At 71.0% G+C, this 115343-nt stretch carries 100 protein-coding genes (2 of these 100 running past the window's edge); 50 read left to right on the forward strand and 50 right to left on the reverse strand.

Features of this window, described 5'->3' with window-relative positions; all coding sequences use genetic code 11:
- A protein-coding gene (locus EER30_RS28340) for an SRPBCC family protein (RefSeq protein WP_127503666.1) crosses the window boundary here: on the reverse strand, window positions 1-26 show its beginning. The gene continues 457 nt to the left of window position 1, outside the view; 26 of the gene's 483 nt are visible here — the first part of the coding sequence; the start codon lies at window positions 24-26; the stop codon falls past the left edge of the window.
- On the reverse strand, window positions 23-340 hold the full coding sequence (locus EER30_RS28345) for an ArsR/SmtB family transcription factor (RefSeq protein WP_205650454.1): 318 nt from the start codon (window positions 338-340) through the stop codon (window positions 23-25). The genes EER30_RS28340 and EER30_RS28345 overlap by 4 nt, the downstream gene beginning before the upstream one ends.
- 207 nt (window positions 341-547) lie before the next feature.
- Between EER30_RS28345 and EER30_RS28350 the strand changes: the two genes are divergently transcribed.
- Window positions 548-808 (forward strand): hypothetical protein, encoded by a 261-nt coding sequence (locus EER30_RS28350; RefSeq protein WP_127503667.1) that lies wholly within the window; start codon window positions 548-550, stop codon window positions 806-808.
- 105 nt (window positions 809-913) lie between these two features.
- Here EER30_RS28350 and EER30_RS28355 read toward each other — a convergent pair whose 3' ends face one another.
- Together EER30_RS28355 and EER30_RS28360 are read right to left on the reverse strand one after the other, a co-directional pair.
- A complete protein-coding gene (locus tag EER30_RS28355) occupies window positions 914-1915 on the reverse strand; it encodes a sugar phosphate isomerase/epimerase family protein (RefSeq protein ID WP_127503668.1) in 1002 nt (333 codons plus the stop codon).
- Complete coding sequence (locus EER30_RS28360; RefSeq protein ID WP_127503669.1) at window positions 1912-3078, reverse strand: Gfo/Idh/MocA family protein; 1167 nt, start codon at window positions 3076-3078, stop codon at window positions 1912-1914. The genes EER30_RS28355 and EER30_RS28360 overlap by 4 nt, the downstream gene beginning before the upstream one ends.
- 87 nt (window positions 3079-3165) lie before the next feature.
- On the opposite strand from EER30_RS28360, the gene EER30_RS28365 reads away from it, so the two are divergent.
- Window positions 3166-4185, forward strand: a complete 1020-nt coding sequence (locus EER30_RS28365) for a LacI family DNA-binding transcriptional regulator (protein ID WP_127503670.1) — start codon at window positions 3166-3168, stop codon at window positions 4183-4185.
- A gap of 217 nt (window positions 4186-4402) precedes the next feature.
- Complete coding sequence (ileS, locus tag EER30_RS28370) at window positions 4403-7516, forward strand: isoleucine--tRNA ligase (RefSeq protein WP_127503671.1); 3114 nt, start codon at window positions 4403-4405, stop codon at window positions 7514-7516.
- Window positions 7517-7580: 64 nt separating this feature from the next.
- Here ileS and EER30_RS28375 read toward each other — a convergent pair whose 3' ends face one another.
- Together EER30_RS28375 and EER30_RS28380 are read right to left on the reverse strand one after the other, a co-directional pair.
- Window positions 7581-8765, reverse strand: coding sequence for a glycoside hydrolase family 3 N-terminal domain-containing protein (locus EER30_RS28375; protein ID WP_127503672.1), 1185 nt, complete (start codon window positions 8763-8765; stop codon window positions 7581-7583).
- An 86-nt stretch (window positions 8766-8851) separates the two neighbouring features.
- The gene (locus EER30_RS28380) at window positions 8852-9445 is read right to left on the reverse strand and encodes a TetR/AcrR family transcriptional regulator (RefSeq protein WP_127503673.1); all 594 of its coding nucleotides are present in this window, start codon (window positions 9443-9445) and stop codon (window positions 8852-8854) included.
- A gap of 75 nt (window positions 9446-9520) precedes the next feature.
- On the opposite strand from EER30_RS28380, the gene paaN reads away from it, so the two are divergent.
- Genes paaN through paaE form a run of 9 tightly spaced genes read left to right on the forward strand, consistent with a single transcriptional unit; the run spans window position 9521 to window position 17611 of the window.
- A complete protein-coding gene (gene paaN / locus EER30_RS28385; RefSeq protein ID WP_127503674.1) occupies window positions 9521-11191 on the forward strand; it encodes a phenylacetic acid degradation protein PaaN in 1671 nt (556 codons plus the stop codon).
- 17 nt (window positions 11192-11208) lie between these two features.
- Window positions 11209-12411: a thiolase family protein gene (locus EER30_RS28390; protein WP_127503675.1), complete on the forward strand. Its 1203-nt coding sequence runs from the start codon at window positions 11209-11211 to the stop codon at window positions 12409-12411.
- On the forward strand, window positions 12408-13136 hold the full coding sequence (locus tag EER30_RS28395; RefSeq protein ID WP_205650455.1) for an enoyl-CoA hydratase/isomerase family protein: 729 nt from the start codon (window positions 12408-12410) through the stop codon (window positions 13134-13136). Before EER30_RS28390 ends, EER30_RS28395 begins: the two co-directional genes overlap by 4 nt.
- Window positions 13133-13996, forward strand: a complete 864-nt coding sequence (locus EER30_RS28400) for a 3-hydroxyacyl-CoA dehydrogenase family protein (RefSeq protein ID WP_127503677.1) — start codon at window positions 13133-13135, stop codon at window positions 13994-13996. The genes EER30_RS28395 and EER30_RS28400 overlap by 4 nt, the downstream gene beginning before the upstream one ends.
- Window positions 13981-14910 (forward strand): 1,2-phenylacetyl-CoA epoxidase subunit PaaA, encoded by a 930-nt coding sequence (gene paaA, locus EER30_RS28405; RefSeq protein ID WP_127503678.1) that lies wholly within the window; start codon window positions 13981-13983, stop codon window positions 14908-14910. Before EER30_RS28400 ends, paaA begins: the two co-directional genes overlap by 16 nt.
- On the forward strand, window positions 14907-15194 hold the full coding sequence (paaB, locus tag EER30_RS28410; protein ID WP_127503679.1) for a 1,2-phenylacetyl-CoA epoxidase subunit PaaB: 288 nt from the start codon (window positions 14907-14909) through the stop codon (window positions 15192-15194). Before paaA ends, paaB begins: the two co-directional genes overlap by 4 nt.
- An 8-nt stretch (window positions 15195-15202) precedes the next feature.
- The gene (gene paaC / locus EER30_RS28415) at window positions 15203-16072 is read left to right on the forward strand and encodes a 1,2-phenylacetyl-CoA epoxidase subunit PaaC (RefSeq protein ID WP_127503680.1); all 870 of its coding nucleotides are present in this window, start codon (window positions 15203-15205) and stop codon (window positions 16070-16072) included.
- Entirely contained in the window at window positions 16066-16557 is a 492-nt protein-coding gene (gene paaD, locus EER30_RS28420; RefSeq protein WP_127503681.1) for a 1,2-phenylacetyl-CoA epoxidase subunit PaaD, read from the forward strand. The genes paaC and paaD overlap by 7 nt, the downstream gene beginning before the upstream one ends.
- 1 nt (window position 16558) lies before the next feature.
- Window positions 16559-17611, forward strand: a complete 1053-nt coding sequence (gene paaE / locus EER30_RS28425; protein ID WP_127503682.1) for a 1,2-phenylacetyl-CoA epoxidase subunit PaaE — start codon at window positions 16559-16561, stop codon at window positions 17609-17611.
- A 61-nt stretch (window positions 17612-17672) separates the two neighbouring features.
- Here the strand turns inward: paaE and EER30_RS28430 are convergent, their stop codons facing one another.
- The 3 genes from EER30_RS28430 to EER30_RS28440 all read right to left on the reverse strand — a co-directional run bounded on the left by EER30_RS28430 (window position 17673) and on the right by EER30_RS28440 (window position 19382).
- On the reverse strand, window positions 17673-18275 hold the full coding sequence (locus tag EER30_RS28430) for a class I SAM-dependent DNA methyltransferase (RefSeq protein ID WP_164842507.1): 603 nt from the start codon (window positions 18273-18275) through the stop codon (window positions 17673-17675).
- A 62-nt stretch (window positions 18276-18337) separates the two neighbouring features.
- Window positions 18338-19045, reverse strand: coding sequence for a TIGR03089 family protein (locus tag EER30_RS28435; RefSeq protein WP_127503684.1), 708 nt, complete (start codon window positions 19043-19045; stop codon window positions 18338-18340).
- A 10-nt stretch (window positions 19046-19055) separates the two neighbouring features.
- Window positions 19056-19382, reverse strand: coding sequence for a peptidoglycan-binding protein (locus EER30_RS28440; protein WP_127503685.1), 327 nt, complete (start codon window positions 19380-19382; stop codon window positions 19056-19058).
- Window positions 19383-20085: 703 nt separating this feature from the next.
- On the opposite strand from EER30_RS28440, the gene EER30_RS28445 reads away from it, so the two are divergent.
- The 3 genes from EER30_RS28445 to EER30_RS28455 all read left to right on the forward strand — a co-directional run bounded on the left by EER30_RS28445 (window position 20086) and on the right by EER30_RS28455 (window position 23139).
- The gene (locus tag EER30_RS28445) at window positions 20086-21036 is read left to right on the forward strand and encodes a S1C family serine protease (RefSeq protein WP_240670352.1); all 951 of its coding nucleotides are present in this window, start codon (window positions 20086-20088) and stop codon (window positions 21034-21036) included.
- 139 nt (window positions 21037-21175) lie between these two features.
- Complete coding sequence (locus tag EER30_RS47355; RefSeq protein WP_164842508.1) at window positions 21176-22300, forward strand: hypothetical protein; 1125 nt, start codon at window positions 21176-21178, stop codon at window positions 22298-22300.
- A 152-nt stretch (window positions 22301-22452) separates the two neighbouring features.
- Window positions 22453-23139, forward strand: a complete 687-nt coding sequence (locus EER30_RS28455) for a hypothetical protein (RefSeq protein ID WP_127503686.1) — start codon at window positions 22453-22455, stop codon at window positions 23137-23139.
- Here EER30_RS28455 and EER30_RS28460 read toward each other — a convergent pair.
- The 3 genes from EER30_RS28460 to EER30_RS28470 all read right to left on the reverse strand — a co-directional run bounded on the left by EER30_RS28460 (window position 23124) and on the right by EER30_RS28470 (window position 28585).
- Window positions 23124-26606, reverse strand: a complete 3483-nt coding sequence (locus EER30_RS28460) for an ATP-binding cassette domain-containing protein (protein WP_127503687.1) — start codon at window positions 26604-26606, stop codon at window positions 23124-23126. The genes EER30_RS28455 and EER30_RS28460 overlap by 16 nt on opposite strands.
- Window positions 26607-26725: 119 nt before the next feature.
- Window positions 26726-27910, reverse strand: a complete 1185-nt coding sequence (locus tag EER30_RS28465) for a metallophosphoesterase (protein ID WP_127503688.1) — start codon at window positions 27908-27910, stop codon at window positions 26726-26728.
- 18 nt (window positions 27911-27928) lie between these two features.
- Complete coding sequence (locus EER30_RS28470; RefSeq protein ID WP_127503689.1) at window positions 27929-28585, reverse strand: nucleoside/nucleotide kinase family protein; 657 nt, start codon at window positions 28583-28585, stop codon at window positions 27929-27931.
- 95 nt (window positions 28586-28680) lie between these two features.
- Here EER30_RS28470 and EER30_RS28475 point away from each other — a divergent pair, with 95 nt between their 5' ends.
- A complete protein-coding gene (locus tag EER30_RS28475; RefSeq protein ID WP_127503690.1) occupies window positions 28681-29148 on the forward strand; it encodes a ScyD/ScyE family protein in 468 nt (155 codons plus the stop codon).
- Here EER30_RS28475 and EER30_RS28480 read toward each other — a convergent pair.
- Together EER30_RS28480 and EER30_RS28485 are read right to left on the reverse strand one after the other, a co-directional pair.
- Window positions 29131-29787: a hypothetical protein gene (locus EER30_RS28480; protein ID WP_127503691.1), complete on the reverse strand. Its 657-nt coding sequence runs from the start codon at window positions 29785-29787 to the stop codon at window positions 29131-29133. The two genes, EER30_RS28475 and EER30_RS28480, sit on opposite strands and share 18 nt — an antisense overlap.
- Window positions 29788-29855: 68 nt before the next feature.
- Entirely contained in the window at window positions 29856-30074 is a 219-nt protein-coding gene (locus EER30_RS28485; RefSeq protein WP_127503692.1) for a hypothetical protein, read from the reverse strand.
- A 160-nt stretch (window positions 30075-30234) separates the two neighbouring features.
- On the opposite strand from EER30_RS28485, the gene EER30_RS28490 reads away from it, so the two are divergent.
- Genes EER30_RS28490 through EER30_RS28505 form a run of 4 tightly spaced genes read left to right on the forward strand, consistent with a single transcriptional unit; the run spans window position 30235 to window position 36188 of the window.
- A complete protein-coding gene (locus EER30_RS28490) occupies window positions 30235-31047 on the forward strand; it encodes a polysaccharide deacetylase family protein (RefSeq protein WP_127503693.1) in 813 nt (270 codons plus the stop codon).
- Window positions 31044-32048, forward strand: coding sequence for a glycoside hydrolase family 26 protein (locus EER30_RS28495; protein WP_127503694.1), 1005 nt, complete (start codon window positions 31044-31046; stop codon window positions 32046-32048). Before EER30_RS28490 ends, EER30_RS28495 begins: the two co-directional genes overlap by 4 nt.
- Window positions 32045-33385: a right-handed parallel beta-helix repeat-containing protein gene (locus EER30_RS28500; protein ID WP_127503695.1), complete on the forward strand. Its 1341-nt coding sequence runs from the start codon at window positions 32045-32047 to the stop codon at window positions 33383-33385. The genes EER30_RS28495 and EER30_RS28500 overlap by 4 nt, the downstream gene beginning before the upstream one ends.
- A gap of 52 nt (window positions 33386-33437) precedes the next feature.
- Window positions 33438-36188 (forward strand): AAA family ATPase, encoded by a 2751-nt coding sequence (locus EER30_RS28505; protein WP_127503696.1) that lies wholly within the window; start codon window positions 33438-33440, stop codon window positions 36186-36188.
- Here the strand turns inward: EER30_RS28505 and EER30_RS28510 are convergent.
- The 10 genes from EER30_RS28510 to EER30_RS28555 form a co-directional block, all read right to left on the reverse strand.
- Window positions 36185-38956, reverse strand: a complete 2772-nt coding sequence (locus tag EER30_RS28510; RefSeq protein WP_349290891.1) for an ATP-binding protein — start codon at window positions 38954-38956, stop codon at window positions 36185-36187. The two genes, EER30_RS28505 and EER30_RS28510, sit on opposite strands and share 4 nt — an antisense overlap.
- Window positions 38957-39007: 51 nt before the next feature.
- Window positions 39008-39574 (reverse strand): redoxin domain-containing protein, encoded by a 567-nt coding sequence (locus tag EER30_RS28515; RefSeq protein WP_127503698.1) that lies wholly within the window; start codon window positions 39572-39574, stop codon window positions 39008-39010.
- A 21-nt stretch (window positions 39575-39595) separates the two neighbouring features.
- Window positions 39596-40579, reverse strand: coding sequence for a redoxin domain-containing protein (locus EER30_RS28520; protein WP_127503699.1), 984 nt, complete (start codon window positions 40577-40579; stop codon window positions 39596-39598).
- Window positions 40580-40676: 97 nt separating this feature from the next.
- Window positions 40677-41900 carry an epoxide hydrolase family protein gene (locus EER30_RS28525; RefSeq protein ID WP_127503700.1) on the reverse strand — a complete coding sequence of 408 codons (1224 nt, stop codon included), beginning with the start codon at window positions 41898-41900 and terminating at the stop codon, window positions 40677-40679.
- Window positions 41901-41989: 89 nt separating this feature from the next.
- Window positions 41990-43534 carry a dolichyl-phosphate-mannose--protein mannosyltransferase gene (locus EER30_RS28530; protein ID WP_240670354.1) on the reverse strand — a complete coding sequence of 515 codons (1545 nt, stop codon included), beginning with the start codon at window positions 43532-43534 and terminating at the stop codon, window positions 41990-41992.
- Window positions 43535-43566: 32 nt separating this feature from the next.
- Window positions 43567-43929, reverse strand: coding sequence for a hypothetical protein (locus EER30_RS28535; RefSeq protein WP_127503701.1), 363 nt, complete (start codon window positions 43927-43929; stop codon window positions 43567-43569).
- A 43-nt stretch (window positions 43930-43972) separates the two neighbouring features.
- Window positions 43973-46276, reverse strand: coding sequence for a hypothetical protein (locus tag EER30_RS28540; RefSeq protein ID WP_127503702.1), 2304 nt, complete (start codon window positions 46274-46276; stop codon window positions 43973-43975).
- A 66-nt stretch (window positions 46277-46342) separates the two neighbouring features.
- Window positions 46343-47620 (reverse strand): glycosyltransferase family 2 protein, encoded by a 1278-nt coding sequence (locus EER30_RS28545; RefSeq protein WP_127503703.1) that lies wholly within the window; start codon window positions 47618-47620, stop codon window positions 46343-46345.
- Window positions 47617-48546, reverse strand: a complete 930-nt coding sequence (locus EER30_RS28550; protein WP_164842509.1) for a glycosyltransferase family 2 protein — start codon at window positions 48544-48546, stop codon at window positions 47617-47619. Before EER30_RS28550 ends, EER30_RS28545 begins: the two co-directional genes overlap by 4 nt.
- 20 nt (window positions 48547-48566) lie before the next feature.
- On the reverse strand, window positions 48567-49424 hold the full coding sequence (locus EER30_RS28555) for a glycosyltransferase family 2 protein (RefSeq protein WP_240670355.1): 858 nt from the start codon (window positions 49422-49424) through the stop codon (window positions 48567-48569).
- 815 nt (window positions 49425-50239) lie between these two features.
- Between EER30_RS28555 and EER30_RS28560 the strand changes: the two genes are divergently transcribed.
- The 3 genes from EER30_RS28560 (at window position 50240) to EER30_RS28570 (ending at window position 52893) form a co-directional block, all read left to right on the forward strand.
- Window positions 50240-51193 (forward strand): sulfotransferase family protein, encoded by a 954-nt coding sequence (locus EER30_RS28560; RefSeq protein ID WP_127503706.1) that lies wholly within the window; start codon window positions 50240-50242, stop codon window positions 51191-51193.
- A 52-nt stretch (window positions 51194-51245) separates the two neighbouring features.
- A complete protein-coding gene (locus EER30_RS28565) occupies window positions 51246-52157 on the forward strand; it encodes a glycoside hydrolase family protein (RefSeq protein WP_127503707.1) in 912 nt (303 codons plus the stop codon).
- A 271-nt stretch (window positions 52158-52428) separates the two neighbouring features.
- Complete coding sequence (locus EER30_RS28570) at window positions 52429-52893, forward strand: response regulator transcription factor (protein WP_127503708.1); 465 nt, start codon at window positions 52429-52431, stop codon at window positions 52891-52893.
- Here the strand turns inward: EER30_RS28570 and EER30_RS28575 are convergent.
- From EER30_RS28575 to speB, 10 genes are all read right to left on the reverse strand, one after another.
- The gene (locus EER30_RS28575; protein ID WP_205650458.1) at window positions 52838-53974 is read right to left on the reverse strand and encodes a M20 family metallopeptidase; all 1137 of its coding nucleotides are present in this window, start codon (window positions 53972-53974) and stop codon (window positions 52838-52840) included. The two genes, EER30_RS28570 and EER30_RS28575, sit on opposite strands and share 56 nt — an antisense overlap.
- Before the next feature lie 68 nt (window positions 53975-54042).
- Window positions 54043-54225, reverse strand: a complete 183-nt coding sequence (locus tag EER30_RS28580; protein WP_127503710.1) for a hypothetical protein — start codon at window positions 54223-54225, stop codon at window positions 54043-54045.
- 419 nt (window positions 54226-54644) lie between these two features.
- Window positions 54645-55202: a winged helix-turn-helix domain-containing protein gene (locus EER30_RS28585; RefSeq protein WP_127503711.1), complete on the reverse strand. Its 558-nt coding sequence runs from the start codon at window positions 55200-55202 to the stop codon at window positions 54645-54647.
- Window positions 55203-55254: 52 nt separating this feature from the next.
- On the reverse strand, window positions 55255-55995 hold the full coding sequence (locus EER30_RS28590; protein WP_240670356.1) for an ABC transporter ATP-binding protein: 741 nt from the start codon (window positions 55993-55995) through the stop codon (window positions 55255-55257).
- The gene (locus EER30_RS28595; RefSeq protein WP_127503712.1) at window positions 55976-56788 is read right to left on the reverse strand and encodes an ATP-binding cassette domain-containing protein; all 813 of its coding nucleotides are present in this window, start codon (window positions 56786-56788) and stop codon (window positions 55976-55978) included. The genes EER30_RS28590 and EER30_RS28595 overlap by 20 nt, the downstream gene beginning before the upstream one ends.
- On the reverse strand, window positions 56785-57576 hold the full coding sequence (locus EER30_RS28600; protein ID WP_127503713.1) for an ABC transporter permease: 792 nt from the start codon (window positions 57574-57576) through the stop codon (window positions 56785-56787). Before EER30_RS28600 ends, EER30_RS28595 begins: the two co-directional genes overlap by 4 nt.
- A gap of 56 nt (window positions 57577-57632) precedes the next feature.
- Window positions 57633-58589, reverse strand: coding sequence for an ABC transporter permease (locus tag EER30_RS28605; protein WP_127503714.1), 957 nt, complete (start codon window positions 58587-58589; stop codon window positions 57633-57635).
- Between the two features lie 4 nt (window positions 58590-58593).
- The gene (locus EER30_RS28610; RefSeq protein ID WP_205650459.1) at window positions 58594-60096 is read right to left on the reverse strand and encodes an ABC transporter substrate-binding protein; all 1503 of its coding nucleotides are present in this window, start codon (window positions 60094-60096) and stop codon (window positions 58594-58596) included.
- 16 nt (window positions 60097-60112) lie between these two features.
- Complete coding sequence (locus EER30_RS28615) at window positions 60113-60793, reverse strand: DUF1684 domain-containing protein (RefSeq protein ID WP_127503716.1); 681 nt, start codon at window positions 60791-60793, stop codon at window positions 60113-60115.
- 101 nt (window positions 60794-60894) lie between these two features.
- Complete coding sequence (gene speB, locus EER30_RS28620) at window positions 60895-61989, reverse strand: agmatinase (RefSeq protein ID WP_240670357.1); 1095 nt, start codon at window positions 61987-61989, stop codon at window positions 60895-60897.
- A 78-nt stretch (window positions 61990-62067) separates the two neighbouring features.
- Here speB and EER30_RS28625 point away from each other — a divergent pair, with 78 nt between their 5' ends.
- Entirely contained in the window at window positions 62068-63006 is a 939-nt protein-coding gene (locus EER30_RS28625; protein WP_127503717.1) for a serine/threonine-protein kinase, read from the forward strand.
- 127 nt (window positions 63007-63133) lie between these two features.
- On the opposite strand, the gene EER30_RS28630 is transcribed toward EER30_RS28625, so the two are convergent.
- Window positions 63134-65674 (reverse strand): ABC transporter permease, encoded by a 2541-nt coding sequence (locus EER30_RS28630; RefSeq protein WP_127503718.1) that lies wholly within the window; start codon window positions 65672-65674, stop codon window positions 63134-63136.
- Window positions 65671-66414 carry an ABC transporter ATP-binding protein gene (locus tag EER30_RS28635; RefSeq protein WP_127503719.1) on the reverse strand — a complete coding sequence of 248 codons (744 nt, stop codon included), beginning with the start codon at window positions 66412-66414 and terminating at the stop codon, window positions 65671-65673. Before EER30_RS28635 ends, EER30_RS28630 begins: the two co-directional genes overlap by 4 nt.
- A gap of 110 nt (window positions 66415-66524) precedes the next feature.
- Here EER30_RS28635 and EER30_RS28640 point away from each other — a divergent pair, with 110 nt between their 5' ends.
- Together EER30_RS28640 and EER30_RS28645 are read left to right on the forward strand one after the other, a co-directional pair.
- On the forward strand, window positions 66525-67742 hold the full coding sequence (locus EER30_RS28640; protein WP_127503720.1) for a sensor histidine kinase: 1218 nt from the start codon (window positions 66525-66527) through the stop codon (window positions 67740-67742).
- Window positions 67743-67785: 43 nt separating this feature from the next.
- Window positions 67786-68442 carry a response regulator transcription factor gene (locus EER30_RS28645; RefSeq protein ID WP_205650460.1) on the forward strand — a complete coding sequence of 219 codons (657 nt, stop codon included), beginning with the start codon at window positions 67786-67788 and terminating at the stop codon, window positions 68440-68442.
- Between the two features lie 13 nt (window positions 68443-68455).
- On the opposite strand, the gene EER30_RS28650 is transcribed toward EER30_RS28645, so the two are convergent.
- Both EER30_RS28650 and EER30_RS28655 read right to left on the reverse strand, forming a co-directional pair.
- Window positions 68456-69325, reverse strand: coding sequence for a universal stress protein (locus EER30_RS28650; RefSeq protein ID WP_127503721.1), 870 nt, complete (start codon window positions 69323-69325; stop codon window positions 68456-68458).
- Window positions 69322-70800 carry an amino acid permease gene (locus EER30_RS28655; protein ID WP_127503722.1) on the reverse strand — a complete coding sequence of 493 codons (1479 nt, stop codon included), beginning with the start codon at window positions 70798-70800 and terminating at the stop codon, window positions 69322-69324. Before EER30_RS28655 ends, EER30_RS28650 begins: the two co-directional genes overlap by 4 nt.
- Window positions 70801-71048: 248 nt before the next feature.
- Between EER30_RS28655 and EER30_RS28660 the strand changes: the two genes are divergently transcribed.
- The 7 genes from EER30_RS28660 to EER30_RS47360 all read left to right on the forward strand — a co-directional run bounded on the left by EER30_RS28660 (window position 71049) and on the right by EER30_RS47360 (window position 78561).
- Window positions 71049-71384 carry an STAS domain-containing protein gene (locus EER30_RS28660; protein WP_240670358.1) on the forward strand — a complete coding sequence of 112 codons (336 nt, stop codon included), beginning with the start codon at window positions 71049-71051 and terminating at the stop codon, window positions 71382-71384.
- 55 nt (window positions 71385-71439) lie between these two features.
- A complete protein-coding gene (locus tag EER30_RS28665; protein WP_127503724.1) occupies window positions 71440-72234 on the forward strand; it encodes an alpha/beta hydrolase in 795 nt (264 codons plus the stop codon).
- 129 nt (window positions 72235-72363) lie between these two features.
- On the forward strand, window positions 72364-73530 hold the full coding sequence (locus EER30_RS28670) for an ATP-grasp domain-containing protein (protein WP_240670359.1): 1167 nt from the start codon (window positions 72364-72366) through the stop codon (window positions 73528-73530).
- A 47-nt stretch (window positions 73531-73577) separates the two neighbouring features.
- Entirely contained in the window at window positions 73578-74021 is a 444-nt protein-coding gene (locus EER30_RS28675) for a DUF5990 family protein (protein ID WP_127503726.1), read from the forward strand.
- Window positions 74018-76936, forward strand: a complete 2919-nt coding sequence (locus EER30_RS28680) for a DEAD/DEAH box helicase (RefSeq protein WP_240670360.1) — start codon at window positions 74018-74020, stop codon at window positions 76934-76936. Before EER30_RS28675 ends, EER30_RS28680 begins: the two co-directional genes overlap by 4 nt.
- A complete protein-coding gene (locus EER30_RS28685) occupies window positions 76929-77687 on the forward strand; it encodes an SWIM zinc finger family protein (RefSeq protein ID WP_127503727.1) in 759 nt (252 codons plus the stop codon). Before EER30_RS28680 ends, EER30_RS28685 begins: the two co-directional genes overlap by 8 nt.
- Window positions 77688-77799: 112 nt before the next feature.
- Window positions 77800-78561, forward strand: a complete 762-nt coding sequence (locus EER30_RS47360) for a hypothetical protein (RefSeq protein ID WP_164842510.1) — start codon at window positions 77800-77802, stop codon at window positions 78559-78561.
- 57 nt (window positions 78562-78618) lie between these two features.
- Here the strand turns inward: EER30_RS47360 and EER30_RS28695 are convergent, their stop codons facing one another.
- Together EER30_RS28695 and EER30_RS28700 are read right to left on the reverse strand one after the other, a co-directional pair.
- Window positions 78619-80031 (reverse strand): SDR family NAD(P)-dependent oxidoreductase, encoded by a 1413-nt coding sequence (locus EER30_RS28695; protein ID WP_127503728.1) that lies wholly within the window; start codon window positions 80029-80031, stop codon window positions 78619-78621.
- A gap of 71 nt (window positions 80032-80102) precedes the next feature.
- Window positions 80103-81014: a LysR family transcriptional regulator gene (locus EER30_RS28700; RefSeq protein WP_127503729.1), complete on the reverse strand. Its 912-nt coding sequence runs from the start codon at window positions 81012-81014 to the stop codon at window positions 80103-80105.
- Between the two features lie 70 nt (window positions 81015-81084).
- On the opposite strand from EER30_RS28700, the gene EER30_RS28705 reads away from it, so the two are divergent.
- Window positions 81085-81981 carry a DMT family transporter gene (locus EER30_RS28705; RefSeq protein WP_127503730.1) on the forward strand — a complete coding sequence of 299 codons (897 nt, stop codon included), beginning with the start codon at window positions 81085-81087 and terminating at the stop codon, window positions 81979-81981.
- A gap of 922 nt (window positions 81982-82903) precedes the next feature.
- Window positions 82904-83641, forward strand: a complete 738-nt coding sequence (locus tag EER30_RS28715) for an SDR family NAD(P)-dependent oxidoreductase (protein WP_127503732.1) — start codon at window positions 82904-82906, stop codon at window positions 83639-83641.
- Between the two features lie 5 nt (window positions 83642-83646).
- On the opposite strand, the gene EER30_RS48060 is transcribed toward EER30_RS28715, so the two are convergent.
- Complete coding sequence (locus tag EER30_RS48060; RefSeq protein WP_205650461.1) at window positions 83647-88113, reverse strand: MMPL family transporter; 4467 nt, start codon at window positions 88111-88113, stop codon at window positions 83647-83649.
- A gap of 98 nt (window positions 88114-88211) precedes the next feature.
- On the reverse strand, window positions 88212-89084 hold the full coding sequence (locus tag EER30_RS28725; RefSeq protein WP_240670361.1) for a hypothetical protein: 873 nt from the start codon (window positions 89082-89084) through the stop codon (window positions 88212-88214).
- Window positions 89085-89272: 188 nt separating this feature from the next.
- On the opposite strand from EER30_RS28725, the gene EER30_RS28730 reads away from it, so the two are divergent.
- Window positions 89273-89890 carry an FKBP-type peptidyl-prolyl cis-trans isomerase gene (locus EER30_RS28730; protein ID WP_127503733.1) on the forward strand — a complete coding sequence of 206 codons (618 nt, stop codon included), beginning with the start codon at window positions 89273-89275 and terminating at the stop codon, window positions 89888-89890.
- Between the two features lie 70 nt (window positions 89891-89960).
- On the opposite strand, the gene yaaA is transcribed toward EER30_RS28730, so the two are convergent.
- From yaaA to EER30_RS28745, 3 genes are all read right to left on the reverse strand, one after another.
- On the reverse strand, window positions 89961-90758 hold the full coding sequence (gene yaaA / locus EER30_RS28735; RefSeq protein WP_127503734.1) for a peroxide stress protein YaaA: 798 nt from the start codon (window positions 90756-90758) through the stop codon (window positions 89961-89963).
- 9 nt (window positions 90759-90767) lie between these two features.
- Window positions 90768-91112 carry an STAS domain-containing protein gene (locus EER30_RS28740; RefSeq protein ID WP_127503735.1) on the reverse strand — a complete coding sequence of 115 codons (345 nt, stop codon included), beginning with the start codon at window positions 91110-91112 and terminating at the stop codon, window positions 90768-90770.
- Between the two features lie 63 nt (window positions 91113-91175).
- Entirely contained in the window at window positions 91176-92828 is a 1653-nt protein-coding gene (locus EER30_RS28745; protein ID WP_127503736.1) for a copper resistance CopC/CopD family protein, read from the reverse strand.
- A gap of 113 nt (window positions 92829-92941) precedes the next feature.
- On the opposite strand from EER30_RS28745, the gene pgm reads away from it, so the two are divergent.
- Together pgm and EER30_RS28755 are read left to right on the forward strand one after the other, a co-directional pair.
- Window positions 92942-94585: a phosphoglucomutase (alpha-D-glucose-1,6-bisphosphate-dependent) gene (gene pgm / locus EER30_RS28750; protein ID WP_127503737.1), complete on the forward strand. Its 1644-nt coding sequence runs from the start codon at window positions 92942-92944 to the stop codon at window positions 94583-94585.
- Between the two features lie 75 nt (window positions 94586-94660).
- The gene (locus EER30_RS28755) at window positions 94661-96937 is read left to right on the forward strand and encodes a putative bifunctional diguanylate cyclase/phosphodiesterase (protein WP_127503738.1); all 2277 of its coding nucleotides are present in this window, start codon (window positions 94661-94663) and stop codon (window positions 96935-96937) included.
- Here EER30_RS28755 and gndA read toward each other — a convergent pair.
- Window positions 96927-98369, reverse strand: a complete 1443-nt coding sequence (gndA, locus tag EER30_RS28760; protein ID WP_127503739.1) for an NADP-dependent phosphogluconate dehydrogenase — start codon at window positions 98367-98369, stop codon at window positions 96927-96929. The two genes, EER30_RS28755 and gndA, sit on opposite strands and share 11 nt — an antisense overlap.
- 256 nt (window positions 98370-98625) lie before the next feature.
- Between gndA and EER30_RS28765 the strand changes: the two genes are divergently transcribed.
- From EER30_RS28765 to EER30_RS28775, 3 genes are all read left to right on the forward strand, one after another.
- The gene (locus tag EER30_RS28765; protein WP_127503740.1) at window positions 98626-98940 is read left to right on the forward strand and encodes a type II toxin-antitoxin system PemK/MazF family toxin; all 315 of its coding nucleotides are present in this window, start codon (window positions 98626-98628) and stop codon (window positions 98938-98940) included.
- Window positions 98941-99105: 165 nt separating this feature from the next.
- The gene (locus tag EER30_RS28770; RefSeq protein ID WP_240670362.1) at window positions 99106-100965 is read left to right on the forward strand and encodes a SpoIIE family protein phosphatase; all 1860 of its coding nucleotides are present in this window, start codon (window positions 99106-99108) and stop codon (window positions 100963-100965) included.
- Between the two features lie 29 nt (window positions 100966-100994).
- Window positions 100995-102872 (forward strand): substrate-binding and GGDEF domain-containing protein, encoded by a 1878-nt coding sequence (locus tag EER30_RS28775; protein WP_164842511.1) that lies wholly within the window; start codon window positions 100995-100997, stop codon window positions 102870-102872.
- Here the strand turns inward: EER30_RS28775 and EER30_RS28780 are convergent.
- Window positions 102826-103716 carry an RICIN domain-containing protein gene (locus EER30_RS28780; protein ID WP_127503742.1) on the reverse strand — a complete coding sequence of 297 codons (891 nt, stop codon included), beginning with the start codon at window positions 103714-103716 and terminating at the stop codon, window positions 102826-102828. The genes EER30_RS28775 and EER30_RS28780 overlap by 47 nt on opposite strands.
- A 146-nt stretch (window positions 103717-103862) precedes the next feature.
- On the opposite strand from EER30_RS28780, the gene EER30_RS28785 reads away from it, so the two are divergent.
- The 4 genes from EER30_RS28785 to EER30_RS28800 are packed head-to-tail and all read left to right on the forward strand — an operon-like array spanning window position 103863 to window position 107125.
- Entirely contained in the window at window positions 103863-105050 is a 1188-nt protein-coding gene (locus EER30_RS28785; RefSeq protein WP_127503743.1) for an acyltransferase family protein, read from the forward strand.
- Window positions 105031-106281: an erythromycin esterase family protein gene (locus EER30_RS28790; RefSeq protein WP_127503744.1), complete on the forward strand. Its 1251-nt coding sequence runs from the start codon at window positions 105031-105033 to the stop codon at window positions 106279-106281. The genes EER30_RS28785 and EER30_RS28790 overlap by 20 nt, the downstream gene beginning before the upstream one ends.
- A 56-nt stretch (window positions 106282-106337) precedes the next feature.
- Window positions 106338-106670 (forward strand): ArsR/SmtB family transcription factor, encoded by a 333-nt coding sequence (locus EER30_RS28795; protein ID WP_127503745.1) that lies wholly within the window; start codon window positions 106338-106340, stop codon window positions 106668-106670.
- Window positions 106667-107125, forward strand: coding sequence for an SRPBCC family protein (locus EER30_RS28800; protein WP_127503746.1), 459 nt, complete (start codon window positions 106667-106669; stop codon window positions 107123-107125). Before EER30_RS28795 ends, EER30_RS28800 begins: the two co-directional genes overlap by 4 nt.
- Before the next feature lie 66 nt (window positions 107126-107191).
- On the opposite strand, the gene EER30_RS28805 is transcribed toward EER30_RS28800, so the two are convergent.
- Complete coding sequence (locus EER30_RS28805; RefSeq protein WP_127503747.1) at window positions 107192-107602, reverse strand: nitroreductase family deazaflavin-dependent oxidoreductase; 411 nt, start codon at window positions 107600-107602, stop codon at window positions 107192-107194.
- A gap of 929 nt (window positions 107603-108531) precedes the next feature.
- Between EER30_RS28805 and EER30_RS28820 the strand changes: the two genes are divergently transcribed.
- Complete coding sequence (locus tag EER30_RS28820; RefSeq protein WP_127503749.1) at window positions 108532-108795, forward strand: GlsB/YeaQ/YmgE family stress response membrane protein; 264 nt, start codon at window positions 108532-108534, stop codon at window positions 108793-108795.
- A 498-nt stretch (window positions 108796-109293) separates the two neighbouring features.
- The gene (locus EER30_RS28825; protein ID WP_127503750.1) at window positions 109294-110544 is read left to right on the forward strand and encodes a helix-hairpin-helix domain-containing protein; all 1251 of its coding nucleotides are present in this window, start codon (window positions 109294-109296) and stop codon (window positions 110542-110544) included.
- Between the two features lie 192 nt (window positions 110545-110736).
- On the opposite strand, the gene pstS is transcribed toward EER30_RS28825, so the two are convergent.
- Both pstS and EER30_RS28840 read right to left on the reverse strand, forming a co-directional pair.
- On the reverse strand, window positions 110737-111756 hold the full coding sequence (gene pstS, locus EER30_RS28835; RefSeq protein WP_127503751.1) for a phosphate ABC transporter substrate-binding protein PstS: 1020 nt from the start codon (window positions 111754-111756) through the stop codon (window positions 110737-110739).
- 10 nt (window positions 111757-111766) lie between these two features.
- Window positions 111767-113038 (reverse strand): GlnX family signal transduction membrane protein, encoded by a 1272-nt coding sequence (locus EER30_RS28840; protein ID WP_240670363.1) that lies wholly within the window; start codon window positions 113036-113038, stop codon window positions 111767-111769.
- A gap of 129 nt (window positions 113039-113167) precedes the next feature.
- Between EER30_RS28840 and EER30_RS28845 the strand changes: the two genes are divergently transcribed.
- The 3 genes from EER30_RS28845 to EER30_RS28855 form a co-directional block, all read left to right on the forward strand.
- Entirely contained in the window at window positions 113168-114211 is a 1044-nt protein-coding gene (locus EER30_RS28845) for an alpha/beta hydrolase (protein WP_127503753.1), read from the forward strand.
- Window positions 114212-114297: 86 nt separating this feature from the next.
- A complete protein-coding gene (locus EER30_RS28850) occupies window positions 114298-115302 on the forward strand; it encodes a hypothetical protein (RefSeq protein ID WP_127503754.1) in 1005 nt (334 codons plus the stop codon).
- Window positions 115303-115307: 5 nt separating this feature from the next.
- On the forward strand, window positions 115308-115343 hold the 5' portion of the coding sequence (locus EER30_RS28855; protein WP_127503755.1) for an NACHT N-terminal helical domain 7-containing protein. Its footprint extends 414 nt past the window's final position; the window shows 36 of its 450 coding nt (coding positions 1-36); it begins with the start codon at window positions 115308-115310; its stop codon lies off the right edge, out of view.

Raw genomic sequence — 115343 nt, forward strand, 5'->3', positions numbered from 1 at the left:
ACCCCCTCGGTCGTTGCCTCACTCATGATTGCTCTCCGTCCTCGACGATCTCTTGAAAGCCTTGGAGGGTCCGCTTCCAGAACATGTCAAGCTGGTCACGCAGCGCGGAAACCCCCGCGGGATTGAGCCGATAGACCCGCCGGGTGCCCGCCGCCTCGTCGTCGACCAGCCCCGCGTCCTTCAACACCCGCAGGTGCTGAGACACCGCGGGCCGGCTGATCGGCAACTCGTCGGCAAGTTCCCCTACGGCCCGAGGCCGCAGAGCCAAGCACTCCACGATCGCGCGCCTGCTCGGATCCCCCAGAATCTCCCAACCATCCGGCTTTTGGTAAGTGGCCACGAACCGTAAGCTACGACTTACCGATCCGATCGTCAACCCCCAGGTCCGGCGGCGTGCCGCCGCTGGCTGTGACCTCGTCACGATTCTCGGCAGGCATTCGGGCCCGATCTTGGCGAGTGCCGTCGATGGTGCTGGCGCAGTCGTCGCGGAGTGGGCGTGAGGTGGAGCGGGGCTGCGTCGACGTTGCCTGACGCTTACGATCGGGCAATGATTGAACGCGTTCAAGTTATGGCGGCGGAGCCCTCGGGGCGACCGACTCAAGCGGGTGATTCCGGATTCGTCGCGCTGATCGCCGTGCTGCTCTTCTTCATCGGCGGATTCATGCTGTTCCCTGCGCTCATCCCGCTGCTCGTCGCCGGGGCGAAATCTCGGCGAACTGAGACCTGGGTAGCGTTCGGCCTGGTCGTGCTCGCGGTCTCAGCCCTCGTCGCTGCCTATTTCTTAGCGTTCGTCGCGGCTCACCCTTGATCCGCGTTGTCAGAACGGCAACGGCACGGCGTGCCCGCCCTTGCGTGACCGCAGGGCGACCGTGAAAGTGCGGGCTTCTCGGCCCCGTCTCGCGGGCGGGCCGGGTCAGACGCCGGCCTTGCGGGCGGCGGCGATCAGGTTTTCGGCGGCGAGGCGGAGGCCTTCGATCTGGTCGAGTTCGGTGTCCTCGTGTTCGATGTTGACGGCCATGTCGGGGTCGATCTCGTGCAGGGCCTGCAGGAACGGGGCCCAGAAGTCTTCGCCGTGGCCGCGGCCGACGGCGACGAACTGCCACGCGGGCTGCGACGGCCACTGGTTGAGGGTGTTGTTGCCGCCCAGGTTGAGCGGGTTCTGGTCGGACGGCGTGCGGGTGAAGCGGTCGTCGAGCACGCCGAAACGGGTGGCGTTCTCGGCGTTGATGCGGGTGTCCTTGGCGGCGGCGTGGAAGACGCGGTCGCCGAGGTATTTCGTGGCGGCGACCGGGTCCATGCCCTGCCAGAAGAGGTGGCTCGGGTCCATCTCGGCGCCGACGTGGGTGGCGCCGGTCTGCTCGATCAGGCGCAGCAGCGTGGGCGGGTTGAAGACGAGATTGTGCGGGTGCATCTCGATGCAGACCTTCACGTCGGCGTCGGCGGCGCGCGCCTGGATGTCGCGCCAGAACGGGACGGCGACCTCGTTCCACTGGTAGTCGAGGATGTCGAGCCATTGGCTGTCCCACGGGTTGACCACCCAGTTGGCCGCCGTCGAGCCCGGGTGGGCGCCGGGCAGGCCGGACATGGTGACCACGCGCCGCACCCCGAGCAGCGCGGCCAGTTCGATGCTGCGGCGCAGGTCGTCGGCGTGTCTCGGGCCGACCAGCGGGTCGGGACTGAGCGGGTTGCCGTTGCAGTTCAGGCCGGTGAGCGTGATGCCGGCCTGGGCGTAGCGGCCCAGATAGTCTTCCCGGGCGCCGGCGCCGGCGAGCAGGTCGTCGATGGGGATGTGGGGCGCGGCGATGAAGCCACCGGTGTTGATCTCGGCGCTGGTGAGGCCGAGCTCGCCGAGGATTTTCAAGGTCTCGTCGAGGGAGCGGTCGTGCAGGCAGGCGGTGTAGGCACCGAGTTTCACAGCGTTGCTCCTTGCTGGTTGGAGGCGGCGGCGACGACCGCTTCGAGGACGCGCAGGTTGTGCAGGCCGTGGGCCAGGTCGGGGCACGGCGGCAGGCCCTTGAGCCCGGCGATCTGGTCGAGGAAGGCGCGGGCCTGGTAGACGAAGAAGTCGTTCTGCCCGTGCCCGACCGTGGGGAAGTCCATCGGCAGACCGCGGGCCACGTACGGATGCCAGGGGCCGATGTAGACCGTGCGGGCGCCGTTGACCGCGACGTCGGGGCCACCGTCGATGATGCTGAACTCGCCGGGCCGGGTGAGGTCGAACGAGGCCGTGCCGTTCTCGCAGAACAGGTCGACCCGCAGCGTGTTGGCGTGGCCGAACGCGACGCGGGACAACGAGAACGTGCCCACGGCGCCGCTGGCGTAGGTGGTCGTGAAGGTGCAGACGTCCTCGTTCTCCACGGGGACGCGCTCGTCGCTGACCTGGACCCCGCCGGCGTGACCGACGGCGACGCCGAGCGGCCTGGGCCGTTCCTTGACGAGCGTGGCCAGGGTCGTGCCCCGCACGGCGGAGGTGGGACCGCAGAAGAACTCGCCGAGGTCGGTCATGTGGCTGCCGATGTCGGCCAGCACCCCGGAGCCGGGGCCGCCCTGGTAGCGCCAGCTCATCGGGCGCTGGGGGTCGAAACCGTAGTCGCACCAGTAGTTGCCGACGACGTGGCGCACCGGGCCGAGCGAGCCCTCGACCTGTTCCTTGAGCGCGTTGAGCGCGGGGGAGCGGCGGAAGGTGAAGCCGACCGCGGCGATCTGACCGGGAGCGGCGGCGGCCGCGGCGGCCATCGCCTCGCCGTCGGCGACGCTCGGGGCCAGCGGCTTTTCGCAGAGCACGTGCTTGCCGGCGGCCAGGGCGGCCTCGGTGACCTCGCGGTGCAGGCTGTTGGCGACCGCGACGCTGACCGCGTCGACGTCGGGCGCCTCGACGACGGCCCGCCAGTCGGTCTCGGCGCGCTCGTAGCCGTAGCGCGCGGCGGCGTCGGCCGCGAAGGGCTCGTGCAGGTCGGCGATGGCGACCAGGCGGGGAGCGGGCTGGTCGAGACCGAAGACCGTGGCGGCCTGGCGGTAGGCGTTCGCGTGGGCGCGGCCGACCATGCCGGCGCCGATCACGGCGACTCCGAGTGTCATGCGAGACCTCTCTTTAAAGCGCTTTAAGACCTCTGTACTATCGACCTCGATCTCGCAGGGTGTCAATGCCTTCACGGAGAGTGATAAGTGGATCAACGACCGCGCTTGTCAGACGTGGCCGCCCGCGTCGGTGTCTCGCCGGCGTCGGTCTCGCTCGTGCTGCGCGGCGCGCCCGGCCCGAGCGCCGACACCCGTGAGCGGGTGCTCGCCGCCGCCGCCGAGCTGGGCTATCGCGCCGACCGCACGGCCAGCCTGCTCGCCCGGCGCCGCCGCCACCTGCTCGGTGTCCTGCTCGATGTGCGCAACCCCTTCCACGCCGAGCTGGTCGAAGAGATCCAGGTCCAGGCCGACCAGGCGGGGTACGAGGTCGTCCTGTCCACCCTCACGCGCACGCGGGGCGAGGCGAACGCGATCGAGACCCTGCTCGACTTCCGCTGCGAGGCGCTGATCCTGCTCGGCCCCGACACCTCCGACGACGACCTCGGCGCCCTCGCCGCCCAGGTGCCGTGCGTCGTGGTCGGCCGCATGGTCCGCGGCGTCGACGTCGACGTGGTGCGCCCGGCCGACGACGTGGGTGTGGACGCGGCCCTCGACCACCTGATCGGTCTCGGACACACCCGCATCGCCTTCGTCGACGGGGGTCGTGGCGCGGTGGCCGCCGCCCGTCGCCGCGGCTACCGGCGGGCGATGCGCCGCGCGGGCCTGCACGCTGAGGTTCTGCCCGGCGATCACACCGAGGAGGGCGGCATCCGCGCCGGCCGCCTGCTGGCCCGGGCGGAAAACAGGCCGACCGCCGTCGTCGCCTCCAACGACCGCCTGGCCGTCGGCCTCATGGACGCCTTCGTCCGCGCCGGTGTCGACGTGCCCGGCCAGGTCTCGGTCGTCGGCTACGACGACAGCACCCTGGCCCGCCTGGCCCACATCGACCTGACCTCGGTCAACCAAGACGCCCCGGCTCAGGCCCGCGAGGCCGTCGACGCCGCCGTCTCCCGCCTCGACGGCGAGCGCACCACCGCCACCGAGCTGGTGCTCGTCCCCCACCTGGTCGTGCGCGGCAGCAGCGGTCCGGTAGATTTGACCGGGCAAGGCGCTGATGGGGACGAGTAAGGCCGCACGCAGCCACGAGAGACCCGGGGATGGTGGAAGCCCGGGGGCGTGCGCGGTCCGAAGATCACCCCGGAGCTGTCGGAGGAAAGGCCACGGCCGAGTAGAACCGACTGCGACCTCAGATGAGTGGGCCGTGGCGTGCCGCGGTCAAAGAGGGTGGTACCGCGGGGCATCGCCTCGTCCCTCTGTCGACAGCCGTCCGACGGAGGAGCACGCCTTGTATCGCCAGGTGCCCGCGCAGGTTGATCTGCCCGCGCTCGACCACGACGTCCTGCGGTTCTGGCAGGAGAAGAAGATCTTCGCGCGCAGCCTCGAGCAGTCCGTGGGCCGCCCGGAATGGGTGTTCTACGAGGGCCCGCCGACCGCGAACGGCATGCCCGGCGCCCACCACATCGAGGCGCGCGTCTTCAAGGACGTCTTCCCGCGCTACCGCACGATGAAGGGCTACCACGTCGCCCGCAAGGCCGGCTGGGACTGCCACGGTCTGCCGGTCGAGCTCGCCGTCGAGAAAGAGCTCGGCTTCAGCGGCAAGAAAGACATCGAGGCGTACGGGATCGCCGCGTTCAACGATCGCTGCCGGGCCTCGGTCACCCGCCATACCGACGCGTTCGCCGATCTCACCGAGCGCATGGGCTACTGGGTCGACATGGCCGACGCCTACCGCACGATGGACCCCGACTACATCGAGTCCGTCTGGTGGTCGCTGAAGCAGATCTTCGACAAGGGCCTGCTCGTCGAAGACTTCCGGGTCGCCCCGTGGTGCCCGCGCGACCAGACCACGCTCTCCGACCACGAGCTCGCCCAGGGTTACGAGACCGACGTCGACCCGGCCGTCTACGTGCGTTTCCCGCTCACCTCGGGCCCGCTGGCCGGCCGCGTGTCGCTGCTGGTCTGGACGACCACGCCGTGGACCCTGGTCTCCAACACCGCCGTCGCGGTCAACCCCGACGTGACGTACGTGGTGGCCACCGACGGAACCGAGGAACTGCTGGTCGCCGAGCCGCTGATGGAGCAGGTGCTGGGCGAGGGCTGGCGCGCGACCGGCGAGCGGTTCGAGGGCAAGCAGCTCGAGCGCTGGACCTACCGCCCGCCGTTCGACCTGGTCGAGGTGCCCGAAGCGCACATCGTCATCCTCGCCGGCTACGTCACCACCGACAGCGGCACCGGCCTCGTGCACCAGTCGCCCGCGTTCGGCGCCGACGACCTCGCCGCCACCCGCTCCTACGGCCTCCCGATGGTCAACCCCGTGCTGCGCGACGGCACCTTCGAGCCCCAGATCCCGATCGTCGGCGGCCTCTTCTTCCGTACGGCCAACGAGCCGCTGGTCGAGGAGCTTCGGCGCACCGGCCTGCTGTTCCGCCTCGACCCCTACGAGCACCAATATCCGCACTGCTGGCGCTGCCACACCGCGCTGATCTACTACGCCCAGCCGTCCTGGTACGTGCGCACCACGGCCGTACGCGATCAGATGCTGCGCGAGAACGAGAAGACGACCTGGCAGCCGGCGACGGTCAAGCACGGCCGCTATGGCGACTGGCTGACCAACAATGTCGACTGGGCGCTGTCGCGCAACCGCTACTGGGGCACCCCGCTGCCCATCTGGCGCTGCGCCGAGGGCCACCTGACCTGCATCGGCTCGCTGGCCGAGCTGGGCGACCTCGCCGGGCGCGACCTGTCCGAGCTCGACCCGCACCGGCCCTACATCGACGACGTCACGTTCGACTGCCCGCAGTGCGCGCAGACCGCGACCCGGGTCCCCGAGGTCATCGACGCCTGGTACGACTCGGGCTCCATGCCGTTCGCCCAGTTCGGATACCCGTACAAGAACAAGGAGCTTTTCGAGCAGCGCTTCCCGGCGCAGTTCATCTCCGAGGCGATCGACCAGACCCGCGGCTGGTTCTACACGCTGATGGCGGTCAGCACGCTGGTGTTCGACCGCTCCTCCTACGAGACCGTCGTCTGCCTCGGCCACATCCTCGCCGAGGACGGCCGCAAGATGTCCAAGCATCTCGGCAACATCCTCGAGCCGATCCCGCTGATGGACACACACGGCGCCGACGCGGTCCGCTGGTTCATGGCCTGCACCGGTTCGCCCTGGTCGGCGCGTCGGGTCGGGCACACCACGCTGCAAGAGGTCGTCCGCAAGACGCTGCTGACCTACTGGAACACGGTCGCCTTCCAGGCCCTGTACGGCCGCACGGCGAACTGGACTCCGTCGGCCGAGGACCCGGCCCCGGCCGACCGTCCGCTGCTCGACCGCTGGGTGCTGTCCGAGCTCAACGAGCTGATCCGCAAGGTCGACGCATCGCTGGCGACGTTCGACACCCAAGAGACGGGACGGCTTCTCGCCGCGTTCGTCGACGACCTCTCCAACTGGTACGTCCGTCGCAGCCGCCGCCGTTTCTGGCGCGGCGACCGGGCCGCGCTGGCCACCCTGCACGAGGCCCTGCGCACGGTCACGCTGCTCATGGCCCCGCTGACCCCGTTCGTCACCGAGCGCGTCTGGACCGACCTGGTCGTCGCCGTCGACCCGTCCGAGCCCGAGTCGGTGCACCTGGCCGTGTTCCCCGAGCCCGACGAGTCGCTGATCGACCCCGCGCTGTCCACCCAGATGGGGCTGGTCCGCCGCCTGGTCGAGCTCGGCCGCGCCGCCCGCGCCGAGTCGGGCATGAAGGTCCGCCAGCCGCTGTCGCGCGCCCTGGCCTCGGCGTCCGGCTTCGGCGAGCTGCCCGCCGGCCTGCTCGCCGAGATCGCCGCCGAGCTCAACGTCGGCGAGGTCGCCCCGGTCGCCGGTTCCTTCGTCGACACGACCGCCAAGGCCAATTTCCGTACGCTCGGCAAGCGCTTCGGCAAGAAGGTGCAGGTCGTCGCCCAGGCCATCGCCGCCACCGACGCCGCCGAACTGAAGGACGCCCTTCGTTCGTCCGGTGCGGCGTCGCTCGAGGTCGACGGCGAGCTGATCACTCTCGGTCCCGACGAGGTCGTCATCACCGAGACGCCGCGCGCCGGCTGGGCCGTGGCCTCCGACTCGGGCGCGACGGTGGCGCTCGACCTGTCGCTCACCCCCGAGCTGCGCCGCTCCGGCGTGGCCCGCGACGCCGTGCGCCAGATCCAGGAGGCCCGCAAGACCAGCGGCCTGGAGGTCTCCGACCGCATCGACCTGCGCTGGTCGGCCACCGACGAGACCGCCCAGGCCCTGACCGAACATGCCGCCCTGGTCGCCGACGAGGTCCTGGCCACCTCCTACGAGCCCGGCGCCCCGACCTGGCCCGACGCCAACGAGTTCACCGACGACTCGATCGGCCTGACCTTCTGGCTGCGCAAGGCCTGATCGGGGTCGCCCGCCCCGCGCGGTGTCGCTCGGCTGATCCGTCAGCAGGCCGGTTACTGACGGATCAGCCGCAGCGGAGCAGGCCGGCTCGCTGTTTGGTTTCGAGGACGTGGCGGGCGGCGTCGTCCACGCGGGCGCGGAATGTCTGGTCGGATTCGGCCTTGGCGATCAGGGCGCCGGCCATCGGGGCGGCGTCGGACGGGACGATCGTGAGGACCAGGTCGCCGCCGGCGGTGATGAAGCGTACGGCTCGCTGGGCCGGGGTGAAGCCGGTGACCGCGCGGGCCGCGCCCAGGTCGTCGGAGATCACGAGGCCCTTGAAGCCGAGCTTCTCGCGGAGCAGGCCGGTGATGATCGGCTTGGAGAAGGTGGCGATGTTGGTGGCGTCGAGCTTCGGGTACGACGCGGACGAGATCATGACGCTGGCCGAGCCCGCGTCGATGCCGGCCTTGAACGGGGTCAGGTAGGGATCGGCCGCGGTGGCCGTGGTGTCGGTCGCGCCGGTCGACGTGTCGGTGTTGACCCGCACCCGGCCCAGGCCGGGGAAGTGCTTCAGCACGGTCAGCACCCCGGCGCCCTGCGAGGCCGGGACCACCGTACGGATGGCCGTCGCGACCTTGGCCGGGTCGGAGCCGAACTCCCGCCGGAAGGCCCCGATCGGCGGGTTCTTCGTGCCGATGCTGGTCGGCACCGTGTCGGCCACCGGGGCCAGGTTGATGTTCACGCCGATCGCGGCGAGGCGGCGGGCGCTGTCGGTGGTGGTGGCGCGCAACGTCGCCGGCGATCCGCTGCCCAGTTTGAGCGCCGACGGCAGCCGCGGGAAGTCGGGGCCCTTGAGGGTCTGCACGCTGCCGCCCTCCTGGTCGAGGGCGACCAGCATCGGCAGCTCGGAGCGTTTCTGCAGCGCGGCGATGTTCGACTTCAGCGCGGCGGCGCCGCGGGTGCTGCGGCCGCGCAGGAAGAAGCTGCCGACCCGATAGCGGGTGAGGGTGTCGGCGACGCCGCTGGGCGCGTCGACCGAGACGCCGACCATGAGGAGCTGCCCGACCCGCTCGGTCAGGTTGAGCCCGTCCAGCGTGGCGGTGACGCAGTCCGGCGGAGTGGACGGCGCGGCCGACGACGGCGAGGGGGCGGAGGAAGGCGCGACCGAGGAGGGCGCGGCGACCGGCGGCGCGGCCGGGGGCGTCCGGTCGGTGGAGCAGGCGGCCAACGTCATGACGACCGCGGTGGCGGCCAGGCTTCGCTTCATCGGCGCCCACGCTAGCCAATCGACGCGCGACCACGCGTGCGTTGGTCGTGCGGGTTGTGTGGACGTTCCGTGAAGGCGAAATGCGATCAGGTGCGCAGCCCCTCGAAGGCGAGGGTGGTCACCGCGTCAGCGATCGCCTCGGCGCCACCGGGGCGGGGGCGATACCACTCCGTCAGCGAGTTGACCATGCCCAGGAGCAGGCGCGCCGCCGTCGGGGGATCAACGTCGGGGCGTACGCCGCCCTCGGCCTGGGCCTGCTTGACGAGCTCGGTGACCATGCCGTCGAACTCGCGCCGCCGTTCCAGGGCGTGCTGCTCGACCGCCGTGTTGCCGCGCACCCGCAGCAGCACGCACACGTATTCGAACCGTTCGGAGAGCACCAGCACGCTGCGACGGATCAGCTGTTCGAGCCTTTCCAGGGCGGGCACGTCGAGTGCACGCACCTCGTCGGCCGCCTCGAACAGGCCGTCGAGGGCGCGGTCCATCACCATCTGCAGCATTTGTTCCTTGCTGCTGATGTGGTGGTAGACGCTCGATTTGGCGATGCCCAGCTCGACCGCGATGTCGATCATGCCGGTGTAGTCGTAGCCGCGCTCGGTGAACAGCTTCGCGGCGGCGGCCAGCACGGCATCCTGGTCATGGCCGGGCCGTCCTCGTCGACGGGGCTCCGAAGGTGCCATTGTCGCTCCCGGGGTTGATTACCGACCGACCGGACGGTAGATAATGATGGCACGCGAGCGCAAGGGAGCGCAGGAATGACCACCCCCGCCGGGTTCTACGAGACGCATGCCGAGTTGCTGGCCCAGGCCGTCCGGGCGACCACCGTCCGCGACTACTGGTCGGCCTTCCCCGAGTCGCCCAGCAAGTCGGTCTACGGCGAGACGGCCGCCCCCGAGGGTGCGGCCGCGTTCCAGGCCCTGCTCGGCAAGCCTTTCCCCATCGACGTGCCGGGCGCCACCGGCGTCGTGTCGACCGAGCGTTCGCCGTGGGGCCTCGAGCTCGGCCTGAGCTACCCCAAGGCCGACCCGTTGGCCCTGGTCGCCGCCGCCCGGGCCGCCACCCCGGCCTGGCGCGCCGTCGGGCCCGAGGGCCGCGCCGGCGTCGCCGCCGAGATCATCAAGCGGATCAACGCGCGCAGCTTCGAGCTGGCCCACGCCGTTCAGCACACGACCGGCCAGGCCTTCGTCATGGCCTTCCAGGCCGGCGGCCCGCACGCGCAAGACCGCGCCCTCGAGGCCGTCGCCTACGCCCTGTCGGCCACCACGCGCATCCCGGCCACGACCGAGTGGAGCAAGCCGCAGCGCGGCGGCGACCCGCTGCGCCTCAGCAAGACCAGCACGGTTGTCGGCCGCGGCGTCAGCCTCGTCATCGGCTGCACCACGTTCCCCACCTGGAACAGCTACCCCGGCCTGTTCGCCAGCCTGGTCACCGGCAACCCGGTCATCGTCAAGCCGCACCCGGGCGCCGTGCTGCCGCTGGCGATCACCGTGCAGATCTGCCGCGAGGTGCTCGCCGAGGCCGGTCAGAGCCCCGACCTGGTCACCCTGGCCGTCGAAGAGCCGGGCGACGGCATCGCGGCCACCCTGGCCACCCACCCCGACGTCCGCATCGTCGACTTCACCGGTTCCAGCGAGTTCGGCAACTGGCTCGAGGCCAACGCCCGCCAGGCCGTCGTCTACACCGAGAAGGCCGGTCTCAACACGGTCGTCGTCGACTCCACCGACGACTACAAGGGCCTGCTGCGCAACCTGTCCTTCTCGCTCTCGCTCTACAGCGGGCAGATGTGCACCACCCCGCAGAACATCCTGGTCCCCCAGTCCGGCATCGAGACCGACGCCGGCCACCGCAGCGTCGACGAGTTCGGGGCCGACCTGGCCGCCGCTCTCGACAAGCTGCTCGGCGACCCGGCGCGCGCGGCCGGCACGCTCGGCGCGATCGTCAACGACGGCGTCCTGTCCCGCGTGACCGAGGCCGACAGCGCGTCCAGCGTCATCCGCTCGACGGCCGCGGTCACCGACGAGCAGAATCCCGGCGCCACCATCCGTACGCCCGTGGTCGTTCGCCTCGACGCGGCCGACGAGAAGGCCTACACGAGGGAGTGGTTCGGGCCGGTCTCGTTCGTCATCGCCACCGAGTCGACCGAACACAGCCTTCGCGTCCTGACCGAGACCGTCCGAGCCCATGGCGCGCTCACCGCCCTGGTCCACTCGACCGACGCCGAGGTGCTCGCCGCCGCGCGGGAAGCGGCCCTCGACGCCGGTGTGCACCTCGCCGAAAACCTGACCGGCGGCGTGTTCGTCAACCAGACCGCCGCGTTCAGCGACCTGCACGGCGCCGGCGCCAACCCGGCCGCCACCGCCTCGCTGTCCGACGACCACTTCGTCACCGGCCGGTTCTTCACCCTCCAGTCCCGTCACCACGTCTGAGCAGCGGAGGCATCTTCATGGCTGAGGCCTACCTCGTCGGCGGCGTCCGCACCCCCCAGGGCAAGTACGGCGGCTCGCTCGCCGGCGTGCGCCCCGACGACCTCGCCGGTCTCGTCGTCCGCGAGGCGGTCGCCCGGGCCGGCATCCCCGCCGAGGCGATCGACGAGGTCGTGCTCGGCGCGGCCAACCAGGCGGGCGAGGACAATCGCAACGTCGCCCGCATGGCTGTACTCCTGGCCGGGCTGCCCGACACGGTCCCGGGTTACACGGTCAACCGTCTCTGCGCGAGCGGCCTGACCGCGATCGTCTCGGCGGCCAACCAGATCCGGGCCGGCGAGGCCGACCTGATCGTGGCCGGTGGTGTCGAGTCGATGACCCGCGCCCCCTGGGTCATGCAGAAACCGGGCACCCCGTGGGCGCGTCCCGGCGAGGTCGTCGACACGTCGCTGGGCTGGCGCTTCACCAACCCGCTGTTCAAGGCGCACGACAAGCAGGCCGGCACCGGTCCGGAAGATCGGCGCGTCACGCTCAGCATGGGCGAGACGGCCGAGGAGGTCGCCGCCCTCGACGGCATCACCCGCGCCGAGAGCGACGCGTTCGCCCTGCGCAGCCACGAGCGGGCGATCGCCGCGATCGACGGCGGCCGTTTCAACGGCGAGATCGTCGCGGTGGGCGACATGACCACCGACGAGATCCCGCGCCGCGGGTCCACTCTCGAGAAGCTCGGCTCCCTGCGCCCGGTCTTCCGGCCCGGTGGGGTCGTCACGGCCGCGTCGTCGTCGCCGCTCAGCGACGGTGCCGCCGCGCTCGTCGTGGCCAGCAAAGAGGCGGTCGAGCGGTACGGTCTGACCCCGCGCGCCCGCATCGTCACGGGCGCCAGCGCCGGGGTCGCACCGCAGCTCATGGGCCTGGGCCCGGTCCCCGCCACCGAGAAGGCCCTTGCTCGCGCCGGGTGGGGCGTGGGCGACCTCGACGCCGTCGAGCTGAACGAGGCGTTCGCGGTGCAGTCCCTGGCCGTGATCCGGCGGCTCAAGCTCGACGACGAGAAGGTCAACGCCGACGGCGGCGCGATCGCCCTCGGCCACCCGCTGGGCTGCTCGGGTGCGCGTCTGACGGTCACACTGCTGGGGCGCATGGAGCGCGAGAACGCCCGCCGCGCCCTCGCGACCCTGTGCGTCGGCGTCGGCCAGGGCGTCGCGATGCTGGTGGAGCGGCCGTGAGCACTCTCGCCGTCGAGGAGCTCGACGATCGGGTCGTGGTGACGCTGCGCCGCCCGCGGGCGCGCAACGCCATCAACGCGGCGATGATCGCCGAGCTGCACGACGTCTGCGCGTCCCTTGAGGAACGACCCCGGCTGCTGCTGATCACCGGCGACGGCGGCACGTTCGCGGCCGGCGCCGACATCGGCGAACTTCGCGAACGCGGCCGTGAGCAGGCGTTGCAGGGCATCAACAGCCGCCTCTTCGACCGCGTCGCCAAGCTGCCGATGCCGACCGTGGCCGCGGTCGACGGCTATGCGCTGGGCGGCGGCGCCGAGTTGGCCTACGCCTGCGACGTTCGCCTGGCCACGCCCACGGCCGTCTTCGGCAACCCGGAACCGGGCCTCGGCATCCTCGCGGCGGCCGGCGCCTGCTGGCGGCTGCGCGAACTGGTCGGGGCCTCGATCGCCAAGCAGGTGCTGCTGGCCGGCACTCGGCTCGACGCCGACGCCGCGCTGCGGTTCGGGCTGGTCGCCGAGGTCGTCCCGGCCGGCGAGCTGCTCAAGCGGGCCCACACGCTGCTCGACCGCATGGCCCGCTCGGGCAGCCTCGCCCTGCGCTTGACCAAGCTGGTCGCCGACGGTGGCGGGCACCCGCTCACCGACGACCTGGCTCAAGCGATCCTGTTCGAGTCCGAGGAAAAACGCGTACGCATGGACGCCTTTCTTGCCGGGGGCCGGTCGTGATCGCGGTCGTCCCCAAGCGCGTCGCCGTCATCGGGGGCGGGCGCATGGGAGCGGGCATCGCCCAGGTCTTCGCCGTGGCCGGCTCGGTGGTCTGCCTGGTCGAACGCGACCCGGCCACCGCCACGGCCGCCCGTGACCGGGTCGCGATGGGCCTGCTGCGCGCGGCCGAGAAGGGCGCGCTCACCGAACCCACCGACGGCGTGCTCGAACGGCTGCTGCTGGTCGACGACATCGCCGGGCTGAGCCCCGACACCGATCTCGTGGTCGAGGCCGTCCCCGAGGACGCGGCACTCAAGATCCGTGTGCTCGCCGCCGCTGAGGAGATCGTCGGCGACAACGCGGTGCTGGCCAGCAACACCAGCTCCCTGTCGATCGCCGGTCTGGCCGAGGGGCTGCGCCACCCGGCCCGATTCCTCGGCATGCACTTCTTCAACCCCGTGCCGGCCAGCAAACTCGTCGAGATCGTGACCGGCCCCGAGACCGGAGACGGCCCTCGGGAGAGTGCCCGGTCGTGGGTCGCCGGGCTGGGCAAGACCGAGATCGTCGTACGGGACTCGCCCGGCTTCGCGACGAGCCGGCTCGGGGTGCTGCTCGGCCTCGAGGCGATCCGCATGCTCGAGGAGGGCGTTGCCGACCCGGCCGCCATCGACCGGGCCATGGAACTCGGCTACCGCCACCCGATGGGCCCGCTGCGCTCCACCGACCTGGTCGGCCTCGACGTGCGCTTGGCCATCGCCGAGCACCTGCACCGCGAGCTCGGCGAACGGTTCGCCCCGCCCCGGCTGCTGCGCGACAAGGTGGCCCGCGGCGAACTCGGCCGCAAGACCGGGCAGGGATTCTTCGAATGGAAGGCGTCATGAGCGAACAGACGTTCACCGCGACGATCGAGAAGGATCAGCGGATCGAGCCGCGCGACTGGATGCCCGACGGCTACCGCAAGACGATGATCCGGCAGATCGCGCAGCACGCGCACTCCGAGATCATCGGCATGCAGCCCGAGGGCGCCTGGATCACCCGGGCGCCGTCGCTGCGCCGCAAGGCGATCCTGCTGGCCAAGGTGCAGGACGAGGCGGGTCACGGGCTCTACCTCTACTCGGCGGCCGAGACGCTCGGCGCCGACCGAGGGGATCTGACCCGCCGCCTCATCGAGGGCCGCCAGAAGTACTCGTCGATCTTCAACTATCCGACGCTGAGCTTCGCCGACGTCGGGGTGATCGGCTGGCTCGTCGACGGCGCCGCGATCTGCAACCAGGTGCCTCTGTGCCGCAGCTCCTACGGGCCGTACGCCCGGGCGATGATCCGCATCTGCAAGGAGGAGTCGTTCCATCAGCGGCAGGGCTACGAGCTGCTGATGACGATGATGCGCGGCACCGAGGCCCAGCGCGAGATGGTGCAGGACGCGGTGAACCGCTGGTGGTGGCCGTCCCTGATGATGTTCGGCCCGCCCGACGCGGAATCGCCGAACACGGCCCAGTCGATGGCCTGGAAGATCAAGCGGCACACCAACGACGAGCTGCGGCAACGCTTCGTCGACATGAGCGTGCCGCAGGCCGAGGCGCTCGGCGTCACGCTGCCCGACCCCGACCTGCGCTGGAACGACGACCGCGGTCACCACGACTTCGGCGCGATCGACTGGTCCGAGCTCAAGCGGGTGATCTCCGGCGACGGCCCGATGAACACCGAGCGGATCGCCAACCGGCGCCGGGCCGATGAGGAAGGCGCGTGGGTCCGCGAAGCAGCGGCGGCCCACGCCGGAAAGAGGGCGGCGACATGATCCAGCACGAATGGCCCCTGTACGAAGTGTTCGTGCGGGCCAAGCGCGGCCTCAACCACGTGCACGTCGGCTCGCTGCGGGCGGCCGACCACGAGATGGCGCTGCACCATGCCCGCGATCTCTACACGCGTCGCAACGAGGGCGTCAGCATCTGGGTGGTGCGCTCCGACGACGTGGTGGCGTCCGGCCCCGACGACAAGGACGCGTTCTTCGCGCCCAGCGGTGACAAGGTCTACCGGCACCCGACGCACTACTCCATTCCCGACTCGGTTCCGCACATCTGAGGCCGACGATGTCCTTCGACGATGCCTACCAGGCACTGACCGACCATGACGATGACGCACGATGGGCGTACGGGACGGGTTTCTCGGATCCGCTCGCCGGGGTGCCGACCGCTCTTCCCGAGGGGGTGGACGGCGCTGACCTGGCCGCCTACTGCCTGATGATCGGGGACGACGCGCTGATCCTGTCGCACCGGCTGCAACAGTGGGTGACCCGCGCACCCGAGCTCGAGGACGAGATGGCGATCGCGAACATCGCCCTCGACCTGCTCGGCCAGGCCCGGCTGCTGCTGACCCGGGCGGGGGAGGCTGAGGGCGCCGGCCGCGACGAGGACGAGCTGGCCTACCTGCGCGAGCCGGGCGACTTCCGCAACGTGCTGCTGACCGAGCGGGTCGACGCCGACTTCGGCCACCTGATCGCCCGCCTGCTCGTCTTCTCGACGTGGCGGCTCGCCCTGCTCGACCACCTGTCGGCCAGCCGCGACCCGGTCCTCGCCGCGATCGGCGCGAAAGGGGTTAAGGAGGTCTCCTACCACCGTGACTACGCGGCCGGCTGGACCGTGCGTCTCGGCGACGGCACCGACCTGTCCCACCAGCGCATGCAGGCCGCCATCGACGCCGTGTGGCCGTTTCTCGACGAGCTTTTCGAAACCCACGACGTCGATGCTCGCCTGGCCGGCGTGGCTGTCGACCCGGCCTCCCTGCGTGCCGAGTTCGACGCGGTCCTGGCCCAGGTGCTGAGCGCCGCCACTCTCGAGATGCCCAAGGCCGTTGAGGCTGCGACGTCGAAGGGGCGCGATGGCGCTCACGGCGAGGAGCTGAACGAGATCCTGGCCGAGCTGCAAGGGCTGGCGCGGGCAACTCCGGGGGGTGTGTGGTGAGCGCGGCCGAGGTGGCGGCGACCGTCACCGACCCGGAGCTGCCGATGCTGACGTTGGCCGAGCTGGGGATTCTGCGGGACGTGCGCGAGACCGGCGACGGGGTCGAGGTGACGATCACGCCGACGTACTCGGGTTGCCCGGCGATGGAGACGATCCGGACCGACCTGCTGCACGCGTTGCACGACGCGGGCTATTCACAAGCCCATGTCCGTACGATTCTCGCCCCGGCCTGGACCACCGACTGGATCTCCGATTCGGGCCGGGCCAAGCTCGTCGCGGCCGGGATCGCCCCGCCCGGTCCGGCGCCACGCCGGGCTGCCGGGCCGGTGCCGCTGGTGCTCGGAGTTCGTGACGACGACGTTGCCTGCCCGCGCTGCGGGGAACAGTCGACCGAGCGGCTCGCCGCGTTCGGCGCCACCGCCTGCCGCGAGCTGCGGCGTTGCCCGGCCTGCCGGGAACCCTTCGAGCACGTGAAGGAGATCTGACGTGCGCGACTTCCACGCGTTGCGGGTCGCCGAGGTCGAGCGGCTCTGCTCCGACGCGGTCGCGGTGACCTTCGACGTGCCGGGCGACCTGGCCGAGCTCTACGCGTTCCGGGCCGGGCAATCACTGACCCTACGGCGACCCGGCGACGAACGCGACGAGCGCAGGTCCTATTCGATCTGCGCCCCGGCGGGCGCGCGGCCCCGCATCGGTGTGCGCGAGGTGCCGGGCGGAGTGATCTCCGGATGGCTGGTGCACGAGCTGCGGCCCGGCGACGCTGTCGAGGTGGCGCCGCCGTCCGGCACGTTCACGCCCGACGTCGAAGCGGGCGTACGGCACGTCATGATCGCGGCCGGGTCCGGGATCACGCCGGTGCTGTCGATCGCCACGTCGCTGCTGCGCAACCCCAAGACCGAGATCGCCGTGCTCTACGGCAACCGGCGCGCCGAGACAGTGATGTTCGCCGAGGAACTGGCCGACCTCAAAGACAGCCACCCGTCGCGGATCGAACTCGTGCACCTGTTGTCGCGGGAGGCGCGCGAGGTCGACCTGCTCAGCGGCCGGCTCGACGGCGAGAAGCTGCGCACGCTGCTGCCGTTGCTGCTCGACGTGCCCGCCGTGGACCATTGGTGGCTCTGCGGACCGTACGGGATGGTCATGGACGCCACCGAGGTGCTGGGGGAAGCGGGAGTGGCGCCCGAGCGCATTCACCGCGAGCTCTTCTGGGTCGACGAGGCGCCGCCGGAACCCGTACGGGAGGAAGCGTCGCCGCCGGGGGAGAGCAGTGAGGTGACCGTGCTGCTCGACGGCCGGTCGACCGTTGTGAGCGTGGCCGAGGGCGACACCGTGCTCGACGGCGCCCAGCGAGCCCGGCCCGATCTGCCGTTCGCCTGCAAGGGCGGGGTGTGCGGCACGTGCCGGGCGCGCGTGGTCGAGGGGGAGGTGACGATGCGGCGCAACTTCGCACTCGAACCGGGCGAGGTGGCCGCCGGCTTCGTGCTGACCTGCCAGTCGATCCCGGCGTCGCCGAAGGTGACCGTCACGTTCGACGAGTGAGAGACGAGTGAGAGACGCCTGAGATCGTGGGCGGTGCCTCGTGCACCGCCCACGCGAAACGTCAGGCGGGTTTCCGGGCGAGGGCGAAGATCTGGCTCTCCTCGGGGCCGTCGGCGGGGGTGAACGACACGGTCTCGATGCTGTCGACGGTGAAGCCGTGCGCCTCCAGAACGGCGGCGAGGTCGGGCTGCAGGTAACCGGAAACGGTCACCGGAACGCCCAGGAACTCGAACGGCAGGCTGTCGCCGTCGAAGTTGACCATGCCGATGGCTAGATAGCCACCCGGCTGAAGCCAGCCGTACGCCTTGTCGAGCGTGCGTTCGATGTCGGCCTTGCTGAGCATGAGTAGCGAGAAGAACGCGGTCACGGCCTCGAAACGACCGAAGTCGTCGGCCAGCGCGCTGAAGTCGGCGTGCACGAACTCCGCGGCCGGCACCTGCTCGCGGGCCAGCCGCAGCATGCCCTCGGAGACGTCCACACCCACGACCCGGTGATCCGACTCGGTCAGCACCTTGGCCGTCGGAACCCCCGTCCCGCAGCCGAGATCGAGCACCGACGTGCCGCCCGGAAGCAGCGCGGCGATCCGCTCGACCAGCGCGGACTGGAACGGATTATGACTGTGTTCGCCCTGGTACTTCTCGGCGAGTTGATCGAAGACCTCCATGCGCGGCAGGCTACCCGCAGAATGCATCGCACTCCATGAGGCGATCGTCCGCAGTGGACGAATTATCGGAGGACCCGGGTCACCCGCTCCGTCGCGATGCGGTCGTCGAGGCGGGCGGCGTCGAGGTGCGCGCAGAGGACGATCGTCGCACCGACGGACATCGGGGCCAGCAGCCAGATCAACGGCTGCTCCTGCTCGGCGGTGTCGATCAGCACCCGGTCGCCGGGGCCGATGCCGTGCTGCTGGGCCACGGCGGAGGCCACCTCGGCGTACTCCCGGTAGGTCGTGCCGTCGGTGACCGCGGCCCGATGCTCCTCCACGGCGTGGTGTGGCGGATGCGCGCCGAGGTAGGGGCGCAGGGCGGTGACGAAGTCCTGATATCCGTCGGGCACCTCGGCGGTCGCGGCGCCGCGCGGCTCAAGCCCGAGCACGAACTGGTGCCGACCGGCGGGAACCTCGTCGAGCCAGTTGCCGATGCGGCGGCGCTCCACGAAAGTGACGTCGAGCGGGTCGCCGGCGGGGCGCAGACCGGCCGTCGCCCACTCACGGATCGACAGCTCGAGGCCGGCCGACCACGCGCCGAGCAGCACGGCGGCACTCTGCCAGTGCGGCGGCAGCAGCACCGCGGCCGAACTGCCGGGGCCGAGCCCGCAACCCTCGGTGAGCAGCGCGGCGGTCGCCGCCGTCCAGCTGCCCAGCTCGCCCGCGGTCAGCCCGAAGCGCTCACCGGTCGCGTCGTCGAAGTAGGTGATCAGGTCCCCCGCCGTCATGCTGGCAACTCTAGGCCGCGATCGGGTGCGGGCCGTGGTCTCGCGCGGGTGATCCGGGCCAGGCCGCGAGTTCGAGACGGTGCGAACGTCGCCTCATCGCATACCTGGTCAGCAGGTGCACAGTGCGTGGGCCGGCGACGCCGTCGATCTGCAAACCGGTACGAGCCTGGAAGAGGCGTACGGCCTCGGTCAGCTCGGCGTCCGAATCGCCGACCCGCATGCCGAGCTCGGCCAGCAGTTCACGGACGCAGTCCGGGTCGGGCGGCGGGGGTGCGTTCCAGCCGATCAGACCGCCGACCGCGGTGCCGACCACGGTGAGCATTCCTCGTGCGGACATCTCAAGCCTCCTGCTTGTGGGGGTGATTCCAGCATCGGGCGGCGACCTGGGCCCGGCATCGGACCGGCGGCCGGAAGCCGGAACCGGCGATGCGACTTTCGGCCGACCCCTCAGACCGGGCGGATCGAGCTTCCGACCAGGTCACCAGAGCCTCTGTATTGCTTGCTGTCAATCAATGGGACCGCGCGGCGGGGCGTCCACGAAAATCCCCGCTGCGTGCACAGCAGGTACAAGTCCCGAAGGCGACGGCGGCCATTCCGTCGCTCGGTTTCCTCAACGAGAGCGGCACCTCCTCGTCACGCCGGTCGAGCGCGAACCGCCAAGACTCTCGCCACAAAACTGACAAATCAGTCAAAACCTTTCCGTGTACGGCATCTCGCGCGCAACTTGTAGGCGGTCGGCAGGCGCCGCAGTGTCCGAAATGTTCAGTCTGTTGGAGGGAGGCGCGTGAATCGGGGGAGAGCACGATTCGGGAGGAAGGCACGCGGGTCGGGGGCGTGGTTGGGGCGGACGGCACGCGGGTCGGGGGCGAATCGACGGGGGCGAAGGCGGGGTTTGGGTGAGCGGAGCAGGGCGTGCGAATCAGGGGGAGGCGCGGCTGGGGGTGACGTACGGCATTCAGAGAACGCACAGACGGCTCACCGGTTGCCGACAAGGTTCGGGGTCAGTGTTGGGGCATCAGCCAACGAATCGAGGCGTCGCCATGACCGATGTGATGACCCGGAGCACGGAACCCGGCAACTCCGGCGGGAACGACCAGACGTACGGCGGCTACGGTCGGGGCTACGGCGGCGACCACGACGATCTGACGCCGCCTCCGCCGCCCCCGTTCGTGCCGACGCCTTCGGGCTCCTCCGGTGATCGGCGCTGGCCTCGCCGGGTGGCGGGTGGGGCCGCCGTGCTCGCGCTGATCGCCGCGGGCGGCACGGCCGGCGGCGTGGTCGCCGAGCGCTTCCTGGTCGACCACCCGGCCGCGGCGACGAGCGCGACGGCCGCCGGTGCCACAACCGTCACCGAGAGCGGCGACCTGGCCGCGCTCGTCAAGCAGGTGCAGCCCAGCGTCGTCACCGTGCTGGTCGACGGCGCCCGTTCCACCTCGCTCGGCTCCGGCGTCGTGATCCGGTCGGACGGGCTGATCCTGACCAACAACCACGTCATCGAGAGCGACGGCACCGTCAGCGTGCGCCTCTCCACCGGCCAGACCGTGCCGGCCCAGGTCGTCGCGACCGACACCACCCACGACCTCGCGCTCGTGCAGGCGTCCGGGCTCTCGGGTCTGACCCCGGTCACGTTCGGCGCCGACGACAGCGTCGCCGTGGGCGACACCGTACTGGCCTTCGGCGCGCCTCTCGGCCTCGAGAACACGGTGACCTCGGGCATCGTCTCGGCCCTCGACCGCAGCATCGACACCGCCACCGAGTCGGCCACCGGCGGCGGCACTGAGAAGCTCACCGGCCTGCTGCAGACCGACGCGGCCATCAACCAGGGCAACTCCGGCGGCGCGCTGGTCGACCTGTCCGGTCACGTGATCGGCATCAACGTCGCGATCGCCACCGCGAGCCAGGACTCCACCGGCAGCATCGGCGTCGGCTTCGCGATCCCGGCCGACACCGTCGTCGCGGCCGTGAAGGCGATGGAGTCGCAGAGCCGCTGATCAAGCCACCCGGCCGCGGCCTCGCGCCTCCCCCCGGACGAGGCCGCGGCCGGGTTCCTCCCCTGTAGACCCGGAAGCTTGATCAAAAAGTGGCCGACCGGGGCTGCCGTGCGCGGGAACGGGACCGTACCGTGCGCTCGTGACTCTGGCTCCCGTCTCCCCGGCCACCGCACCGCCCGCGCCCCCGCGGCCATCGGTGGTCAACGTCGCCTTCTGGCTTCAGCTCGCGTTGGTCGTGGCCCTGCTCCTCGCAGCCGTCACGTCGATCATCGAGGCCATCCACTACGACGGCCTGATCGACCGGGCGGCTCTGATCCATCCCGGCAACGTCGACGACGTCTCCGCGGAACGCGGGTTCAACGTGACCGGCATGCTCGCCACCGTCATCCCGGTGACGATCCTCGCCGTGTGGCTCGGGCTGACGCTGGTGTGGGTTCGCCGCGGCAGTCACGTGGCTCGCGTGCTCACCCTGGTCGGTTTCGGCGCCCCGGTGGTCTTCTTCGTGCTGGTCTGCCTGGCGGGCGGGTTGTTCGGCTTCTTCGGGCTGTTCGCCGTCGGTCTGGCCGGCGGCATCGAGGAGGGGCCGTACCCCGACGAGGAGTTCACCGACGGCTTCCCGGGCTCGGAGGCCGGCGACAAGTTCTACGACACCCTTTACAGCCTCGACACCGGCGGTTGGTCGATCGCCTACCAGGCGATCCTCACCACCCTCGCCGTCGTGATCCTGCTGTGTGCGGTCGCCACGGCCGCTCTCCTGTTGACGGGCCAGGCGAACCGCTTCTTCCGCCCCGAGCGCCACCTCGCTCAGCCGCACCGGTTCGGCTTCTCCCACTCGCCGGCCCCGCAGTACGCGACGCCGTACCCGCCGCAGTACCAGACGCCGTACCCGCCGCAGAGCCAGACGCCGTACCCGCCGCAGTACCAGGCGCCGTACCCGCCGCAGAGCCAGACGCCGTACCCGCCGCAGTACCCGCAATCCGCAGCGCCCTACCCGGCGCAGCAGGCGACGCCTTACCCGCCGCAGCCGGCGATGAACTACCCGGCTTACCCAGCCGCGTCCAGCTATCCGACGCCGGTTCCCTGGGGCCCGCCGTCTGTTGCCTACGGTCCTCCGCCCCCGCCGGTCGCAGCTTTCCCGCCTCCAGCCGCACCCGACTCGACCCCGGCAGCAACGACCGACCAAAGCGTCGTGCCAGGCGTCGCGCCTACCGAAGGCACGGCACCGACCGAAAGCGCAGCGCCCGACCAGCCACCCGCTAACTGATTCCCGGCGGAGCAAGGAACCCGGCCGCGCCTCGACCTTCCAAGCCGAGCCGCGGCCGGCTAGCTCATGAAGTTCGTGAAGCCCGCGAAGCTTGACGCAACTGTGGCCGACGCTGGCAGACACCCGGAGAGACGCGGCCTTAGCGTGCGGTGGTGACGACGTCAGCCAACCCGAACCCACGGCCCACAGTGGTCACCGCCGCCTTCCGGATCCAGCTGGCGCTGGTAGCGGCCCTGCTGATCCACGTCGTCGCGTCGGTGATCTACGCCGTCCACTACGACGGCCTTATCGTCACGGCGGCGACGATCCACCCCGAGGACCCCGGTCTCATCGCGGATGCGCGCGACTCGAACCGGTTCGCCGCGTTCTTCCGTTCCGTCCCGGCGATCGCGTACGCCCTGTGGCTGGGCTGGACGGCGATCCACACGCGGCGCGGCAGCCAGGTGGCCCGCGTTCTCTCCCTGATCGGCCTCGGCGTCCCGATCGTCCTCGGCCTGCTGGGCTGCTGTGCCGGCGTGTTCGCCTTCTTCGCGTCCGAGCCCGAGACTCCCGACGGACCGAACCGTCTGCCCGGCGACGCCTTCCGCGCCACCCTCGTCCGGCTCGACTCCGGAACGGTCTCCGATCTGTACGGCGGCGTCATCCTCGCCGTGATCGCGCTGGTGCTGCTGGGCGCGATCACCGCCACCGTGCTGCTGCTGACCCGCCCGGCGAACCAGTTCTTCCGGAGCGAACGCCAGAACCGGAGCGAACGCCAGAACCGGAGCGCAATCCCGGGCCGCAGCGAGATCCCGGGCCGCAGCGAACACCCCGGCCCGGGAGATCAGCCCGCCAGGTGACCCCAGCGGTCCTCCAGCTCCGGCCACGTCCCCTGCGCCTCGACCTTGCCGGCGATCAGCACCACGACCCGGTCGGCCTGGCTGAGCGCCGCCCGCTTGGACGTCGATCCCACCACTGTGACACCGTGCGAGCGCAGCGCCCGCCACAGCTCCAGCTCGGTGGTGACGTCCAGCGCCGACGACACGTCGTCCGCGATCAGTAGCTCCGTACGCGGCGCCAGCGCCCGGGCCAGGGCCAGCCGTTGAAGCTGGCCGCCCGACAACCGGGTTCCCTTGTGGCCGATCAGCAGCTGCAGTCCGCCGCCGGTGGCCGCCAGGTCGTGTTCCAGCTGGGCGGTCGACACGGCGTCGGCCGCGTCGACCTCGTGCCCGAGCTGGATGTTGTCGGCGACCGTGCCCGACAGGACCCGCGGGAGCTGGGCGACGTAGCCGACCTGGTTGGGCCGCAGGAACACTTCGGGCTCGTCGACCGGTTCGCCGTTCCAGCGCAGCGCGCCGTCGTGGTGCACGATGCCGGCCAGCGCCCGCAGCAGCGACGACTTGCCCGACCCGACCGGCCCGACCACCAGCACGAGCTGGCCGCGTTCCACCGTCAGGTCGATGTCCTGCGCGCCCACCGTGCCGTTCTCGTGCACCGCGCTGAAGCCCCGCAATTCCAGCGTACGCAGGGGATTGCGCGGCGCGGTCGGGGGCGCCGGAGCGGTTCCGGCCGACAGGTCGACCCCGGGCACGTCCGACGAGTAGTCGGCCACGCCCGTCATCGCCACCGTGCGGCGGGTCCACACCCGCGCCGACGGGAACTGCGACACCAGCGACGCTGTCGTCCACGCGAACCACCGCGCCGCCCCCAGCACCGCCACCGCGATCAGCGTGGCCGCGGCCGACAGCGAGCCCGACAGGTAGAGCGCCCACGCCGCGATCGGCAGCAGCCCGCTGGCGATCGACGGGGTCGAGCGCGCCCACACCTGAATGGCGATCTCGCGGCGCTGCAGGTCGCTGCGCACACCGTCGAGCCGGGCCAGATGGTCCAGCACCGGCTTGGTCGCGCCGGCCAGCTTGACCGTGCGCGCCGCCGACAGCGACGACACCAGCGCTGTTGCGAACGCCGCGCGGGCGGCCACCGTACGCCGGGCTGCTTTTTCGAGTTTGGGCCCGAACAGCGTGGCCGCCAAGCCCGAGACCACCATCGTGCCGAGGAAGAACAGGGCCGGCACGAACGACTGGGACGCCCACGTCATCGCGACCACCATGACCAGGCTGGTCGCGTTGTCGATGAGGTTGTCGGCCAGCATGACCACGCGCTCGGTGTCGCCGCCCTGGGCGACCACCTCGGCCGGGGTGTGCTTGCTGACCCGGCGCGGACCGATCTGGCCGTGTACCAGGCGCATGCTGATCCGCAGCATCTGGCGGACCCACCACTCCGGGAACCAGGCGCCCGTGTAGTAGAGCGTCGGGATCGCGACGAGCAGACCCACCGCGATGCCGACCGCCGGGTAGAGCGGACTGCCCAGCCCGTCGACCACGTTGGCCCAGAGCAGCGGCAGGATCGCGCCGTCCAGGCCGAGCAGCACGAGGATCACGAAGAGCCCGACCGCGCCCAGCCCGTACCGCTTGTCGTTCATGGTCAGGCGGGCGATCTCGCGCATCGTGCGGGCGCGCGGGGCCTCGGGCAGCGGCGGCGGGTCGACCGGCGGCAGCGTGTTGGCCAGCGTCTCGGCGCCCAGTTCGACGCGGGCGGCGGTGTCCCAGTCGTGCTCCTCGACCAGCAGCGCGCCGCCGCCCGAGGTCGCCGCGGGCACGGCCACGTTGCTGCTGGCCATCAGCTCGGCGAACCGTCGCGACTCGCGCAGCGGACCGGCCTCGAGCACCTCGCCGTCGGCCAGCACGACCACCTCGTCGCAGCGTTGCACCGACGACAGCCGGTGCGCCACGATGACGCCGATGCGTCCGGTGAGCAGCCGGTCGGTGGCGCGCTGCACCCACGACTCGGTGACCGGGTCCATCCGCGCGGTGGCCTCGTCGAGGATGACCACCTGTGGGTCGCGCACGAGGATGCGCGCGAACGCGACGAGCTGTTCCTGACCGGCCGACAGCTTGTAGCCGCCCTCGCCGAGCTTGGTGTCGATGCCCTCGGGCAGGCTGCTCGCCCACGCGGTCAGGCCCAGCTCCTCGAGCGCGTCGGCCGCGCGCGGGAGCAGATCGGGGTCGAACAGCGCGATGTTCTCGGCCAGCGTTCCGGCGAGAATCTCCGTACGCTGCGGCACGATCGCCGTCCATCGGCGCAGACCCTCGACGTTCAGGTCGTTGAGGTCGACCCCGCCCAGGAACACGGTTCCGCGCGGCACGTCGACCGCCCGGGTGAGCACCTTGGCCAGCGTGGACTTGCCCGACCCGGTGCGCCCGATCAGCGCGTACGACCGTCCGCGCGCGAAGGTCAGGTTGACCTGCCTCAGTGCCGGCGGCCGTGTGCTGTCCGACTCTCCGTAGCGGAACGTCAGGTCGCGGACGACCAGGTCGCCGTCGACCGGTGGCACGCCCTCGGTGGGTTCCTGCGGCACGTCTTGCAGCAGCTGCACGCGGCTCCAGGCGCCGAGCGCGTTCTGCAGTTCGGGCACCATGCGGGTGACGTGTTCGAGGGTGCCACCGAAGCCGAGGGCGAGCAGCCACACGGCCGTCAGCCGGGCGCCGTCGATGTGCCCGCCGATCAGCGCCCACGCGCCGACCACGACCAGAACCGCGATCAGCGTACGGGTGATCGCGCCGGCCCCCATCGTGATGCGTGACGACGAATGCCACACGAGGCGCCCGCGCCGCAGCACCTCGGCCGCGCGCCGGGCGTACAGGCGGCGGACGTAGGGAGCGGCGAGGCTGGTGCGCACGTCGTCCTGGCCGTGCACGGACTCCTCCATGACGGCGGCCAGGTCGGACCAGGCCTCCTCCTCGGAGATGCGCAGCGGCGAGATGCGCCGGACGGGCTTGTTCATGACCGCGTAGAGCAGCAGTGACACGAGCACCATGCCGATGCCCGCGGGCCACCAGACGAAGAACGCCGTCACGATCGACAGCGTCGCCACGGCGATCGACTGGGCGATGCGCACGCCGCTGCCGCGCAGTTCGGCGCCGACCTGGTAGACGTCGGAGTCGATGCGGTCGAGCAGCTCGCCGACCGGGGTGTTCTCCAGGGTCGGCACGTCTTGTCCGAAGGCGACACGGTTGAGCCCGCGGCGCACGCGGGCGGCCCAGTCGGCGGTCAGGCGGGCGGCGACCAGGCCGACGAAGACGTCGCTGAGCACCGACGCGACGAGGGCGCCGGCGAGCACGACGAACAGCGGCATGGAGCGGTTGACGAGGACCTGGCCGGCCAACGCCAGCGCACCCGCCGACCCGGCTGCGCCGAGAAGGATGAGAGCCGCGGCGAGAAGCGATCGGCTTCTCGAGGTGGCCCACAGGTCGCGAAGCAGGCGCATTGATGGTGTCCTCTGGTCGGGGTGGGGGCGGTGCCCCCATCCTTCATCGCCCGACCGAAGGTCTTCAACGCAATTACGGCGCGCGGGGCATGGCGCCCATCACCATCGACCGCCGTGGGTCAGCCCGCTCGCAACGTCAGCAGAGTGATCTCACTGGGCGCGAAGATGCGAAACGGTGGGCCCCAGAAGCCGGTGCCCCGGCTGGTGTAGAGCTGGGTGCGTTCGGAGTGGCGCGACAGCCCCTGCAGAACCGGCTGGTCGAGGCGCACCAGGTAGTGGAACGGCCACATCTGACCGCCGTGGGTGTGGCCCGAGATCTGCAGGTCGACGCCGTGCGCGACCGCCCCGGCGATCTGGGCCGGCTGGTGGGCCAGCAGCAGCACCGGCAGCGACGGGTCGGTGCCGGCCAGGGCGGCCTCGTGGTCGGCGTGGTGACCGGGCACGCCCGAGCCCGCCGCGGTGCGGTCGTCGACGCCCGCGACGACCAGCGAGTCGCCGCCGCGCGAGACCACCAGGTGACGGTTGTGCAGGGCTTCCCAGCCGAGCGAGGCCATGTGTTCGACCCAGCGCTGGGCGCCGCTGAAGTATTCGTGGTTGCCGGTCACGTAGACCCGGGCCAGCCCCGCGCGGATGTCGCCCAGCGGCGCCGCCTGCTCGCGGCGCTGGGCCACCTCGCCGTCGGCGATGTCGCCGGTGTGCGCGACCACGTCGGCGTCGAGCGTGTTGACCACCTCGGTGACCCGCCGCGACCAGCGGGCCCGGTCGATCGGCCCGTAGTGGGTGTCGGTGAGCAGCACCAGCCGCAACCCGTCGAGCCCGGCACCCAGCCGCGGCACGACCACGTCGACCCGGCGGACCCGCGGCACGCGGCGGGCCTCGGCGAAGCCCCAGACCAGCAGGATCACCGCGACGGCGACGGCCGCGACGGTCGCGACGCGCGAGCGGGCCGGGTCATCGACGCCGAACGCCCACAGCACCAGGCCGAGCACCTGGCCGAGCAGCGACCAGACGAACAGTTGCCACACGACGCCGAGCATGGTGTCGCCCAGGATCGCGGGCCCGTCGCGATGATGGCGGCCGTGCCCCGAGAACATCGCGAGCGGGAACACCACCAGGGCGGCCGCGAAGATCACCGTGCCGGCGACGAAGACCCCGGTCGGCCAGTCGTTGCCCGAGGCGAACAGGGTCCACCACGGCACGCCGAACAACAGCAGCAACACCGCTGTCAGGGTCAGCGCGAACCGGATCACACGGCCCGGCCGACGGCGGCGCGGCTCGGTCTCGACTGCTTCACCCACGGACACGCATTGAACTATGACACCTCAGATCAGTGAGGCGGGAACGACCAGGTCGGCGCGGTCGCGGCTGGCCGCGATCAGCTCGGCGTTGCGCTCGTCGGTGCCGGTGGCCCACTCGATCGCGGCCGTCTCGTCCTTGCCGAAGCGCACGTGCCGGTCGATCAGCCGGCGCAGCCGTTCGGGCCCGTCGAGGTCGGCGTACCAGACCTCGGCGAACAACGCCCGCACCGGCCGCCACGCGGGATCGTCGAGCAGCAGGTAGTTGCCCTCGCTGACGATCAGCCGGGCCGCCCGCGCGATCGGGACAGCCCCGGCGATCGGCTGCTCGATGACCCGCTCGAAGCCGGGGGCGTAGATCACCTCGTCCTCGTCCGCACGCAGCCGGCGCAGCAGGGCCGCGTAGCCGAGAGCGTCGAACGTGTCCGGGGCGCCCTTGCGGTCGCGCCGCCCGAGCCGTTCGAGCTCGACGTCGGCCAGGTGGAAGCCGTCCATCGGCACGTGCGCCACCCACGCCCCGGCGGTCAGCCCGGGTGGCGGGGCCGGGGCCAGCGCGGCCACGAGATGCTCGGCCAGCGTGGTCTTGCCGGCGGCGGGCGGCCCCGCGATGCCGAGCACCGCGCGCCGCCCGTCGGCGACGAGCGAGCGGGCCCGCGAGGTCAACGCCTCGAACGTGAGCGTCATGGCGGTCACGGTAGCGCCGGTCGGATCGACGACTGACCGGGCCCGGCGGCGGGGGACCCGGGCTATACCGGTGGGACGGGGAACGGGGGCTGCACATGATCGCATTTGCGCTGGTCGCTGCCTTGGCGGCGGGTCCGATGAACGTTCCGGCCGGACCGTACGACGAGGCAGCCGACCGTCGGGGCCGGGTCTACGTGACCGAGGGGGACACGTTGATCCGGCTGACGCCGCGCGGCCGCCGCGTCGTCGTGGCGACCTTCCCGAGCCGCCTGGTGCCCACCCCGGCCCGGCTGCCCGACGGCACACCGCGGGGCACGCCGGTGCTGATGCGCCCGGTGCCGAGCGCGGTCACGCGGGGGCCGGACGGCGCGTTCTACGTCGGCGAGCTGACCGGCTTCCCGTTCCCGCCCGGCCGCGCCCGGGTGTGGCGGGTCGTGCCGGGTCAACCCCCCGAGGTGTACGCCGGTGGCTTCACCGCGGTGGCCGGCCTGACCTGGCGACCGGACGGCCTCTACGTGCTCGAGCTCGCGGGCCCGGGGCCCCGGTTAGCGCGTCAGCCCTAGTCGCAGCCCGGCCACACCGGCGGGGGAGAGCGGCCGCGCCGTCGCCCGGGACAACTCCTCCCGTACGGCGGCCGGCAGCTCGTCGGCCAGGGCGCGCAACCGCGGGTAGAGGTCGAGAACGTCGCGGTGGGTCAGCGCGCCGACCCCGATGAGCAGGCCGTTCACTGCCCCGGGGGTCTGGACCAGCTCGACGCAGAGCTCGCGGCGCCACTGCGGGTCGTCGACGCGGGTGGCGAAGTCGCGGGCGATCCGGTTGCCGGCCGGTGAGGGCTCCTCGTGGGCGGCGTGCCGGCCGGCGCGGGCGGGCACGGGGCCCAGCCGGCAGGCGATGCCCAGCAGCCGGGCCAGCTCGGACACGGTCAGCACGTCGAGCCCGGTCGCGCAGGTCTCGCACAGGCGGTAATAGGTGGCGGCGTGCACGAGGGTGGCCGGCCGCGGGCAGTCGCCGAGCGGGCCGCACAGCCGGTCGAGAATGATCTCGGCGAGGGTGCCCTCGTGGTCGAAGCGGCCGACCCCGAAATATGCGGCGGGGGCGCTGCGATATCGGGTCAGGGCGCTGCGGGCACTGGCGTAGCCGTCGGAGGCCACGCTGATGCGCGGAATGCCGCTTTCGGCCTGTAAATGGATCAGACGGAACATGTCGCGTCGCCCCCCGGGTGGTGAAGAAGCGGTGTTGCCGGGGGGTACGGGCGCGACGGAGCGAAGGTTCACTCGTTGGAGAAAACTCGCCGCCCGGTGATCCGGAGGAAGTCGAAGGTCACCGCGTGCAACGCGTAGATGCCCACGGAGAGAATCAGGAACATCGCCACCAGCACAGCGGTGACGGCCGGGTCGAGGCCGGGCCAGGCCGCCGGCAGCAGGGTGGCGCCCAGCACGACGGCCGCCTGGCCGGTGGCCTCGGCGCCGCGGAGCAGGTCGATTGTCATGCTCCCCACCCTGGCGGGCGAGGGGGTCCGCGCGCCTCTGGCTGGAGCCGGACCGCGACTACGACTTTCGGTGGAGGGAGAAATCGGCGAAACCGGCATCACGCGCCCCGGTTCCACCTAGCGTGGAATCCCAGACCACCAGGCGTACGAGGGCGACCGCGTGACCGTGACGACAAGGCCCGGCTGGAGCACCCTCCCGGCGCTCATGTACCACTCCGTGTCCGCCGTCGGTGGCCCGATGAGCGACCTGGCGGTGCCGCCCGCCCTGCTCAGGGAGCAGTTGCACGCACTGACCGCCGCCGGGTACCGCCTGACCGGCCTCACCGAGGCGCTCGACCGGCTGGCCGCCGGCAGCACCGAACGGTTGCTCGCGGTCACCTTCGACGACGGCTATCGCGACTTCCTCACCGAGGGTGTGCCGATCCTGAAGGAGGCCGGGGCGGGGGCGACCCTCTACGCGTCGGTCGGTCACCTCGGTGGCACGGCGAGCTGGATGGGCCGCTGGGCCTCCGCCTTCGGGCCGATGCTGACCTGGGACGAACTGGCCGAGGTGGCCGCGGCGGGCGTCGAGATCGGCAACCACAGCCTGATCCACCACCCGCTCGACGTCCTCCCGGCCGCTCAGCTGCGCGACGAGCTCACCCGCAGCCACGACGAGCTCGAACAGCGCCTGCAACTCACGGTGCGGTCGTTCGCCTATCCGCACGGCTACAACAGCCGCCGCGTACGGGACCTCGTCGCGGACACCGGTCACGAGAACGCGACCGAGGTGGGCCGCCGGCTGCACACGCCGTCGGAGAAGAGGTTCGCCGTGCCCCGTCTGCAGCCCACCCCCGCCCACAGCGGCGCCGACCTGGTCGAGCTTGTGCGCACGGGCGAGACCGGCCTGGTGCCGCGGGTCAAACAGCTCGCGCAGCCCGGCTGGCGCGCGGTGCGCAGGGTGGCCCGCGCTTTCGGAAGGAACCTCACGTGAAGCGCCGCAGCCTGCTGGGCCTGGGCGCCCTGGCCGTCGCCGCGCCGCTGGCCGGGTGCAGGCAATACCGCGCCGAGGAGGAGGAGCCGCCGCCGGTCGTGTCGCACTCGCCGCGGACCCCGGACCCCTCCGCGGTCCCCACGCCGATCGTCACGTCGGGCGGCGGACCCGTGCCGATGGAGTACGGCGCGGTCATGCTGGGGGCGTACGTGGATCTGCGGGGCCTGAAACCGGCGGCGGGGATCGACCTGCGCCGCCGTCAGCTCGGACACCCGGAGCGCATCGTGCACCGCTACTACTCGTGGACCGATCAGCTGCCGGTGACGCTGTCCTACGTGCCGCCGGAGAGCACCTTGATGGTGTCGTGGCGCGGACCGGCGTACAAGAAGGTCAATGGCGGCTCGTCGGACAAACTGATCGCCCGCGCCGCGCGACGCCTGGCCGAGCGCAAGCGGCCGACGCTGCTGCGCTGGGGCTGGGACATGAACCGGGCCTTCTACGACTGGGGCGGTCCCGACAACAACAAGGACACCGCGGGCTATGTCAAGGCCTATCGGCGCATCCACCGCATCTTCCGCGAGGAGGGCGCGAGCAACGTCTCGTGGGTGTGGAGCCCGAACTGGAACTCGCGGCCCGACGAGGCCTGGAACGCGTTCACGAGGTATTACCCGGGCGACGAGTACGTCGACTGGGCCGGTGTCTCCGGCTACGCCCAGGCCCAGACCCCGTCGGCCATGTTCGACGAGTTCTACGAGACGTACGCGACCCGCAAACCGATCATGATCACCGAGGTGTCGGCGGTCGACCGCGGCGGCACGACCAAGCCCGACTGGATCACCTCGTTCCGCGAGTGGGTCAAGGAGCATCCGGCGGTCGGCGCGGTGGTCTGGTTCGACACCGACACGCATCCGGGCTCGCGCGAGAAATGGCGGATCGACTCGACGGCCGCGTCGCTGGCGGCCTACAAGGCGATGTCGAGCGACCCCGTCTTCACCGGGTGACCCGCCGGCGATGGCTGGCGCTGGTCATCGTGCTGCTGCTGGCCGGCACCGCGGCGGTCGCTCTGCGGGCCTACCTGCACGAGGCGCCGCCGGACGTCGCGGCCGCGGGACCGGGCTACTGGGTGTCGACGCGCGGCTCGGACGACGACGGCGACGGTGGCCCCTCCGACCCCTGGCGCAGCATTACGCACGCGGTCGATTCGGCGCCGGGCGGTTCCAAGATTTTTGTACGGGAGGGGACGTACGCGCCGTTCGAGGTCTCGCGGCCGGATCTGACCGTCCGCAGCGCCCCCGGCGAGCGGGCAACAGTTGAGGGCGTGTCCGGGACCCGGGACGTCGTGCTGATCACGGCGATCGGCACGACGATCGCCGACCTGACCGTGCGTGGCTGCGTGCCCAACCCGGACGCCGACGTGAACGTGACCGGCGACCACGGCAGCGGCATCCGGGTGCACAAGACCAGCTCGGTGACGATCAGCGGCGTGACCGTGCGCGACAGCCACGGCCAGAACGCGACCGGCAAGCAGGTCGGCTGCTACGGCGTTCTGGTGACCGAGTCGCAGGACGTGGAGGTGACCGGCTCGGAGGTCTTCCACAACGGCGCCGGCATCTCGATCAGCCGCGGCGGGCGCAACGTGGTGGTCGAGGGCAACAACGTGCACGACCAGGACCGCATCATCCAGAACACCGATCAGGACAGCGACGACTTCGGCGGGTACGGGCTGTCGGCCACCTTCATCACCGCTTCGCCGGGGCCGGTGTTCCGGAACAACACGGTGCGCCGCAACTACGGTCCGTCGCAGGACTACGGGGTCGACGGCGGCGGGATCGAGATCTACGACGCCGCGAACACGACGATCACCGGCAACACGTTCGAGACGAACGACGGTGTGATGGAGACCGGCACGGCGAACGCCGGTGGCTGCTCCGACAACGTGTTCAGCGACAACCGGGTGATCGGCGGGACCGGGCCGGCCGGCTTCACGAGCGACACGGGCCTGGTGCTGCGCTGCGCGGCCGGCCTGACGGTCAGCGGCAACACCTTCAGCGACCTGCAACGCTTCACGTTCCTGCTGGCCACCGGCGGCGACTTCGCCGGCAGCATCGAGGGCCTGCACATCACCGGCAACACGGTGACCCGCAACGACAACGCCGCCGTCTACCGCCTGCAGATCGACGACGGCGCTTCCCCGAACATGGTCATCGACGACAACACGTACGACACCGGCGGCAACCATTTCGGCATCCTGAACGGGAGCTGGTCGGAGGCCTCGGTGACCTACGACCAGTGGGTGACCCGGACCACCTTCGACCGGACGTCGACTTTGAAGCGCTAGAACAGGTCTAGGCTTAGAAGCTTCAAGAATGCCCTGGTAGGCGAGGTCCGCCGTGGCGGCTGGAACAGATCGGCCCGAAAGGCTGCTCGGGCGCCGGGCCGAGTGCGCGACCCTCGACCATCTCGTGAGCGAGGTGGCCGCCGGGGGCAGCCGGGTCCTGGTCCTGCGCGGCGAGCCCGGCATCGGCAAGTCCGCCCTGCTCGACTTCATGTCCGGACTGCTCGCCGGCTGGTGCGTGACCCGGGCCGTCGGCGTGGAGTCGGAGATGGCGCTGGCCTACAACGGCCTCCATCAGGTGTGTGTCCCGCTGCTGGGTCATCTGACCGCGCTTCCGCAGCCGCAGCGCGGTGCGCTCGAGACGGTGTTCGGGTTGAGCGCGGGTCCGCCGCCCGACCGGTTCCTCATCGGCCTGGCCACACTGACCCTGATGGCCGAGGCGGCCGAGCACGGCCCGGTGGCCTGCCTCGTCGACGACGCGCAGTGGCTCGATCACGAGACCGCACAGATCCTGAATTTCGTCGGGCGCCGCCTGCTGGCCGAGCGGGTGGCGCTGGTCTGCGGCGCGCGCACCGGCGCGGGCGACGAGGTTCTGGCCGGCCTGCCCGAGCTGGTGGTCCGCGGACTCGGCGACGCTGAGGCCCGCACGCTGCTTCTCGCTCACGTGCACGGGCGGCTGGACCCGGCGATCGTCGAGCAGTTCGTCGCCGACAGCCACGGCAACCCGCTGGCCCTGCTCGAACTGCCCCGCCTGCACACCCCGGCCGAGATCGCGGGCGGCTTCGGACTGCCCGGCACCCGGCCGTTGGTGAGCAAGATCGAGGAGAGCTTCACGCGGCGCCTGCTTCTGCTGCCTCCTCGCTCCCGTCTGCTGGTTCTCGTCGCGGCCGCGGAGCCGCTCGGTGATCCCGCGCTGCTGTGGACCGCCGCCGCGGTGCTGGGGATCGACGCGGCCGCCCTGACCCCGGCCACGGACGCCGGTCTGTTGCGGATGCGGCGTCGGGTCGAGTTCGCGCACCCTCTCGTGCGATCGGCCGCCTATCGGGCCGCGTCGCTCGACGACCGCCGGCGGGTGCATCGCGCCCTGGCCGTGGCCACCGACGCCGAGGCCGACCCGGACAGGCACGCCTGGCACCGCGCCCGGGCGGCGCCGGGGCCCGACGAGGACGTCGCCGCCGAACTCGAGCAATCGGCCGGCCGAGCGCAGGCTCGCGGCGGGCTCGCCGCGGCGGCGGCGTTCCTGCGGCGCTCGGTCGAGTTGACGCCCGAGCCCGCGCGACGCGCGCAGCGGGCCCTGGCCGCGTCGCAGGCGTGTCTGCAGGTCGGCGCGTTCGAGGCGGCCCGGGCGCTGGTGGGCACGGCGGAGTCCGGACCGATCGACGAGTTCCAGTCGGCCATGGCCGGCCTGGTGCGCGGCCACACCGCGTTCGCCTCGGGCTTCGGCAGCGATGCCCCTCCGCTGTTGCTGCGGGCCGCCCGGCAAATCGAGTCGTTCGACCGGGAACTCGCGCGCGAGACGTACCTGATCGCCTGGGGTGCGGCGGGCCTCGCGGGGGCGGCCGGCGGCGACGTGCTGCTGGAGATCTCCCGCGCCGCTCAGGCTCTCCCGCCGCGGGCGGGACCGCCCAGCGCGCTGGCCCTGCTGCTCGAAGGGCTGGCCCGGACGAGCATCGGCGGGCCGGCCGCCGGGGCCCCGGTCTCGCAGCGCGCGGTAGCGGCCCTGGCCGACATCCCGCTGCCGGACGTTCTGCGGTGGGGCTGGATGGCCACGAGCGCGAGCGCCCTGGTGTGGGACGTCGAGGCGATGCACGCGATCTCGGCCCGCATGGTGGGGCTGGTCCGCGACGCTGGCGCGCTCGCGCTGCTGTCGATCTACCTGGCGCAGCTGGGCATCACGACGACGTGGATGGGCGACCTTCCGGGCGCCGCCGCGATCATCGCGGAGAGCGAAGGTGTCGCGGCGGCCACCGGCAGCCACATGGCGCCGTACACCCTGCTGAGGCTGCGGTCGCTGCAGGGGCGGGAAGCCGAGGCGAACGCGGCGATCGCCCGCGCGATCGCCCAGGCCGGAACGCAGGGACAGGGCATGGCCTCGGCCTGGGGCAACTGGGCGGCCGCGGTTCTCTACAACGGCCTCGGACGCTATGGCAAGGCGCTGCCGGCGGGTCAGCGGGCCACGGTGGACAGCTACAACCCGTGGATGGCGATGTGGGCGCTGCCCGAACTCGTCGAGGCGGCCGCCCGCGCGGGGGACACCGACCAGGCCCGGGAGGCGCTGGAACGGCTGACGGCGACGACGCGCCCCTGCGGCAACGACCTCGCCCTCGGCATCGAGGCCCGCAGCCGGGCGCTGCTCAGCGACGGGTACACGGCCGCCGATCTGCACCGCGAGGCGATCGACCGGTTGGGCCGCACCCCGCTGCGCCCCGAGCTCGCCCGCGCGCACCTGGTCCACGGCGAGTGGCTGCGGGGCGAGGGCCGGCGCCTCGACGCCCGCGAGCAACTGCGCACGGCGTACGACATGTTCGTGGCGATCGGCATGGAGGCGTTCGCCGGCCGCGCCCGCCGCGAGCTGGTCCGCGTCGGCGACAAGGTGCCCCAGCGCACCGCCGAGGCCCACGACGAGCTCACCCCGCAGGAGGAGCAGATCGCCCGGCTGGCCCGCGCGGGCCTGTCGAATCCCGAGATCGGCGCGCAACTGTTCCTGAGCGCCCGCACCGCGGAATGGCATCTGCGCAAGGTTTTCGCCAAGCTCGGCATCACGTCGCGCCGGCAGCTGCATCGGGCCCTGCCCGACCGCGACTAACCGCTCCCCAGCGCTTGCCGCAGCTGCCAGCGGGCGGTCACGTGCAGCTTCGGGAAGATCTTGCGAAGGTGCCATTGGACGGTGCGGGGGCTCAGGTACAGCGCGGCGGCGATCTCCGCATTGGTGAGGCCGTCCGCGGCCAGCCGCCCGATGTGGGCTTCCTGTGCGGTCAGTTCGCCGGTCGGCTCCGCCGTGCGCTTGCGCACCGTCTCGCCGGTGGCGGAGAGCTCCCGTCGCGCCCGATCGGCGAACGCCTCGGCACCCATCGCGCTCAGGGCGTCGTACGCCGCCCTGAGCTGCACCCGGGCGTCGACACGGCGGCCTTCCCGGCGCAACCATTCGCCGTACCGCAGCCGCGCGCGGGCGAGCTCGACGTGAATTCTGGTCTGCCGGAGCCGCTCGATCGCTTCTCGGTGACAGTCCTCGGCCGCGCTTCCCTCGTGCAACAGCGCACTTCGCCCCGCGGCGACGCCCAGCGCGTACTCCGTGCCGCTGGCGTTCGTCATCGCGGACAGCTGCTCGAACGCGGTGGCTGCCTCCTCGCGGTTCCCGCTGTGCACGCCCGCCTCGACGAGTTCCGCGAGCGCCCATTTCGTGGGCCCGAGCTCGAGCGGATCGACGATCGCCGCGCGGGCCGCGTTCAGCGCCTCCTCGTAGCGGCCTAGGCCGTTGGCGAGAACGGCGCGCGCGGCGAGCATCATGGTCAGGCCCACGCCCTGGCCCTGGGCGGTCGCGTCGTCGATCGTGTTCCCGATCAGCCGTTCGGCCTGCTTCTCGTGACCTCGCAGGGCGGCGAGCCACGACTCGGCGATGGGCGTGAGGGTGTTCTCGCCGCCGGTCACCTGGGCGACCCACCGCATCTCCGCGACGAGAGCGGCGACCGCGGTCAGGTTGCCGCTGTGGATGTCGAAGATGGCGCGGCTGGCGAGCCCGAGCGGAAGCAGACTGAGAGCCCCCGACTGGCGGATGACGTCGAGATGCCGCCGGCTCAGCACGTCCCAGTGCACGTCGTCCCACAGGTCGACGGCGGTGACCGCGGCGACCCACGCGCTGTGCAGCGCCTCGTCGAGGTCGAGATCCTCGGCACCGAAGGCCCGCACCGCGCGCCGCAACCGAGGCGCCGACGCCGGGTATCCCTCGGTGTAGAGCAGGGCCATGCCGTCGAGCAGCAGGTCGGCCTTGCCGGGCGTCTCCGGCATCGGTGCTCGCCGCGCGGCCTCGGCCACCTGCAGCATGCCGGTGCCCGGCCCGGTGGCGAAGCGCCCGGCGAACAGCGCGGCCGAGAACGCGTCGAGATAGGTCTGGCGGGCGAGCGGGAGGTCCAGCGGTTCGAGCCGGCGGGCGGCGGCCAGCAACAGGGGAAGCGCCTCGTTGCCGTGGCTCGAATTGTACGAGATCTGGCCGCGCAGCAGGTCGATCCGAGCCCGTCCGGCCTCGTCGATCGGTCCCGCCTCGGCGTCCGCCAGCAGCGCCAGGGCGCTCTCGAAGGCTCCGGCGCCGGCCTTGAACTGCCCGGCGATCAGCGACCGCTCGGCCCGCTGAGCCGGGTCCGGCGTCAGCTCCGCCGCCCGCTCGAAAAACGCGGCCGCAGCGGCTGTCCCGCCCATGGCCAGCGCGCGGCCGGCTGACTGCTCGAGTTCCCGCGCGACGGCCTCGTCGGGCCCTACGGCGGCGCGGGCCCGGTGCCACGCCCGGCGGTCGGGATCGATTCTCTGGTCCGTGACGTCGCCCAGCGCCCGGTGGACCTCCCGGCGCTGCTCCGGGCTCGCCGATTGATAGACGGCCGAACGAATGAGCGGATGCCGGAACCGGACCTGGTCGCCCAGCTCGATCAACCCCGCCGCGACGGCCGGTGCCGCCGCCGTAGCGTCGACGCCCAGGTGCTCCGCGGCGCGCCAGAGCAGCACGACGTCGCCGATCGGCTCGGCGGCCGCGGTCAGCAGCAGTCGCCGGGACGGTTGCGGAAGAGACTCCAGCCGGCGCACGAATCGCTGCTCGAGGCGGCTGATCGGAGGCGTCGCGCCGCTCGGCTCGGGAAGGCCGCCGAAGGTCAGCTCGGCCGCCACCATCCCGCGCGGCAGCTCCAGCAGGGCGAGCGGGTTGCCGTGCGATTCGGCGAGGATGATGTCGCGCACGCGCGGGTCGAGCGGGCCGTTCACCGCCGACTCCAGCAGGTCGGTCGCGTCGCGGTTGTTGAGCGCGAGCAGCACGAGCTCCGGCAGCCCGGCCAGCCTGGCGTCGGACTCGCGCGCGGCCAGCACCAGGGCCAACGGCTCCGCCCCCATGCGGCGGGCGACGAACTCCAGCGCCTGCGCCGACGCCTGGTCGAGCCACTGCGCGTCGTCCACGATACAGATCAGCGGCCGCTCGTCGGCGACGTCGCACAGCAGGGTGAGCACGGACAGACCCACCAGGAAACGGTCCGGGGCCGGGCCCGACCTGCGCCCGAAGATGGTGGCGAGCGCCTCGCGCTGGACGGGCGGCAGCCGCTCCAGCCGGTCGAGATAGGGGCCGCACAGCTGGTGCAGGCCGGCGAACGGCAGCTCCATCTCCGATTCGACGCCGGCCGCCCGGGCGACCCGGCAACCCGTGGCCCGCTCGGCCAGAAAGTCCAGCAAGGCGGTCTTGCCGATGCCGACCTCCCCGCGCAGCACCAGCACCTGGCTGCGCGACGCCTTGGCCGCGGCCACCAGCACGCTCAACATCTCGCGTTCGTCGCGCCGGCCCACCAACCTGGGCCAAGATCCACTCTCCGACACAGCCCACACCGCCCCCGGTCGGCCCGAACTCTTCCACCGGGCGCCACGACCGGCAACGTGCTATCGGCGGCCTCGGTGGAAGGACGTGGTGTCACCCGCAGCCCAGGCCTCGCGCAGTCCGCGGGCGCCCAGGTCCCAGTCGGGGCGGATCTCGGCTGTCGCCGACCGCAGGTCGTGCCAGAGGTCGGACATCGACGGGCGGCCCCAGAACCAGTACCCGTTGTAGACGCTGTGGATGACCATGCCGGGCTTGAGTACCAGCGTGTGCGGGACCATCGCGTCGTGGACCGGGTCGGTGTACTCCTGGATGTCCAGGTCCTGCTGCACGATGCGGCCCGGGTCGGAGAGGAAGGTCCACCGGGCGCCGACGGAGGCGCGGAACTCCAGCAGCGCGTGGTGGTCGTCGGTGGTGATCGTGACGATACGCGTGTGCGCCATCGCGATCGTCGCCTGGAACGCCGCCAGCTCGAGATGCTGATGGTGCTCCTTCGGGCAGTGATGGCCGCGTGAAAGGGTGAGGATCATCGGGTCGTGACCTTGCAGTTCGCTGAGCGTGCACTCGGTGCCGGTGTGATCGGGCAGCGCGTAGTCGGGGAAGACACCGCCGGGGACTATGTCGCAACGCATCGGTGACCACCTTTGACGGGCCTATCCGAAGGTGAAGGCGTACGCCTCGGCGCCGGGCTCGAGGAAGGTGATCTCCAGCGTCCGCGGGCGGACCGTGTCGTGCACCCGGACGAGCTGGTAGAGGCGGCCGTCGCGCAGCACGCCGCGACCCTGGTCGTCGACGTCGAGGCCGTGCGACTCGCCGGGCGCCTCGCCGTCGAGCAGCACGCGGAACGGGATCGGCCCGGTCGCCCCGGACGAGAGCACGAGATGCGCGTCGCGAGCGAGGAAACGGTAGGCGATGCTTCCCCCGCCCCGGTCGAGCCGGGCGTACTCCCGTCCGATCGCCCACTGGCCGGTCAGTGCCCAGTCGTTGAGGTTCAGCGACTCGGGACGCTCGTGGTCGTGGCGTCCCACCCCACGCCCGCCGCCGAGATAGGTCTCCGGTGTGCGCAGGTGATCCCAGTCGGCCGGCGCCTCCACCCCGAGCGCCTCGACCGGCACCACCTCGTGATCGTGGTCGGTCAGCCGCGCGTCGACCAGCATCTGCTGCAGCACCATCTCCGACTGGTCGTACTCGCCCTCGCCGAAATAGTGGTGCCGGACCAGCCCCGTCTCGTCGGCGAAGTAGAGCGCGGGCCAGTAGTGGTTGTCGAAGGCGCTCCACACCGCGTAGTCGTTGTCGATCGCCACCGGGTAGTCGATCCGCATGTCGTGCACCGCGCGCAGCACGTTCTCGCGGGAGTGCTCGAAGCCGAACTCGGGGGCGTGCACCCCGATCACCACCACGTCGTGATCGCCGTACTTCTCGGCCCAGGCCCGCACGTGCGGAAGCTGGCGGATCCAGTTGATGCAGGTGAACGTCCAGAAGTTGACGACCACGACCTTGCCGGCGAGGTCGGCCGCGGTCAGCGGGGGCGAGTTGAGCCACCCGGTCGCGCCGTCGAACGAGGCCAGCTTGCCCTCCACGGGAAGCCGGGCCGAGACGGTGTGCAGTCCGACGGGTGCCGGGCGTTGTGGTGCCATGACTCCTCCGTTCGTCGGGGCTCTCCCGGCGGGCCGGGAACTTCGGGAAGAAGCAACCGGACGCCCGCCGGGAGAGGGTCGGAGTGGGCAGCGCGTGCTAGCGCAGGGACCGGAAAGCGGCCCGCAGCTCGGAGCTGAACAGCTCGGGCTCCTGCCAGGCGGCGAAGTGGTTGCCCCGGTCGAGCTCGTTGAAGTAGATGAGGTTCGGGTACGCCTGCTCGGCCCAGCTGCGCGGCACCTTGTAGATCTCGTGCGCGAACGTGCTGATAGCGGCGGGCACGGTCACGCCCTTCGGGTCGAAGAAGCCGACCGTGTTCTCCCAGTAGAGGCGGGCCGACGAGACGCCCGTGTTGGTCAGCCAGGTGAAGGTGACGTTGTCCAGGACCTCGTCGCGGGTCAGGTTGCCGACCGGGTTACCGGCGAAGGCCTCGGCGATGTCCTGATAGCTGGACGCGTCGTGGTTGAGCATCCACGAGGCCAGGAACACCGGCGAGTCGGCCAGCCCGAACATCGTCTGCGGCCGCGTCCCCATCTGCACGCCGTACCCGACACCGCGCTGGAAGAAGTACTGGAGCTGATCGAAGGTGCTCTGCTCCTGCTCCGACAGCCCGGTGGGCGGCGGGCCGGCCGCACCGAAGACGTCCCGCGCCAGGTAGGCCGAGATCTCCGGCGGGACGACACCGGCCATGTTGGTGTGGATGCCGAGCAGCCCCTCGGGCGCGTGCACGCCCATCAGGTCGGCGACGATCGCGCCCCAGTCGCCGCCCTGCGACACGTAGTGCGTGTAGCCGAGGCGTTTCATCAGCACGTCCCAGGCCAGGGCGATCCGGTCGCACGACCAGCCGAGGTCCCGCGGCTTGCCGGAGAGCCCGTAGCCCGGCATTGACGGGATGACCACGTCGAACGCCTCCGACGCGCTCCCGCCGTGGGCGGTGGGGTCGGTCAGCGGGCCGATGATGCCGAGCAGTTCGACGACCGAGCCGGGCCAGCCGTGCGTGACGACGATCGGCAGGGCGTTCTGGTGCCGCGAACGGACGTGGATGAAGTGGATGTCGACCCCGTCGATCTCGGTGACGAAGTTCGGCAGCGCGCCCAGCCTGGCCTGGCACCGGTCCAGGTCGTAGTCGGTGGCCCAGTAGCGGGCGAGTTCCTGCATCACCGGCTGCTGCACGCCCTGCGAGAAGTCGGCGACGAGCTCCGGGTCCGGCCAGCGGGTGGCCACGACCCGGGCCCGGAGGTCATCGAGGTCTGTCTTGCCGAACGCGATCGGGAACGGCCGGATCGCGGTGCCGACGTCGGCCTTCTGATGCGTGGTGGTCATGGGATCCTCCCTGCGGGTTGCTGACCCCATCAGCCTCACCCCGAGGACTCCCGCATCGCGCCCGCCGACTCCCTGGTCGGCCACGTGCCCTATATCCAGCGACCGCCCAGCCACATGCGGGCCGACCAGTCCTCGTGCGGGATCGATTGGCCCACGAAGATCGGGTAGAAGTAGGCGAAGCACAGGGCGACGATCACCACGTACGCGCAGGCGGCCACCACGCCCAGGAGCTGGCGATCTGTTCGCGCGGCGCCCTGGGCTATGCCCTCTGGTGGGGTCATGATCGCACCCAGGACGTAGACGACGGCGAGGATCAGGAAGGGCAGGGCGGGGAGGGCGTAGAACGAGAACATCGTCCGGCCGTCCTTGATGGCGTAGTAGAACCACGGCAGCAGACCGGCGGCCGCCGGGACCAGGATCGCCCAGGCCCGCCAGTCGCGGCGGGCCAGGCCGAACCAGATCAGCAGGGCCAGGGCGGGCAGGAAGCTCCACCACAGGATCGGCGTGCCCAGCAGCAGGATCTGGCGGGCGCAGCTCGGCGCGCCGCAGTCGGTGGCGCCGGGCCAGTAGAAGTTGACCGGCCGGCCCAGCAGCAGCCACTGCCACGGCCACGACTGGTAGGGGTGCCTCGACGTCAGACCGCTGTGGAACTTGAACGCCTCGGCGTGGTAGTGCCACAGGTTGAGCAGCGCGCCGAGCACCGGCGGCTCGCTCAGGCCGTTCGCCTCGCGGTAGTGCCGGAAGTAGCCGGTGTTGGTGACGAACCAGCCCGTCCAGGTGGCCAGGTAGAAGACCGCCGTCAGGGCGAAGCTGAGGGCGCCCCACCCCAGGTCGCCGATGATGCCGGCCAGGAAGGGCCCGCGAACCCCGGCCGAGCGGCGCGCCTGCACCCGCCAGACGATCACCAGGGCAGCGAAGAACGGCGCGAAGAACAGGGCGCTCCACTTCACTCCGCAGGCCAGCCCGAACAGCACCCCGCCGACCAGCAGCCACCACGGCACCACGAACGGCGCCTTCGGCGTGGTAAGGGGGTCGTAGCCCTTCTCGAGCGCCCGCAGCAGACGACGCCGGTAGTGGTCGCGGTCGATCAGCAGGGCGGCGAACGAGGCCAGGACGAACAGACCGAGGAAGATGTCGAGCAGCGACACCCGGGAGAGCACGAGCTGGAAGCCGTCGAGCGTCATCAGCAGGCCCGCCGTGCCGGCCAGCACGACCGAGTGGAAGAGGCGGTAGGCGACCCGGATCAGGATCAGGATCATCAGCGTGCCGGCGATCGCGGTCGGGAAGCGCCAGCCCAGCTCGGTGTTGCCGAAGGCCAGCTCGCCGAGGGCGATGAGCCACTTGCCGAGCGGGGGATGCACCACGTACGCGGCGCCGTTGATCTTCTCGTCCCACTCGACGCCGTGCTGCAGCATGTCCCAGGCGTCGGTCGGGTAGTAGACCTCGTCGAAGATGTAGCCCTTGGCGCTGCCCAGCCCGTTCAGCCGCAGGATCGCCGCGATCGCCACGATCACGAACGTGACCAGCCACGAGTGCGGATTCAGCCAGTTGTCGAGCGTCGCCAGCCGGCGCCGGACGACGTCGGGGACGGCGCGCACGCCGGCAGCGGGCGGGGTCTCAACAGCCGTGGTCACCCCGAGATCGTAGAGGCCTTTTCACATTCCGGTCACGGGGCTGTCCAGCCGGAGTCCTCACACGCCTGGGTCAGAGCGCTCCCACTCGTACGCCACGCCGCGTTGCCCTCGTCGGCGTTTCGGCCGAGTTCCAGCGCGCGGGATCGTACGGTCTCGTTGTCGCTCTTGGCCGCCGACGTGGTCACCTTGTCGGCCAGGGTCAGCCGGGCCGAGTCGCTGTGGGCCCGTGAGAACCCGGCCGCGAAGTCGTTGCAGGCCTGCGTGGCGGCCGTGTCGAGCGCCTGGGACGGGTTTTCGTCGCCGCCCGCTCGGTTGACGAGCAGGGCGACGACGATCAGACCCAGGACCACCAGGACGGCGATCTGCTTCCTGCCGAGTTTCAGCTTCAGCTTCACACTTCGAGGCTAACCGGACACGGAGCGCGAACCGTGCTTTCACTCACGCGGCGGCGGGACCCAATTTGAAGATCGCCACGCCCGGCCCCTGGTAGAAGACCTGCCAGCTGGCGGAGGCCCGCAGTGCCGTCTCGAGCGACTGCATCGCGTTGTCGTCGGCCGTGCCGAAGTAGTCGGTGTAGTCGTCCATCGCGTCGCTGACCACCAGGTAGTTCGTCGGGTAGTCCATCTCGCGGATGTAGTTCTCGATGTCGAGCAGCCGGCCGCCGTCGATGCTGCCGGTGAACAGCGGGTCCCCGATCAACGAGATGTCGACCGACACGTGTCCCTGGTTGAACTCGCCGTAGTTCGCGGCGAGCTTGGTCGGGAAGTTCGGCGCGACCAGCACCAGCCCCGACCCGGGCTCGGCGTTCTGATAGAAGTACTCGGCCGCCTCGATGTCGGTGGCCCGCACCTGGTGCACCATGAGCTGACCCTGCAGGCCCTGAAGACCGGCCAGCAGCAGGACGGCCAGCACCACGCCCGACGCGAGCATCGCGAACAGTCCGCGGCGTCCCTTGCCGGCCCAGAGCGTGCCGATCAGCAGCCCGACGAACGGCATCGAGAAGGCGAAGACCCGGTAGATCGCCTCGCCGCCGTAGTTGCCGGCGACCAGGGTGGCCATCGGCAGGAAGCCGATCACCGCGGGCACCAGCACCCGGCCGAGCCGCTTGCGGGACAGGAACACCGCGATGAGGGCGGCGCCCCACAGCCCGATGGCCAGGAAGCGGGCCACGAAGGCCGAGAACTCCTGCTCCGGCGTGCGCCAGTTGGCCGAGTTGCCCGACGCGTTGGAGAGCAGGTCGAAGCTGAACAGGTTGTACTGGCTGTTCACCGAGCCCAGGCGGGGCACGAAGAAGACCAGCATGAGCGCGATGAGGCCGACCACGAAGACGCGCGGGCGCAGCAGGCCCAGCACGGCCAGGGCGACGATCGGGATCATCATCAGCAGCGGGGTGAGCTGGTGGGTCACGACGATCGCGGCGAAGATGGCGGTCGCGCCGAGGGCGGCCCAGCGGCGTACGCGGGGGTCGGTCTCGGTCTGCTGCGGCATGCCCCGAACCAGCCAGGCCCGCAGCCGGCCGATGCGGCCCGTGGGCTCCTCCGGCAGCGGGGGCGCGCTGATCAGCCAGCGGGTCACGACCACCCAGAAGGCGAGCATGAGCGCGAAGACCAGGGCCTGCGGCGAGAAGTAGCCGATGTCGACCCACATGCAGGCCTGGAAGAGCACCACCGCGAGGGCGATGATCCGCCGGTCGGTGGTGAACTGGCGCAGCAGCGCGGCCACCAGCAGCGACGTGATCAGGGCGAAGGTCAGCGACGACCAGGCCGCGAACGAGATCGCGTCGACCCCGGAGACGTGCGAGAGGGCGGCGACCGCGGCGAAGAAGCCGGGCCACTGCTGGTAGATGTCGCTGCCGCTGATCAGGCTGCCGTTGTCGCGGATCAGGTCGACCACGCCGAGGTGCTTGTAGGTCCAGGCGTACTCGATCGTGCCGTCCAGCAGCGGAACCGTGGCCTGCATGATGAGCGGCACGACGACCAGGGTCGCGCCGAGCACGAGCGGGCGGGCCCGGCCGAACAGCTCGACCGCGAAACCGATGAACAGCAGCACGGCGGCGACGACGAACGGCACGCCCAGCGCGGCGGTGAAGCCGTAGAGGCCCACCTGGTCGGGGTCGAGCCGGGCCAGCGCGAAGATCCACAGGCCGAGGGCGGCGACGAGCGTGACCCAGGGGAGTGAGCCCAGCACGAGGCCGTTGTCGACCGTCTCGTACGGTTCCTCGCCGCGCCTCAGGAATCCCGAGCGTGGGAACCGGATCCACCGCGTCGCCGAGCCGATCAGTGTGACGCCGGCCAGCGCGCCCAGCACGGCCGTCGGCTGCCAGACCTGCAGCCAGAGCGTGACGACCGACAGCAGCGTGAGCACGGTCAGGCTGCCGGCCACGGTCAGCGCCCAGGAGACCAGGCGGCTGCGCGTGCCGGCGACCGCCATGAGCGCGGCGCCCGGGCCGAAGAACGCGAAGACCAGCACCAGGGCCAGGCTCAGCGTGCCGTTGGGCACCGCGATGCCGGCCAGGCCCGCCACCGAGGCGACGACGCCGGCGATCGCGAACTCGGGACGGTGATCCTGCGCGGCTTCCTTCTCGACGGGCGCGGGCTCCCAGGTGGTGATCACCGGGGCGGGCAGGACGCGGGTGTCCGTTTCGTCGTGGCCGACCGGGATCCGTACGGTCCGATCGCCGACCTCTAGGGCCGACATCCGTACGGTGGCCTCACCGACGGAGTGGTCGGGGGTTCGCTGCATGGGTTCGGGCCTCCGTGTACGTCATGGTGACCGGGACGCGTCGCGGGGCAACGCGCGCCGGTCGTGTCAGACCTGGGCAGCGCGTACGGAAGCCCGTGCCGCGCGGCGGGATTTCAGATAGGCGCGCGGTCCCGCCAGCATCCCACGGCGGTTGGCCGAGAGGAGTTCCTGCGGGAAATCGTCGCGGATCGTCGCCGTCCGGGCGCTGTTCTGGCCGGTCATCACCCGCAGGGCGCCCGGCGCGAGCTTGAGCAGCGGGAAGAGCAGAGCCGGCCGGGAGAGCAGCAGACTCGTGTACGCCGCCACGAGCCCGGTGCCGTAGCCGACCATCTGCTTGCGCAGGCCCTCGAGGTCGCGCCGGTGGTAGTGCCGGGTGACCGCGCTGGGCTGGTAGACGATCGTCCCGCCGCTCAGCAGCACCTGCGTGAACGCGAGGGTGTCCTCGGAGCCCATCGCCGGGGTGCCGGCGCCGAGCGCGGTGTCGAAGCCGCCGATCCGCTCGATCACGCCGGGCCGGAAGGTCATGTTCGCGCCCGTGCCGAACGGCGGCAGCGGGTAGAGCGGGCTCTGCAGGTGTGCGGTGTGCGGGCCGAACTCGTCCGGCTTGAACCCGCGGCCCTTGCTGTGCCCGCCGAACTGCTCGAACCAGATCTGCGCCCGGGTCTCGAGCTCGGCCGGGACGATGACACCCGAGATGACGTCGGCGTCGGGGTGCTCGTGCAGGGCGCGGGCCACCTCGGCCAGCCAGTGCGGGTCGGCGACCTCGTCGTCGTCGATCCAGGCCAGGATCTGACCGGGGGCGGCCGCGACGGCGGCGTTGCGGGCGAAGGACAGCCCGGCCTTCGGCTCGACCAGGTAGTCGACCGGCCCGCGGCGGGCGGCCGAGCGCACGACCTCGGCGGTCGCGCCGCTGACCGGGGCGTTGTCGACGACCAGCACGCGGAACGCCGGGTACTGCTGGGCCAGCAGGCTGTCGAGGCAGCGGGCGAGCTCACCCGGGTGCTCGCGGGTGCAGATCACGACGGTGATGTGCGGGGCGGTCTCGAGCACCTCGCGGCGCTTGGCCAGGAACGCCGGCTCGGTGCTCATCGGAACACCGTTGACCGGTACGGGGATGCGCAGCTCGGCCTCGATCGCGGTGGCCAGCGCGGCCGGGGTCAGTCCCTCGGCCGGGATGTCGAGCAGCAGCGCGCCGAGCGGCTCGGTGAACCGGCGGACCAGCAGCCACACCTGCTCGGCGCGGCGGCCCTCGGGCTGCACCGCGGGGATGAACGGCAGCGGCTCGGACAGCTCCAGGTCGAGCACGATGCCCGGCACGGTCAGGGTCTCGTCGAGGATGCTCATCGGGCGGTCTCCAGCTTCTTGGGGGAGCGGGCCAGCGTCTCCACGACCCCGCCCCAGCCGGCCGCGGCCACTCCGGCGACGATGCCGCCGGCCCGCCGGAAATCGCCGGTGACCAGGTTGCGTACGAGGGCCTTGGGCAGTGACCACAGGTAGGAGCGCTCGGCGCCCAGCGAGTCGTTGCCGCCGTCGTCCAGGCCGGCCATCTGCACCTTGCCGCGCCCCTCGGCGTAGCACCGCTTCACGAACCACGGGAAGCTCGACCGGTTCGCGGGGACCTCGTGCCGGATCGTCGCGGCCGGCACGAACATCCAGTGGCCGCCGTCGTACTTGCTCATCCGCAGGCAGAGCTCGGTGTCCTCGGGGCGGTTGCGGTCGCCCAGCTTGCCGAAGCCGACCCGGAAGCCGTCGACGGCGTCGAACGTCGATCGGCGCACGACCATGCCGGCCGACCAGACGTTGCGGATCGGCGAGGTCTCGGTGGGCATCCCGGCGTACGAGCCGCCGACCGCCCACAGGAACTCGGCGGGCATCCAGCGCGGCTCGTCGCCCTCCCACGCCGGGATGATGCCGCCGCCGGTGCCGACCACGCGCGGGTCGGCGAACGGCTCGATCAACCGGCCCAGCCAGTCGGAGCCGGCCGTGATGTCGTCGTCCATGAAGGCGACCAGGGCGGTCTTCGCGTGGAAGGCGCCGGTATTGCGGTTGCCGGAGACGCCCTGGGCGTACGCGTTCTCGAGAACGGTCACGGTCGGCAGCTCGCGCTGGATGCGGGCGAACAGCGCCGGGTTGTGATCGACGACCACGACGACCTCCGCGGGCGCCGCCTGCTGGGACTTGGCGCAGGCGACGGTCCGCACGAGCGAGGACCAGCGTTGTTCCGAGTGGGTGGGGATGACGATGGTCGTGTCGAGGGGGGTGACATCCACGGGAGCGTCTCCTGAACTGGTCAGTCGTGCGGGTGGGCGCGCTTGATCTCGGTGCTCAGGGCGCCGACCTCGTCGCGCTGACGGGGGGCCGGCAGCGGCTTCGACGCCGCCGTGTTGCGCGGGCCGTGCTGGTGCACGATCACGCCGCGGGAACGGTGAGCGCCGGCCTTCTTCGCGCCGCGCATCCGGCCGTACTCGCTGAAGATCGTGCGCAGCACCCGGAAGCCGTCCCGGAAGGTGTTCAGGTTGGTCTCGCCGTGGATGCGGCGGTGCTCGACGCTGCCGACCTCGCCGACGTTCATCCCGTCGACCGCGGCCCGAATGTTGATCATGGTCTCGATCTCGAAGCCGTCGCCCCAGTGCTTGCTGCCGTCGGGGTTGCGCGGCAGGCGGGTGTCGGGCAGGTCGAGCACCGGTACGACGCTGCGCCAGAAGGCGTTGTAGCCGTAGCAGAGGTCGGTGAACTTCGTCCCGAACAGCACGTTGACGACCAGGTTCAGGCCGTCGTTGCCGACCTTGCGCAGCTTCGTGATGTCGTGGCTGTGGCCGCCGTGGTTGAACCGGCTGCCCTTCACGAAGTCGGCGCCGTCCACCAGCTTCTGCACGAACAGCGGGATCTCGGCCGGGTCGGTCGAGCCGTCCGCGTCGATCATCACGATGATGTCGCCCGTGCAGGCCGCGAACCCACAGGCCAGAGCATTGCCCTTCCCTGTGCGGGTCTGGTGCACCACGACCACGTCGGGGCGCAGCTCGCGAGCGACGTCGACAGTGCGGTCGACCGACCCGCCGTCGACCAGGACGACCTCGTTGATGTCGGCCGGCAGCTTCGCGAACACGTGCGGAAGGTTGCGTTCCTCGTTGAGGGTCGGAATCACCACGCTCACGGTCGGTGACGTGTGTCCGTTACCCCACGTGTTGGCAGTGGGCGTCGAAAACTCCATGTCGGTCCCTTCCCGGGGCGGCAAAGCGGTTCGATCGTCGATTTCTGTCGGCAATAAGCGTCGCTCGTTTGCTTCTGTCGACCAACGTATCAAGCCATTACCCAGGGTCAACCGACCGAAAAGACGGCCCGCGGGCAACCATGTGGATCACCAGGGCTAACCGGTTGATGCGAAGCATTCACACGGACAATTCTCGTCCCGTTGATTACCACCGGTAACGGACATTGGTGTTCACGGCCGCCGTGCAATTACGGAAAGCGGCAATCGTGATGCCGGGGCCGACGGCGGCCAGACCTCGCTTGTCCGAGATGCCAGATTTTTCTTCCAAGACCCGGACGCCGCACATGGACATTACGGAGCGTGTTTACTTAGGTGCAGATCGGTTATGAAGGCATCGGCAAACGGGTGTGTGCCGGCGGGCGGAGGCGTCGGCTAGGGTCACCAACCGCCGGATCTTCCGTAGCTTTCGAGCAGCCTTACCGTTGGTGAGACGATGAATCCTGACGAAGCCCTCTGTGTCTGCGGACACGAAGCCCGGGCCCACCAGCACTACCGGCAGGGGACCGAATGTTCCCTGTGCGGGCCGGCGCAGTGCGCCCGGTTCCGCCGCGTCTCCTGGTGGCGCAGGCTGTTGTCACGCCACTGACGGCCGTTTCTTCGCCGTTCCAGCAGGTGGGCACGGGTCGCGAAAACCTACTAACTCTGTAGGCTAAGTCTCACTTCGAAGCGGTCGTGGCCTCTGGAGGGATTTCATGGCACTGCCCGACTTCCTGATCGCCGGTGTGCCCAAGGCGGGGACGACCGCCCTGCACGCCGCGCTGGCACCCCACCTCGAGCTGTTCCTCTCGCCGGTCAAGGAGCCCAAGTTCTTCCTCTCCGACGGGCCCCCGCCCGCGCACGGCGGGCCCGGCGACGTGCAGACCTACCAGGAACACGTCTGGCGGCAGGACGACTACGAGGCGCTGTTCGCCGGGGCGCCGCCGGACGCGCGGCTGGGCGAGGCGACCCCGTTCTACCTGCACGATCTCGCCTCCCACGAGCGCATCAAGGCGCTGATCCCGTCGGCCCGGCTGGTCGTGCTGCTGCGCGACCCGGTCGATCGCGCCCATTCGAACTGGACCCACCTGTGGAACGCGGGCCTGGAACCCGAGGCCGACTTCCTAGCCGCCTGCCGGGCCGAGCCCGCGCGGATCGCGGCCGGCTGGGCGCCGTTCTGGCACTACGCGGGCCTCGGCCGGTACGGCGAGCAGTTGCGCCACCTCTACGAGCACTTCCCCCGCGAGCAGGTGCTGCTGCTGCGCTACAAGGAGATCGAGGACGCCCCGGCCGCCACCCTCGACCGCGTCTGCGCTTTCCTGGGCGTGGGCACCGGCGTGCTGACCTCGGTGCCCCGCGAGAACGTGAACCGCCACGTCGTCGAGGACAACGCGGTGAACGGGGCGCTGCGCTTCCTGCTGCGCGGCGGCGGGACGTTCGGGCACCGCTTCCCCGTGCCGTTGCGCCTGGCCGCCCGCGGGCCGCTGCTCACCCTGCTGCACCGCAAGAAGGGCACCCGGCCGGTCACCACCCCGCAGGAGAGGGCCACCCTGCTGCCGCGATTCGCCGACGACATCGCGCTGCTGACCGAGGTGACGGGGGAGTCGTACGACGACTGGCTCTCCGTTGATCGACACGCCGCGTCGGCCGAATCCCCACTTTCCCGATAGATGTTGCACACTTGAGCGTCACTGTCAGCGCCGACATGCCTTGGGGGCCGCCTTGTCCACCGGAATCACGACCCTGCCGTTGCCACGCTGGGACGAGTCCGTCGTCGTGATCGAACCGCCCGGTGAGGAACCGGGAGCCTGGTCGGGCGCGCCCAGCTCGATCGTCGCGGACGGGCACATCTACCTGGCCTACCGCGTGCGGCTGCCGATCGGCGAGGGCCGCGGCATCGCGAACGTCGTGGCCCGCTCGACCGACGGCGTGAAGTTCGAGACGGTCGCCGAGGTGACCAAGGACCAGTTCGGCGCCGAGTCGCTGGAACGGCCCGCCCTGGTGCGCACGGCCGACGGACGGTGGCGGCTCTACGTGAGCGCGGCGACCCCCGGCACCAAGCACTGGAGGGTCGAACTGCTCGAGGCCCGTACGCCCGAGGGTCTGGCCACGGCCACCGCGCGGGTCGTGCTGGCCGGGGACGAGACGGCCGGCGTGAAAGACCCGGTGCTCCACCACGACGCGTACGGCTGGCACCTGTGGGCCTCGGTGCACCCGCTCGAGCGCTGGGACGACGCCGACCGCATGACCACCGAGTACGCCACCAGCCCCGACGGCGTGCACTGGACGTGGCGGGGCACGGCACTCGCGCCGCGGCCGGGGGAGTGGGACGCCCGGGGCGTACGGGTCTCGTCCGTGCAGGTCGACGGCGACGAGATCACGGTCGCCTACGACGGCCGCGCCACGGCCGGCGAGAATTGGGAGGAGCGCACCGGCGTGGCCCGCGGCAAGCGCCTCGCCGACGGCAGCTTCGGCGAGCTCACGGCCGAACCAGGCTCGCCTCTTGGGAGCCCGCACGCGCCAAACGGCCTGCGCTACCTGAGCCTGGTCGCCCTGCCGGACGGTCGCCGCCGGGTCTATTACGAGGCCACCCGCGCCGGCGGGGCGCACGACCTGCGGACCGAACTCATCTGAGAGCACGATCACGATCGCCGGGCCGCGTGCCCGGGCATCGATCGGGGTGCTCTAGCGTTCCTGTCTGACGCGAGGCGCGGCGGAAAACGGCCGCGTTGTCGATGGCGGGGTCCACTCCCACAAGGAGGGACTCCGCCATTCTTTTTCCTGGACTTGGTTCAAGCGCTGCTCCCGTTGTGCAACCCGGGAAGTTCTCCAGGTCTCCCCCGGGGGCGCCGATGGTGCCTCCGCTCGACGAAACCATCCGAGGATTCAGGGGAGACAGAAAACAATGGCCGCAGCAGCGCTTTCGATCGTTCCCACGTTCCTCGCGCCGGAGCGTGGCTTCCCCGCGCCCGTCGCCGACTGGTGCGCCGTCCTGGCCGAGCCGACGATCGTGGTCGCCGACGACGACCCGGACGTACGCGACCTGGTCACCCAGAAGCTGGTCGCGGCCGGCTACCGCGTGATCGCGGCCGACAACGGGGCCTCGGCGCTGCGCCTGGTCGTCACCGAGCAGCCCGACATGGTCATCCTGGACGTCTCGATGCCCGGCCTCGACGGCCTCAGCGTCTGCTACGAGCTGCACTCGTCGGCCGACACCGCCCAGATCCCCGTGCTGATGATGAGCGGCCACTCCCGCCAGGTCGACATCGACCTCGGCCGCACCGTCGGCGCCGACGACTACCTGGTCAAGCCGTTCAACCCGGCCGAGCTGGTGCGTCGCGTCCGCTGGCTCCTGCTGGCCGACGACTGAGCCCCGTCAGAAAGGCCTCCAGAGCTTCCCGGTACGGGGTGAGGGTCGTCAGATCGACGTACTCGTGCGCCCCGTGCTGCCCGTCCCCGCCCGGCCCGAAGATCACCGCGTCCACGCCGACCGCCGAGTAGTGCCGGCCGTCGGCGGCGCCGTGCTTGGCCAGCAGTTTCCCGTCATATCCGACTTGTCGGGCCGCGTGCTGTAGAGCTACGACGTCCGGGTTGGCGGGATCGGCGTGGTGCGGCGCGCCGAGCGCCTGGATCTCCGCGGCAGCCCCGGTGACATTCGTCAGGTGGGCCGCGACCTGCTCGGCCGTACGCCCCGCGAAGTCGCCGTCCCCGGCCGGGAACCGGATGTCGACCCAGGCGCTCGCCTCGTCCGGGACCTGGTTGACGGCCCGGTTCGGCGTGCCCAGCCGGGCCACGTTGGCCGTCGTGCGCCACACCTCATGCTCGGGCACCGGATATCTCTGCAACAGCCGGGTCACCGCCTCTACCACGCTGACCAGGGCATTCTCCCCGAGCCAGGGGTACGCCGCGTGGGCCGCGCGCCCGTTCGCGGTGAGCTTCACGTGGGCCAGCCCCCGCGACTCGTTCACGACCCGCAGCCGGCTCTGCTCCCCGACGATGACAAACCCGGCCCGTACGCCCTGGGCGATCTGATGGGCGGTCCCGTCGAGCCCGCCGACCTCCTCGTCGGTGACGAGCTGGAGGGCGATCGGGATGTTCTCGCCGTCGAGCCCCGGCGCCATCTCCCGGAACACCCCGGCCATGACGAGCGCGGCGACCTTCATGTCCTGAGCCCCGCGCCCATAGAGCCTCGTGCCCTCGACCCGCGGCACGAACTGCTCCGGCGCTCCCGGCACGACATCGAGGTGCGCGTTCAGAACGACCCGGAACGCCTCGGCCCCACGCGGGTGAACCAGCGCGCTCGGCTTCCCACCCGACTCGAACCGCCGCACCTCGAACCCCGGCCCGACCGTCTCAAGCACCAGGTCAAGCGCCCTGCGCAGCTCAGCGGGCCGATCGGCCGTCGACGGAACCGCGATCAGCTCACACGCCAGCTCGACAAGGCGATCCACGGTTATGACCCCCTGGTCAGACGGTTACGTCCCCCTAGTCAACCCGCCCGCCCGGGGAGGCCCCGACCCTACCGCTTCTCGTTGATCTCCGACCCGCGCCTCCGCGGTCCGTAACCACGCCACGGCCACACGTAACGGCCGGCCGCGACGATCTCGCCCGCCGCGAGCGGGTCGACGTGCGACCGCGAGGGCGTGTCGGGGGACACAGTCGATTCGGCGGCCCGCATCTTGAACGCGAAATCTCGTTGCACGAACGCACGGTTCTTCGTGCGCGAAAATGCGGTGCCGTGGTTCACAGTTGACTTCCTTGTAAATCGATGACGTAGTTCCACAGGCAATTCTCTCCGTTCAGAACAGTCATTCAGAGCACAATGGAATGCCGGCCTCCGCCATATAACTGTCAGTTACAACCACTGCGGAGCGTGACTCCGGCTCTTGGGCTCTCCGGCTCTCGGGTCCTCGGGTCCTCGCGCTGTCGGACCCTCGGGCGGTCGGGCTGTCGGGTTCTCGCGCTCTCGCGCTCAGGCCTGGGGCGAGCCGGTTGGGGGTGTTGCGAGCGGCGCCGGAAGGCCGGGCGGTGCGAGCTCAAGCCCGGGGCGAGCAGCGTCGGGCCGTTGTGGGCAACGCCGGTGTCGGTGAGCGGTGGGCACCGGAGGCCGATGGAGTGGCCTCAGGCTTTGTAGTCGCTGCCGAACAGGTGGCGGCCCGGGTGGTCGCGGAAGAGCAGGCAGTGGTTGTCGTCCTGTTGTTCGGCTGTGCGCACCGCGGCGCAGTTGGCGATCGCGTTGATCTCGGAGGCGCACAGGGTCCACTGCACCCACCAGCCGATGCCGGCCGCGTGCTGGCCCAGTCCGGCGTGCGAGCCGGGGTGCGGATGTTCGAGTTCGCAGTGCAGCACCCGGTCGAGCCCGTGCGCCGGGCGGGGCAGCCGGCTGAGCCAGCCCACCTGTTGATGGTCGAGCTCGACCCGCGCCGGGCACCGGTGGGCGTCGATCACGGCCAGGCTGGTCACGAAGTTGCCCGCGCCCTTGCGCGACGAGATCAGGCCTTCGGTGCGCAGCACGCGCAGCGCCGACTGGACCGTCGTGCGGGCGACGCGGTGTTCCCCGGCGAGCGTGTGCTCGCTGGGGAGTTTGGCGCCGACCGCGAGGCTGCCGGTGAAGATGCGGTGGCGGAGCTCCGCGGCGATCTGCTGATAGGGAGACAGGGTCATTGTGTCGGGGGACATGCGAGCACTCTGCGTGACCGCCGCGACGGGAACAAGTGCGCAGCCGCGTGGATCATCCAGGCAGGCGCGGAACGCTCGCGAGCAACTTCCGGGTGTACGGGTGTGAGGGCGCACCCAGCACTGATGCGGTGTCGCCCTGCTCGACGAGCCGCCCGCGTTCGAGCACCGCGGTCTGCTGGCACAGCGAGGCCACCACGCCGAGGTCGTGCGACACGAGCAGAATCGTGAGGTTGCGTTCTACGTTGAGTGATGACAGCAGGTCGACGATCCGCACCCGGGTGGTCAGGTCGAGCGCGCTCACCGGTTCGTCGGCGAGCAGCAGCCGGGGGTGGCAGACGACCGCGCGGGCGATCGCGATGCGCTGCCGCTGCCCGCCGGAGAACTCGTGCGGATAGCGGCTCGCCGCGTCGGCCGGCAGCCCGACCGCGTCCAGCGCGTCGGCGATCCGGGCCGGGTCCGCGCCCAGCCCGAGCCCGCGCAGCGGCTCCGCGACGATCCGTCCGACGGTGTGGCGGGGGTCGAGCGACGAGTACGGGTCCTGGAACACCGCCTGCGCCGCCCGCCGATAGTCGCGCAGCCGTCCCCGGGTCAGCGGCTGCCCGTCGAACTTGACGACCCCGCTGGTCGGCCGGGCCAGCCCGAGCAGCAGTCGCAGCAGGGTCGTCTTGCCGGCCCCGCTCTCGCCGACCAGCGCCACGTTCCGTCCGGGCTCGACGGCCAGCGACACGTCCTCGAGCACCGGCTTGCCGCCGCGATAGGCGAACCCCACGTGATCAGCTTCCAGAAGAGTCACCCTCGGCTCCTCCCAGCGCGGCATCGAATCGGCGGGCACTTTCCACCAAGGTCTGCGTGTACGGGTCCGAGGGCCGGGCGATCAGGTCGATGATCGGCCCCGACTCGACGATCCGTCCCATCCGCATCACGTGGGCTCCGCGGGCGACCTTGGCCACCACCGGCAGATCGTGCGTGATGAACAGCAACGCCGTGCCGTGCGTGTCGACGAGCCGGTCGAGCAGGTCGAGGATCTCCGCCTGCACGGTGACGTCGAGCGCCGTCGTCGGCTCGTCGGCGATCAGCAACCGCGGCCGGCAGGCCAGCGCCATCGCGATCGCCACCCGTTGCCGCTGCCCGCCCGAGAGCTGATGCGGGTACGCCTTCCCGATGCGCTCGGTGTCGGTGAGCCGCACCTCCTCGAGCGCGACCCGCACCGCCGTACGCAGGGCCTCGCCTTTCAGCCCTTGGAACCGGCGCAGTGGCCCGGCGATCTGCCGCCCGGCCGTCATCAGCGGATCGAGCGCCGTCAGCGGCTCCTGGAAGACCACCGACGCGACCCGTCCGCGGACCCCGGTGCGGCGGCGCTCCGGCGCCCCGATCATGTCGACGCCGTCGAGCCGGACCGACCCCGTGGCCGTCAGTCCGGGCGGCAACAGCCCGACGGAGGCCAGCGCCGACAGCGACTTGCCCGACCCGGACTCACCGATCAGGCCGGTGCGGTCGCCCGGCGCGACGGCGAACGACACGTCCGAGACCAGCGCGGCCCCGCTGCTGTTGCGGATGCTGAGGCCCTCGACGGTGAGCAGGCTCATCGTGACCTCCGGCGGGTCGGATCGGCCAGGTCGCGCAGCCCGTCGGCGGTCAGGTTCACGCCGATGACCAGCGCGACCAGCGCGATGCCGGGCGCGAGGGCCGCGAGCGGTGAGGTGAGCACGGTCGCCTGCGCCTCGAAGAGCAACCGCCCCCACGATGCGTTCGGGGGCGGGGTGCCCAGGCCCAGGTAGGACAGGCTCGCTTCGGCCAGTACGGCGAGCCCGGCCTGCAGGGCCAGGTTGACCAGCACGACCGGGGCGATGTTGGGCAGCACGTGGGTGCCGACGATGCGCGGCCAGGAGACTCCGGCGACGCGGGCGGCGGTGATGTAGTCGCGGGCCAGCACCTGCTTGACCAGCACCCGGGTCAGCCGGGCGACGACGGCGGCCATGCCCAGTCCGATCGCGAGGATCGCGGTGCCGAGCGAGGCGCCGGCGCCGGCCACGATCAGGATCGCAAGCAGCAGCGTGGGGAAGGCGATCAGGATGTCGAGGGCGACCGCGGCCGCGTCGTCGAGCCACCTGGTCGCGAAACCGGCGAGCAAACCACCGGTCACCCCGAGCACCCCGCCGACCGCGACCGCGCCGAGCCCGGTGGCGAAGGCGATCCGGCCGCCGATCAGCAGTTGAGTGAACAGGTCGCGGCCCAGCTTGTCGGTGCCGAGCAGGTGGCCGCCGCCGGGCGGGGCGAGCCGTCCACCGGACGTGTCGTCGGGCTTGAACGGCAGCCAGAAGAACGAGACGATGACCGCCGCCGCGAGGATCCCGACGAGGGTCAGCCCGATCATGAGATGAAGCGACCGGCGGCGGCTCACGACGCGCCCCGGTGCGGCCGGGCGGCGGCTCACGACGCTCCTCGTTGCAGCAGGCGCGGGTCGACGAGCCGCTGCGCGATGTCGCCGAGGAAGCCGACGAGCAGCACCGTGGCCGTGCTGACCAGCATCACGCCCTGCACGACCGGGTAGTCGTGCTGGCTGATCCCGCGAACCAGCAGACTGCCGAGGCCGGGCAGGGCGAAGACGCTCTCGACGACGACCGCGCCGAGGAAGGTGGTGGCGAGCTCGACGGCCAGCACGGCGATGACCGGAACCGACGCGTTGCGCAGGCCGTGCCGCCACATCGCGCCGGCCGGGGATTCGCCGAGCGCGCGGGCCGTACGCAGGAAGTCGGCTCCTATCACCTCGAGCGTGGCCGCCCGCACATAGCGGATCAGCGACGCCGACATGACCAGGGCCACGGTGATCACCGGCAGCACGAGGGCCTCGATCGCCTGGCCGGGCGACGACCAGCCGTCGGGCGGGAAGCCACCGGCCGGCAGCACCTGCAGGCGCAGGGCGAAGACGGTGATGAGCAGCAGGCCCAGCCAGAAGGCGGGCACGGCGATCCCGAGCTGGGCGACCGCGTTGATGATCGGCCCGTACCAGCGGTCGGCCCGGATCGCGGCGAGCGCACCGACCGGCACCGCGATCAAGATTGCCAGGACAAAAGCCGAGAGAGTGACCGGTACGGTGACTGGCAGCCGGGCGACGATCTCGGGGCCGACCGGCAGCGTGTTGATCAGCGACCGGCCCAGGTCGAGGGTGAACGCGTCGCGCAGCCAGTTCAGGAACTGGACCGGCAGGGAGACGTCCGTGCCCAGTTCCCGCCGGGCGGCCTCGATCTGCTCGGGCGTGGCTCCCACCGGGAGCAGAGCGTTGACCGGGTCACCCGGCAGGAGCCGGAGCAGCAGGAACAGCACCACCGCGGCGAGGACGAGCGACACCAGCAGGATCGCCGTCCGTCGCAGCAGATAGCGCAGCATCAGTTCAGTTCTTGACGATGTCGTACGCGTAGAACTGGGCGTTGAGACCGTTGACCGGGTAGCCGGACAGCTTCGACGACGCCACCACGATCTGCGGGTAGAGGTAGAGCCAGTCGCTGGCCGCCTCCTCCGCGATGGTCTTGTTGGCCTTCTTGAGCAGAGCGGTCTGCTCGTCGGTCGTCTTGGCCTGCTCGGCCTGGTCGATCTCCTTGGTCACCTGCGGGTTGCTGTAACCCCAGTAGAAGTCGGGGTTGCCGTACCAGACGACGTCACGGTCGTTGACGTGCTCCTGCAGCGTCGCCTGGAAGTCCCGCTTCTGGTAGACCTTCGAGTACCACTCGTCGGGCGTGATCGTGTGGATGTTGACCGTGATCCCGACCTTGGCGAGCTCCGACTTGATGAAGGTCGCCGCGGTGGGGTGCGGGTCGTAGTTCGGCGTGTCCAGCGTGAAGCTGAAGCCGTTGGGCAGGCCGGCTGCGGCCAGCTTCTGCTTGGCGACCGCCGGGTCGTAGGCGTTGACCGAGGTGAGGTCCTCGTACCACGGGTCGCTGGGCGGAACCATCGAGCCGATCGGGGTGCCGTAGTCGCCCCAGATCGAGTTCAGCAGCTTCTTGTCGTCGATCGCCGAGCTGATCGCCTGGCGCACCTCGACCTTGTTGAAGGGCGCGACCTTGTCGTTGAAGGCCAGCAGCAGCTTGGTCGTCGACTTGCCGTTGTTGACCTTGTACGACTTGTTGCTGTCGAACTGCGCCAGTGCGTCGGGGCTCTGCTCGCTCGTGACGACGTCCACCGCGTTCGTGAGCAGCGCGTTGTTCAGCGCAGTCGCGTCCGTGTAGTAGTGGAAGACCACCCCGGCGTTCTTGGCCGGCGTGCCCCAGTACCCGTCGAACTTGGTCAGCGACAGCGTCGAGCCGCGCTTCCAGTCGCCGAGCTTGTAGGGCCCGGTGCCGTCCTCGGTGGTGGTGAGGTCCTTGGCCTGCGAGTTCACGACCCAGACGTAGCTGAGGTTGTAGACGAACGAGATCGAACGCTGCTTGAGCTGCACGACCACGGTCGCGTCGTCCGGCGTGGTGATCGTCTTGACGACCTCGAGGTTGCTCTTGCGGGCCGACTTCGAGTTCTCGGCGGTCACCCGCTCGATGCTCGCCTTGACGTCGGCCGAGGTCAGCGCCTTGCCGGAGTGGAACTTGACGCCCGGCTTGAGGGTGAACGTGTAGGTGAGGCCGTCGTCGCTGACCTTCTGGCTCTGGGCGAGCAGCGGCTCGACGGCACCGGCGTCGGTGAGCTTGAACAGCCCCTCGTAGACGTTGCCGTTCAGCGCCTCGGTGACGCCCTGGCCGCCGCCGGCCGTGTTGTCCAGGTTCTGCGGCTCGTAGACCGAGCCCACCTGAATGGTGGCGGCACCGCTGTTCGCCGAGGTCGCGCCCTTGTCACCCCCGCCCCCACCGCAGGCAGCGAGCACCCCGGCCAGGCCGAGAGCTGCTACTGCCGTCAGGATGCGTTTCACGATGTAAGTCTCCATCTCAAATGGTGAAGCCGTCGCGGAAGACGGGAAGCTTCTCGCCCGCCTCGACCGGCACCTTGATGCGGTTCTGGGGCGGCGGTACGGGGCAGTTGTAGTGGGAGGAGAAGCCGCACGGCGGGACGAAGGCCTGGTTGAAGTCGAGCACCACCCGGTCGGTTCCCGGCTGGCGGTAGACGAACAGGAAACGTCCGGAGCCGTAGGTTTCCTTCCCGTTGGTCGGGTCGCCGAAGACCAGCAGCAGGGTGCCGTCGTCGTCGAAGGCGTTCAACGTGTAGTTCTGTCCGTCCAGGGTGAGGTGCAGATCACCGGGTACGGGCAGGTCACGGGAGCGGCCTTCGTCGCGCAGGTGCTCGAACGGCACGCGCCGCTCAGGGTCGTCCGCGTCGGTCCAACGGGCCTCGAGGACCCAGGCGGGGTCGTACGGGTACAGGTCCACGCCCTCGAAATGCCGGAGCGCCTCCGAGTCCGAGTCCCACAGCCGTACGCCGTCCTGCCTGAGCCCCGTGACCAGGTCGACCCGGGACAGCGTCGTTGCGGTGACCGTCGGCGGCTGTCCGACCAGGGCCGCCTCGGGGTCGTCGGCGCCCCACCGCGTCTCGACCAGCGCGAGGTTGCCCTGAGCCCAGGTGACCTTGCGCCGCCGGGCCTCGCGCCAGGAGTCGTAGTCGTTCGCCGTCATGTGTCCAGCCTTAGTTGATCTTGGGGGTGGCTGGACCCAACCCTACAACTTCAGTAGGGTTTGACGCATAGTTGCTCTGGTCACAGTTGGTCACGCAGGCTTTACGCCGGAGGCAACGAGTGCTGAGGGTCACGCCCGGCGAGCGACGGCGGTGTCTCCCGGGAGCCGAGCGGGGGCTGCGCGCCGCGGCCGTCGAGCAGCGGCGTAGCGCGGTCCCACCGAGGTCCGGCCGCGTCCTTGCGGCGGCGAGCCAGGCCGGAGAGCGCCTCCAGCACGACCCGGTTGCCGAGCATAGCGGTGATCTCCGCGTGATCGAACGGCGGTGACACTTCGACGATGTCCATGCCGACCACGGGCAGCTCGTGACAGATGCGCGAGACGCTGTCGAGAAGCTGGCGCGCGGTGAACCCGCCCGGCTCGGGCGTGCCGGTGCCGGGGGCGTGGCCGGGGTCGCAGACGTCGATGTCGACCGAGAGGAAGACGCCGTCGCAGTCGTCCAGGGCGATCGCGAACGCCTCGTCGAGCACGGCGTCAAGCCCGCGGGCGACAATCTCGCTCATGTGGAACGACTTCATCTGCTGGTCGGCCATCCAGTCGAGCACGTCCGGCCCGGGCCAGTAGCCGCGCAGGCCGAGCTGCAGGAACCGGTCGCCGCGGACCGCCCCCGACTCGATCAGCCGGCGCATCGGCTGGCCGTGCCCGTAGAGCGAGCCGAACTCGATGTTCCCGGTGTCGGCGTGCGCGTCGAAGTGGATGACCGAGACCCGCCCGGCGCCGTGATGCCGGGCCACCCCGGTCACGTCGGGCCACGTCACGGTGTGGTCGCCGCCCAGAATGACCGGAATCGCGCCGTTCTCTGTGACGAACGCGACGGCGTCCTCGATCGTGTCGACGCTGCGCTGGATCTCGCCGCTGAAAACCTCGAGATCGCCGGCGTCCTTGACGGTCAGATCGCCGCTCAGCGCATCGACCCGCATCGCCATGTGCGGCCGCGAACCGTCGTGCGGCAGATAGTCCGTACCCCTGATGACCTGCGGTCCGAAGCGCGCACCGGGCCGGTGGGAGGTGCCGCCGTCGAACGGGGCGCCCAGGATCACAACGTCGGCGTCGGCGTACGTCTCCGGGTCCTGCCAGTCGCACGCGGGCACGCCGAGAAACGTGTAGTCAGGGCCGTACATCGGTCCATATCGGGTCACGATCACGGACTGTACGGCGTTTCTCGTCGCTGATCGAGGGGTACCGCGAACCGGAGATTCGAGCGGAGGTCGGTACACATGCGGACGCTGGGCGGGCGCTATCAGCTCGTGCGACGGATCGGCGTCGGCGGCATGTCGGAGGTGTGGCGAGGCCACGACCGCGTGCTCGACCGGCCGGTAGCCGTCAAGATCATGTGCCCGGCCGTCGAGGGCACGCTGGGCGAGGTGGCGGGCGTCGATCTCGTACGCGCCGAGGCCCGATCGGCGGCCCGGCTGGCCCACCCGAACGTGGCCGGCGTCCACGACTTCGGCACGTCGCACCCCGACCCCGCCGGCCGCGAGCAGCCGTACATCGTGATGGAACTCGTCGAGGGCCAGACCCTGGGCGCGCACCTGGCGGCCGGTCCGATCGACTGGCGCATCGGCGTGCGCATCTGCGCCGAGGTCGCCGCCGCGCTGGCCGCCGCCCACGCCGAGCACGTGGTGCACCGCGACATCAAGCCGGCCAACGTGATGCTCACCCCGTCGGGCGCCAAGGTGCTCGACTTCGGCATCGCCGCCTCGGCCGGAGTTCCCGACGACCCGTCGATGCCGGTCATGGGCACCCCCGCCTACGTGGCCCCGGAGCTGTTCGAGGGCCACCCGTCCACTCCCGCCAGCGACATGTTCGCCCTGGGCACCCTGCTCCACCAGTGCCTGAGCGGCCGGCTGCCGTGGCGCGCCGACTCGCCCACCGAACTGGTGCACGCCCAGCGCTATCTCGACCCCGATCCGCTGCCCGAACTCGACAACCTGCCGCCCGAGGTGGAGGACCTCGTGTCCCGCTGCCTCAACCGCGACCCCCTCGAACGCCCCACCGCCCTGGTCGCCGCCCTGCTGCTGGCCGAGTCGGTCGACGCCCGCGTCTACGTGCCCATCCAGGACCTCCAGCCCACGATCTCGCCCTGGGACCAGCACGCCGCCGAGGAGCCCACCTCGGCCTCGATGCAGCCCGCCGGCCGCCACCGCGCCGACTAGGGGCTGTTTCGGAATGGGCCTCGTCCGCGGCCCGGCGCCATTCCAAAACAGCCCCCAGGGCCCATCTGGTTCACGCGGGGATGCGGCGGGCCCAGGCGGCGCCCGACGGCCGCCGGCTGACTGACGCTCACTCATAGGCGATCGCTCTCAGCACGTCGACGCGGGCGGCGCGCAGGGCCGGCAGGATCGCGGCGATGACGCCGATCACCGCGCCCAGCACGAGATAGGCGCCCAGGTAGGGCCAGGGCAGCGCCAGCTTCTGAATGCCCTCGGACCGCAGCGTGGCGACGACGGCCGCACCCAGGCCGACGCCGACGGCCGTGCCCAGCGCCGTGCCGAAGACCGAGATCACGACCGCTTCCACGGTGATCATGTGGATGGTCTGGCCGCGGTCGAGCCCGGCCACGCGGACCAGCCCGAACTCCCTGGTGCGCTCCATGATCGACATGGCCAGCGTGTTGATGATGCCGAGGATCGCGATCACCAGGATCAGGCCGAGCAGGATCTGCAGGAACAGCATGACGGTACGGAAGACCCCGGTCAGGATGCCGACGAAGCCCGTCCGGTCGGTGACGGTGATCTCGGGGCTGTCGGTCAGCAGAGCGTCGATTCCCGCCCGTACGTCCCGCTTCGACGCGCCGGGCGCGAGCCGCACCATGCCGAATGTCGGCTGACGACTCGCCATGTCCGCTATCGAGGCCCTGGGCAGGACCCAGCCGCTGGAGAAGTCACTGGTGTAGGTGCCGATCACCGTCAGGGTCCGGCGCTGCCCGCTGGAGAAGGTGACGGTCAGCGCGGAGCCGACGGTCGCGCCCTGGGCGGTGGCGGTGGCGACGTCCACGACGACCTCGCCGGGGCCGAGCGGCCCGAGGGACCCGGCCACGCGATCCACCTTCACCGAGGTCAGCAGGGCCGCGTCGTCGTCCCAGGCCGCCACCCCGACCCGGCGGTCCCCGATTTGGACGACGTCGGTGTATTGGCCGCTGACCCCGGCCACCCCAGACAGCTCCCGCGCGCGACCGAGCACGGCCGGGTCGAAGGTTGGCGGACGCTCGGTGCTCGCCACCCCGGTGATGATCAGGTCGGTGCGGAAGTAGTCGCCCGCCTGTTCGTCGAAGCTCGCGGTGGCCGACGTGAGCACCACATTCACGCCCGTCACCAGCGCGATGCCCACCATCAGCGCCGATGCGGTGGCCGCGGTGCGCCGCGGATTCCGTCCCGCGTTGAGCCGGCCCAGCCGTCCTGGTACCGACCGGGCGAAAGGACGCCCGAGTAGCCTCGTCGCCGGACGGGCGACCGCCGGGGTGAGCAGCGCGAACCCGACGAAGCTGACCAGGACGCCGCCCAGCACGGCGGCCAGTGAGGGGTCTTCCGTCCCACCGGCGAACCCCACGATGATCACCGCGGCTCCGGCCGCGGCGACCACTGCCCCGGCCACCGTCAGCCGAAGGAGTGACCGGTCGGGTGTGGCCGCCTCCCGCAGCGCGGCCATCGGCGGGACCCGCGACGCCCTCAACGCCGGTGCGAGGGCGGCCAGCAGGGTCACCAGGACGCCGACAACCAGCGACGTGACCACCGCGGCCGGGGGCACCGTCAGTATCAGGTCGAGGCCGCCCGCCCCGATGCTGTCGGCCAGGCCCGCGAGCAACGCTCCGACTCCCACCCCGAGCCCGAGGCCCAGCACAGATGCGATCGCCCCGGTCAGCGCGGCCTCGAGCAGCACTGAGCCGACCACCTGCCGTCGCCGGGCGCCCAACGCCCGCAGAAGAGCCAGCTCGCGGGTCCGCTGGGCGATCAGGATGGAGAAGGTGTTGAGGACGAGGAAGACCCCCGCGAAGAGTGTCATTCCCCCGACACCGAGCAGGATCTGGTTGACCAGCGCCAGGTCCTCCTTCGCGGCGGCGGCCTGCGCAGCCCGGACCTCGTAGCCCGTCTCGATCAGGTAGTCGTCGCCCAGCGCGATGCTCAGCCTGCCGCGCAGTTCGTCCGGACGGACACCCGCGTCGACTCGTATGTCGATCGCCGAATGGACATCGGACCGGCTGAGCATGAGATCGGCCGCCTCCGAGGGGTGGAACGCGATCTCGTGTGTTCCGCCGAGGCTGTCTCGGCCCCCTGTGTAGCCGATGATCCCGACGATCGTGAACACCCGTTTCGGCCGCTGGGTCAGCACACCGACGCGATCGCCCACCCGCACACCCGCGGCGTCGGCCAGCGCCGCGCTGATCGCGATCTCGCCGGGGGACGCCGGCCCGTGCCCGGCCCGCAGCCGGATCGGGCCGTGCTCACCGGTCCAGCTGTTTCCGAGACGCGCCCGGCCCAGCGGCGCTGGCACCGTCTTGCCGTCATGGCCGATCAGTCGGGCGCCGTCCTCGCTGACCACCCCGGTCGCCGTCGCCACGCCGGCGACCGCTGCGGTGCGCGCCACCAGGGCGTCTGGCACCGGCCTGGTCGCCGCCTCGTCACCAACGCCCGGGAGTTGGCGCGCCGTCACACGGACGTCGAAATCCTCACCCACCCCCGTGTAGAGGGCGTCGAAGGCGCGACCGAGCGTGCCGGTCAGCACGAACGCGGCCGACACGAACATCACGCCGATCACCACCGCCGAGCCGGACAGGACGAGCCGCAGCTTCCGGGCGCGCAGGCCGGCCAGCGTCGCGCGGATCATCGGGCCGCCTCGGTGTCGAGCCGCTTCATGGTGTCGAGCACCTTGTCGGCGCTGGGACCGGCCAGCTCGTCGACCACGCCACCGTCGGCGAGGAACACGACCCGATCCGCGTAGGACGCCGCGACGGGATCGTGGGTGACCATCACGATGGTCTGGCCGTGGTCGTGGACCGACGCGCGCAGGAACCCGAGCACCTCGGCGCCGGACCGCGAATCGAGATTGCCGGTCGGCTCGTCGGCGAAGACCACCTCGGGCCGGGCGATCAGCGCCCGCGCACAGGCGACGCGCTGCTGCTGACCGCCGGAGAGTTGAGCGGGCCGGTGCCGCAGCCGGTCGCCCAGGCCCACAGTGTCGACGACCGTGCGGAACCATTCCGGGTCGGGGCGGCGGCCCGCGATGTCGAGCGGCAGCCGGATGTTCTCCTCCGCGGTCAGCACAGGCAGCAGGTTGAACTGCTGGAAGACGAAGCCCACCCGCTCGCGGCGCAGGCGGGTGAGAGCGCGGTCGCCGAGTCCGGTCACTCTGGTGGCCCCGAGGTGGATCTCGCCGCGCGTCACCGTGTCGAGGCCGGCGAGGCAGTGCATCAGCGTCGACTTGCCCGACCCGGACGGACCCATCACCGCGGTAAAACCGCCCGCGGCGAACTCCACGTCGACCTCGCGCAGCGCCGTCACTTCGGCGACGCCGTCGCCGAAGACCTTCCACACCCCGACGGCCCGGGCCGCCACATCTCGCGTCATGCGAGGAAGCAAACCGGTTGTCGGCGCCGGGGACAGTCGAGCGGGATAGACCTTTCGAGGTATAGCCAGCACTACTGTCGGCCCTCCAGGCGGCCGGTACGTTGTCGGGCATGCCGGTCCGCACCGCGCTCGACGCGCTCACTCTGCGGCCGGCCGGGTTCCTGCGCAGCTCGTGGCCCTGGCGGTCGGCGCTCTACCTGGCCGGCAGCCTGTTGCTGGCCCTGCCCTCGATCGGCGTCACCGTGCTCATGATGTTGACCGGGTCGAAGGTGCCGGTCTTCGCCGCGGCCATCCCGGCCGCGCTCGCGGCGGGCGTCTGCGGCCCGCTGATCGCCCGGTTCGAGAGGTGGCGCCTGTGGCTGGTCGACACCCAGCGGCTTGATCCACCTCCCCGGCGTGGCCTGCGCGGCCATCTGCGGGAGCAGGTCACCTGGTGGGAGATCTGCTATGCGTTGTTCTCCGCCGCGGTGCTGTGCTGGATGGACGTCGTCGTGGTGTTCTGCATGACCTGGTTCCCGGTGACCTTCCTGCTCACCGCCGTCCTCGAGCCGGCCTACGGCACCGCCGAGACGCTGCTGACCATGGCGGCCGGAGCGGCGCTGCTGGCGGCGGCGCCCTATCCGATCACGGCGTGGGCGGGTGCCCGCGCGGCGATGACCAGGGTGATCCTCGGTCCGCACGACAGCGAGCGGCTGGTCGAGGTCACCCGGTCACGGGCCCGCCTGGTCGACGCGCACGAGGTGGAGCGCCGGCGCATCGAGCGCGACCTGCACGACGGCGCCCAACAGCGGCTGGCTGCGTTGAACCTGCAGCTCGGCCTGGCCCGCCACGACCTGCCGGAGGGCTCGACCCTGGAGGCACCGTTGCGCAAGGCCCACGACCTGGCCAAGGAGGCTCTGCAGGAGCTGCGCGAGCTGATCCAGGGCATTCACCCGAAGGTGCTGACCGACCGAGGGCTGGCGGCGGCGGTGGCCGATGTCGCCGGGCGCTCGCCGGTGCCGGTCGACGTCGGCATCGACCTGCCCGGCCGGCTGCCCGAGCCGATCGAGCTCGCCGCCTACTACGTCGTGGTCGAGGCGCTGAACAATGTGGCCAAGCACAGCGCGGCTGAGCGGGCCGCCGTCACGACGACGGTGGCCGGTGACCGGATCATCCTCCGGGTGAAGGACGACGGGGTCGGCGGCGCCGACCCGGCCGGCGGCACCGGCCTGATCGGCCTGGCCGACCGGGTTGCCGCGGTCGAGGGGACGATGGCGCTGTTCAGCCCGGTGGGCGGTCCGACGGTGCTGCAGGTCGAGTTCGAGGGAGCGCCCGTCCGTGCGCGCTGAGGCTGGAACACACCCTACCGGCGGCCACACGAGGGGCCGGCGCGTGCTGCGGGTTGTCGTGGCCGAGGACGCGCTGCTCACACGGGAGGGGATCGTCGGGCTGATCACGCGGTTCGGTCATGAGGTCGTCGCCGCGGTCGGGGACGCCGACGAGCTGATCGCCGCGGTGGGGCTTCACCGGCCCGACATCGTCGTCACGGACGTGCGGATGCCGCCCTCCTTCTCCGACGAAGGGCTTCAGGCCGCTATCCGGCTCCGGCGCTCGGACCCCGGGCTGCCGGTGCTGGTGGTCAGCCAATACGTACAACAGACCTACGCGAGCGAGTTGCTCGACTCGGCGGAACCGGGGTCCGCGGGCATCGGCTATCTGCTGAAGGACCGCATCGGGGACGTCGCCGAGTTCGTCGACGCGCTCGAACGGGTGGGGGACGGGCACACCGTGGTGGACCCCGAGGTCGTCCGGCAACTGCTCAGACGACGACGCGGGCCACTCACCCGGCTCACCCCGCGAGAGCTGGAAGTGCTTGCCCTGATGGCGGAGGGCCGGTCCAACACGGCGATCGCCCGCAGCATGAGGGTCACCGAAGCGGGGGTCGCCAAACACATCGGCAGCCTGCTCACCAAGCTGGACGTCTGGCCCGACGAGGACGACCACCGCCGGGTCCGCGCCGTCCTGGCCTTCCTGAACGGGAGCGGCTGACATGCGCCGAACCTCAGCCCCCGCGCGGCACCACGACCAGTGGCAGGCCCGCACGGCGTACGAGCCGGGTCGAGACGCCGCCGAGCAGCACGCGGCGCGCCGGCCCGTAGCCGCGCGAGCCGCAATAGAGCACGTCGACCTCGGTCAGGTCGGCCAGCGCGCCGACCACGTCGCCCGCGATCACCTGCCACTCGGTCTGCACGCCCGGCACCGACTCGGCCGCCCGGTGCAGCGACAGCTCGTAGGTCTCCCGGGCCGTCTCGAGGAACGCGCGCTCGGCGTCGTCGCCGACCAGGAACGGCAGGGTCGCGTCCCCCTCGGCGACCACCGTGTAGAGCCGCAGTGTGTCGCCGGTGCGGCGGGCCATCGCGGCGGCGACGTTCAGGGCGGCCCGGCCGTCGGGCGTGTCCACATAGGCGACGCCGATGCGGCGGCGTTCGCCGGGCGGGGCGGGCAGTCCGGCCGGCGCGATGGCGACCGGGCACGCGCTGCCGGCGAGCAACCGCTCGGCCGTGCTTCCCGCGAGCAGCCGTTCCTTGGTCGCGTGCCGTCCCGAGCCGATGACCAGCATCGCCGCGCCGGTCGACTCGGCGAGATCGTGCAGCCCGTGCGCGGCCGACGACGAGCCCACCATCCGATAGTCGACCTCACCGCGTACGCCCTGAAGCTCCTCGCGGGCGTTGTCGAGCACCCGCCGCGCGGCGCGATGCCGGTCGGCCACCCACTCGGCGTCGACCCGGCCCGATCCGAGCGCGGCCGGCGCCGGATGCACGACGGCCACCACCAGCGGCGCCTCCAGCGTCTCGGCGAACCAGCGGCCCAGCGTCAGCGCGTCCCCGGCGCCCGTGCCCCCGTCGACGCCGACGATCACCGGCCCGGTCACGAGGGATCACCTTCGTCCGGTCTGCGCGGGTCCGACTCGCGTGCCCAGCCCGGCGTCGACGTCTGCTCCTGACGCAGGCGCGAGTTGCGGTATCCGTACAGCCAATAGATGACGATGCCGATCGCGAGCCAGACGATGAACCGAACCCAGGTGTCCCACGGCAGGTCCTTCATCAGATAGATGGCGAAGGCGATGCCCAGCAGCGGCAGCACCGGCGACCACGGCACCCGGTAGGGGCGCGGCATCTCGGGCCGGGTGCGCCGCAGAATGATCACGCCGACGTTGACCAGCACGAAGGCGAACAGCGTGCCGATGTTGACCAGCTTGACGATCTCGCTCAGCGGCACCAGAGCGGCCAGAATCGCGATCAGCACGCCGAGCACGATCGTCAACCGGGCCGGGGTGCCGTACCGCTGGTTGACCGTGGCCAGCCGCTGGGGCAGCAGACCGTCGCGGCACATCGCGAAGAAGATGCGGGTCTGGCCGTACATGATGACCAGCACCACGCTGGTGATCGCGACGACCGCGCCCAGCGACAGCACCGCCGCCGCCCAGCTGATCCCGGCACCCTCGTCGAGCGCGGCCGCCAGCGGGGCGTCGCTGCCCGACATCTGCTCGGGCGAGGCGATGCCGATCGCGCCGACCGCCGTCAGCACGTAGAAGATCGTGCAGATGAGCAGCGACCCGATGATCGCCAGCGGCAGGTCGCGGGCCGGCTGTTTCGCCTCCTCGCTGCCGGTCGACACCGCGTCGAAGCCGATATAGGCGAAGAAGATGATGGCCGCCGCCGACGTCACCCCGTCCACGCCGGTCGGGGTGAAGTTCTGGAAGTTGCCGGTGCCGAAGTTCGCGAAGGCGACCACGATGAAGAACAGCAGGACGATCAGCTTGACGGCGACCATGACCAGGTTGACCCGGGCACTCTCGGTCACACCGCGCACCAGCAGCAGCGTGATCGCCAGGACCACGAACACTGCGGGCAGGTTGAAGACGCCGCCGTCCTCCGGCGATTTGGCGATCGCGTCGGGCAGGGCCGCACCGAACGCCGAGTCGAGGAACGCGTTGAGGTTGCCGCCCCAGCCGACCGCGATCGCGGCCACCGACACCCCGTACTCCAGGATCAGGTCCCACCCGATGATCCAGGCGACCACCTCGCCCATCGTGGCGTACGTGTAGGTGTAGGCGCTGCCGGCCACCGGGATCGAGGAGGCCAGCTCGGCGTAGGACAACGCCGAGAAAGCGCAGGCCACCGCGGCCAGTACGAACGACAGGATCACCGCGGGCCCGGCGATGCCGGCCCCCTCACCGATCACCACGAAGATGCCGGTGCCGATGATCGCGCCGACGCCCATCGCCGTCAGATGCGTCGCACCGACCGCCTTCTTGAGGCCGTGCCCCTCCTCGGCTGTCTCGGTGATGAGCGACCTGACGTCGCGCACCGCGAAGATGCCCGGCCGTCCCGAAGTCGTGGCCATGTCACCCCTCCCGTCATCGGTTGGCGCCTATGTGACTTTGGGCATAGGTCCCGGCCAGGCGCAACCGCTGAGCGAGATCGGGCAGGTCGGACTTGTGCTTTCGGTGCCCGCACCCGCTGTCCGCCGGGGCACCGGAAACAGGCGGCAGCCTGCGAGGCAGGGGAAACGCGGGGTACGGTGGCGACGGGCGGGACCCGAGGTGGCGGTGGGTCCGAAACGACAGGGGTTCAGGGGTGGGCGAGGCGGTGATGACCACGCGACGCCAGGCCGACGGCGTGATCGTCGTCGACGTGCGCGGCAGCCTCGACGCGGCCACCGTGGGCGTGCTCCGCGAAACCCTTCTCGGTACGGTGCAGCGTGAACGCCCGATGACGCTGATCGTCGACCTGACGTACGTCACCTTCATGGACTCGCAGGGCATCGGCACTCTCGTCACCGGCTACAACACGGCCCGCGAGGTCGGCACGAAGTTCGTGCTCCGCAACCCCAGCGAATTCGTCCACCGGCAACTGCGGATCACCGGCCTGTCCGAGATGTTCGGGCTCCCGCCGGCCTCGTCGCCGAGCCAGACTTACACCCCCTGAACCACCTGCCCTAGAAGCCGCGCGAAGGCACCGATCCGCCGTTAAGGTGCCTTTCATGGAGCGGGCGGCAGTAGCGGGCATCGACCACCCCGCCCGCCTGCGACGCGAACCTGACTGGTGGACCCTGCCCGCCGCGGCCGGCACCTGGTGGACTCTCGACCTGCCGGTGAAAGCACTGCGAACCGACCTGACCGCGCGCGTCTGGTCACCCGCCGACCCGACCGACCACGTGCTGGTCGCCCACGACGGCCCCGACTACGACAAGCACGCCGACCTCGGTCGCTTCGTGGCCGCCTCGATCACCGGGGGCCGCATCGAACCGTGCCACCTGGTTTTGCTGCCGGCGGGTGACCGCAACGACTGGTACGCGGCCCTCCCGGCGTACGCCCGGGGTCTGGGCCTGGAAATTCTGCCGAGGCTGACCGACCGTCTCTCGTCGGGGCGACCGGTGGCGGCCATCGGCGCGTCGCTCGGCGCGCTCGCGCTGCTGCACTGCCAGCGCGCCTACCCCGAGCTGCTCGGCGGGCTGTTCCTGCAGTCGGGCAGCTTCTTCCAGCCCCGCTTCGACAAGCAGGAATCGAAGTTCGCCCGCTACCTGGCCATCGTCCGCTGGACCGGCCGGGTGCTGCGCGGCACCGACGGCCCGGACGCCGGCCACCCCGTGCCGACGACGATGACCTGCGGAAGGCTCGAGGAGAACCTCGCGAACAACCGGAGCATGGCCGAGGCGCTGCGTGCCCAGGGCTACCCGGTGAGCTTCGCTCAGATCGAGGGCGGCCACGACTGGCCGGCGTGGCGCGACGCTCTCGACCCCCATCTGACATCCCTGCTCAGGAGGCTCAACCCCTAGCCATCCAACCGCACCGCCCGCCACCCCTAAGCGGACTGAAGACTGGAGATTCCTGTGGCCGACGTCGAGCACACCATCGGACTTTTGCTAGGAACGGAAGACGACTGGCCGCGCGCTTTCGAGGCCCTGATGCGCAGGCTGGGAATCATCGGCGGCCCCGACGGAAAATCGCACCGCGTCTCCTCGGAACGCGTCACCATCGAACCTTTCAACCTGCGCGACCGCCCCCGTCATGACCTGGTCATCGACCGGCTCGCCTACTGGTATTACCACCCCCGCGAGTGGCTCAAGAAAATCGCGCTGATGGACGACGTCTACCTGCTCAACAGCCCGTTCACCTTCCAGTCGATGGAGAAACACGCGGCCTACTGCGCGATGATCCGGCTGGGCCTCAAGGTCCCCGAAACGGTCCTGGTGCCCTACAAGAACCCCTTGGACAACAGCCGGTACGCCTACACGGCCGCGCGTTACAACCAGGCGTTCGACCTCGACGCGACAGCGGCGCAGGTGGGCTATCCGATGTATATGAAGCCGTACGACGGCGGCGCGTGGGTCGGCGTCTCGAAGATCCGCAACCCGGACGAACTGCACGCGGCGTACGACGCCTCGGGCGAGCGGCTGATGCACCTGCAGGCGTCAGTCGAGGGATATGACGTGTTCGCCCGCTCGCTGACCATCGGCCCCGAGACAATGGTCATGAAGTTCCGCCCGGAACAGCCGATGCACGCCCGTTACGAGGTCGACCACGGCTTCCTCGGGGCGGAGGCGGGCGACGAAGTGGTGACGATCTCGAGACTGGTGAACGCGTTCTTCCGCTGGGAGTTCAATTCCTGCGAGTCGCTGGTGCGCGGCAACGACGTGCACCCGATCGACTACGCCAACGCCTGCCCCGACGTGGCGATCACGTCGCTGCACTATTACTTCCCGTGGGCCATGTCGGCTTTGCTGCGGTGGTCCGTGTTCTGCGTCGTGACCGGGCGTAAACCGAGGCTCGACACCGACACATCGGCCTATTTCGCCATCGCCGATGACCCTTCGTTGTCCTATGAGGAGAAGCTCGCCGCATATCGGAAGCTGGCCGACGACTACTTCGAGGCCGACCGGTACGCCGAATTCTGCGAGAGGTATCTGGGGAACATCGACGAGATCGTCTACCAGTGGGTGACTTCGGACGAGTTCCAATCGTTGTTGCGCGAGACCGTGAGGGCCACCTATCCGGTGCATGAGCACGAGAAGTTCCAAGCCCACTTCGGTGGCCTGATCGATGCCTGGGTGAGTGACAACGCCCGGGGGTAGGCAGCCGGTCCTCAAGGCTTGTCACACCCCCGGGCTAGGGTTTCAGCGTGAGGATCCAGATCGAGGGACGAGACCTGCCGGCCACCAAAGATGGCCCACAGGCCGACGCCCTACGCCTGGCCAACGTGCACGTCGGCGTCCAACGGGCCAAAGAGGTGGTCGACCGCTACCCGGCCTGGGCCGACAAGACCACCTGGCACCTGGCGATCACCTCACGCGAGGTCGACGGCCTCCTCGACGTCGGAGGCGACTGGGTCCACGGCCGTCCAGGAGCCCGCTTCCTCTACCTGAGCTGGGGAAACGTAACCGGCACGACCTTCGAGATGTTCCGCCGGGCCAAGCTGATGTTCACCGACATCCCCACCGATCTGCTGAGGGCGGCCCACGACGGCAACGACGTCCTGACCGCCGGGCTGGGCCTGACCGACCTGGCGGGTGGGCCGATCTGCGCACGGGTCCGCCCACCCGCGATCACCTGGTCGCTGCAGTGACCGACCTGGTGACGGCCGAGGTCCGCGTCCTGCACGCTTTCATCGGCCACGACGGCACGATCAACCTCTGGGCCGAGGCCGGCCCGCACGACGCACCCCAGGGCGGCCACCCCTTCGCCCTTCCCGCAGAGAGACTCCCGACGGGAGAGCCGAGGCCCCCAGCGACCCTGCTGCTGCCGTCCACGACCACCGGCCCCCTGCCCTCCCCGCAGATGGGCCTTCCCCCGAGGCGAGGCACCCCGCGGCTACGCCCCTGGCAGGTGCCGGCGGTCACGGTCCCGTTCCTCGACGACGACGTCACCGCGGAATTCGACGGCCGCCTGGGCCGCGACGTCGAATGGCTCCTGGAGCTGTGCGAGTTCGCCGCCGACCTGGTCCGCCGCGGCCGCGTCCTCCCCGCCGTCCACCCTCACGGCCCAGCCGCACGGTGGCGACCGGTCCTGGCCGGCTACGACGCACTCCACCGTGACGACCTCCTGCAGAGGCTCCCCGCCGCGGCCCGGGCCGAACGCGCCCACACGAACGAGGACGCCCTGGCCGTAGCCCTCGACCGTCTCGTCGACGGCCTGGTCCGTACGCGGCTGGCCGAGCAGGGGGTGAGCCTCGGCCACGGATGGCTGGCCGCCCTGACCGGGGAGCCGGAGTTCTCCGCCGCTCCCGCGCTGGCCGACGAACTGGCCGACCGCCTCGAGCGCTGGCACACGAGCGCGATCACCGGCGCCGCCGTACGGCTGTGTTTCCGCCTGACCCGCCTGGACGAGGTGGAGACCGACGAGCCGCCGCGTGACGCCTGGCTGCTCGAGTTCCTGCTGCAGGCCGTCGACGAGCCGAGTGCCCTGGTCACCGCGGCCGACGTCTGGCGTGACAGCTATGCGCCGCTGCGCCGCTGGACCAGCCACCCGCAGGAACGGCTGCTCGGCGGGCTGGGGAGGGCGGCCCGGCTCTATCCCGATCTCGAGGCGGCGCTGCGGGTTCCCCGCCCGATCGACATGGTGCTCGACACCGAGGAGGCGCATCGCTTCCTGAGCCACGCCGCCACGCTGGAGGAGGCGGGTTACGGCGTGCTGCTGCCGGCCTGGTGGCGTGATCGGCCCAGCCTCGGGCTCGGGCTCAACCTGCGGCCCCGCGATCCGATCCCGGCCGTGCTGCGCGATCAGACCGCCGACCTGCGCCATCTCGTCGACTACGACTGGGGGCTGGCACTGGGCGGGCGGGTCCTCACCACCGAGGAACTCGGCGACCTGGCCAAGGCCAAAGTTCCTCTCGTACGGATGAGGGGGCGCTGGGTCTACCTCGATGCCGAGCGGCTCGACGCGGGGTTGCGGTTCCTGGCGCGCGGCGGCGGCACGATGAGCGCGGGCCGTGCGCTCGGGATGATCAAGCTGTTGCCGCCCGAGGAACTGCCGTTGCCGGTCACGGCGACGAGCGGTGAGGGGTGGGCGGCGCGGCTGCTGGCTGGTGATCTGGAGCGGCAGCTCGAGCTGCTCGAGGCGCCGGCGGAATTGAGGGGCGAGCTCCGGCCGTACCAGAAACGGGGTTTCTCCTGGTTGGCCTTTCTCGACGGGCTGGGGCTGGGGGCGTGCCTCGCCGACGACATGGGGCTGGGCAAGACCGTGCAGTTGCTGGCGCTGCTGCTGCACAAACGCAACGGGCCGGCGCTGCTGCTGTGCCCGCTCTCGGTGCTCGGCAACTGGCAGCGGGAGGCGGCCCGGTTCGCGCCGACGTTGCGGGTCGAGGTGCTGCACGGCGCCGACCGGCCCGACGTGAAGGCGCTGGCCGGCGCCGATGTCGTGCTGACCACCTATTCAACCGCTGTACGCGACGCCGATCAGCTCGCCGCGATCGAGTGGGACCGGGTCGTGCTCGACGAGGCGCAGCATGTGAAGAACAGCGCGAGTGCGGCGGCGCGGGCGATCCGGCGGTTCCCGTCGCGCATGCGGATCGCGCTGACCGGCACTCCGGTGGAGAACCGGCTGGCCGAGCTCTGGTCGATCCTCGACTACCTGAACCCGGGCGTGCTGGCGTCGGCGCACACGTTCCGGGCGCGGTTCGCCGTGCCGATCGAGCGGTACGCCGACGAGGAAGCGGCCTCGCGGCTGCGGCAGGCGACCCGGCCATACCTGCTGCGCCGGGTCAAGAGCGACCCGATCGTCATCAACGACCTGCCCGACAAGCAGCACGTACGGCATCTGTGCGGGCTGACGGTGGAACAGAGCACCCTCTACCGCGCGATCCTCGACGAGATGACGACCCGTCTCGCCGAAAGCAAGGACCGGTGGAACAAGGGGATCGTGCTGGCCGCGATGACCAAGCTGAAGCAGGCCTGCGTGCACCCGGCGCTGCTGCTCGGCGACGGTTCGGCGTTGCCGGGGCGGTCGGGCAAGCTCGAACGGCTCGAGGAGATCCTCGACGGCGCGCTGGCCCAGGGGGAGAGCGTGCTGTGCTTCACGCAGTTCGCGAAGTTCGGCGCGATGCTGACCCCGCATCTCGCGGCGCGGTTCGGCGTGCCGGTGCGCTACCTGCACGGCGGCACCCCGCGCGGCGCCCGCGACGAGATGGTCGCGTCGTTCCAGGCCGACGAGCGCCCGGGGATCTTCGTGCTGTCGTTGAAGGCCGGCGGCACCGGCCTGAACCTGACGGCGGCCAACCATGTGGTGCACGTCGACCGGTGGTGGAACCCGGCCACCGAGGATCAGGCGACCGACCGGGCGTTCCGCATCGGGCAGCGCCGCGACGTGCGGGTGCACACGCTGGTCTGCCTGGGCACGCTCGAGGAACGCATCGACCGGCTGCTGGCCGACAAGGGAGTGCTGGCCGCCCGCGTGGTCGGCAACGGCGAGAGCTGGTTGTCGGCACTGTCCACCACCGACCTGCGCGACCTGCTCACGCTCGCCCCGGAGGCCATCGTTGACTGACGACCGGCTGGCTGTCGCCCTTCTCGGCACGTTCGAGTCGCTGCGGATGGGCCCCACGTTCGCGCGCGGCCGCCGTGACGAGCGGGCAGGCCACGTACGCAGTCTGACGATCTCGGGCAGCCTCGTCGTCGCGCAGGTGCGGGGGCCGGACGACGCGCAGGCCTTCCGGGCGCGCATCGCCGTGCGGTCGTTCGGCGCGTCCGAGTGGGCGGCGGCCGAGGCCAGGCTGGCGGGGGAGGCGCGCTATGTGGCGCAGTTGCTCGACGGGCGCATGCCGGACGGGATCGGGTCGGTCTTCGCCGAGGCCGGGCTGAGCCTGGTGCCGCTCTCGCTCGACGAGGTGGCGATGGACTGCTCGTGCGAGCGCTGGCCGATGCCGTGCGTCCACCTCGCCGCGACGTGTTACGCGCTGGCCCGCAGTTTCCAGGAGGATCCGTTCGGCGCTTTCGCCTGGCGCGGGCGCGGCCGCGATGAGCTTCTCGCCCACCTGCGTGAACTTCGCAGCGCGCAGGCGGTCACCGCCCAGGAGTCCGTCGAGGCCGCTCCGGCGGGGAGTCCGGAGGACATCGGGGACTTCTGGGGATCGTCGGTCGCCACGAGGGTGCCGGTCGGAGGGCGGCCCGGGGCCGCGACCAGGCCCGACGCTCTGCTCGACCAGCTTGATCCGCCGCCGCTCGCGCAGGAGGGGCAGCCGATCGTCGACGTGTTGCGGCCGGCCTATCTGGCCCTTCCAGAGCAGGGAACACGGTAGTGCGGACGATGTAGCTCCACGATCGGGTTACGCGATTCGAAACCTTCCCGTGACCTATGGGGCGCATGGTCTTCTTCTCCCGACATGGCGTTTTGTCAAGAGAAGGTGTGAAATGAACCGTTTTTCCCGGATTCTCACTGTCGCCGGTGTCGGCGTCCTCGCCGGCGTCACCGTCGGGGCCGGCCCGGCCATGGCGTCGATCGGCGCGGCCGCCCAGCAGGGTGGCGACCGTGACCGGGTCGTCCGGCACTTCAGCAACCCGCGCGAGTGCGTCAACGCCGGCCGCATCGGCGAGAGGCTCGGCAACTGGGACGACTTCGAGTGCGACCAGGTCGGGCGCCGCACCTGGGCCCTCGAGGTCGAGCGGGACCACGACGGCTTCCCGTTCGGTGGCCGGGACCGGTTCCGCGGCGACGGTGCGTTCCGCGTCAGCGTTCACCACAGCGGCTTCCGCGTCCGCGGCGACCGTGACGACTTCGACGACCGTGACGACTTCGGCGACCGTGACGACTTCGGCGACCGCGACGGCTTCGACGACCTCGACGGCGACTTCGACCTCCGTGGCGACGACCGTGACCGTGACCGCGACCGCGACGACGTTGACGCGGGTGACGACGGTGACACCGACGCTGACGCTGCGGCCGACGCGAACGCCGACGCCGACTGCACCTGCGCGGACGACAAGCCGGTCAAGGCCGACAAGCCGGTCAAGGTCAAGGGCGACAAGCCGGTCAAGAACAAGCCCGTCAAGACCAAGCCGGTCAAGGCCGACAAGGACGACGACACCACGGCCGACGCGGACGGCGACAAGGGCTACAACAAGGACCGCAACAAGGACCGCGAGCCGGTCAAGGACGACGCCGGCGACGAGTGACGTAGCTCCAGCCGACGGGCGAGCCACGGCCCCGAGGGGTCGTGGCTCGTTCGCGTCCTACCAGTCGACCGGCGCGTAGTCCTTCAGGAAGATGCCGTACAGATCCTCGCCCTTCTCGCCGCGCACGATCGGGTCGTACACCCGGGCTGCGCCGTCGACCAGGTCGAGCGGGGCGTGGAAACCCTCGTCGGCCAGCCGCATCTTCGTCGGATGCGGGCGCTCGTCGGTGATCCAGCCCGTGTCGACGCTGGTCATCAGGATGCCGTCGGCGAACATGTCGACCGCGCTGGTGCGGGTCAGCATATTGAGCGCCGCCTTCGCCATGTTCGTGTGCGGGTGGCCGGCGCCCTTGTAGCCCCGGTTGAAGATCCCCTCCATCGCCGACACGTTCACCACGTAGCGGCGCGGGAACGGCGAGCTGGTCATCGCCGCACGCAACCGGCTGACCAGCACGAACGGCGCCGTCACGTTGCAGAGCTGCACCTCGAGCAGCTCGAGCGGGTCGACCTCGTGCACCTTGTCGCTCCAGCTGTTCGTCGGCGCGGTGTCGGGCACCAGGCCGCCGGCGTCGATCGCGACCGAGCGGGCGGTCAGCGCCATCTCGGTGATCTGCTGCGGCGTCAGCACGGGGGCGCCGGAGGTCAGCGCGGCCGCCGGGGACACGCCCGCGGTGCCGAAATACTCCAGCTCGGGCAGCGGCCCGTCGGGCAGCGCCTCGGACTCGGCGGCGGCGATGGCCGCGTACGACCCCGGGGAGCGCCGGACCGTCTGCGCGGCGTTGTTGATCAGGATGTCGAGCGGGCCGCGGGCCGCCACCGAGTCGGCCAGCCCCACCACCTGCGCCGGGTCGCGCAGGTCGAGGCCAACCACGCGCAGCCGGTGCAGCCAGTCGGCGCTGTCGGGCATGGCCGAGAAACGGCGCACCGCGTCGTGCGGGAACCGCGTGGTGATCGTCAGGTCGGCGCCGTCGCGCAGCAGGCGCAACGCGATGTACATGCCGATCTTGGCGCGGCCGCCGGTGAGCAGCGCGCGCCGCCCGGTGAGGTCGGTGCGGGCGTCGCGGCGGTCGTGGTTGAGCACGGCGCAGTCGGGGCAGAGCTGGTGATAGAACGCGTCGACCACCGTGAAACGCTGCTTGCAGACGTAGCAGCCGCGCGGCTGCCGCAGCACTCCGGCCGTCGCCTGCTTGACCGTGGAGCGCAGCGGGATGCCCGCCGTCTCGTCGTCGATGCGTCCCGGGGCGCCGGTCGCGGTGGCCTCGGTCACCGCGCGGTCGGCGGCCAGGATCGCGTCGCGCCGCTCCCGCCGCCGATTGAGCTTGACCGTCTTGAACAGCCCCGCGGTGGCCCGTCGTACCGCGACCGCGTCGGGGTGCTCGGCGGGCAGCGCTTCCACCTCGGCGATCACCGCAAGACACTGCTTCAGCCTCTCGGCGTCCACCCCTGCGACCGTCTCAGTCTCGCCCGTCATGCCCACTTACCGTCCTCACCAGCCCGAATCCGTCGCTGGAACTGTACTTACCCGAGCGCGCACGGCGCGGATCAGGCCGGGACCGGGAGGGCGGCGACGGTTTCGTGTAGGGCTCGCACCAGGGCCTCGGTCAGGGGGTTGGGGCGGCGGCGGCTCGGGGTGACGATGCCGATGTAGCGGCACGGGCCGGGCGGAGCGAGCGGGATCATGGCCAGGCCGCCCGGCGTCGCGGTCAGCGCCACCTGCGGGATCATGCTGATGCCGACCTCGGCGCGGACCAGCGACTGGGCGAAGACATAATCCGTTCCGCGGCAGGCCGTACGGATCTCGAAGCCCGCCAGTGCCGCGTAGTGGCCGAGCATGTCGACGATCTCCAGGCAGCCGTGGACCCAGCGCTCGTCGCGCAGGTCGGCGATCGTGACGGACTCGCGCCCGGCGAACGGGTGGCTCGCGGGCAGCACGATCCACATGGGGTCGTCGAGCAGCGGGGTCCAGGTCAGCCCCGAACGGTCACCGGGGCGTACGGGCGGGGGTCCGTCGAAGTGATAGACGAGAGCGACGTCGGCGGCGCCCGATCGCACCAGCGGCAACGCGTCATGGGGCTCGTTCTCGAGGACCGTCAGCTCGACACCGGGACGATCGGCGGTGAAGCGGGTCAGCGCGGCGGGCAGAAGGCGCTGGCCACCGCTGGTGAACGTGGCCACGGTCATGCTGTCGGGGGCGCCCAGCCGGGCGATTGTCTGCTCGGCGTGCGACAGCTCGGCGGCGATCGCGTCGCCCGCCTCGACGAGCACACGCCCGGCGTCGGTCAGCACCACCCCGCGCGTGCTGCGCAGCACGACCGGTGAGCCGAGCTCCCGCTCCAGCGTGCTGATCTGCTGCGACACCGCCGACGGCGTCAGTCGCAGGGACGCGGCGGCCCGGTTGAAGCTGCCGAGCCGCGCGACCTCACGCAGAACGGCCACACGACGTACATCAATCATCAGTTTCCTTAATGACTGGTTCAGAAGGTTGGTACTACCGCTTACGACCGTACGGGGAGAGGGTCGTGTTGTGAATCGTCGCGCCTGGTTTCTCTTCCTCGCTGTCTCGGTGCTCTGGGGCATCCCGTACTTCCTGATCAAGATCGCCATCGAGGATCTGTCGCCGCTGCTCGTCGTGGCCGGCCGGGTCGGGATCGCCGCGCTCGTGCTGCTGCCGATCGCCGCCGCCCGCGGCACGCTGGCGAAACTGCGCGGTCACATGGGCGCCGTCGTTCTGCTGTCATTCGTGCACATCCTGGGCCCGTTCCTGCTGATCACGTACGGCGAGACGCACATCAGCTCGTCGCTGACCGGCCTGCTCATCGCCGTCGAACCCGTCGTGATCGCGCTCCTCATGTCCCGCACCGAGCGCCTCACCCCGATCCGCATCGCCGGCCTGGTCCTAGGCTTCGGCGGCGTGGCGCTGCTCGTCGGCCTCGACCTCTCCGGCGACCGCCTCGGGCTGCTGGGCGCCGGCATGGTGCTGGTCGCCGCGATCCTCTACGCCGTCGCGACCAAGCTCGTCCAGCGTCGCCTCTCCGACGTGCCCACCGAATCCCTGGTCGGCGCCACGACCGGCATCACCGCGCTGGCACTGGCGCCGTTCGCCGTCTTTTCACTGCCCACCCATCCCGTACGGGCTGAGGCCTGGGCTTCCCTGGCAGTACTGGGCCTCTTCTGCACCGCGCTCGCGCTGCTGGCGTTCTATCAGCTGATCGGCCTGGCCGGCTCGACGCGCGCGGGCCTGGTCACCTACGTCAACCCGGTCGTGGCCGTCCTGCTGGGCGTCGCGCTGCTCAACGAACACATCGGCGTCAGCACGATCGTCGGCTTCACCCTGGTAGCGGCCGGCTGCTGGCTCTCCACCCGCCCCACCCCGCAACCCATCACCCCACTCCCGGAACCAGCCACCGCCGTCCGCGCGTAAGTCGTTCCCTGCGTCCGGGGCTCTTGTCCTTCACCCGCTCACCCCGCAGCATCCCCGCACCAGCCACCGCCGTCCGTGTGCAAGCCGCCCCTCCGCTTGGGTCTTCATCCCCGTGGGGGTGGCATCTGCTGACGTGTTGATAGTCGGTAGTGCTCACTGGTTGGCAATAGTGACGGTGTCAATGGAAAGAATGGGCAGCGGCCACCGGTACCCGTAGGCAGCCGTGCCGCGACGCCACGTGCCAAATCCTAGGCAGACGACAATATGTCTCTTGACTAGTTGTTATGCGGTACGGGAGGCTGCTTTCGTCCCGATGGGGGCGGGCAGGAAGGGGGGCCGTGAGCGATGGTGTGCGTTCCGGTGTCCGTCTCTGCGATCTCGGCGGCTGGCCGTGATGTCAACGTTTGTGCAAGGGCGCGTTGCGGGATCGCTTTTCCAAGACCTGCTCGGCATGGGGCGCGGTGACAACCAAGCCGGCTCTGTCCGAGCGCGAATTCGTCTGTGAGGCGTGCGGGCTGGTCATCGACCGGACCGGAACGCCGCACTGAACCCGGCCGTTCTCGCGGTCGAGTCGGACAATACTGCCGGGAGTGGCTCGGTGGCAGCACGTGGAGCTGACCGGAAGACCCGTGTATGCGGGCAGGTGGCTGTGAAGCGTGAACCGGCACGACATCAGTCGGTCAGACCGGGACCGTCCCGCCGCAAGGCAGGACTACCGACCATGTGCTCACCAAAGCACACTAAGAGGTAACAGAATGAGATGTGGATCGCGTGAATGAGCGGGATTGGATCATGTGCCGTTGTGTTCGAAGAGGCACGATGGAGACGGACGTGGCCGAGCGACCCAGCGCCAGCGGGCCGCTCGGCCACGTCGCCCGTTCCCATCGGTTCTTTTCGAAGAAGATCCGCATAGGCTGAGCGCATGGGTCGGCGGATTCTCATCACCGGGGCACGGCGCGGCATCGGGGCGGCCCTGGCCGTCGGACTTGCCAGGCCCGGCCATCGGCTCCTGCTGCATCACCTGGCCGCCGCCGACGAGGCCGAGAACGTCGCCCGCCTCTGCCGCGACCTCGGCGCCGAGGCCACCCTGCTCGACGCCGACCTGGCCGACGCCGGCGCCGTCCGTGACCTGGCCGACCGGGCCGGGCCGGTCGACGTACTGATCAACAATGCCGCCAAAGCGTCCAACGTGGACTTCGAGAAGCTGCCCCTGTCAGAGTGGCAGCAGACGTTCGCGGTCAACGTCACGGCCCCGATGCTGCTCGCCCAGGCCCTCAGCGCGGGCATGGCCGAACGCGGATGGGGCCGCATCGTCAACGTCGTCTCGCCCACCGTGCGGATGGGCGGACCCTCGGGCCCCGCGTATGTGTCGAGCAAGGCGGCGCTGATCGGTTTGACCCGTTCGCTGGCCCGGGCGCTAGGTCCGGCCGGAGTCACCGTCAACGCGCTGTCCCCGGGAGCGATCCGCACCGAGGGCGAGGCCGAACTCGCCGCCGGCCAGGACGTCGAGGCCCACGCACCGCTGCTGGCCACCCAGGCTCTGCCTCGAGCGCTGGTCCCCGAGGACCTGGTCGCGACCGCCCGCCTCCTGGTCTCAGAGGGTTCGGGCGCACTGACCGGCCAGGTCATCGAAGTCGGCGGCGGCCTGGTTTTCCGGTGAAACCGCTATCGGGGCGGCTGCTCGTCCTCCGGCTTGCGGCGGGGCTTCGGTAGCTGGTCGGCCAAGGTGGCGGGCCGGCGGGCGGGCTTCTTGGGGTCGGCCTTCGTCGGCGCGCGCTGAGGCTCGTCGGCTGAGTTGCCGGACGGGCTCGCAGCGGTGGTGCGGCGGGTCCGGTCCGATGCTTTGCGGCCCTGGCTGTACTGGGCCAGATCGGCCGGGCGGGACTCACGCAGGTGGTCGCCGAGGTCGGCCGGTCGCGACTCGCGCAGGTGGTCACCGAGGTCGGCGGGGCGTCGAGGGGCTGGGGGAGTCGCGGGGGCCGGCGGCAGAGCGGGCACGGAGGCGATGTCGTACGGCGGGCGGAACGGCTTGTGGTCGTTCCGGGTGGAAGGCCGCTGCGGGGTCTCGTCCTCGAGCGCCCGGCGCGCGGAGAAGAGGGCGCCAAGATCGGACGGGCGGCTGCCGCCCGGTGCGGGACTCGAAAGCGCCGACGGTACGGCCCGGGCGGGCGACGAACCCGCGACCGGGGGCGCCGACCGCCTGGGCATCGGCTCAGCGATCTTCTCCACCGGCTGGGACGGCGTCGGACGCGGGGGAAGCGGCTCGGGGACCGTCTCGACGGGTGGCGTCGGGGTGCGGCGCTGGGACAGCGGCTCGACAACCGTTTCAGCGGGCTGAGGCTCTGCGGCCGGGGCCGGGACAGCCGGCGGCTTCATGTCGGAGGGCAGCGAGTGGCTGGTCGGGCTGTCGGCCGAGCGAGACTGGCCCGCGGCGTAGCCGGGCACCCGCAGCCGCCGCGTGGTCTCCAGTTCGGGAGCGATGGAGCCGCCGACCTCCGACGCGACATCCGTCGGGGCCGGGGCGGGCGGGTCGACCTTGGTGACCGAGACGCTCTGCGCGATCTCGGGATCCGGCGATTCGAAACTGCGGACGGCTTCCCGGTTCGGAGCCTCGAAGATCGCCGGAGTCTCGATGGCGGATGACGAGGAGAACGTCTCGGCTGCGGGCGGGGCGGAAACCGTCTCGGCTGCGGGTGGGGCGGAAACCGTCTCGGCGGCCTGTGAGGAGGAGACGGGCCCGAGGAAAGCCGGGTCGGCGGACGGTGTGGGAGTGACCGTCTCGGCGGCGGGAGTGGGATCGGGCTTCGGTGCGGTGAGGCCGGGGATGAGGATGGCGCGGGTTACGTCCAGGTCCGGGGCGGAAGGCTTTTCGAAACTGGGACGGTCGCCGAAGTAGGGCACCTGCCGCTCCGGCTCGGCCGGCAATCCCAGCGAGTCGGCGAAGGTGCCGTTCGCCGACGGCGCGAAGAAGAAGTCGTCGGGCGCCGAATAGTCGGGGTAGGTGCTCACCGCCGTCGACCGATACACGCCTCCGGTGATCGGAAGACTCGGCGTGGACGAGAAACCGGTCGGCTCGTCCTTGGGCGAAGCATCGCTGTCCGCGACCGGCGCGTCTTCCTCAGCCTCGCCGGGCTCGTCTTCTACGACCGCGGCGGCGGACGCTGGGGCAACCGGCTCCTCAGTCACAGTGGTGACAACCGATTCGTCGTTTCTGTCGCCGCGAGCGACTACCGCGGAGGCCGGGCCCGCGGCGACAACGCGGGTGTCCGGGGTGGCTGAGGAAGCGGATTCGTTCGAAGCGCGATCGTCAGAGAGGTCGGCGGCCGGCTCGTCCGGTGCCGAGGCGTTGGCGGCTTCGGGGACAGCGGCGGTTTCATCGCGGGCGATGACCGGAGCCGGCATGACCCGAGTGGAGGCCGGATCTGATTCGTCCGCTTCGCTGACCAGGCCGGGCTCAGCGGCGGTGGGCTCGGCGGCTGGTTCAGCAGGTTCGCTGACCGACGACCCGGGCCCAGCGGCCGACGACGCCGACTCGGCGGCTGCCGACGTGGACACAATGGCTGCCGACGCCGGCTCGGCGGCGGGCTCTTCCGTGGCGGTCGCGGCGGCGGAATCGGCTGGATCCTCGTCGGTTGCGGCCGTGGGCTGCTTGTCTTCGATCACTTCGGCGTCCACGTGGTCGTCGCCATCAGTGGCTGCGGGTGCCGGTGTGTCGTCCTCGACGATCTCGGCGTCGACGATCTCGTCGTCGGGGGCGGGTGGCTCGTCGACGATCCGGGGGATGACCTCGGTCGCCGAGTCACGGCCCGGCGGCAACGCCGGGGGCACCATCGCCGGCGGCAGCACGAGCACCCCCGCCGCCTCCCGGTCCCAAGAGGAAGCGGGGGAGGAAGGCGATGAAGGGGCGGAAGGCGAGGAAGTGGGGGAGGAAGCTGAGGAAGACGAATCGGGAGAGGCGGAGGCCTCCCGGCCCGGCGGCAGGGCCAGGACCGCTGTCACCTCAGCCGCCGCGTACTTGCCCTCGGGAAGTTCAGCATGCTCCGCCAGCCCGGCCCGTTCCTGCAGTCTCCGCAGCGGCCCCGGCGCCCACCACGCCGCATTGCCCATCAGCCCCAGTACGGCCGGCACCAGCAGCATTCGTACGACCGTCGCGTCCAGGACCAGCGCCACGATCATGCCGACGCCCACGAAGCGCATCGTCGTCACCGAGGAGAGCGCGAACGCCCCCGTCACCACGATCAGCAGCAACGCCGCCGCGCTGATCACCCGTCCGGTGCGGGCCAGCCCGACCGTCACCGCCTCGGACGTCGTCGCGCCGTGCGCCCGCGCCTCGACCATGCGGGACAGGAGGAAGACCTCGTAGTCGGTCGACAGTCCGAACACGACCGCCGCCATCAGCACGACGATCCCGGCCTCGAGCGGCGCCGGCGTCACGTTGAGCAGGGCCGCGCCGTTCCCGTCCTGGAAGATCCAGACCAGGATGCCGAAGGTGGCGCTGAGGCTGAGCGCGCTCATCACCACCGCCTTGATCGGCAGCAGGATCGAGCCGAACGCGAAGAACATCAGCAGCAGCGTCGCGCCGACCAGCAGCAACGCCATCCACGGCAGTTTCGCGGCGGTCGCCGCCAGGCTGTCCACGTTGCGTGCCGTGGTGCCGCCGACCAGCAGTTCCGCACCGTTGGGCACGGGCAGCGACCGGATCTGGTCGACCACGTCGCGGGCGTCGGTGCTGAACGGGTCAGTCGACTTCAACGTCGCCGTGAACACCGTGACGTCGCCCGCCCGTTGCGCGGGGCCGAGCTGGGCGATGCCGGGGATCTGGCGCAGCGTGACGGCGAACGCGGCACTGTCAGCTTTGCCGCGCAGCACGATCGGCATGCCGTTGCCGCTGAACTGCGGATAGTCGGACTTCAACGTCTCGATCGCCGCTCGCGCCGGGTCGCTCGCGGGCAGCGTACGCTCGTCGGCCTCGCCGAAACGGACCCCGGCGATCGGCGCCGCCAGCACCAGCAGTCCGGCCAGGATGGGCAGCACGACGAGCACGGGCCGGCGCAGCACCACGGCCGCGAGCCGCTCCCAGAACGAGCCGCCCCCGGACGAGCCACCGAACGGCAGCCGGATCGGCAGCTTGTCGACGCGCGGGCCGAGGATCGCCAGCATCGCCGGCAACAGCGTCAGCGACAGCAGCGCGGCCAGCGCGACCGCGGCCAGACCCCCGTACGCCAAGGACTTGAGGAAGCCCTGCGGGAACAGCAGCAACCCGGCCAGCGCGGTCATCAGCAGGGTCGCGGAGAAGACGACCGTACGCCCGGCGGTGGCGACGGTGCGGCGAACAGCCTCGGACGGCGTACGCCCCTGGGACTGTTCCTCGCGGAAGCGGCCCACCATGAACAGGCCGTAGTCGATCGCCATGCCGAGCCCGAGCAGGCTGGCCACGTTCACCGCGAACGAGTTGACCTCGTGCACGTTGGCGATCGCGTGCAGCACGCCCAGCGATCCGAGCACCGCCGCCCCGCCGACCAGCACCGGCAGCGAGGCGGCGACCAGCGAGCCGAATAGCAGCAACAGCAGGATCAGCACGATCGGCAGCGAGATGATCTCGGCCCGGGCCAGGTCGTCGGTGGAGCGTGAAGATGTTGCGTCGGCGAGCACGTAACCGCCGGCCAGGGAGACCGTGGCACCGGGAACGGCGAACTTGTCGTCGATCTCGCGGTAGGCGGCGAGCTTGGCCCCGTCGTCCGCGCCGGCCAGGGTGACGACCGCGACGGCGCTCTTCCTGTCCTTCGCCGTGAACTGGGGCGACTTGGTCGTCCAGTAGGAGGTCGTCGAGGTCGCGGCCGACTTGGGCAGTGCGGCCAGCCGGGTCCGGATCTGCTTGCCCAGCGCGGCGTCGTCGATCTTGCCGTTGGCCGGCGTGTAGATGACCACGAGGTCACCGCCCTGCGCCCCGAACGCTTTCTGCACAGCCTCGGAGGCCTGGGCCGACTCGCTGTTCGGGTCGTTGTAGCCACCCTCGCTCAGCTGGCCGAAAACACCGAGCCCCCAGACGCCCGCGCTGATCACCGCGACGAGCGCGACGGACAGCACCGGCCACCGGAAGCGGGCGACCCACGATCCCCAGCCCGCGAACACGTCAACCCCTCTGGTCTTGGTCAGTTCCGCCCGCTGCCGAGCGGAGTGTGTCGTTGATCAGTACCGCCCGTTGCCGAGCGGAAGGCTATGAGAACACTTCACGAAAGCGTGGCCGCTTCCAGGGTTACCCCTGAGCAACCTTTCCCGTACGCCGCGTCGGTAGTCCACGTCAAGCGAAGCTGGCCCGATCGTGGCGCCTGGTAGGCCACGGACAGCACGGTGGACTTCAGCGTCTCGCCGCGCTGTTCGAAGACCGTAGTGCCGGTCGACTTGCCCGTGGTCAGCCGCGCGGTCAGCTTTCCCCGACCGGCGACCACTCCGGCATAGAGCTTGAGGACACGCGGGGTGGTCCCGGCCGGAGCCGAGAGCGTGAACCCGTTGCCCTGCCCGCAGGTGCGGATACCGGTCGCGGTGCCGTCGCTGGTGGACACCGGGAAGCCGCCGGTCCAGCGGAACTTCGTCCCGCTGAGCGAGTGCTGCTGGCGGGGCGCGGTCGGCGCGCCCTCGAGGATGCGGAACTCGCCGCTGTCGCGTTCGAGGGCGAAGGTGCCGCCGAGTCCCCAGTGCACCCAGTCGCTGTCACCCTCGGACGACAGGTTGACCACCGACGGTGGTGTGGCGCGGGTGATGCTGACGAAGTCGTGGTCGGGCGGCGGCGCGCTCGCGACCTTGGTGACCGAGGGGCTGGCCGACGGGCTGCCGAGCGGGATGAGCGCCTGGCTGTCCGTGGTCGGCAGCCGCAGGTCACCGAGTGCGGGCGCGGGCGGGTCGGGCGGCGGGGCGGCGGCCGGTTCCGAGCCGAAGCCGCGGGCGGCGACGAAACCGAACCCGACCACGAAGATCACCCCGGCCAGGATCACGGCGGCCGACGAGAGCGTCTCGTTCCACTGCTGACCGTCCTCGGCGAGCTCGACGGCCCGCCGGCGTCCGCCGGTGCCGCGCCGGCGGCGACCATCTCCGGTCGACGGCAACCGGCCCTCCAAAAATTTCCAAGTGTGTGTGGGGGCGTCAACAATGGCACTTCGATCAGTGACGGTGAAGAGCGGATTCAGTAACGGACGATCATTCGTGCCGGAGGTTCGGCGTGGGGTTGATCACGAAAGGCGGGTACCGTGTCCGATGTTTCCGGACCACGCCGAAACAGGAGAGTCTTCGACATATGAGCACCGAGACCGCCAAACCCATCAGCGGCGACACGGCGAAGCGCCGCAGCCAGGCCGTCGCCGGCGCGATCGCCGGCCTGGCGGTCATCGCCATCCTGGTGGTTGTCTTCATCACCGTGCGCGGCGGCTCCGGCGACCCGGCCACGCCGCCGGCCGCCGCCCCCGCGTCCGCCGCCGCCCCCGCCGAGACGCCGGCCGAGGTCCCGCCGTCGGCCGCCGCCGACCCGGCCCAGCCGCCCCAGCCCGGCGCGGTCGAGACTCCTCCCGCCCTCGCCAAGGAACCCGTCGTCAAGGGCGGCACCGGCACGCTGAAAGACCTCAAGGTGACCGTCCTGGTTCCCGGCACCGGCCCCGCGGTCCAGGCGGGTCAGACCGTCACGGCCAACTACGTGCTGGTCAACTACAAGACCGGCCAGCCCATCGAGTCGTCGTTCAAGACCGGTCGTCCGTTCACCGCCCCGATCGGCGCCGGTCAGGTCATCCAGGGCTGGGACAAGGGCATCCCCGGCCAGAAGGTCGGCAGCCGCATCCAGATCGACGTGCCCGCCGCGCTGGCCTACGGCCCCGAGCAGGGCGACCTGCGCTTCGTGGTCGACATTCTGGCCGCGCAGTAGGTCAGAGTTCCGAGACGCAGTGGGTCAGAGTTCCGAGACGCAGTGGGTCAGAGTTCCGAGACGCAGTAGGTCAGAGTTCCGAGACGACGACGTCCAGCTGTCGGGGGCGGCCCGCACCGGTGGGCTGCTCCTCGACGGTGTATTTCAGATCGCGCAACGCCGTCACGATCTCGTCGACCGAGGCCGGCTCGACGGCGGCCTCGGCCAGGGCCCGTACGATCCGGCCCTTGGTCGCCTTGTTGAAGTGGCTGACCACCGACCGTTTCCCGACCCCGCCGACGACCCGCTCGTGCAGCACGCGCACGGTCGCCGAGGTCGCGGCGGGCGGCGTCCACATCGCCGCGTAGGCCCCCGACCGCAGGTCGAGCACCGGCCCTTGCGACGCCACCGGGTCGAGGGCCTTCGGCAAGACCTTCTTCCAGTACGCCGTGAGCCCGCCCACGGTCGGCAGGGTCACCCCGACCGACAGCCGGTAGGCCGGGATGCGGTCGTCGAGACGCACGACACCCCAGAGCCCCGAGAACACGACTGCCCGCGAATCGACCCACGCTCGCGCCTCGCCCGACAGGCTGTGCGCGTCGAGCGCCTCGTAGAGCACCCCGCTGTAGATCGAGGCCGCCGGCGCCGCCGGAGCCGAGCGCAGGGCGGCGTTGCGAGCGATCTCGTCGGTCTGCCCGGCTGACAGGCCCAGCGTGGCCAGCGAGTCGGCCACCGACCGCGCGCTGCTGCGTCCACTCATCGCCACGAGCTTGGTGAGCACCCGCTTGCGGGGCGTCGCCAGGGCCGGTAGCCACAACGACCCCGGGTCGACGGGGTCACCCTCGGTAGCGACGGTCTTGCCCTCGGACGGCGGCAGCAGGATCAGCACCCCGCAAGATTAGTGCCCGTCCCGGTCCATCAACGCGTCGCCCACCGTCTGATAGACGGCCAGCCGCGGCGTCAGGCCGACCGTGTCGAGCAGCCGGCCGAGGAAGTCGCCCGGGGCCGCGAGCCGCAGCCAGCCACCGACAGCGGACGCCCGGTTGTGCCCGACGACCAGGGCCGAAAGCCCGGTCGAGTCGCAGAAGTCGATGCCCGACAGGTCGATCACGACGCGCGGTTCCGGTCGTTCCAGCACCTGGTCGAGCGCCGTAGTCAGGGTGGTTCCACTGTCGATGTCGAGATTGCCCCGAACTGTAACGACCACCGATTCGTCACTGTTGTCGACTACGGACACGTGCACGACGACCTCCGGACCTCGAGGGGTGAGGCAACCCACCTTCACTGCCCACTCGATGACCGAAAGTCACCTTGTTGATGTCGCGGAACTCGCCGGGACGTCGATGGTCGTCTTCACCGTGGCCTGATCGAGGTCGCTGATCCGTACGGTGAACTTGATCTCGTAGGTCCCGGCCAGGGGGAAGGTCAGCGCGCCCAGGGCGTGGTGGGTGGGGATGAGCCCGAGCATCGGCGCGCTGAACGGCTCCACGTCCTGCCCGAGCAGGCGCGCCGACACCTTCCACTCCTTGCCCGGCAGGGGCGCCCCGGCCGGCGTGTAGAGGAACGCGTGCACGGTGTTGTTGTCGCCGACCTGCACCGGGTAGATGTTGAACTGCAGCGTGTAGATGGGGCTGGTCAGCGTCTGCGAGATCCCGTTGTCACGCACCGCGCCCTGGTCGACCGTCGCGCTGCGACCCGGGTTGACCTGCACGAGCACGGCGCTCAGGCCGAGCACGACCGTCGTCGCCACCACTTCGAGCGCGACCAGTCGCCGCATCCGGGACGCGCCCGCGGCCGGCACCTGCTTGCGCTGCACCATCCTGCGGGCGAACGCGGCCGCTCCGAGCGTCGCCGCGAGCACGCCGACCTTGGCCATCAGGAGCTGACCGTACGACGTCTCCCACAGGGCCTTGATCGAGCCGACCTGCACGACCGCCTGCACGACGCCGCCCGCGACCAGCCACACGACCGCCAGGCCGGCCCAGCGTGACCAGGCCGGAAGCACGACACCGAGCGCGCGCGGATGGGTGCGGCGCAGCAGGAAGACGGTGAGGGTGACCAGCCCGCCGAGCCAGACGGCCATCGCCGCGATGTGCACGACGTCCGACGCCACGATCACGCCGGCCAGGGGAGAGGCGGCGGCGTGCCCGGTCAGCGGCCACGTGGTCATGGCGGCCAGCGCGAGCCCGATCAGGGTGAGCCCGCGAACGCGTCCGGCGGTGCCGCGCAGCGCCGGTCCGAGCAGCCCGGCGATCACCCCCAGCAGCGCCAGCCGGGCCACCAGGATCAGGCCGAACGAGCTGCTCAGCACCTGCCCGAGATCGGTGGCCGAGACGTCCCACAGCGGCGCTCCGGTGCTGGCCGGCGCCTGCGTCCAGAGCGCCCCCAGCGTCGCGACACCGATCAACCCCAGGCCCGCGTACGCCGTCAGGGCCGCCGCCCGCCGTTGGCGGCGCCGGGGCCACAGCACCGCCAGGAAGATCGCCGGGCCGACGGCGAGCGTGAGACCGGCGTACGCCAGGAAGCGCGTGACCGGCGTGGCCAGGGTGACCGACCGATGGATGCCGGCCGCGCCCGGTTCGGCCGGCGCGGTGCTGGGCGCCCCGACCGAGAACGTGAGCGCGCCGCCGACCGGATGGCTGTCGGCCGAGATGACCCGATAGCTGACCAGGTAGGTGCCGAGCGGCCGGTCGGCTTTGCGCACCGGGATGCGCAGCGTCGCGCCGGACGAGGTGGCCTCGTCCGAGATCCGTTTGCCGTCGGGCGAGATGACCTGCACGCGGCCGGCGACCGGGGTCACCGGCTCGCTGAAGGTGACGATCACCTCGGTCGGTGAGCTGCCCACCACACTGCCGGGCGCGGGGGTGGCCCCGAGCAGCGCGGCGTGCGCGGAGGCGGGGCCGGCGGGCAGGGCGACAGTGCCGAGCGCGACGACCAGGAGCAGCAGAAGCGCGCGCACGGCCTTTCTCACGGGTGATAGTTCGGATGGCGGAGCGGAAAGGTTCAAACCGCGTGACGCGGGGGACCTCTATACGCTCATCGGCAGGTTCCCGTTCCCTTCAGGAGGCCGCCATGTCCATCCATCCCCGCGCCGGGCAGCCGGCCGAGCCGCGCGATCTGATCGACGTGCCGAAGGTGGTCTCGCGCTACTACACCGAGCACCCCGACCCCGAGGTGATCGGCGAGCGGGTCGCGTTCGGCACCTCCGGTCACCGTGGTTCCAGCCTGCGCACCGCGTTCAACGAGGACCACATCGCCGCGACCAGCCAGGCGATCGTCGAGTACCGCCGCGCTCAAGGCACCGACGGCCCGCTCTTCCTGGGCCGTGACTCGCACGCGCTGAGCGAGCCCGCCATGATCACCGCGCTCGAGGTCTTCGCGGCCAACGAGGTGACGACGCTGATCGACAGCCGCGACGGCTACACGCCGACCCCCGGCGTGTCGCACGCGATCCTCACCCACAACCGCGGCCGCTCGACCGGCCTGGCCGACGGGGTCGTGGTCACGCCGTCGCACAACCCGCCCGACGACGGCGGCTTCAAGTACAACCCGCCCAACGGCGGCCCGGCCGACGCCGACGCGACCCGCTGGATCCAGGACCGGGCCAACGAGCTGATCGCGGCCGGTCTCAAGGGCGTGCGGCGGGTTGCGGCGGTCAAGGCCCGCGAGTCGGCCTCGGTCTCGGGCTACGACTTCCTCGACGCGTACGTCGGTGACCTTCCCGCCGTGATCGACCTCGACGCGATCCGGTCGGCCGGGCTGCGCATCGGCGCCGACCCGCTCGGCGGCGCGAGCGTCGCCTACTGGGGCGCGATCGCCGAGCGCTACGGCCTCGACCTGACCGTGGTGAACCCGAACGTCGACCCGACCTTCGGCTTCATGACGCTCGACTGGGACGGCAAGATCCGCATGGACTGCTCGTCGCCGTACGCGATGGCGTCGCTGATCCACCAGAAGGACCGCTTCCAGATCGCCACCGGCAACGACGCGGACGCCGACCGGCACGGCATCGTCACCCCCGACGCGGGCCTGATGAACCCCAACCACTACCTGGCCGTGGCGATCAACTACCTGTTCACGAACCGCACCGACTGGCCGGCCGGCGCCGCCATCGGCAAGACGCTGGTCTCGTCCTCGATGATCGACCGGGTCGCGGCCGATCTCGGCCGCCGCCTCGACGAGGTGCCGGTGGGCTTCAAGTGGTTCGTGCCCGGCCTGCTCGACGGCTCGATCGGCTTCGGCGGCGAGGAGAGCGCGGGCGGCTCGTTCCTGCGCCGCGACGGCGGCACCTGGAGCACCGACAAGGACGGCCTCCTGCTCGACCTGCTCGCCTCCGAGATCCTGGCGGTCACCGGGCGCACGCCCAGCGAGCACTACCGCGATCTGACGGCCAGGTTCGGCGAGCCCGCGTACGCCCGCATCGACGCCCCCGCCACCCGCGAGGAGAAGGCGATCCTGGCCAAGCTGTCGCCCGAGCAGGTCACGGCCAAGGAGCTCGACGGCGAGCCGATCACCGCCGTGCTGACCACCGCGCCCGGCAACGGCGCGCCGATCGGCGGTCTCAAGGTGGCCACCGAGTCGGGCTGGTTCGCCGCCCGCCCGTCCGGCACCGAGGACGTCTACAAGATCTACGCTGAGTCGTTCCGCGGCCCCGACCACCTGGGCAACATCCAGGAGGAGGCCCGCGCCGTCGTGTCGGCCGCCCTGCGGGGCTGATCGGCTCAGTTTCCGCGGCTCCCGGCCGACCAGAGGGGCGAAGGCCCTCATCGATCCGGGAGCCGTAGGACGCTGATGAGAAGATCCCTGGTGTACGGGGCCGGCGCCCTCACGGTGTCCTGCGCCGGGGTTGCGTGGTCGTGCACCTGGCACGTGACCGGCGGTTCCGGCGCGATCGTCGTCGGCAACGCCGGCGGTCTGGCGGGGATGGTCGCGGCCGTGCTCAGCCTGCGCGACCTGGGCGCCACGGTAACGCTGCCCGGGCCGGTGCGCGCGTTCTGGCACAGGCTCTCGCAGTCGGCTCTGTGCCTGGTCATCGGCAGTGCCGCTCAGTTGATCCTGGGCGACGTCAACGCCGGGCTGTCGCTGGCCTTCGCCCTTCCGATGATCATGGGCGCCGTGCTGGCCCTGGCCGCCTTCGGTCGTCTGCGCCCGCCCCCATGCACGTGGCCCGGCTGGACCCGCGCGCTGCTCGACGTCGTCACCGTGATGGTGGCCGGCGCGATCGTCTTCGGCTACGTCGCGGCCAAGTTCGTCCCGTCCGGCACCACCACGCCGGGTGCCGCCGCGGGCGGCGCAGTCGGTGTGTCCTCGCTGCTCATCCTGCTGCTGATCGGCCGGGCGCCGATCCACGGGACAGGCTTGCGGCTCCTCGGCGTGGCCCCGCCGGGGATCGCCGCGGCCGCGGTCGTGATGATCGCGACCAGCGACGAGACCCGGATGTGGATGACCATGCTCGGCACACCGCTGCTCGCCCTGTCGTTCTGCGCCGCCGCCTGCCGCCAGCACCTGGCCGCCGGGCCGCCGGGCCCGGCGCCGGCCCGGTCCGAGCCGCGCGCGTCGCGCGGGGTGCTGCCGATGCTGGCCGTGGCCGTCGCGGTCGGCATGGTGTCGATCGTGTCGGCCCGCGACCTGCACGGCGTCGAACGACTCGTGATCGTCGGCGCGGCCCTGATCGCCGCCCTGGTGGCCCTGCGTCAGTTGCTCGGCCTGCGTGAGAACCGGCAGCTCCTGGACGGGCTGCGCGCCCAGGGGGCCGAGCTGGAGCGGATCGCGATGACCGACCCGCTGACCGGTCTGCCCAACCGCACCCGCTTCTCGGCCGTGCTGGCCGAACGGCTGGCTGCGCACCGCCCGGTCACGGTGCTGCTGATCGACCTCGACGATTTCAAGACCATCAACGACACGATGGGCCCGGCCTGCGGCGACCAGCTGCTGTTCGAGGTGGGGCAGCGGCTGCGGACGACCGCCGGGTCCGACGGACTCCCGGCGCGCCTGGGCGGCGACGAGTTCGCCCTGCTGCTCGACGTCGAGGAGGTGGCCTCGGCCGAACAGGCGGCGGCCGGCGCGCTGCACGACCTGGCCGAGCCGTTCCGGGTCGGCGAACACCACCTGCTGGCCCACGCCAGCCTCGGCGTGGCGATCGCGGGTTCCGGCGACACCGCCGACGAGGTGCTGCGCAACGCCGACATCGCGATGTACGCGGCCAAGGAGGGCGGCAAGGCGGCCTGGACCCGGTTCGAGCCGTGCATGCGCCAGGAGGTCGTCAACCACGCCCGGCTCGGCAGCGAGCTGCGCGACGCGCTCGTGCGCGGCGAGCTGTACCTGCTCTACCAACTGGTTTTCGATATCGTCACCGGCCGCGCGCACGGGGCCGAGGCGCTGGTGCGCTGGAACCACCCGGTGCGCGGTTTCGTCTCGCCCGGCGAGTTCATTCCGGTGGCCGAGCGTTCCGGCCTGATCGTGCCGCTCGGCTCGTGGGTGCTGCGCGAGGCGTGCGAGCAGCTCGCCCGCTGGCACCGCGAGTACGGCGACGGCGCGATCGAAGCGATCAACGTGAACGTGGCGGTCCGCCAGCTGCGCGAGCCCGGCTTCGTCGACGAGGTGGCGGGCGTGCTCGCGGCGACCGGGTTGCTGCCGCGCAACCTGGTGCTGGAGGTGACCGAGTCGTCGGTCGCGGACGGCCGCCAGGTGCGCGACACGCTGCACATGCTGCACGAGTTGGGCGTACGCCTGGCCCTGGACGACTTCGGCACCGGCCAGTCGTCGCTGAGCCTGCTGCGCGCCTTCCCGGTCGACGTCCTCAAGCTCGACAAGTCGTTCGTCGACGGTATCGCCGACGGCGAGGACCGGGGCCGCCTCGCGGTCGCCGCCGCGGTCGCCCAGCTCGCCGAATATCTGCAACTCAGCGCGGTCGCCGAGGGCATCGAGACCGAGGCCCAGCTGATCCGCCTGCGCGACATGGGTTACCGCCTGGGACAGGGCTTCCACATGGCCAAGCCCCTACCGGCCGAGGAGGCCGGCGCGCTCATGTCGAACGCACCGGCCGATCCTCTTTTACTCAGGCCGTGACCTCGTTGCGCTCTTCCGTGCCCCAGAGGGTGTGGAAGGAGCCGTCCTTGTCGACGCGGCGGTAGGTGTGGGCGCCGAAGAAGTCGCGCTGGCCCTGGATCAGTGCGGCCGGCAGGCGCTCGGCGCGCAGGCCGTCGTAGTAGGCCAGGGCCGACGCGAAGCCGGGCGCCGGGATGCCCTGCTGGGCGGCGGTCACCACGACGCGGCGCCAGGCGTCCTGCGCGCCGCTGACGGCGTCCAGGAAGTACTGGTCGACCAGCAGCGTGGTCAGCTCGGGCGACTTGTCGTACGCCTGCTTGATGAAGTCGAGGAACTTGGCGCGGATGATGCAGCCCGCGCGCCAGATCTTCGCCATCGCGCCCGGGTCGACGTCCCAGCCGTACTCCTTGCTGGCCGCCTGGATCTGCTGGAAACCCTGCGCGTAGGCCACGATCTTCGAGGCGAACAGCGCCTGCTCGACGTCGGCCTGCAGGTCGCCGCCGTGCTCGCCGGCCGTGACCGACGGGCCGGGCAGACCGGCCTGTGCCGCCGAGGCGCGCACGTCGGCGCCGCCGGACAGGGCCCGCGCGAACACCGACTCGGCGATGCCGCTGACCGGCACGCCCAGGTCTAGGGCCGACTGCACGGTCCAGCGGCCGGTGCCCTTCTGCTCGGCCTGGTCGACGATGACGTCGACGAGCGGCTTGCCCGTGTCGGCGTCGGTCTGCTTGAGCACCTCGGCCGTGATCTCGATCAGGTACGAGCCCAGCCGGCCCTCGTTCCAGACGCGGAAGATGTCGGCGATCTCGGACGGCGAGTGCCCGCCGACGCGGCGCAGCAGGTCGTAGGCCTCGGCGATCAGCTGCATGTCGGCGTACTCGATGCCGTTGTGCACCATCTTGACGAAGTGCCCGGCGCCGTCCGGCCCGACGTGCACGCAGCAGGTCTCGCCGTCGTCGGCCTTGGCCGCGATGTCCTCGAGCAGCGGGCCGAGCGCCTGGTACGACTCGACCGAGCCGCCCGGCATGATGCTCGGGCCGTGCAGTGCGCCCTCCTCGCCGCCCGAGACGCCGGTGCCCACGAAGTGCAGGCCGCGCTCGCGCAGCGCCGCCTCACGCCGGCGGGTGTCGAGGAAATGGGCGTTGCCCGCGTCGATGAGCATGTCGCCCTCTTCGAGCAGCGGGGCGAACTCCTCGATCACGGCGTCGGTCGGCGCGCCGGCCTTGACCATGATGAGTACGCGGCGGGGACGCTCGAGGCTGGCCACGAACTCCTCGGCCGTCTCGGCGGGCAGGAACGTGCCCTCGTGCCCGAACTCCTCGACGAGTTCCTTGGTGCGGTTGTAAGAACGGTTGTGCACGGCCACCGTATGACCGTGCCGGGCGAAGTTCCGGGCCAGGTTGCGTCCCATCACAGCGAGGCCCGTGACCCCGATCTGCGCCTTCTCCGTCATCATTGACACCTTTCCCTAAGCAGCAGAACCACGCCGCTCAAATGAGGATTATTCAGGGCGGGGGAGACCTAGTCGCTAGCCTATATCTGAGAGCAGCTCCGGGTCGGCCCTGAATAACCCTCATTCTTACGGCTCCACAACGATCACAGTTCACACCAGTTCACGTGGTGGACGCGATGAGACCTTCATGACTGCCCATCGTCGGGCGGGTATGACGTCGGCGGTAGGCTCTGCGCATGCCGATCGGGACGTGCTCATGAAGCGCGGCGAGATCTGGACCATCGGCAACGCGACTGATCTGCGCTATCGGGTTCTCGTGCTCTCCGGCGACTCGTACAACGAACGCGACAACGCCTCCCCGTTCTGCGCGCCGATCGTGCGCCAGCGCGGTGTGACCGAACTCCCGCCCTATGCGGTTCCCCTCACCGAGCAGGACCCGATCACCGGAGTCGTGGTCGTCAACCGCATGCGGCGCCTGCCCGCCTCGGTCGGAGCCGAGCGGATCGGCATGGTCACCGGCTCGAGCATGGCTCGTCTGACCGAGGCGATGCGGTCCCTGTTCGAGCTCTGAACCTGACCGATCAACCCTCGTCCCACTCCATCAGGGCACACCCGGTCAGGTGACTGGTGTGCCGCGCGGCCGCAGGTGGGAGCCGGTCGGGATGATCGGCCGATGACGGCGGCGGGTGGACAGGCGTATTCATAACCGGCAAGCGAACCTGGAGAGGACGAAGGCGTGACACAGGCGTACGCGGCGGCGGTGGAGAGCCTGCGCCCCGGCGCGCCGGCCGGCACCGGCGAGGCCGCTCGCCTGACCGTCGAGCGCGCGGTCGGGCTGCTGGCCGGCCGGGCTCGCTGCCGGCTGACCGAGGCGCACCGCCACCTGCTGCGCATGGCCGCCGAGGAGGATCGAGGCCTCTACGAGGTCGCGGTCGGCGTGATCCGGCTGCTCGACGTCGCCGACGCGGAACCGGGCCTCGGCGGCGGCCAGTCCCCGCTGCGGTTCGCCGCGCCGATCCGCCGGTTCGCGCCGTGGATCGGCATGGTGCAACGGGTTCTCGACGTGGCGCCGGGCATGGCGTCCTACCTCAGCGCCGAGCGTGGCCCCGACGGCCGGCTGCTCGACCTGATCTGGGCCGCGGCGAGCCCCGACGCCGTCGTGGCCAACGGTCTGCGCGGGTCCGAGCTGATCGGGCTGCGCGTCTCCGAGCACTTCCCCGAGGTCGTCGCGAGCGACCGCTGGGTCGTCTACCAGCAGGTCCTCGACTCCGGGGCGCCGGCCGCGCTGGGCCCCTTCCGCCACCACGACGGCGTCTACTCGGTGCGCGCCCACCGGCTCGGCGAAGGGCTGATGCTCAACTGGACCCGGCACGACGAGATGCCCGGTGGGCTGGCCGACCGGCTGGCCGGCACCGAGCGGCTCGGCAACCTCGGCTGGGGCGAGTGGGACCTGGTCAGCGGCGAGATCTACTGGTCCGACCAGCTCTACCGCATCTACGAACGCGATCCCCGGCTCGGCCCGATCGACCCGGCCGCCCGCGACACCGACGGGCTCGAGGAGGACGAACCGCTGCGCGTCGCGGCCAAGGAGCAGCTCGAGCGCGGCGACCGGGTCGACGTGATCACGCGGGTGCGGGTCAACGGGCGGGTGAAGCACCTGCGCACGGTGGCCGACGCCAGCCGTGACACCGACGGCAACCCGCTGCGCGTCTACGGCATCGTGCAGGACGTCACCGAGCAGGAGAGCGGGGCCAAGCGGCTCGCCGAGGTCGAACGCCAGCTCGACGAGCAGCGCCGCGACCTGGCCGCCGAGCACGAGCTGGCCGGCCGTCTGCAGCGCATCATCCTGCCCATCCCCGACGGCCCGATCGTGCTGCCCGGGGTCAAGGTGGCGCTGCGCTACCTGCCGGCCGGGCAGGAGAGTCAGGTCGGCGGCGACTGGTACCACGCGGCCGAACTGCGTGACGGCTCGGTGCTGCTGGCCATCGGCGACGTCGCCGGGCACGGCACCCAGGCGGCCACCAACATGGCCCAGTTGCGGCACGCCCTGCGCGCCCTGGCCGTCACCACGAGCTGCCCGGCCGAGCTGCTCGGCCACCTGAACCGGCTGATCTGCGACCTCGAACGCGAGACGCCCGAGCTGACCGCCACCGCCGTCGTGGCCCGGTTCGACCCGGCGACCCACGAGATCGTCTGGGCCCAGGCCGGGCACCCGCCGCCGCTGCTGAGCCGGGGCGGGCGTACGGTGCCGCTGGAACGACCGGCCGGGCCGATGCTCGGCGTGGTCGAGGACGCCGCGTACGGCACCGCCCGGCTCGACTTCCGCGCCGGTGACCTGCTGCTGCTCTACACCGACGGGCTGGTCGAGCACCGCGACCGCGATCTCGACGACGGCCTGGCCCGGGTGATCGCCACGGTCGACGAGGCCGTGCGGGCCTCGCCCGGCCAGCCGCTGACCCAGCTCCTGGCCCGGCTGCGGCAGGCCAACCCCGACGACGACACCTGCATCCTGGCCGCCCGTCCGGTGACCGGCGCGACCCGAGATCTGCGCGGATATCTCGCTGACGGTGCCAAAATGTCGCATCTGCCCGGCTGAGCGCCCGTTTTCGGGAGATCATGTCGGCCGTGACCGGTCGCACGTTCGGTGTCCTGTCGCCCTTCGTCGGGGGCGACTACTACGGAGCCATCATCGCGGGCGCGAACCGCGCGGCCGTGGCCGGCGGCGACCGTCTCCTCGCGCTGCAGACGCTCGACCCCGGCTCCTACACGGCCGACCGCAGCGGCCTGCCCGACTATCGGCGTCCGGTCGCCTGGGCCCGGCTGGCCGGGCTGATCGTGCTGGCCGGGGCGGTGCACGAGGCGTACGCCCGATCGGCCCGGGAGGCGGGGCTGCCGGTGGTGACAGTGGGGCACCAGATGACCGGCTGCTCGGCCGTGCTGGCCGACAACACCTCGGGCACGTTCGCCGCGGTCAGCCACCTGATCGGTCACGGCCATCAGCGGATCGCCTTCGTCGGTCACCTCGACCACTCCGACGTGCGCGAGCGGCACAAGGGCTACCTGAGCGCGCTGTCCGGGCACGGACTGACCGCGTCGCCCGAACTGCTGCTCGACTGCGGCGACAACCACGAGAGCGGCGGCGAGATGGCGGCCGACCGGCTGGCCGGAGCGGGGATGCCGGCCACCGCTGTCGTCTGCGGCACCGACCGCAACGCGGTGGGCCTGGTGCGCCGGCTGGGCGAGCTGGGCCGCACCATCCCCGACGGGGTCGCGGTGGTCGGCTTCGACGACATCGCCGACGCCATGTACATGCGGCCGAGCCTGTCGACCGTCCTCCAGCCGTCCGACGACATCGGCGCCGCCGCGATCGCGTTGCTGGCCGAGCTGACCGGCAACCCCGGCGGGCCCCGGGTCGTGCGCCGGGTGCCGACCGAGTTCGTGCGGCGCGACTCGTGCGGGTGCCCGCCGACCGGGCTGCCGGTCACCGAGGACCTGACCCGCTACCTGTTCGGCCAGGTCAACCATCTGCAGCAGACCCTGGACATCCAGCACCTGCTCGGCGTCGAGCTGCTCGGAGCGCACGACCGCGACCCCCGCGAGCTGCGCTGGCTGGTGCGGACGACGGCGTTCGCCGGGTGCCTCGGCCTGTGGCGCGACAGCGTGCTGCCCTCGCTCGACACCGAACTGCGCATCGAGGGGGAGTACCCCGCCGGGCACGACCTGGTCGGCACCGTGATGCCGGTCAGCGAGTTCCCGCCGCCGCAGCTCTTCTCGCTCGCCGACGCGGCGGCCGGCGAGGCCGTCTTCGTCGTGCCGATCCGCAGCGCGACGCGCGACTGGGGCATGCTCGCCGCGGTCGGCCACATCCAGGAGAGCACCCCGCCGGGCAGCGAGATGATGAATCACTCCGGGGCCATGCTCGCCGCGGCGCTCGACCGGGGTGCGATGGTGACCGCCCTGCGCGAGCAGGAGCAGCAGCTTCGCGACGCGGCGCTGCACGACCCGCTCACCGGCCTGCCCAACCGGGTGCTGCTGGCCGACCGGATGAGCCAGGCCGGGCTGCGCGCCGCCCGGCAGTCCGGTCACCGTTTCGCCGTGCTGCTGCTCGACCTCAACGGGTTCAAGGCGGTGAACGACTCGCTCGGGCACGCGGCCGGCGACGTGCTGCTCATCGAGGTGGCCCGGCGGCTGACCGGTCTGCTGCGCGAGTCGGACACGGTGGCCCGGCTCGGCGGCGACGAGTTCGTGGTGCTGCTCGACGGGTTGCCCGCCGAGGGGGCCGAGCGGCTGGTGCGGGACACCATCGCCGCCCGGCTGACCGAGCCGTACGTCATCGACGGCGGGCGCGTCACGGTCGGTGTGAGCATCGGCGTGGCCCTCAGCGACGAGACCGGCGGCGGCGCCGACGCGTTGCTGCGCGAGGCCGACGCGGCCATGTACCGGGCGAAGGTCGCCTCTAGGGCAGGCTCCAGCTCTGGGTCTGCGCACCCGAGCACGCGGTGACCGTCGCGGTGGCGCCCGCGCGGCCCGGGTCGGTCAGGCAGCCGGCCGAATTGACCAGCGTGCCGTCCGGGCCGGCCCGCCACTGGCCGGCGTCGCCGTCGCCGCAGCCGCCGACCCGCACGCTGCCGTCGCCCTGGGCCTGCGCGCACTTGTCGCTCACCCGCAGCGTGCCGTCGGTGGCCAGGGTGAACGTCTGGGCCGACACACTCATGCAGCCGGACACCGTCACCGGGCTGCCGTCCCCGCCGAAGATGCCGCCACGAGCCAGGCAACGCCCGCCGGCCGCGGTGATCTTGCCGGTGCGGTCGGCGGCCGGCGGCGCCAGGGTGGGGTCGGCCGGTGCGCTGCTGGGCGGGGCCGAGGTCTTGACGCTCGGCGACGGCGACAGCGACGACGACACGCTCGGGGACGGCGACGAGGCGCTGGGGGAGACCGACGGGGAGGCCGACTTCGAAGCCTTCGCCGAGGCGGCGGCGCTGCTGATCGGGTCGAGCGGGGCCTGTCCGGGGGCGGCGGGCAGCGCGACACCCGGCTGCGGCAGCCCCGGGTCGCTCGCCGGCCCGAGGACCAGATAGCCGACCACGCCCAGGGCGAGCGCGGCCCCGCCGACGAAGATGCCGGCGCGGGCCAGCGGATGAAGGCCGGAACGAGGCCTGCGTGCGGGGGCCGGGTCGTCCACGACGGCCGGCTGCACCAGCGTGTCGCTCTCCCGTTCAGGCCGCTCGGCGGGCTCGGGCCAGGTCTCCGGCGCCTCGTCGGGGGCCTGCTCCGCTTCGGCGACGGCCTTCACGTACGGCCGTACGAGCACGGGATCCTCGCGACTCTCGTCGATGTCCGACACCATTCCCCCAGCCGATTCGGATCCACGTTGGACCGGTAGGAGAACATACGCCACATCCGCAAGGATCGATCACCCGATACCGGACTTTAACCGTACGTATTGGTCTGACCATTCTTAGGTGATCCAGCCGCCCGGAGTAGGGTGCCCGGATGGCCGCCCCCCGGATGGCGTGGCTCGACGGGCTGCGTGCCGTGGCGGTGCTGCTCGTCCTCTACGCCCACCTGAGCCGATACCTGCTGACCGACGCGCGCGCGTTCACCGCCGAGTGGCTGCACGCCGGACCGGCCGGGGTCATGCTGTTCTTCCTGGTCAGCGGCTACATCATCCCGGCCTCGCTGGAACGGCACGGCAGCCTGCGCCGGTTCTGGATCGGCCGGGCCGGGCGGCTGATCCCGCTCTACGCCGTGGTCGCGGTCGCCGTGGTGCTGCTCGGCTTCTATCGCCCGGCCGACCCGGCGGCGGCCGCGGTGGCGCACGCGACGATGGTGCCGTTCCTGCTCGGAGTTGCCCCGGCCACGCCGGTGTTCTGGACGCTCAGCTTCGAGATGGTGTTCTACCTGCTGGTCACGGCCCTGTTCGCGGTGCGGCGGCCGCGCGCCGACGGGGTGCTGGCCGTGCTGCTCGCGGTCGCCGCCGTGCTGAGCGCTCCGCTCGCGCCGCAGGCCGTCCGCACCCCGTACGCGGCAATCGCTCTTGTCGTGGGTCTGGCCGGGGTGCTGAGCCGGCGGCGCTGGGCCGTGACCGCCGGTGGCGTGCTGCTCGGCGGGCTGGCCCTGACGCTGGTCACCGCGGGCGCCGAACCCTCGCACGCCTGGGACGGGTTGCTCATCGTCGCGGTCATGTTCACCGGCACCACGATCTATCGCGCCGACAGCGGTCAGACCGGCTGGTGGCCCGTCGCCGTTGTCGCGCCGGTCGTGGCCGCGGGCCTGCTGACGAACTGGTTCGCCGAACTCGTCGCCCTCGACGCGCTGACCCCGCGCTACATGGCCCGGTCGGTGATCACGCTGCTGGTGTTCGCGGGCGCGTTCGCCGTGGGGATGCTGACCCGTCGATGGCGTACGCCCGGGTGGCTGGCGACGATCGGGGTGATCAGCTACTCCGTCTACCTCACCCACTACGTACTGTTACTGGTCTTGCGGCCGCTGCTGCCCGGGAACCTCTCGCTGGCGTGGCAGCTCGCGCTCGTCATGGCGTACCTCTCGGTGGTCTTCGCCGTCTCGTGGCTGACGCATCGTTACATCGAACTCCCGGGGCAGCGGTGGACCCGCCGAATGTCGGACGTATGGGAGAAACCGGCGCGGGTAACCCAACCCCATGCACCGGTACGGGGATGAGGTGTCGGCGATCGCCCGGCCCCTGGTCGACGACGGGGACCTGGGCGTTCTGCTCGACCGGGTCGGCGACGCCCGGGTCGTGATGATCGGCGAGGCCAGTCACGGCACGCACGAGTACTACACGTGGCGGGCCGCCCTGACCCGCCGGCTGATCGCGGAGTGTGACTTCTCGTTCGTCGCCGTCGAGGGCGACTGGCCCGACTGTGAACGGGTCGACGCGGCCGTGCGCGGTGACGCCGCAACCCCGCTGGAGGCCCTGCTCGGCTACGAACGGTGGCCGACCTGGATGTGGGCCAACGAGGAGGTCGTCGACTTCGCCGACTGGCTGTGCGCCTACAACGCGTCGTCGGCCCGGTCGGTCGGCTTCCACGGGCTCGACGTCTATTCGATGTGGGAGTCGTTGCGCGAGATCATCATGTGGCTGCGCGAGAACGATCCCGGCGCGGTCGAGCCCGCGCTCGCGGCCTATCACTGCCTCTCCGCCTATTCCGAGGACCCTCAGTCGTACGCCTGGGCGACGCGCTTCCTGCGGGCAAGCTGCGAGGACTCGGTCGTCCGCATGCTCATCGACCTGCGCGGCCGTGACCTGGCCGTGTGGCAGAACGCCGAGGTCGTCGCGGGCGCCGAGCACTACTACCGGGCGATGGCCATGGGCGGTCCGACCGCGTGGAACGTGCGCGACCGCCACATGGACGCGACGCTGGCCCGGCTGCTCCACGGGTACGGCGCGGGGTCGCGCGCCGTCGTGTGGGCGCACAACACGCATGTCGGCGACGCGAACGCCACCGACCAGGCGGCGCTCGGCGAGGTGACGATCGGGTCGCTGGCCCGGGAGCGCTTCGGTCGCGACCAGGTCGTGCTGATCGGGCTGGGCGGCCACCGTGGCAGCGTCGTCGCGGGGCGCTCGTGGGGCGCTGCTATGGAGCCTCTACCGGTGCCACCCGGCCGGCCGGGTTCGATCGAGGACATCCTGCACGCCACCGCCCCGGCTGACGCCCTGTTCGTCTTCCCGCCGCTCGCCTCACGGCCTGACGTGCTGGTCGACGCGCTGCCGCACCGGGCGATCGGCGTGGTCTACCGGCCCGAGCTCGACGCGGGCAACTACGTGCCGTCCGTCCTCGGCGACCGCTATGACGCGTTCCTGTGGTTCGACGAGACCCGGGCGCTGCGTCCCCTGCATCCCCTGCGCGTGGACACGCACGAACTGGAGACGTACCCGTCAGGGGTTTGACTTCTCGGCGGCCCGGCGTATTCTCAACCTACCAGTTTATAAACCAGGTGGTTGTCATGCCGGATCCGATCGACGGCGTCTTCGCCGCACTCGCCGACCCGACCCGACGAGCGATCCTCGCCCGTCTCGCCACGGCCGACGCGACCGCGGGTGAGCTCGCCGCCGACTTTCCCATCAGTCCGCAGGCCGTCTCGAAACACCTGAACGTGCTCGAGGCAGCCGGCCTGATCGTGCGAACCCGCGAGGCCCAGAGGCGGCGCTGCCGCATCGTCCCCGCCCAGGTGCGCACGGTGGCCGTCTGGGCCGAGCAGTACAGCCGGCTGTGGGAGGAGCGCTACGACGCTCTGGACAGCTACTTGGGCGAACTCCAAGCACAGGAGGAACCATGAGCATCACCGTCCAGACCCCCGACGACACGACCATCGTCATGAGCCGCACCTTCGACGCGCCTCGCGACCTCGTGTTCGCCTGTCACACCCAGCCCGAGCACATCCGCCACTGGTGGGGCCGGGGCAACCCGCTCGACGTGACGCTCGACTTCCAGGTGGGCGGCAAGTGGCGCTTCGTCGAGCACGCCGACGGCCAGGAACACGCCTTCCGCGGCGAGGTGAAGGCCATCGACGCGCCGAACGGCTTCACCTGGACCTTCGAGTACGAGCCGATGCCCGGCCACATCCTCACCGAGAACTACGTCTTCACCGAGGACGGCGGCCGCACCACGGTCACCTCCACGTCCACCTTCGACAGCAAGGACGACCGCGACGGCATGCTGCAGAGCGGCATGGAGTCGGGCGCCAACGAGTCCTACGAAGCGCTCGACGCCTACCTGCTCAAACTCTCCTGAACCGGCCCGCGGCCGACGTCCACCGGGGCGCCGGCCGCGTTGCCGCGCTGGTCCATCCCCCTTCGGTCAGCTCCGGACCACGGCGACCACGGGGATCGTCCGGCCCGCCTTCGACTGGTAGTCCGCCCATCCGGGGTCGGAAGCCACGGCGCGGGCGAAGGCGTCGTCGCGGTCCCGGCCCTCGAGCGGCACCGCGGTGGCCTCGTACGCCTCGGTTCCGTCCTCCACGGTCACCGACGGGTCGGCCCGCAGATTGTGAAACCAGTCAGGGTTGCCGACGGCACCGCCGGCCGAGGCGATCACGAGGAAACGGTCCGGGCCGTCCGGGAGAAAGCCCAGAGGAGTGGTGTGCCGCTTCCCGGAGCGGGCGCCCCGGGTGGTCAGAAGAATGAGCTCACTGCCGGCGAACGGGCCGCCCACACGGCCGCCGTTGGCCCGGAACTCGTCAATGATCTGCTGGTTGAAAGGGTTGGGCATCGTCTGCTTCCTGCTCGTCCCGAAAATTGGCTGGGGAGAACGGAAGCAGCGGAGGCCCACGGATCAACCTTCGTCCGGGTGCCCCACTCGGTAATGGCCCAAGGCCGACCCGGCAGTCACGCCTCGTACGATACCGGCCCCGCGGCCCTCACCCAACCCAACACGCCCGCACCCGCACCCGCACCCGCACCCGCACCCGCACCCGCACCCGCGAAGCGTATTGGGCTGCGGCTGTTCCCGGGGTTGCGTCGGGGGGTGGCATCTGCTGACGTGGTGATAGTCGGTGGTGCTCACTGGTTGGCAATAGTGACGGTGTCAATGGAAGGAATGGGCAGCGGTCACCGGTACCCCGTAGGCAGCCGTGCCGCGACGCCACGTGCCAAATCCTAGGCAGACGACAATATGTCTCTTGACTAGTTGCCATGCGGTACGGGAGGCTGCTTTCGTCCCGATGGGCGCGGGCAGGAAGGGGGGCCGTGAGCGATGGTGTGCGTTCCGGTGTCGTCTCTGCGATCTCGGCGGCTGGCCGTGATGTCAACGTTTGTGCAAGGGCGCGTTGCGGGATCGCTTTTCCAAGACCTGCTCGGCATGGGGCGCGGTGACAGCCAAGCCGGCTCTGTCCGAGCGCGAATTCGCCTGTGAGGCGTGCGGGCTGGTCATCGACCGGACCGGAACGCCGTACTGAACCCGGCCGCTCTCGCGGTCGAGTCGGACAATACTGCCGGGAGTGGCTCGGTGGCAGCACGTGGAGCCGACCGGAAGACCCGTGTATGCGGGCAGGTGGCTGTGAAGCGTGAACCCGGCACGACATCAGTCGGTCAGACCGGGACCGTCCCGCTGCAAGGCAGGACTACCGACCATGTGCTCACCAAAGCACACTGAGAGGTAACGGTAATGCTGGAGGGGATCGATCGAGACAGGAGCCGCACATGGAGATCTCCGGCTTTTTCACCGCCATCATCGTCGGCCTCATCGTCGGTGCCCTGGGCCGCCTGGTCCTACCAGGCAAACAGAAGATTTCCATCCTCCTGACCATGTTGATCGGCATCATCGCCGCCCTGATCGGCACTTTCCTGGCCGCCGCCATCGGCGTGGCCGAGACTCGAGGCATCGACTGGATCGAGCTGATCCTTCAGGTCGCCCTGGCCGCCGGCGGAGTGGCTCTGGTGGCCGGCGCGCGCAGGCGTTCCTGACCGCGCAGCCGCAGCTCTGCGTTCCATCGCCGTTCCGCGTTCCATCGCCGATGGAGGTCGCCGGCGAACCACGTACGGCTGGGGAGCTTTCGCGGTGGGGTCTCTCGTCGGCAGGGCCCAACTTCGGCGAAACAGGCGGTTCCTACCTCCTTGATCAATCCGAGATCTTGGAGGTAGGCCCCTTGAGCGCGATCCAGGGCCCTACCTCAAGGATTAGCGAGCCGATCAAGAAGCGACGGGCTGATACCCGTGCCGGATCTGGCGGGACTGGCCTCAGCCCGGAAGCTGTCTGGGCGCCTGGTTGTGCTCCTCCGCCGTGGTGACGGCGAGCCCGCGGAGTGGCGTCCGATCCTTTGCGGAATCAGGGCTGACGTGACGTGGCGATGACGGAGTGTGACTGGATGTCGCTCCTTCGTACCACCCAAATGGTGCGTTGACGAGGGGATGTGCGAAGCTGCCCGCTACAATCCGCAGCTCTCATTGTTCGGAGCCTTTCATATGGCATCGCTCCTCTCCCTTGTTGCAGGGGTCGTCGTCGGATTCGCCGCCGGGTGGTTTTACGGACTGAAGTCCGCGAAGCGCGCCACGGTCGAGACGCCCGCCCCAAGCGCCGACACCATCCCCGCCCCGGCGACCGCCGCCGCGGCCACGACGACCGAGGGCGAGCCGAAGGCCAGCCCGGCCGCGGAACCCGAACCGGTCACCGAATCCACCACGATCACCACCGATCCGACCGCGGACGCCAAGCCGGCCACGGACGACACACCCGCCGAGAAGACCGAGCCGATCGCGTCGGCCACCGAGCCCGAGCCCGAGCCGGTCGCCGTCGTGGACGCTGACCCGGTCGTCAAGACCGAGCCGGTCACCGTTGTGGACGCCGAGCCGGTCACCGTTGTGGACGCCGAGCCGGTCGCCGCTGCGGACGCCGAGCCGGCCGCCGCTGCGGACGCCGAGCCGACCACGAAGACCGAGACGATCACGGAGCCCGAGCCGGTCGCGGCCGTCGCCGAGCCGGTGGCGGAGATCGAGCCCAAGCCGGCTGCCGCGGCGATCGAGCCCGCGGCGGCGGCCGAGCCCGCCGCGACGGAGACCGACGCTGCTGTCGTGACGTCGCCCGCCGCCAAGCCCGCCCCGAAGCCGCGCACCGCCCGGACCCGCGCGTCGGCGAAGCCCGCCGCCGAGCCCGAGCCTGCCGTCGCGCCCGAGCCGATCGTTGTCGGCGCTTCCGCCGTTGCCGTGGAGGCCGCGCCGGTCGCCGTCGCGGAGCCCGTCGCCGTCGAGCCCGTCGCCGACCCGGTCGTGGCGGAGCCCGTTGCTGCGGCGCTCGTTGCCGCCGAGCCGGTCGTTGCGAAGCCGGTCTTCGCCGCCGCCGTGGTTGACGAGCCCGTTGCTGCGCCTGTCGTTGCCGCGCCCGTGGTTGCCGAGCCCGTCTTCTCGTCGCTCGAGTCCACGGCGGACACCACGGCGGCCGTGCCGGGGATCGCGGAGGCCGACGAGGTTGCCGCTGTTCCCGCGCCGGTCGCGGTCGCCGCGGCGGCTGTCGAGCCCGACGACTTCACGAAGATCGCCGGCATCGGTCCGAAGATGGCGATGGCCCTCGCCGCGGGTGGGTTCACCACCTACCAGCAGCTCGCCGACTCCGACGTCCCGGCTCTGCGCGCCGCGGTCACCGCCGCGGGCATGCGGTTGTCGCCGTCCCTGCCGACCTGGCCCGACGCGGCCAAGAAGCTGGTCGACGCCCGCAGCTGAGCAACACAAAGCAGCTGATCAACAAAAAGCAGCTGAGCAACACCCCGATGCCCGGCGAACCACGTGTTCGCCGGGCATCGATGTCCGCGGAGCTGTCCGCGGAGCTGTCCGCGGAGCTGTCCGCGGAGCTGTCCGCGGAGCTGTCCGCGGAGCTGTCCACGGATCTGTCCACGGATCTGTCCACGGATCTGTCTACAGAGACGCCACCGACCGGGCCACCGCGGTTCGCAGTTCCTCGGGCAGCGCGGCATAGCCCGAGCGGGTTGCCGTCTGCTGCCCCGCGGAGCTGGCGGCGTACGTAAGGAAGCTCTTGGCCAGCTCTGAAGTGCCCTGCCGGCAGGCGATCTCGTAGGTGACCAGAACCAGCGGGTACGCCAGCGGATCGCCGGTGCGATAGTTCAGTTCCAGCGGCAGGTCACCGTCCGTGCCGGTCGTGCGCGCGGCGGCGACCGTGCGTGCCGCGGCCGCGTCGCTCAGAGCGACGAACTGGCCGGACGCGTTACCCACCCGCACCGTCGGCAGGTTGTGGAATCGCGCGTACGACGCCTCGACGTAGCCGATCGCCCCGTCGGTGCGTTCGATCTCGGCCGCCATCCGGTTGCTGCCCGCCACCCCGATCCCCTCACGCGGCGGCCAGCGAGTCCCCGGGCCCGTCGCCGCCAGGAACTTGCGGAAGTTGTCCGTCGTGCCCGAGCCGTCCGAGCGGTGGACCGTACGAACGGGTGTCCCGGGAAGCGTCACGCCCGGGTTCTCGGCCGTGACGCGGGGATCGTTCCAGCGGGTGATCTCACCACCGAAGATGCGCGCGATCGTGGCCGGCGACAGCCGCAGGTCGTCGACGCCGGCGACGGTGTAGGCCAGCGCGATCGGCCCCACCGCCATCGGCAGGTGCAGCGCCGGCCCTTTGCAGCGCGCGGTCGCCCGGGCCCGGTCGGCCGGGGCGATCGGCGAGTCGGAACCCGCGAAGTCGCCCTGCCCGGCAAGGAACCCGCGCAGTCCGGCGCTCGAGCCCACCCCGGCGTACGAGATGGTCGCCTGGTCGCAGCTCACCTGATAGTCCTTGATCCAGGCGCTGACGGCGTTGGCCTGCGCCGACGAACCCTGCGCGGTGACCGACCCGGCCGCGCACTCGATGGAGGCCCGTTCCGTTGGGCGGGGCGAGTCGCAGGCCGCGAGGGCCGCCACCAGCACGACGACGACGAGTTTTCGCACGGCGGCCTCCTCAGCGGAACTCGGCGAAGCGCTTGCGGACCGACAGCGGCACCAGCAGCAGGACGAGCCCCAGCACCGCCGCCGGCACGTACGGCCAGCCGGTGAGAAGGAGCCGGACGTCGCGCAGAGTAACGTCGAAGTCGTTCCGACGCGAAGCGGTCAGCTCGGCGACGGCGGCGTCGTAGTAGGAGAAGTCGAACGCGGCGTCACCCCGCCCGATGCCGGTCAGCGCCGCGACCGCCTCGGCCCGCTTGCCGTCGTCGGCGAGCTTGACGATGCGCTCGTGACCCGCGCGGTAGGCACGCCAGCGGTCCAGCATCTGATCGCTGTGATGGGGGCCGCCCGCGGCCGCGGCCAACCCACTCTCTCCCGATTGCAGAGCTTCGGCCTTGCGGTCGAAGTCCTGCCGGTAGAGATCGAGGCCGTCGCTGATCAGGTAGCGCGACGTGTCGGCGGCCGCGTCGTAGCTGACCGCGCGAACCCGGGACAGTTCCAGGAAAGGCACCAGGCTGCGGTCACGCGCCTCGGCCAGTGCCCGGTCCTGCACCACCAGCACGCCGACCAGCGGGATCAGCAGCAGAACGGTCAGTGTGGTCGCCGTGATCAGGGCCGGGTTCAGGACGCGCCGGAACCGCCGGGCCAGCCACACCTGTAAAGCGATCAGCAGGATCACCAGCGCGCCGCCCAGGACCACAGCGAGGATCACCCCGGCTGTCTGGGTCGCGCGCTCGGCTTCGTACGCCTGGGAAAGCCTCTGCTCGCTGGCCTCGCGCAAGCTGGTCGCCGCCGGGAGCAGGTCGAGATGCAGGATGTTGGTGGCCTGCGTGTAGTAACCGGGGGCGGCCGGGCCGGCGGTGAGGGCCTGCCAGACGCGCTCGCGATAGTCGCCGACGCCGTTGAGCAGCCGCAGCACGAGTTCGGGCGAGTCGCCGGTGGCCAGCGCGGACTGCAGGGCGGCGTCGACCTGGCGGCCGCGTTCGCGATAGGCGCCGAGCGCGTCGATCCGGGTGCCGGCGAGTTCGTCGCGGCCGGTGGTCAGCAGCAGGCGGGCCACCTGGGCGTCGAGATCGCTGAGGGCGAAGTAGAGGTCGGCGGCGTTGGCGGCCTGCGGCGCGGCCTCGTCACCGATGACGCGCACCTGATGCTGGACCCGGGCCATGACGAGGCTGGTCGAGACGAGCAGGGCGGCGGTGATCAGGAGGGTCGCGGCGAGCCAGAGGCGCAGGCGGGCCGGAGTCTCGGGCCGGACGAGGCGACGGGTGGCCTCCAGAACTGCGGGCACGGCCTCAAGGTATGGCAAGCGAGCGGCCATCCGGACGGCGCGCTCATCAATTAACCCAGCGTTCTCGGCGAATTCGAACGCCGCACCCCGGAGGAAACGGTGGTCGACCCGACCCGGCACACTTGACCGGTGCGACACGGGCGGATCATGGCGGCGTCGGTCATCGTGCTCGCCGTCCTGGTGGGCCTGCTGACCTACGCGAAAGTGCAGTCCACCCGCACGGTGAGCCTCGCACCGTCCGGCCCGTACGCCGTCGGCCGCCTCACCGACCTGTGGGTCGACCGGTCCCGCACCGACCAGTTCGCCCCGATCGGCGGCATGCCCCGCATCCTGCCGACCTGGGTCTGGTATCCGGCCGCCGAAGGCGCGACCGGCCCCGAGTCGGTCTACGCGCCGGGCGAATGGGCCGGCCTGCACCGCTTCGGCTGGGCCACCACCCACTTCGACCGCGTACGCACCGGCACGCGAGACGAGGTGCCCCCGGCGAACGGTCGTTTCCCCGTCGTCGTCCTGCTGCCCGATCTCGGCTACTCGGCCCCGCAGTACGCCGCCGTCGCCTCCGGTCTGGCCGCCCGTGGTTTCCTGGTCGTCGGCCTGACCCCGACGTACAGCTCCCGCCTCAGCGTGATCGAGGACCGGCCGGTGCCGGCCAGCGCGGCCGGTTCTTCGCGGGCCCGCGAGGATCAGCTCGTGTCCGTGTGGGCGACCGACGCGCGCTTCGCGGCCGAACGGGCCGTCCTCCAGTTCGGTGCCCGCGCCGACGGCGGCAAGATCGCGTACGTCGGTCACGGCCTGGGCGGCACCGCGGCGATCGAGGCCTGCCGGGTCGACGGCCGCTGCGGCGCCGTGGTGTCGCTCGACGGCGCGGCGGGCGGAGCGGCCGCCTCCGACGGCTTCAGCCGCCCCCTGCTCACGTTGCGCAGCGCGGACTCCGCGGCCGACGGTCAGACGTTCACCCTGGCCGGGGCCGACCGGCTCTCGTTCACCGACTACGCCGCCTACCGCGTGGCCGCGCCCGTCCGCTGGGCGTTGCCGCTCGGCTCCCTCGACGGCCGCCGCGCCCACGCCATCACGGTCGACTACGCGGGCTCGTTCCTGGCGTCGCGTTTCGGCGGTACGAAGTGGACAGCGCCGCCCCACCCCGAGATCCGCGCCGCCGAGGCACACCGCTGACCTGCGATTCCGCATCCCCTCGGGGCAACGGTCGTTGATCCAGTACGGGTGGCACGGGCCGCCCCGCTGTGATCGAGGTGGTTGTCTTGACAGACGACGATCGAGTGGAGAGCGAGAGTACGAGTCCCTGCGTCACCATCGCCGTGGCCGCAGTCGCGGCCTTCGTCATCGGCCTGATCGTGGCCGACGCCCTCGGGCTGGTAGCGGTACCGGCCGTCAGCGACCTGCTCGACCGGCTGGAAAAGGTCGTCAGCATCCTGATCGGCCTGCTGGGCTTCGCCGGCCTGGTCGTCATGAAGCGCACGAGCCAGGTAGACCTGCGCGCGGTCCGAACCGGCGCGGTCACCGGGGTGATCGCCCTGCTCGTCTGCCTGCCGCTGTTCCCCTCCCCACACAACGGCGCGACACCGGCCACAATGCCGACCCCCAGCAGCCTTCCGGCCGGCCCCACTCCGTCACCCACCAGGGAAGATCTGTTGACACCGCCGGTGCGGGGCCGCGCCGCAGCACCTCCCGCGACGGACGGCGTCGCCGGTGAGCGGGTCGGCCGCGGCCAAACGCGCGGTCTGGACGGCGCGGGTGGGATCGGCGGCGCAGGCGGGTTTCGTGGCTCCGGCGGCGGCTCGACCACCGAACCGTCCGAAAGCGATCGAGTCATCACGCCGGGAAACGACCGCCCCGAACCGGTGCCGTCGAAAACGACCCCCAGCGTCTCAGCCTCGCCCCCGGACCGCACGGAGAGCACCCCGTCACTGGTGATCCGGCAGTCGGATCCGCCGATGACGGTCAGCGTCACCGCCGAGAACCTGGCCGAGGCCGCGATCGGCGACTTCCTCATCGCCCCCGACTCGATCACCCCGATCGCGCCGGCTTCCGTGTCCGCCGACTGCGATCCGCAGAACTATCAATCGACCGCCGTGCTGCTGGACGCCGCCACCCAGCCCGTGATGATCTGTGTCCGCGCCCGTGCGGGGCTCGAGGTGCTGCTCCGCCTCGCACCGCACCCCGCCACCTACGACGAGACCGACCGCCTTCTCGTCAAGCTCGCGTGGCCGAGGGCTTCTGACGGTCGCCTGCCGCCGACAACGTAGCGGCCATGCGGCGAGAGCCCTCACTGACGTTCCGTGGCGCA

Source organism: Actinoplanes solisilvae (genome assembly GCF_003999975.1).
In the GTDB taxonomy this organism is placed as follows: Bacteria; Actinomycetota; Actinomycetes; order Mycobacteriales; family Micromonosporaceae; genus Actinoplanes; species Actinoplanes solisilvae.

Excerpts from the sequence above, each read along its gene's own strand:
- EER30_RS28350 (WP_127503667.1), top strand. The coding sequence starts at position 548 with ATGATTGAACGCGTTCAAGTTATGGCGGCGGAGCCCTCGGGGCGACCG.
- EER30_RS28360 (WP_127503669.1), bottom strand. The coding sequence starts at position 3,078 with ATGACACTCGGAGTCGCCGTGATCGGCGCCGGCATGGTCGGCCGCGCC.
- EER30_RS28375 (WP_127503672.1), bottom strand. The coding sequence starts at position 8,765 with ATGAAGCGAAGCCTGGCCGCCACCGCGGTCGTCATGACGTTGGCCGCC.
- EER30_RS28380 (WP_127503673.1), bottom strand. The coding sequence starts at position 9,445 with ATGGCACCTTCGGAGCCCCGTCGACGAGGACGGCCCGGCCATGACCAG.
- paaN (WP_127503674.1), top strand. The coding sequence starts at position 9,521 with ATGACCACCCCCGCCGGGTTCTACGAGACGCATGCCGAGTTGCTGGCC.
- EER30_RS28390 (WP_127503675.1), top strand. The coding sequence starts at position 11,209 with ATGGCTGAGGCCTACCTCGTCGGCGGCGTCCGCACCCCCCAGGGCAAG.
- paaA (WP_127503678.1), top strand. The coding sequence starts at position 13,981 with ATGGAAGGCGTCATGAGCGAACAGACGTTCACCGCGACGATCGAGAAG.
- paaB (WP_127503679.1), top strand. The coding sequence starts at position 14,907 with ATGATCCAGCACGAATGGCCCCTGTACGAAGTGTTCGTGCGGGCCAAG.
- paaC (WP_127503680.1), top strand. The coding sequence starts at position 15,203 with ATGTCCTTCGACGATGCCTACCAGGCACTGACCGACCATGACGATGAC.
- EER30_RS28430 (WP_164842507.1), bottom strand. The coding sequence starts at position 18,275 with ATGGAGGTCTTCGATCAACTCGCCGAGAAGTACCAGGGCGAACACAGT.
- EER30_RS28435 (WP_127503684.1), bottom strand. The coding sequence starts at position 19,045 with ATGACGGCGGGGGACCTGATCACCTACTTCGACGACGCGACCGGTGAG.
- EER30_RS28440 (WP_127503685.1), bottom strand. The coding sequence starts at position 19,382 with ATGTCCGCACGAGGAATGCTCACCGTGGTCGGCACCGCGGTCGGCGGT.
- EER30_RS28445 (WP_240670352.1), top strand. The coding sequence starts at position 20,086 with ATGACCGATGTGATGACCCGGAGCACGGAACCCGGCAACTCCGGCGGG.
- EER30_RS28460 (WP_127503687.1), bottom strand. The coding sequence starts at position 26,606 with ATGCGCCTGCTTCGCGACCTGTGGGCCACCTCGAGAAGCCGATCGCTT.
- EER30_RS28470 (WP_127503689.1), bottom strand. The coding sequence starts at position 28,585 with ATGACGCTCACGTTCGAGGCGTTGACCTCGCGGGCCCGCTCGCTCGTC.
- EER30_RS28475 (WP_127503690.1), top strand. The coding sequence starts at position 28,681 with ATGATCGCATTTGCGCTGGTCGCTGCCTTGGCGGCGGGTCCGATGAAC.
- EER30_RS28480 (WP_127503691.1), bottom strand. The coding sequence starts at position 29,787 with ATGTTCCGTCTGATCCATTTACAGGCCGAAAGCGGCATTCCGCGCATC.
- EER30_RS28485 (WP_127503692.1), bottom strand. The coding sequence starts at position 30,074 with ATGACAATCGACCTGCTCCGCGGCGCCGAGGCCACCGGCCAGGCGGCC.
- EER30_RS28515 (WP_127503698.1), bottom strand. The coding sequence starts at position 39,574 with ATGCGTTGCGACATAGTCCCCGGCGGTGTCTTCCCCGACTACGCGCTG.
- EER30_RS28520 (WP_127503699.1), bottom strand. The coding sequence starts at position 40,579 with ATGGCACCACAACGCCCGGCACCCGTCGGACTGCACACCGTCTCGGCC.
- EER30_RS28525 (WP_127503700.1), bottom strand. The coding sequence starts at position 41,900 with ATGACCACCACGCATCAGAAGGCCGACGTCGGCACCGCGATCCGGCCG.
- EER30_RS28540 (WP_127503702.1), bottom strand. The coding sequence starts at position 46,276 with ATGCAGCGAACCCCCGACCACTCCGTCGGTGAGGCCACCGTACGGATG.
- EER30_RS28545 (WP_127503703.1), bottom strand. The coding sequence starts at position 47,620 with ATGAGCATCCTCGACGAGACCCTGACCGTGCCGGGCATCGTGCTCGAC.
- EER30_RS28560 (WP_127503706.1), top strand. The coding sequence starts at position 50,240 with ATGGCACTGCCCGACTTCCTGATCGCCGGTGTGCCCAAGGCGGGGACG.
- EER30_RS28570 (WP_127503708.1), top strand. The coding sequence starts at position 52,429 with ATGGCCGCAGCAGCGCTTTCGATCGTTCCCACGTTCCTCGCGCCGGAG.
- EER30_RS28585 (WP_127503711.1), bottom strand. The coding sequence starts at position 55,202 with ATGTCCCCCGACACAATGACCCTGTCTCCCTATCAGCAGATCGCCGCG.
- EER30_RS28595 (WP_127503712.1), bottom strand. The coding sequence starts at position 56,788 with ATGAGCCTGCTCACCGTCGAGGGCCTCAGCATCCGCAACAGCAGCGGG.
- EER30_RS28600 (WP_127503713.1), bottom strand. The coding sequence starts at position 57,576 with ATGATCGGGCTGACCCTCGTCGGGATCCTCGCGGCGGCGGTCATCGTC.
- EER30_RS28605 (WP_127503714.1), bottom strand. The coding sequence starts at position 58,589 with ATGCTGCGCTATCTGCTGCGACGGACGGCGATCCTGCTGGTGTCGCTC.
- EER30_RS28615 (WP_127503716.1), bottom strand. The coding sequence starts at position 60,793 with ATGACGGCGAACGACTACGACTCCTGGCGCGAGGCCCGGCGGCGCAAG.
- EER30_RS28625 (WP_127503717.1), top strand. The coding sequence starts at position 62,068 with ATGCGGACGCTGGGCGGGCGCTATCAGCTCGTGCGACGGATCGGCGTC.
- EER30_RS28630 (WP_127503718.1), bottom strand. The coding sequence starts at position 65,674 with ATGATCCGCGCGACGCTGGCCGGCCTGCGCGCCCGGAAGCTGCGGCTC.
- EER30_RS28635 (WP_127503719.1), bottom strand. The coding sequence starts at position 66,414 with ATGACGCGAGATGTGGCGGCCCGGGCCGTCGGGGTGTGGAAGGTCTTC.
- EER30_RS28640 (WP_127503720.1), top strand. The coding sequence starts at position 66,525 with ATGCCGGTCCGCACCGCGCTCGACGCGCTCACTCTGCGGCCGGCCGGG.
- EER30_RS28655 (WP_127503722.1), bottom strand. The coding sequence starts at position 70,800 with ATGGCCACGACTTCGGGACGGCCGGGCATCTTCGCGGTGCGCGACGTC.
- EER30_RS28660 (WP_240670358.1), top strand. The coding sequence starts at position 71,049 with ATGACCACGCGACGCCAGGCCGACGGCGTGATCGTCGTCGACGTGCGC.
- EER30_RS28665 (WP_127503724.1), top strand. The coding sequence starts at position 71,440 with ATGGAGCGGGCGGCAGTAGCGGGCATCGACCACCCCGCCCGCCTGCGA.
- EER30_RS28670 (WP_240670359.1), top strand. The coding sequence starts at position 72,364 with ATGCGCAGGCTGGGAATCATCGGCGGCCCCGACGGAAAATCGCACCGC.
- EER30_RS47360 (WP_164842510.1), top strand. The coding sequence starts at position 77,800 with ATGAACCGTTTTTCCCGGATTCTCACTGTCGCCGGTGTCGGCGTCCTC.
- EER30_RS28695 (WP_127503728.1), bottom strand. The coding sequence starts at position 80,031 with ATGACGGGCGAGACTGAGACGGTCGCAGGGGTGGACGCCGAGAGGCTG.
- EER30_RS28700 (WP_127503729.1), bottom strand. The coding sequence starts at position 81,014 with ATGATTGATGTACGTCGTGTGGCCGTTCTGCGTGAGGTCGCGCGGCTC.
- EER30_RS28715 (WP_127503732.1), top strand. The coding sequence starts at position 82,904 with ATGGGTCGGCGGATTCTCATCACCGGGGCACGGCGCGGCATCGGGGCG.
- EER30_RS28730 (WP_127503733.1), top strand. The coding sequence starts at position 89,273 with ATGAGCACCGAGACCGCCAAACCCATCAGCGGCGACACGGCGAAGCGC.
- pgm (WP_127503737.1), top strand. The coding sequence starts at position 92,942 with ATGTCCATCCATCCCCGCGCCGGGCAGCCGGCCGAGCCGCGCGATCTG.
- EER30_RS28755 (WP_127503738.1), top strand. The coding sequence starts at position 94,661 with ATGAGAAGATCCCTGGTGTACGGGGCCGGCGCCCTCACGGTGTCCTGC.
- gndA (WP_127503739.1), bottom strand. The coding sequence starts at position 98,369 with ATGACGGAGAAGGCGCAGATCGGGGTCACGGGCCTCGCTGTGATGGGA.
- EER30_RS28765 (WP_127503740.1), top strand. The coding sequence starts at position 98,626 with ATGAAGCGCGGCGAGATCTGGACCATCGGCAACGCGACTGATCTGCGC.
- EER30_RS28780 (WP_127503742.1), bottom strand. The coding sequence starts at position 103,716 with ATGGTGTCGGACATCGACGAGAGTCGCGAGGATCCCGTGCTCGTACGG.
- EER30_RS28785 (WP_127503743.1), top strand. The coding sequence starts at position 103,863 with ATGGCCGCCCCCCGGATGGCGTGGCTCGACGGGCTGCGTGCCGTGGCG.
- EER30_RS28790 (WP_127503744.1), top strand. The coding sequence starts at position 105,031 with ATGCACCGGTACGGGGATGAGGTGTCGGCGATCGCCCGGCCCCTGGTC.
- EER30_RS28795 (WP_127503745.1), top strand. The coding sequence starts at position 106,338 with ATGCCGGATCCGATCGACGGCGTCTTCGCCGCACTCGCCGACCCGACC.
- EER30_RS28800 (WP_127503746.1), top strand. The coding sequence starts at position 106,667 with ATGAGCATCACCGTCCAGACCCCCGACGACACGACCATCGTCATGAGC.
- EER30_RS28805 (WP_127503747.1), bottom strand. The coding sequence starts at position 107,602 with ATGCCCAACCCTTTCAACCAGCAGATCATTGACGAGTTCCGGGCCAAC.
- EER30_RS28820 (WP_127503749.1), top strand. The coding sequence starts at position 108,532 with ATGGAGATCTCCGGCTTTTTCACCGCCATCATCGTCGGCCTCATCGTC.
- EER30_RS28825 (WP_127503750.1), top strand. The coding sequence starts at position 109,294 with ATGGCATCGCTCCTCTCCCTTGTTGCAGGGGTCGTCGTCGGATTCGCC.